We start from the raw sequence: 115,343 nt of genomic DNA on the forward strand, positions 1-115,343 counted from the left end.
ACTACTGTGTTCAATACGATGAGAGCGACCTACATTTCATCCAGCGTCTCTGTGAAGAAGAAGGCCTGAGCTACCACTTTCAGCACAGCAGCCGCGGTCATGTGCTCGTTTTTGGAGACGATCAGACGGTCTTCCCCAAGCTCTCATCTGTGCCTTATCAGCAAGACTCCGGCTTAGCGGCTCAACATGAAGTCGTTCGCCGTTTCGGTGTGCGCCTGGCGACGCGAACCAGTCGGGTTACACGCCGCGATTACAACTTCGAGAAGCCACGCCTGTTGATGGAGGCAGCCTACCAGGGTCCATCCTCCCCTGATCTGGAGGACTATGACTATCCGGGCCGCTTTACCGATCGTACCCGGGGCAAACACCTTGCCCAACGCGCATTGGAGCGCCATCAGGCTGATTCACAACTCGCAGAGGGACAAAGCGACGCGGATCTGGTCAGCGGGCACTTTCTACCGTTGACCAGCCACCCCCGCACGTCCTGGAATGCGCTCTGGCTTATCCAGGAAGTCTTCCATGAAGGAAGACAGCCTCAGGTGTTGGAAGAGTCCGTCACCAGTGACGTCTCTAAAGAGGATGGTTTCACCCAGGGCTACCGCAACCGCTTTACCGCTACCCCATGGGACGTCCCCTACCGCCCGGCTCTTGAGCATCCCAAGCCTGCTGTTTTGGGAAGTCAGACGGCAGTCGTGACCGGCCCCCAGGGCGAAGAAATCCATTGCGATGAATACGGTCGCGTAAAGGTCCAGTTTCACTGGGATCGTGCAGGCCAGGCCAATGAACAGACCAGTTGCTGGCTCCGTGTAGCCAGTAATTGGGCCGGTGACCGCTACGGTGGCATCGCCATTCCCCGTATCGGGATGGAAGTACTGGTGACGTTTCTCGAGGCTGACCCTGACCAACCTCTAATCACCGGCTGCCTGTATCACAAGGAGAACGTAGTCCCATACGACCTGCCCGCCAACAAGACGCGTACCGTCTTCAAGACCTTGAGCACTCCAGGCGGTGGCGGCTACAACGAGCTGCGCATCGAAGACAAGAAAGGTCAGGAACAGATTTATATCCATGCCCAGCGGGACTGGGACGAGAACATCGAGCACGACCAGAAAATCCGTGTCGGTCACGAGCGCCATGACCGTATCGAGGCAAACAGCTACACGGAGTTCAAGGCCGAAGAGCACCACACCACAGACCTGGACCGTAAAACCGAGATCAAGGCCAATGACCACCTTACAGTGGGCCAGAATCAGCACATCAAGCTGGGTAATGGGCAATACATCGAGACCGGTAATGAGATCCACCTGTATGCCGGAAGCAAAGTCGTTATCGAAGCAGGCCTTGAACTGACCGCCAAGGCAGGCGGCGCCTTCATCAAGCTCGACCCCAGCGGCGTTACGTTGGTGGGGGCAGCGGTAAACATCAACTCAGGCGGAAGCCCTGGTGTTGGCTCCGGCATTCAGATCCTGGGGCCGCTTGTTCCATGGGCAGCGGATAGTGATAAGGCGGGGAAACCACCCAAGCTAGCACTAGCCAATGTACAACTGCAAATGGCTATAAGGGCCCGGCAGTTAGGTGCAAGCCGTTGCCCAATATGCGAGGCATGTCGTGAAGGTGTGTGTGATATAGGACATTTAGCAAGATGAGCCCTGTCTACTCGTGGATCCAAACCCAAACAAATAAGCAGCGATCGCTTTATTTAATTATTGACTCATTAGCCGAACCTAACCCTATACCGGAGCTATTCGGCTCAGGAGCCATCAAGGAATACGCCAATCTTTACCAAGGGACCTCCTATGAAGAGCTTTCTGCCATCGCACCTTGGCTAATCAGAATTAAAGACATGGACAACGTAGCTATTCAACGTCTAATTCAACATCCAGAAAGGGACTGGGGTTGGTTAGCCTGTACAGAATTTCATGAATTTTCTGCTATAAAAAAACACTTACAGGACAGGATAGAAATACCTGAAGATGAGCAAATATCTCTTTACCGTTTTCAAGACCCCCGCGTAATAGCTAGAAGCCTCGCCTATTTGAAACGTGAACAAGCTCCTTATCTTCTAGGACCCTTTGAAAGTGTTTTATATTGGCACGCGGAAAAATGGAAAGAATATAACAATCCAACCCCTAGCCTCTCTCAGTTACCAGAGCCGCCTTTCCCTTGGCTCTACTCCGAACCAGACGAGATAAAGCAAGAAATTAAAATCCTAAACTTGGAACAGTGGCTATGGGAAAAGCAACCAGCCGAAACAACTGAGCTGGCCAAGCAGTTACATATACGCACGTGGCTGAAAGACTGTTTAGCTAAAGCTGAAATTTACCAATGGAAAGATGCATATCAGCTATTTTTTCTGCTTATGCATAACAGATTAAACCAACTCAATCATCCAGCATGGGCGCCCCTACCAGACGAGCCTCCCTTAGCACACTTTAATCGCTGCCAAAGTTTCTTTAGGCCTCAGGAAAAATGAAAAATTTTATTTTGCTTTTACTTCTATCAACCCTTACATCTTGTTCTTGGGTTGGCACTTTCATAAAGGAAAGCGCTATTAGCAGTGTCAGCTATTCTAGTGGCAAACACTTTGATCTAACAGGGAAAATTCCTGAGAACTACTCTTTTCAAACCACTGCTTACTACCAACAGAGCGAACCAGCTGTCTGCACTTTTTATAGTGTAGGGACGGGCGGCTATGTTCCTCGCACTCATATTGAGCAGCATCGAGCGGACTACAAAGACAAGCCACAGGACTTTAGCTATCGAATACCGCTGTCGTATCATGAGGCCGGATGCGAAATGAAGTTAGTGAATGTAGATCTAACCGTATTCGCCAAATATAGCCCTAAAGATGGGGATTTTGGTCGCGATGGTGGCCGAATAGGTATTTATACAAATTTACCTGAAACAGCTAAGCATTTTCCTGCCAGCGGAAGACTGAGTTTAAAGGGAAAGTGTATGTGGCTATTTCGGCTAATGGGTAAAAACGATGTATTCACTAAAGGCCTTGTATGTCATGGCGCTGACGAAAACTGGCAAGTACCTGACGACTATGACAAACGTGACGGCGTAGGCACTTCGGTAAGACGCGATGAGCTTGACGGAAAAATCATTAATGTTGAGTTCCAAAACTCTAAAGAAGAACGCCCTTACTTCCGGGGTACTTGGTTAAGAGCAGAGTCTGGTTGGAAGCCTTGCATTAGAACATCAAAATACGCTCAATGCCAAACCCCGCCTACATTTAGAAAGTTTCGCATGGATGGCCGGGAGTGCACGGTCTACCCAAACTGCACGGAATAAAAACATGGATGAATCATTTGCAAAATTAATTTCCAGCCCGGACCAAAATTGTCCATTAAAAAAGGCCTGGGTTAGTTTCAGATTAGTTGATGAGCTTGGTCAAAGCGAGCCTTATGCAAACTTATCTTACTCCTTAATAGATAGCCAAGGCAGCGAGCACACAGGAACTCTTGACGAGAAAGGATATGCCAAAGTTGAACCTATTTATTGCGGCCCATCCATCCTTAGATTCCATGAAAAATATAAAGGAAATATAGATGTTTGGTACGATGATTTAACCCACCGCCAAGGCTTTGCCCTTCCTATCACACAACTACAAGCTGCAGCTGAGCAGACCCAAAGACGAAACAGTAACCAATTAAGCTCAAATCCGAAACTAGCAGCCAAGGAGAATGCTGATTTTTATCGAGTAGAGGTACGTGATCTAGTGGAGCTTACTAGTCATCTCCCCCCCGCATCAAATATATTAGCACCACGCCCCTCAATCAGACTTGCATCCAATTCAAATCAGCATGACGGTAAATCTTTTGGCATTGGCCTTGCACCCAATAAACATCATTTATTAGAAATCAAAGCCTTAACAGCTTGGCGACCATTACTCTCTCTAACATCAGAATTTTCAGCGCTTGATGCCTATCAACTCTCATTACTTACTACTCTAGCTTACTCAGATTTTGGAGAGAAATATGCTGAAGGCCAAGATATACCTCCAACTTATCCCTTCCCTGGCAGCATTGGCTATATCTTAAACAGCAGACTGGCACACATCGAAACTGGCGCATTAAATGAAGAGCCTGCACGCTTTAAAGACGTTACTCCTTACCATCTTATTTTAGAAGAAGTTCCTTACTCCAAAAGGTTAGAAATCATTCCCTTCGACCCACTCTACTACACAAAAGAGAATGAACAAAAAAAACCTTGGCAGTTGCACAGTCTAAACGACACTAACACTAATACCCAAGCATATATTAGCCATGATGATCGAATGATTTTAATTGGTATCAGGGGTACGCAAGAGTGGCCAGACTTCGCGCGCGATATAGATGCTAAACAAGTCCCTTATGAAGAAGGCACAGGGCAGGCACACCGCGGATTTTATAAGGCTTTCCTTGCAGTTAAAGAATTTGTAAAGCCTTACCTATTTAACTTTTACTCTGGTCAAAAGATTGTCGTAAACGGCCATAGTTTAGGGGGGGCCATTGCACTTTTATTAGCTGAATGGCTACGTCGAGAGGAACGTAATTATGATGTATTACTGTACACCTACGGTGCACCTCGCGCTGGCGATAAAAAGTTCGTCGAAGGAGCATCCGAACTAATCCATCATCGGCTTGTTAACCATAACGATCCTATTCCAAGTTTACCTGCAACATGGATGGACACAGACCAGCGAATATTTATACCTGGAATAGCGGCACTTATTACAGGAGCAACTGGAATAGGCGGCGCAGCATTCTTGGCAGGTATTGTCAATTTAAAAGGTGATAATTATCAGCATCACGGGACACTTCATCACTTTCTACCGCTCCCTATTGGCAGAGGGGAAACTACCTCAGTACTTTGGCAACCGGAATGTTCAGGAATTGAAGAAGCGGCGTGTACTTATTATGCAGCCAACATTAAAAATGACATGCCTGACAGAGCGCTATTCGTTGCACAGCTAGCTTCCATGTCGCAACACTTTACAGTGGCTGGATATGTTCCGGCTTGTCATGCAACGCTGTTACGCTGGAAAGCTAGCGCTGCGCAGGGAGGTCAAAGCTTGACCAAACGCGAGCAAGAATGGTTAGAAAAGGAAATCTATAGTTATCAAAAAAACTTAGAGTTATGGGAAAAGCAAGCCTGGCAAAAATATGACGCCCTACACCGACACCAAGAAGTTTCCTTAAGTCTACGCAGGCAGCAATTCGAACAAGCTATTAGCTTCGCCGCTGCCGAAAGGAGACGCTTACCCCGTACCTTAGGCCGTATCAGGGAGCTAGCTCAAAAGCCTATTTCGCTTGAAAATGTATACGGATCTCAAATAAACAATCCTATGCTTTTAAGCCTAATAAGCCGATGGCAACAACACGATGAAAACCTACTGTCCAAAACACCTCAACTAGCCTCTATACCTAGAACATATAAACCCAGTTACGTCTAGTTGACCTACAAAAGGCTTAAGCTAACCGCTTCATAAGTGCGGTTAGCGGCCAATTTCTTAGAAGACATATCTCTAACATCAAAAACATCAAAAACATCAAAACACCAACTTAATGTAAAACTTAAAGATCAAAAATCAGGCAATTTAAATATTTCTAACCGACAAACGATAAAATAATTTGCATCTAAATACTTACATGAAATTAACTATAGGCGAAATTACAACCAACCATCTACATCAAAATTTACTTCTCTCATAGCTTAAATAAAAATTTGATAGATTCATAATCCTTATGCTCCTCTCGATCATTCGAGCAGCCTACCAATACGCCATGTGAGGCCTGCTACTAAAAATACGCTCCTAAAAGTCACATGAATGCCGCATCTAATTATAGATGAAATGGAGTCAGGACTTTACTAAATAGCATTAGCGAAAAGATATGGAAACCCAACTAATCTTTTCGGAGCCGTAGCAAATGCAAGCTCGACAAATTTTCTTGATCTCACCATATTACGAAAACATGAGAAATTATTTATTAGAAGATATCGAACTCTTAAAAATCACCAAACCGCAAGCGGATACGCCTGAAGAAGCCGAGTCAGTTGCAACTATGCTAATAGCTCGAAATGAGTTTATGGCCTGGATTCTTGATTATACAGCTGGACAGCCAATACAGCAGATCGAAGACTCTTTCGAAAAAGTAATTTCTGCCTACGAAAACTATCAACTAGCTCTCGGGCGTTATGAAAATGAACCCAGGATGTCGCCTCTAGGTCTTGACCAACTTGAAGATTATGAAGACTGCCTCCAACTGATCGGAATAGCTGTATTACTTAATCGCAAGGATCTCCTAGAGCGTATTACTAAAATTGTTGATCTAGGATATGCAGCTGAAGATACGCTTTATGAAGAGCTTGTAGGAAGTGTACTACCCAATCGTGCAGAAATTGATGAATGGTACCATGATAAGCCTTACACTACCTTGATACATGCAATGTATGCCGAAACTAAATATGAGGCCTCAAAACTTCTAAATCAGTATTGTAAAGAATGGTATCCGTCATTCAAACATACAACGTGGCATAATAGCCATCTTAGTATGACCTCAACCGAAGGTGCTTACTTCGGTTACTGGGCTTTCGAAGCCGGCGCTGTAGCCTATCTTTATGGCATAGATGACAGCCAAATCAGTCACATGGTGTATCCCAAAGACTTGGTCAATTATGCTCGCAACCAAAAAATAGCTCAATGACCCATAATTCAAGTCTTATGCAGGAGAAACTTTCTTCTGACCAGACTCTTAATCTTTAATACTAGGCAAACTCATTATAAGGTTTCCGCCTAACTATTAAAGTATCAAACAGAGGCAACGATCTGATAAATTATTTTAGGAAAAATCGCTATAGCTAAAGCAGGACCGTAAGAAGGCACATCTGGCGGTAAATACAGCCCCCTATCCGAGATATCCAAGAAGTATGTAGACACACAGTGTACCTTATGACTCTTGGTAAATAAAATTTTTGAACACACAAATGAAAAATTAAGTTGTTCAAATCAAAGATGCCCACCCATTTAGGTGGGCATCTTTATTAGCACTCCATATATACCACCTGCGTATGGGTGTATTCATACAACCCATGCTTTCCATCCGCCCCTCCAACCCCTGACTTGCGTACACCCGCGTGGAAGCCTTGCATGGCTTCGAAGTTTTCGCGATTGATGTAGGTTTCGCCAAAATCGATTTCGCGGCAGGCTTGCATGGCTTTGCTCAGGCTGCGGGTATAGACAGATGAGGTCAGGCCGTATTCGGAGTTGTTTGCCAAGGCGATTGCTTCATCCAGACTGTCAACGATCTGGATTGGTAGGACGGGACCAAAAATTTCCTCACGCATGATGGTCATGTCTTCGCGGCAGCCAGCCAGCACGGTGGGTTCGTAATGAAACCCTTGGGGGAGGTCTGCGACCTTGCCACCAGAGATGACTGTAGCGCCCTGACTGACTGCCGTACGCACACGTTCGGCAACTTTATCGAGCCCGGCCTGGTTGATTAGCGGGCCCATTTCTACCGAGGGGTCGGCAAGCGGATCTCCGTAGCGCGTTTCACTCATGGCGGCACTGACACGTGAGATGAATTCATCGGCTACGCCACGCTCGACGTATACGCGCTCGGCACAGTTACAGACCTGTCCGGTATTAATGATGCGTGAGCCGCGAATGGCGCGGACGGCAAGGTCGAGATCAGCGTCAGCCAGCACGATGGCCGGTGCCTTGCCGCCGAGTTCAAGGTTGAGCTTGGTGAGGTTGGGTGCAGCCGACGCCATGATGCGGGCACCCGTAGCCACACTGCCAGTAAAGCTGATCATGTCGACACCAGCATGGGCGCTGAGCGTTCCCCCGACCTCCCCTGCCCCACTGACGACGTTGAACACGCCAGGTGGTAAGTCCGTTTCGGCGACCAGTTTGGCAAATTCGAAGCAATTGATCGGCGTTTCTTCGCTGGGTTTGATGACAATGGTATTGCCCGTTACTAAAGCTGGAGCCATCTTGCGGGCAATGAGGAAGAACGGAAAATTCCAGGGCAGGATGCCGGCGACCACCCCCAGGGGCTTACGGAACAGAAAGATGTTTTCGTTAGGCCGGTCGCTGGTAATGATTTCGCCTTCGATGCGGCGCGCCCACTCTGCCATGTAGTCAATGTAATCAGCCGTGAAGTTGACTTCGACTTCAGCCAAGCCGCTGACCTTGCCCTGCTCCTCAGTGATGATGCGCGCCAGCCGAGGCGCATGCTCGCGGATCTTGGCGGAGATTTTGCGCAAGTACCCAGCGCGCTCTATAGCGGGCTTTTTTGCCCAGGCTTTCTGGGCGGCACGTGCAGCCTCGATGGCGCGGTTTACGTCATCGCTGTTGGAAGCAGGCACGTCGGTCAATCGCACACCAGTGGCCGGGTTGAAAACACCAAGGTGCTCGCTGCTGGGCTGAAATGCGCCATTGATGAAGTTCTGATACGGTTGGGTCATGGCCGGTTCCTCTTGTTTTAGTAGGTTCGCGAAGGCGCGCTGACGGCCGGGCCTTCCTTGTAGCGACGCAGATTATCCAGGGCTGCCTGACGCATCAGGCTGATATCAATGCCCACGGCAATGAACTGGCAGCCCCAGCTCTGGTAGCGGCGAGCGTCATCCTCTTGAGGGGCAAGAATACCGCTGACTTTGCCCGCGGCGCGGGTGGCATCGATGGCGTGCCGGATCTTGGCTTGCACGTCGGGATGACCTGGATTGCCGGGATAGCCCAACCCAGAGGACAGGTCCGCTGGACCGACGAAGACCGCGTCGACGCCCTCTACCGCAGCAATCGCTTCGACGTTCTCGACCCCTTTGGCCGACTCAACCTGTACGATCAGGCAGAGCTCCTCATGGGCAGTAGCCAGGTAATCCGGCACACCATCCCAACGGGTTGCACGGGCCAACCCACCGCCAACCCCACGAATACCATGGGGTGGATAGCGCATGGCCCGGACCAGCTCACGCGCCTGCTCGGCTGTTTCCACCATAGGCACCATCAGGGTCTGGACGCCGATATCGAGTAGCTGTTTGATCAGCACGCTATCCCCGGTTACAGCCCGCACTACGGGTTGGGTGGCATAGGGTGCGACCGCCTGGAGCTGGGCCAGAATCGTCGGCACGGTATTAGGTGCGTGCTCACCGTCAATGAGCATCCAGTCGTAGCCAAGGCTGGCAATGATTTCCGCCGCGTAGCCTGTAGCAAAGCCGGCCCAGATGCCGTAGGTGGTCTGGTCCTGCTTGAGCGCTGCCTTGAAGGCGTTGTGTGGCATCTGCATAAGAAGTCCTGTTGTGTTGAACGTTAAGGGATCAGTGAGAAGCCAGATGGCCTCCTTTTTCAGGAAGCTTGACGACGAAGAAGTAGCTCGCAGCGCCGAGCAGTGCGATCAGGGCTGCGATGGCCAGGGCGAGTGTGAACGAGCCGGTCTGCTGCACGACCATACCGGTCACGACTGGAGCAAAGGCACCGCCGAAATAGCCGCCAAAGTTCTGGATGCTGGCGAGGGAGGCCACCATGCGTGACGGTACTGCCACGCTGACGAGGGACCATGTGCCGGCTACCGCTACATTCAGGCAGAACAGTGCCGCACTGAATAATGCCATGACCGGGACGACGCCCTGGGCGTATGCACCGAGGACCGTGAAAAAGCCTGCACAGATCAGGCCGCCGCAGATCGGCCATTTACGGCTGCGGCTGACGCTGGCGCCGCCACGGATCACGCGGTCAACCAGGAGCCCTCCGCTGATCACGCCCGCCGCTCCGGCCAGGAACGGAATACTGGCGACCCAGCCTGCGCTGGCAAGGGACAGATGATGGGTCCGCTCCAGATACGCAGGCAGCCATGTCAGGTATAAGGACAACATGTAGATGATGCCGACGTAGCCAAAGACGATGCCCCAGGTCACACGCAGCTTGAAGAGTCCACGCCACTCAGCAAAGGTCATACGGCCCGTGCTGTCACCCTTGGCCATGCCTTCGTCAAGATAGTGTTGTTCCTGTACGGTAAGGCTGACCTCATCACGGTTGCGGTAGACGGCGTACCAGACAATCGCCACGCCTACACCCATTACTCCCATGGCTATGAACATTGCCCGCCAGCCCAGGCCCAGAAGCAGTGCGGCGAGAATCGGCTGGGCAATTGCCGGCCCGAGGGAGGACGCCATGTTGAAGATGCCAGACGGCAGCCCTCGCTCCTTAATGTTGAACCACTCGCTGACAACCTTGGCGCCGGCCGGAAATTGAGGGGCCTCGCCGACGCCCAGACCGATACGCGCCAGGATCATATGGTTCAGGCTACTGAGTAATCCCAGCATGCCTTGGGCAATCGACCAGAGGAGATCCCCAGGCCCAGGGTCAGACGGGCACCAAAACGGTCGAGAATGCCGCCGATCGGCAGCTGCGCTACGGCATACGCCCAGGAAAAGACGGAGAGCAAAAGCCCCATTTCGGTCGGCGTGAAAGACAGCTCCTGGCTGATGGTGTGGTTAGCGATGGCCAGGGTGCTGCGGTCCAGGTAATTGACGAACCCCGCCAGCACCAGCAGTGTCAGCGCTACCCATTGAATACGCTTGAGCCGGGCACTCTTGACCAGGATCACGGTTTCCCGCGAGGTAGACGCAGTCCCCGTTGTTGCACTCGCTGTTACACCCGTTGTTGCCTGCATATTGTTGTTATTCATCAAGGCTCTCCAGGAATCGAAATGGAGCGGTGTTCCGAATAAACCCGGAACCGGAAACGCTATTGCAAGTTCACGAACATTCCCCCGTCTACCAGTAGGGATGCACCAGTGACGTACCTGGCCATGTCCGATGCGAGGAATACGACCGGGCCGGCCAGGTCATCCGGCTCTCCCAGGCGTCCCAGGGGTGTCCGTTTAATCATGTAGTCGCGTTTTTCCTGATCGGCCAGGTCGTCCTTGTTGATATCGGTCTCGATAGTACCCGGCAGTACGGCATTGCAGCGTATGCCGTACGGGCCAAGGGCAATGGCACAGGACTGCATGAGTGACAGCAGCCCGGCCTTGGTGGGTGTGTAGTGCGTCTGCATCGCGCCGCCCACCAATGCGCTGATCGAGCTGACGGCAATGATCGAGCCTCCCCTTCCTTGCTCCTTCATTTGATTGGCCGCGGCCTGTACGGCGAAATAGGCACCATTAAGATTGGTGTCTACGGTCTTGTAATAGACCTCGCGTGGCATATCGAGAAAAGCGTGAAAGGGACAAATGCCCGCGTTGTTGACGAATACATCCACACTGCCAAACGCCTCCACTGCCGCCTTGACGAGCGTGCTGCCGGTGTCCGGATCGGCAGCATCAGCCCCTACGTCGACCGCACGGCTACCGGCCTGCTCGATTTCCTGAATCAACGAGGCCACCTGCGGTTTGCTGGAATCGCTACCGCTGTGCCCGATGACGACCTTGCCGCCCTGTCGGGCGCACTCCAGGGCAATAGCCCGGCCTATGCCACGGGAGGCGCCGGTGATGATGACGGTCTTGTCTGCGAGCAGCATGGTTGTCTCCTTGGGTTCGATAACATCAGGGCCGAGTCGTCTCTACTTCAAATAGTTGCCATACCCCACCATAGCAATCGAAGCCAGGATGACCACGATGCCTGTCAGCAGGATGCGTTTGTTACGTGCCGAGGTGCCGTGCCATTCACGGAAATACAGCCCCCACAGGTTCGACACGACAATGATGAAAGACATGTGCAGTACCCAGGAGCTGGCGTCGTTGTTGAGCCGACTCTCACCCATGCCATAGAAGAAAAATTGCAGAAACCAGATCGTACCGGCGCTGGCTGCCAAGAGGTAATTGCGCAGGAGCGGCGTACGCGAGTCGGTGTAGTTGTGGAACGAGCGGTTACGCCGATTGAGCAGCAAGCACCAGATGGCATTGGTGGTCAGCCCGCCCCACATGATCAGCATGAAGGTGACGTTGTTCTGGAACAGGCTGTTGGTGCCCTGCGTCACAGCCGCCTCGGCGAGAGGTCGACCGGCCGAGATTCCGTAGCTGAAACAGGCACTGAGAACGCCGGAAATGATAGCGACCGCCCACCCCTTGGCCAGGGAAAACTCCGCCACACTCGCCTGCTTGGTCGCCTCGGAGACTTCCCGCTCCTTGATCACACCGGCCCGCCCACAGATAGCAATGCCTACAAGCGAAATGGCAACGCCCGCCAGCACCCAATGCCCGCCAGCGCTGGCGGCCAGCTCAGTAAAGGAGCCTCGGGTTTCGTCGGTAAACAGGTCCTTGTAGATTGCAGGCATCAGCGCCCCAAGGGCGGAGGTCAGGCCCATAATGATGGACATGCCCAGCGAAAGGCCCAGGTAGCGCATGGTCAAGCCAAACGTCAGACCGCCAATCCCCCACAGCACACCGAAGGTATAGGTCCAGAGCAACGTGGACGTATCGGCCTCGCCGATGATGTGCGTGAAGTTGGGGACAGTCAGCACGGCCGCCACCAGTGGTACGAACAACCAGGAGAACAGGCCGCCAATGATCCAGTAGCTTTCCCAGGCCCAGCCCTGCACTTTCTTGTAAGGGATGTAAAAGCTGCCGGAAGCAAAGCCGCCGATAAAATGCAGGATGACACCCAGCAGGATGACCTCCATCACGCGTCTCCTGCCGTCAGTGTAAAGACTGGCAAGAGCGGTACGCTCACCGGCGACTCGTCCGGATTGGTCGCCATGATCTCAGCCATGTGATGCCACCAGCGCTTCATCACCGGCAAGCGGGGCAACTCATCCAAGGCGTGCTCACTGCGGTGCGTCAGTACGGCGTAGAGTGCATGCGTCTCAGGGTCCAGAAAGATTCGGTAATCCTCGACACCGGCGGCTAGCAGCGCGTCGACCAGCTCAGGCCAGATCTCATCGTGCCGGCGTTGATACTCTTCAGCCTGCCCGGGATGCAAGGTCATACGGAACGCTTTTGTTGGCATTATGGCGGTTCCTTGTCTGGCGGCGCGGTTCTCCGCGCCGCGCTCCTTTATCAGTGATCGTAGGGCCGATGCAGCTGGCACTCAGGGTTGAGCCGAACGCCAAAGCCGGGCTTGTCTAGCACGGAGGCCTTCATGTGGCCATTGACCGGGATCGGCTCGTCCAGAAGCTGTGGGTTGAACATCGGCACGACCTTGTCCGCCTTGGGCGCCATCATCAGGAATTCCGAGAAGGGGCTGTTGGTGCGGGTAATGACGAAGTGGTAGCTGTAGACGGAGGACCCATGGGGCACGACCAGCGCATTATGGGCATCAGCCAGCGCCGAGATCTTGATCAACTCGGTGATACCACCGCACCAGCCCACGTCCGGCTGGATAATGTCGCAACAGCCCATCTCCAAGAGCATACGGAAGCCCCAGCGGGTCGCCTCGTGTTCTCCCGTAGTGACCAGCATCCCGCTCGGCACTTGCTGACGGAGGGCGGCGTAGCCCCAGTAATCATCCGGCGGCAGCGCCTCTTCGATCCACTTGAGGCCAAACTCGCTTGCCGCATTGGCAAGACGGGTAGCGTAGTTGAGGTCAAGGCTCATCCAGCAGTCGAACATCAGCCAGAAATCGTCTCCCACCCGCTCACGCATGGTGGCCAGCGTTTCGATGTTCTTGCGCAGCCCTTCTTCACCCTCAGCGGGGCCGTGCTGAAGCGCCAGCTTGCCGCCGATAAAACCCATTTCCTTGGCCAGATCGGGCCGTGCGCCGGTGGCATAGAACTGAAGCTCGTCCCGCACGGGACCGCCCAGGAGCTGATGGACCGGCTCCTGGCGAATCTTGCCGAGCAGGTCCCACAAGGCCAAGTCCACGCCCGAAATGGTATTGAGGACAATGCCCTTGCGCCCGTAGTAGAGGGTCGCGTTGAACATCTGGTCCCAGATCTTTTCGATGTCCGTTACCTTGGCGCCTTCGATGAAGCGCGCCAAGTGCTTCTCGACGATAAAGGCGCCCAACTCACCACCCGTGGTAACAGCAAAGCCTACCGTCCCGTCGCTGGCCTCCACTTCCACCACCAGGGTGCCTAGTACGTTAATGCCAAAGCTGCGGCGGCTCTGCCGGTACTCGGGATACTTTGCCATGGGCGTGGAGATATGGTCGTCGATCCAATGACCATCGCCTTGGTCGTGATAATCCGCACCGCCGCCCCGTAGAGTGAAGGCACGAACGTGTTTAATGGTGGGCATGCTCATGGGCGTCTCCTGGCAGCGTATTAAGAGGCGTAGCGGCGCGCTTGATGGGCGTCGAAGGACTGAAGCGGTGAACAGCAAGAATCAGCAAACCGGCCAGAAGGCTGGCGCCGGCAAGGAAGTAGAGGCCGGCCGCGGTGGAGTCAAAGGCCGTCTCGGCCCAGCGCTTGAGGTTGGGTGCCATGAAGCCGCCCAGCGCGCCGATAGAGTTGATCAGGGCGATGCTGCCCGCCGCCGCGCTTCCGGCGAGGTAGGCTGAGGGAAATGTCCAGAAGATCGGCTGGACGGCAATGAACCCAGAGGCGGCAAAACATAGAGCGACCAGCGCCAGCAGCGGCGAGCCGAACGCTACCGAGGCGGCAATACCCAATCCGCCCATGGCGACGGTAAGCGCCGCGGTTGCACGGCGATTGCCGGTGCGATCTGAATAGGCCGGAATCAGGTAGGCAGCTGCAAGAGCGCACACCCAGGGAACGGAGGTCACCAGTCCAACCATAAAGCCGACCTTCTGCCCCAGTAGCCCCGCCACGTGCGTGGGCAGGTAAAACACCACGCCATAGACGCTGGTCTGGATCAGGAAATAGATCAAGCACAGATAGAGAACGCCGGGATGTGTCAGCACTTTGAGCAGGCTCTTGCCGTGGGCGAGCTTTTCGCGGTCCTCACGGTCAAGCGTCTCTTGCAGCGCCCGGCGCTCCTCGACGGTTAGCCATTTGGCATCACCCGGACGATTATCCAGGTACCAGTAGGCCCAGACGCCTACAACGGTTGCCAAGAGTCCTTCCACCATGAACAGCCATTGCCAACCATGCAACCCGCCCAGCCCGTCGAACTCAAGCAAGAGACCGGAGAGTGGGCTTCCGAAGATAAATGCCAGCGGTGCGCCGAAATAAAAGAACCCCATGGCCCTGGCGCGGGCACCTTGGGGAAACCAGTATGTGAGGTAAAGAATGACGCCCGGAAAGAATCCGGCCTCGGCCACGCCCAACAGGAACCGCAGCACGTAAAAGGTCGTCTCGTTGTGAGCGAACATCATAGCGGCGGAGATTAGGCCCCATGTCACCATGATTCGGCACATCCAAAGCCGGGCACCGACCTTGTGCATGATCAAGTTACTGGGCACCTCCAGAAAGGCATAACCGAGAAAGAAGATCCCGGCGCCAAAGGCAAATGCCGCATCCGAAAGGCCAGTGTCTGCCTGAAAGGCAGCCTTGGCGAACCCTACGTTGGCGCGGTCCAGAAACGCCAGGACATACATGAGCAGGAGAAACGGCAAAAGCCGCCAGGAGACCTTCTTGATGATGTGCGGAGACAATGTGTTCACGCCAGTTTCCTCTTGGAATTGTTATAGGGCGTGGAGCGACGTACGAGACGGCAAGCACTAGCGTGTGGGCAGTCTCTCTCGATGACGTTTAGCGCCAGAGGAAGAAAGGTCGAAACAGGCGTGAGGGCATCTGAATGTAGGGGCGGCATGAGGCAAGCGGAGCATGACGGTCACCTTGTTTTTGTTGTAGGCGCCTTGAATCTAAGCGCAGAAGCGATGCCTGACTAATCGAAATAAACTTACATCCGATACCCTTTATGCATCGGTCATGATTGCTGTGCCTGTCGTGACTTCCAGCGATAGGCCTGCCTGGAATTGAGATAAAACACTTTCTCCTGAGCTACCGATGTTTTCGTAGCCAAGAAGGCCTGCGTCAGGCCAATGGTTTTATCCAGCGAGACGAGGTGATCGCTGTTAGGCCAGTCACTGCCAAACAGGATGCGATCTTCGCCGAATAGCGACCACAAGCGGTCCAGGTGCTCCTGGTAATACGCAACGTCCAGCCCCACTGTTCCCTGTGTGCGCTGCGGCACCTCGGAGAGTTTCATGAAGGCCGTTGGTCGGGCAGCGAACGTCTCCAGGTCTCGCCAGTACGCGCGCTCTTCAGCAGGAGGGACCTGGGCATTAGGCAAGTGATCCGCCACGATACGAAGGTCTGGGACAGCATCACTTACCTCCAGCAGCGCAGCGATCAGGGATCGCGTCGGGTTGGCACTGTCCAGTGCTCTGCCGCTCTGAGCCAGAAGGCGCAACCCCTCGATAAAGCCAGGCTTTCGAAGGTCTTCTGTTAAATCACGATCCCATAGGTTGCCGTAGCGCATCCCCAGAAATAGGGGCTCGGCTGCCAGCCGGTCGAGGTCAGCCGCAAAGCGTTGATCGTTTGGCACCAGATTGCCGACAAAGCCCACCATGCCAGTATGGTGCCGTACGGCCTCAAGCAGCCAATCGTTATCCTTTCGCCAGGGGCTGGCCTCTACGGCAATCGCACCCACGACGCCCAATGGGGCTGCCTGGGCGAAATATTCGTCCGGCAATATGCGGCGATAGATAGTATCGCCTGGTTCAGGCCACGGAATACCCTCCGGGCGGTGCGGATCGAACAGATGAATGTGGGCATCAAGTCGTGGTCCCTGGTAAACCGCAAGGGTTTCGCGAGCCTGTGCGAATGCCTGTAGAGCAGGTGCCGCCATGGCTGCCAAGCCTCCAATCAGAAAGGGTCGTCTTCGCATAACGAAGCGTTAGTGTGCGTCGTAGCTACAACGGATAGATGACGTAGCCGGCAGGTGAGAGAAAGGAGGTGTGCATGGTGAATTCCTTTTTTATTGTTGGAGTCCACTCTTTAGCTGTGATGGCGCGTGATTACCAATAATAATTAGGTCAACACCGATACCCAGGCGGCATCGTTCGCTAAGGAAGAACAACAATGAACGTATCCGCATCCGCGCGCGCCCTGTTCAATCGGCTGCGTTACAAGCACCTGCTCATGCTGGTCACGTTGGGCAATAGCCAGAACCTGCATCGCGCCGCGCAGGCCCTGAACATGTCGCAACCGGCGACCACTCGCATGCTGCAGGAAATCGAAGATGCCTTTGGCTGCGAGCTGTTTGAGCGCCAGACGCGAGGTATGAAGCCTAATGCGCTGGGCGAAGAAGTCCTTCGCTTTGCCCGCACCGCCCTAACGCAGCTCGACCGCTGCGCCGAAGACCTCACCGATCGCCAGCAAGGCGGCTATGGGTATCTCTCCATCGGCACTATCATGGGCGCAGCGCCCGATCTGGTCGTTCAGTCCATCGCCGACATGAAGCGTCAGCATCCCCGGCTCAAGTTACGCATCATGGGCGACACCAGCGATCAGCTCATTGAATTACTGGACCAAGGCAGCATCGACCTGGCGGTCGCCCGGCAAAGCGCCGAAAGCGATCGGAGCCGTTACCAGTTCGAGCCGCTGGGCAACGAACATCTGGTCGTAGCCGTACGGGCCGATCATCCCTTGGCGGGGCGCGACCGGATCGACCTGAGCGAGCTGGTCAGCCAATGGCCCTGGATCTTACAGCCGTCCTCCAGTCCGGCCCGCATGGCACTGGAGCGCGCCTTCGAGCGGCTTTCACTGCCCTCACCGCGAGACGTGATTGAATGCAGTTCGGTCTTTGCCATGCTGCAGCTGGTGCAGATGACCGAGGCGATTCTGGTGCTGTCCGAAACGGTGGTCTCCGACTATCTGCGGACCGGGCTCGTCGTGCCGCTTCCACTCGAAATCGAGGAAGAGATGGCGCCCTATGGCGTGCTGCTGCGCAAGAACGAGCCCCTGAGCCAAGAGCTGGAAGCCTTTCTGCAACTCTTGCGCCGACGCGCCAATGATCTCGGACTCAGGCCATAAGCCTGACTGTTAAGCTATGGGCCTCTAACGGATAGATCACTTGATATGACCCCACGCATACCCTTCTGGCAAAACGCTGCGCAGCTCGACGGCGACGCTCCCCGCAAGTGGCTGTTTGAAGATGAAGGCTCCTTGACCCAGCGCCTGACGCAGCTCAGCGGTAACCGCTTTGCGGTGGACGTCATTACTGAAGGATGGCAGCTGCTAAGGGCAGATGAATGCAAGGCCCTGGACGCGCCGTCGGAGACGCTCGGCTGGGTACGCGAGGTTTTCCTGTTAGGTACGCAGACCCGCTGGGTGTTTGCCCGCAGCGTGGCAACGCGCGAGGCGCTCGAGGCCTCAGGGTTTGAGCTGGCTCAACTGGGCCAACGCCCACTAGGCGCTCTGCTGTTCAGCGATAACGCGTTTAACCGCGGCCCGCTGGAGGCCACGCGTTACCTTGCTGGCTGGCTTCCACAGGAAGAAGTGCAGGATCAGAAGCCGCTCTGGGCTCGGCGTTCGGTCTTTCGCCGTGACGGCCTTGGCGTATTGGTTGCCGAGGTGTTTCTGCCGGCGTTCTGGCAGTTCCTGAAAGATCAGAGGCTATAATCGGCCAGCCCGCCGTAAAACGGCTCGGGCTTTCGTTCATTCCGATACGGCGCCGCAATGAAAAAGAACCGCTCCCGTAAAAAGCCACAGCCAGCTGCCTCGCTCGCTACCGCCGCCCCGCAGAAAATCATCGGGACCACCCGGCCTAGCAGCCGCATCAAAGACTTCGTCCAACTGACGCGACTGGACAAGCCTATCGGCATCTACCTGTTGCTCTGGCCAACACTCTGGGCCTTGTGGATTGCGGGCGAAGGCCGCCCGAGCGTGAAGAACGTCATCATTTTCGTGCTGGGTGTCGCCCTGATGCGCTCGGCGGGGTGTGTAATCAACGACTTTGCCGATCGAAACTTCGACGGTCATGTCAGTCGTACCAAGGCGCGCCCGCTGGCGACCGGCAGGATAACAACCAAGGAAGCTCTGATTGCCTTTGCCGTGCTGGTTGGGCTCAGCTTCGTGCTGGTGCTGTTTACCAACGCCATCACCATCTGGATGTCCTTTGGCGCCCTGGGTATCGCTGCGCTGTATCCCTTCATGAAGCGCTACACCTATTACCCACAGGTGGTGCTGGGCGCAGCTTTCTCCTGGGGAATACCGATGGCCTTTACCGCCGAAACCGGCTCGCTTCCGCCTGAGGCCTGGCTATTATTCATCGCCAACGTGATCTGGACGGTGGGATACGACACCTATTACGCCATGGCGGATCGGGAAGACGATCTGAAGATCGGCGTGAAATCCACTGCCATCCTGTTTGGCGACGCAGACCGCATCATCATCGCGACGCTGCAGGGCCTTACCCTGCTCTGCCTGCTCCTTGCCGGTGCGCGCTTTCACATGGGCGCGTGGTTCTATCTGGGCCTTGTGGTGGCGCTAGGGTGTTTTGTCTGGGAATTTCTGAGTACACGGGACCGGGACCCCATGAAATGCTTCAAGGCTTTTTTGCATAATCACTGGGCAGGCTTGGCAATCTGGATAGGGATTGTGGTGGATTATTTGGTGCGCTGATCAGGCGGCTTCAGCTTTTTCCCATGCCTTCGGCGCTTCACGTTCTCTGCACACTTACAGAGAACGTGAAGCCAAGGCGCAGCGCCTGTTGGATACCGAAACAAGCGGTTCTGGTGACTTTACGGCGGCTTTCACGAATGACTCGCTTACCGCCTCCCTGGCACAGGCGATCACTCAGTCGGGCTTGATGAGACCCTGACCCAATCAATCTGCAGTGTTTCACCGCTTCCCATCCGCTGCAAATGATCAGCGACCACCCCTTCCATCCGCTCCAACTCTTCAACAGGAAACTCGATCTTTGCCAGCAGCACGTCGCCTTGCGCTTCCAAGTGGCAGGTTCCCGCCGGAAACTGAATAAAGCCCTTTCCCTCGTCGAACTCTACCTGAAATTTATGTCCCCAGTGCTTGCATAACCGTGTGATGTAGCGGCCTGGATTGGCCGTGGCGATACGGGACTCAGACGATGCCATAGTCGGTCTCCTTGATACGGTGGTGGGTTTGCGTGCACGCCGCTGTTGCCAGGCGACAGCCAGCCCGCTGAGGCTGATGATCGTCATGCCGACAAGGGCACCTTCGTCAGGTACATGACCAAAGAAAATGAATCCCATCAACCCTGCACAGATAATCTGTCCGTAGCTGAAGGGTGCGAGCAACGCGGGCGGCGCATAGCGGAATGCCTGGGTCAGCAGCAAGTGTCCGCCCATTCCACATGCGCCTAACCCTATCATCAAAATGGCATGCGCCCAGCTCGGCGGCTCCCAGAAGAAGGGCAACAGTGATGTCATGATCAAGCTGTTCACCAGTCCGGCGATGAAATTGCTGGTGGTGGGGCTGTCAGTCGAGGAAAGAATGCGGGTCAGGATCTGGTAGATACCAAACATCACTGCGGACCCCAGCGGTAGCAGAACAGCTGGCGTAAACAGCGAGCTACCTGGGCGAATGATGATCAGAACACCAACAAAGCCGGTCACCACAGCGATCCACTGCGGCCGGGTCACCCGCTCTTTCAGCAGGGGCACTGACAGGGCCGTTACGATCAGCGGAGCGAGGAAGTTGACCGCCGTGGCTTCTGCCAGCGGTAGATAACGCAGCCCGGCCGTAAAGAACAGGCTAGTCCCGATCAGGCACAACGCCCTGGCGATCTGCAGTCCGGGCCGCCGTGTGCGGATCACTCCCATCCCCATGCGAGGCCCGAAGACGCCCAGCATCAACACCGTATGCGAAACGTAACGGGCCCAGACCACCATCACGATCGGGTAGAAACCCGACAGGTATTTGGACATCGTGTCATGGCTGGCAAACAAGAGTATCGCGAGACAAATCAGCCCGATGCCCTTGAGCGGTTGCTCGGCAAGGCCGGAAGACGACTGAAGGCTCATTTATTGTCCTGATTGAGCACTACTGATTAGCAGGCTAAGCACTTGATCGCATAAAGGCCTGGCCCGCATGGGTAAGTCCAGTATTGAACAGATGAGCCGGGAAAGAAAAGCAGAAACAGCCCTGGGCAAGCATAACCAGGGCCTAAGGGAATCAGGCCAGCTGCACCTGACGGGCGCCACCACAGGCATTGCGCAGGCTGAACTCACGCAGCTCGTGCTCTTCAGCTTCCAGAACGCCGGGCAGTCGCTCACGCAGGAACGCCACGAACGTCTTGATCTTGGCATCCAGGTACTGACGGGACGGATACAAGGCGTACACGTTCAATTGTTGCAGTTGATACTGCGGCAGGACGCGAACCAGCGAACCGTCACGCAACCCTTCGATGGCGGAGTAAATCGGCAGGATTCCAATGCCCAGGCCCGCCTGGATCGCTTCAGTCATGGCATCGCCCACGTTGACCTGGAACGAGGTTGTGCCGATGGTGACCATTTCCTGCCCGTTGGGTCCGTCGAAAACCCACTTTTCCAGCGGCACGACCGGACTCACCAGTCTCATGCAGTCATGACTTGGCAGATCCGATGGGCTGCGAGGCAGGCCACGCGCTTCGACATAGGCAGGCGACGCACACAGGATGCTGTAGGTATGGCCGATATTCTGGGAAACAAAGCCGGAATCCGGCAGCTCCGTCGCGACCACAATCGCCACATCGTAGCCTTCATCGAGCAGGTCCGGCATCCGGTTAGCCATGGTGAGGTCAAAGTTGACCTCGGGAAACTGCTGACGATAGCCCGCAATCGCCTTGATCATGTAATGCTGACCGATCCCGGTCATGGAATGGATACGCAGCTTGCCGGCCGGCCGCGCATGAGCATCGCTGGCTTCGGCTTCGGCCTCTTCAACATAGGCCAGGATCTGCTCGCAACGCAGCAGGTAACGCTGCCCCGCCTCGGTCAGGGCGATCCGGCGGGTGGTTCGATGGAGCAGGCGGGTACGCAGATGCGCTTCCAGGCTCGCAACGGCCCGGGAAACATGTGCGGTGGTGGTGCTCAGCACTTGCGCCGCGCTGGTAAAGCTGCCGCTTTCGGCAACACAGGCGAAAACGCGCATATTGTGCAATGTGTCCATGATGCCCCTCATTAGTTAGCAAATAAATTTTGCCATGAACGCAAGAGGGCCATTATTACAAAATGTGAGATAAACATTCACAAACCAGCCGGCTTATCTCAAGACAAGGGGTTTCCTAGAATTCACGTAGGTTTGAGCGACTCTCCCCTCGAATATCTGGACGCCTTCTGTGTCATTCCCCTGTAAGAATTCGCTGCTTGGCATAAGCTTTTTTGTTCTGACTTCAACAATCTCCGGCTGTATCAGCACCCACGGTATCGCGCCGGAGGCTCAACGTATCGATGCCGACACCCTGGCTACGGACGATGCCATCCGTGCGGCCAAGCTGGACGCCCAATGGCCGGCCAGCCAGTGGTGGCGCGCCTACCGTGATCCCCAGCTGGACCGGTGGATCGCTGAAGCCCTGACCAGCAATCCGTCACTGGCAGCCGCAGCGGCACGGGTACGCTCGGCCAAGGCAATGGCCGGACTGGTGGAATCCGCCGAGGCGCCCCACGTAAACGGCAGCGTTGACCTGCGCCGTTACACATGGCCTACGGATAACTTCTATGGCCCAGGCGAGCTGGCCGACCGTACCACCTGGAACAATACCGCCTCCCTGGGACTCAGCTATAAGCTCGACTTCTGGGGACGCGAGCATGATGACAGCGAGCGTGCCCTGGATCGTGCCCACCAGGCAGCTGCCGAAGAACGTGTTGCGGTGCTCGAGCTGACAACCAACATCGTGCGAGCCTACATCCAGTTATCATTGCAATATGCGCAACGTGATGTAGCCCAAGCGACCCTGGATCAGCAGGAGCAGATCGCCAAACTGGCGAAGCGTCAGCTGGAAGGCGGTATCGGCACCCAGTTCGAGGTCAGCCAGGCCGAAGCATTGTTGCCGGAAACGCATCGACAGATCGAAGCCCTGGACGAAGCCATTGCGCTTTCGCGTAATCAGTTGGCCGCATTGGCCGGCAAAGGCCCTGGCGACGCCGCCTCGCTGACACGTCCGCAGCTGCAACTGGGCGCCATGCCAACCCTGCCCTCCCGCTTGCCACTGGAGCTGGTGGGTCATCGTCCCGACGTGGTTGCCAGCCGTTGGCAGGTTGCCATGAACGCCAAGGGTGTCGATGTAGCCCGCGCCGACTTCTACCCCAACATTGATCTGATGGCGAGCATTGGTCAGTCGATGACCATGGGCACCTTCAAGGAATTGTTCACGGCCAAAAAGACGGGTTACTCCTTTGGACCGGCTATCTCGCTGCCCATCTTCGATGGCGGTGAGCGCCGCTCGCAGCTTGGTATCGCATCGGCAGGCTACGACGCTGCGGTTGCACATTACAACCAGACCATTATCGAAGCGCTGAAGGACATCTCCGATAACCTGATTCGTCTCGACTCGGCCAACAAGCAGGCCGACATGGCCCGTGAGTCCGTGGAAGCGGCGCAGCGCACCTACGACATTGCCCGCAAGGCCTTCGAGCGCGGCCTGACCGATTACCTGCATGTACTGGACGCCCAGACCCGTCTGTTTGCCCAGCAGCGGGTGGAGCAACAGGTCCAGGCCATGCGTCTGAGCGCCCAGGCCGGCTTGATTACCGCTCTGGGTGGCGGTGCCATCGCGCCTGAAGACGGCCCGGACGAAAAGGACCTGAAACCGGCACGTGTCGATATTGCCAAAAAGCCCTAAGGCCCTCATGAAAGCAGAAACGACTTCCACCCCCACCACCAGCGCGTTTCGCCAGGCGCTTAACGCCTGGGCGAGAAGCGACGGTGTCATGTGGATCTACCTGTTCAAGGTACTGATCGCAGCCGGCCTGACCCTCTGGCTTGCCATGCGCCTCCAGTTGCCGCACCCATCCTCGGCGGTCATCACCGTTTTCATCGTGATGCAGCCGCAGAGCGGCCAGGTATTTGCCAAAAGCGTCTATCGGTTGCTGGGCACGGTAGCAGGCCTGATCGCCATGCTGGCGCTGGTTGCCCTGTTTGCCCAGGAGCGGGTGCCCTTCCTGATCTGCATGTCAGTCTGGATTGGCCTGTGCACGGCCGGCGCCATGCGCTATCGCGATATGCGCAGCTACGGCTGTGTGCTGGCAGGCTATACCGCAGCGCTGATCGGTATTCCCGCTGTCATGAGCCCTGAAGGTGCTTTTATGTCAGCGGTTATGCGGGTGCTGGCGATTTCGTTGGCCATTATCTGCAGCGGTATCGTCTCGGCAGCCCTTTTTCCGCAGACCACAGGCGCAGCCATGCGCAACGCCTTATACAACCGCTTTGGCACCTTTGCAGGCTACGTAGCCGATGTGCTGCGTGGCAAGCTGGAGCGGCATGTCGTGGAGAGCGGTGGAGTGCGCTATGCCGCCGAGGCCGTCGGGCTTGAAAACATGCGCAGCGCCACAGCCTTTGAAGATCCGCACATGCGCATGCGCAGCGGTCGTCTCTCGCGGCTGAACAGTGAGTTCATGACCATGACGACCCGTCTGCATGCCTTGAGTCGACTGCTTCTACGGTTGCGCCAGCGTCAGGCTGACGTTGTACTGTCGGCATTCGACATGGCGCAGGCTGCATTTCTGGAGCTCCTGGATAGCGTGCGTGGTCAGCCGCTGACACCACCGGACGCGGCAGCAGTCGCTGAACGTCTCTCGGCCTTGAGCGACCATACCCGCGTACGCATTCGGGAAGCCCGTGCTTCGCTACTTGCCAACGCGCCCTCCGAAGAAGATCGGCTGGACTTCGAGACGGCTGCCGAGCTGCTCTTCCGTTTGGTAGACGATCTGCACAACTACGTCCAGACCCACGCGTCCCTGGCCGCTCCGCACCATGTACGCGAGCAATGGAAGGCACGCTTCGTGGCCAAGGCCAATGCCATGGCAGCAACCGTGGCAGGTGTACGAACTGCCCTCATGGTGCTGCTGCTCAGCCTGTTCTGGATCATGACAGCCTGGCCCTATGGCGGCATGTTCGCCTCCAACGCGGCTGCCGTGGCCGCCCTCGCCTCGTCCAGTCCGATGCCCCACAAGACCGCCCAACAAATGGCCATCGGTGCATTTTTCGGCGTTACCGTGGGCTTTTTCATGAACTTCTTCGTCTTCACCCAACTGGATGGATACTGGATGCTCATGTTCGCCCTGGCACCCGTCTTCATGCTGGGCAGCTTTGTGGCCCTGCGTCCGGGTTACATGGGTTACGGGCTGGGTAGCATGGTGTTTTTCTGCTTTACCTCGATTCCCGACAACCCACCGGTGTATGACCCGTCAAACTTCATCAACAACGGTATCGCCGTACTGCTGTCCATGGCGACCACAGCCGCGATTTCCTCGATCCTGCTCCCCCCCAACAGCGCTTGGCTCTGGCGACGCCTGGAGCGTGACCTGCGCCGTCAGGTCGTTCGTGTAACGAGTGACCCGCTGCCAGGGCTTTCGAGCCGGTTCGAAAGCGCCACGCGCGACCTGCTCAATCAGGCCTACGGTTTGGCCAATGGCCGTCCGCAGGTGCAGAAGGCGCTGTTGGGCTGGACCTTTACGGTCCAGGAAGTCGGTCAGGCCATCATTGAGCTGCGTCAGGAGCAGGAGCGCCTACCGGCCGAGCCTCGATTTGCCGAAGCGTCCCCTTGGCGTCAGTCGATCCGCGCCATGGGACGTGCCCTGGCCCGCCTGTTCCTGAAGCCAAGCCAGACCAATCTGCAACGTGCGCTCACCGCGGTGGACCAGGCCATTGCCTGCGTTGAAGCGCAGCGTGAGCCCTATAGCCAGCATTTCGATGAGTCGCCGCTGCGTCGCATCCAGAGCTTCCTGCATTTCATTCGAACCTCCCTGCTCGACCCGCACGCGCCCCTGGCGCAGTACGCTGCGCCGAGCGAGCCCGTCACAGGAATCGCCCATGCCTCGTGAGATTGCTTTCCACGGTGTGTACCTGCCCACCGTTACCGTGCTGTTCATTGTTGGCCTGCTGGTGATGTGGGTCGTTGATCGCCTGTTCGCCAGCATTGGGCTGTATCGCTTTACCTGGCACCCCTCCCTGTTCCGCCTGAGCCTGTTCGCCTGCATCTATGGCGTCATGGCGCTGACCGTCTATCGTTGAGAGCCTTGTTCTATGACCTTGAAGAACCTTTTTAGCGTATTGGCGACCCTGATCGTCGTGGTAGCCGCACTGGTGATAGGCCGGCTGCTCTGGGTGCATTACATGAACGATCCGTGGACGCGGGACGGACGCGTGCGCGCCGATGTCATCAACATCGCACCGGATGTGTCGGGCCTTGTGGTCAACGTGCCGGTGCATGACAACCAGCTGGTCAAAAAAGGCGACCTGCTCCTGCAGATCGATCCGTCTCATTACGAGATTGCCGTGCATCAGGCCGAAGCCCTGGTCGCTTCGCGCAAGGCAACGCTGGACATGCGCCTGCAAAACGCCAAGCGCCGTGCCGATATCGACAGCTTGGTCGTTTCCAAGGAGAGCCGTGAAGATGCCAGCAGCATCGCTTCCTCAGCTGAGGCAGACTACAAGCAGGCCCAGGCTCAGCTTGAAGCGGCCCGCCTGAACCTGTCCCGCACCCGCGTGGTGGCGCCGGTGGATGGTTATGTCACCAACCTCCTGGTCTACCGTGGCGATTATGCTTCGGCCGGTGCACCCAAGCTTGCGATCATCGACAAGAACTCCTACTGGGTTTATGGCTACTTTGAAGAAACCAAACTGCCCCACGTGAAGATCGGCGCACCCGCCGAAATGCGAATGATGAGCGGCATGGTGCTCAAGGGCCATGTGGAGAGCATTGCCCGGGGTATCTATGATCGGGACAACCCGCAGAGCCGCGAGCTGATCGCCGATGTGAACCCGGTATTCAACTGGGTGCGCCTGGCGCAGCGAATTCCGGTGCGCATTGCCATCGATGAAGTGCCCGAGGGGATGGAGCTGTCGGCAGGCACCACCTGCACGGTCGTGTTGGATGACGGCACCGGTCATGATCACCACAACTGGCTGGGCTTTGCCGACTGATCTTGGTACGAGCCCTCTGCGTAATGCACTCCATAGAGTGATACTTCCGACTCGCACCGGCTGAACGCGCATACCCGAGTCAGTGTGCGTTACCGATCAGCCAATAAAAAGGGGCTGCGCCTAACGACGCAGCCCCTCTATTTGCTTTAGCCCGACTAATCAATAACCCAGAGCGAAATCCTCTTCCGCCACATCCATCAGGCTGCCAGCCCCTGCCAGCATCGCTTCGACATGCATGCGGGTACGTGGCAGCAGACGCTGATAATAGAAACGCGCGGTCTGCAGCTTGGCCTTGTAGAACGCAGCCTCATCGGTTCCGGCAGCAAGCTTCTCGCTGGCTACACGCGCCATATCGGCCCAGAAATAGGCTAGGCAGGCATAACCAGAGTACATCAGGTAGTCCACTGCGGCAGCGCCTACCTCCTCACGGTCCTTCATGGCGGCCATGCCGACCTTCAGTGTGATTTCGCCCCATTCCTTGTTCAGCTTGGCCAGTGGCTCGATGAACTCCTTGAGATCAGCATTGCCTTCCTGCGCTTGGCAGAACTTGTGAACGATCTTGGTAAAGCCCTTGAGCGACTCACCCTGAGTCATCAGTACCTTACGGCCTAACAGGTCAATGGCCTGAATACCGGTAGTACCTTCGTACATCATGGCAATACGGCTGTCGCGCAGGTTCTGCTCCATGCCCCATTCAGAAATGTAACCATGACCGCCATAGATCTGCATGCCATGGCTAGCCGCTTCGAAGCCCACTTCAGTCATGAAGGCCTTGGCAATCGGCGTGATGAAGGCCAGCAGCGCATCGGCTTTCTTTCGCTCTTCCTCATCCTGGCTGTAACGGGTCACATCTACCAGCTTGGCAGCAAAGTAGATCATGGCACGGTTGCCTTCAGCGAACGCCTTCATGGTCAGCAACATGCGGCGGACGTCCGGGTGGACAATGATCGGGTCAGCAGCCTTCTCGGGCGCTTTTGGCCCGGTCAGGGAGCGCATCTGCAGGCGTTCACGGGCATACCGGATACCGCCCTGGAAGGCGATCTCCGCATGGGCCAGACCTTGCAAGGCCGTCCCAACACGCGCCGTGTTCATAAAGGTGAACATGCAGTTCAGGCCCTTGTTGGGCGGGCCGATCAGGAAGCCTTTGGCACTATCGAAGTTCATGACACAAGTGGCGTTACCGTGGATACCCATCTTGTGCTCGATGGAGCCGCAGGTCACACCGTTGCGCTCGCCTATGCCACCTTCGGCATTGGGCAGGAACTTGGGTACGATGAACAGTGAGATACCCTTGGTACCCGCCGGTGCGTCAGGTAGGCGGGCCAACACGATATGCACGATGTTGTCGGTCAGGTCATGTTCACCGGCAGAGATAAAGATCTTGGTTCCGCTGATCGCGTAGCTACCGTCAGCCTGCGGCTCGGCACGGGTACGCAGCATACCCAGATCGGAGCCGCAATGAGGCTCGGTCAGACACATGGTGCCTGTCCATTCGCCGGAAACCAGTTTGGTCAGGTAGGTGTGCTTTTGCTCGTCGGTACCATGGCTTTCAATGGTGTTCATCGCACCATGGGAAAGGCCTGGATACATGCCCCAGGACCAGTTGGCCTGGCCGATCATTTCCGACAAGGCAATACCCAGTGACTCAGGCAGACCTTGGCCGCCATGAGCAGGATCATGCGGCAGACTCGGCCAGCCACCTTCTACGAATTGCTGATAGGCCTGCTTGAAGCCTGTCGGCGTCTTCACGCCCGACTCGCTCCATACGCAGCCTTCCTTGTCACCGACACGGTTCAGCGGCGACAGGACCTGCTCGCAGAACTTGGCGCCTTCCTCAAGAATAGCGGCAACCATATCCGGGGTAGCATCCTGGCAGCCGGGCAAGCTCTGGTAATGCGCGTCATAACCCAGCAGTTCGTCACGGACAAAGCGGATATCACGCAAGGGAGCCTTGTAGTCAGGCATGACTGTTACCTCTGGAATGCATTTTTATGGGAAGGCGCCGCAGGTATCTCCTGACCGGCGTTAAACAGTTGTTTGAAACTTATGTTTTCCTCTGAGGCCTGTCAAGCGTGTCTGACCACAGGCGACGCCTGGATACAAAAACGCCGCGAGTGGTTATCCACCCGCGGCGCTTGTATTACACCTTCTCCCCCTGGAGGGAACAGAGGTCAGGCGTAGGTATCGATAAGGCTTCCCAATGTTGCACTGGCTGCCTGGATAACTCGAGAGCCCGCCAGGGCCTCGCGCTTACCCGCTTGCAACTCGACCAGCTGTGCGGCCTTATCTGCCTGATTCTGAGAAGCTCCATCGACGCTGCGAACCTGATCGACACGTGTCTGCGCATCATTCGGCAGGCTGCTGGCCGCAATGGCTGCACCGGCCTGATCGACACGGGACTGGCCCGCCTGATAGGCCGCCACCCCGTAAGTGAAACTGTTTCCGGAAATATTCATAAGCCGCTCCCTTTAACTGCTTGAGGCGTTTGGCCATTGAAGCAGATTCCGGCATCGAACCCTATGATTAAAACGTCATGCTTGCCGCTTCGCTTAGCGTCAGTTCGAATAACCAGGGAACGGTATCAGCCAGGCAATGCCTTCTTGTTAATCTTGCGCGCCCGCCTCTGGTTGGCGCCGAGGAAAAGCCTGGACATCCACTGGTGACTGTGTGGGTCACCATAATGCAGCAAGACCGTTGCGCGCAGTGTATTAGGATCACAAGGCTCATTGGCATGTATGCTTCTATATCCCCAGAAGATATAAAGATTGCCAGGAACAAGTTTTATTTTGATGGGCTTGAGCAGATTGTACTTGATCAATAACGCTATGAACTTCTGGCTTAATGGATTTTGAATAAGTGCTTTCTCTATAATATTGATGGCCACACTGCTCCTAATACGGCGGGTATTGGGAAACATAATAAAATCGCCACACTGGTCAGTATCATTTGGAATGAAAACAGGCACAAGCGCCGTTAATGCCGTGGCGTCATAATGAAAATAGTTGGACTCTTTAAGACCGGTTTTACCTTGCAGGCAACGCACGGCCGGAAAGATCTCTTCCTCTTCCGGTACCCGCCTGCCCAGACCGGCTTCCTGAATATCCGCCAGCATTTTCCTGAACCTCACCGAGGTGCTCAGCGCCTCGAAAAGACTGCCGGTTACCGACTTTATGCCATGTAGCGCAAAATATTCGGAGTTATGTTTGTGAGTTTCCCGCAGAACATAGTCACGTGCACTTTCAAGTTGTTCCGCTGAAAGAAAGTGTTCAATAACGGCATAGCCTTGCCTCTCGATGTCGAGCACGAGCCGAGAAACGTCTTGAGCATCAATACGCTTGAAGACAGGCATACAAAATCCTTTTTCCATTCTTGATATTGTTATAAAACTGGAACTACCACCAACGTCTGAACACCATGAGCAACTATCGGTAAGTCGTATAGCAATAAATATTAAAGGCATACAGTCACGCGCCATGCCGCAATCAATCATTAAGAAGTGATTGACAGGCATAGCGAACAAACAGAAAGCACTCATAACCGCGACGAGAACATCTCTTTTAGATAAGGCGGGAAAGAGATCAATCGAGGCAAATGGACTATATGCGAAGCCGGAAAAAGCTGCGCAAAATTAAAGTAATCGCTGAAAAACTTTGTAATAAATAACGTCTATTCTGATATTAAAGTGCCTTATCACGAGCAGTCAGATACCAAAGGGGCATTAACGCGCCAATTGGCTTAAATCCAGATAATCCGCAACGGCCCCCGGCGTGGCTTCAGCCAAATAAGGAACAGTGCCCAGGCAAGGTGCAGGCAGGCGCTCATGAAGCGTGGCGAGGTTATCCTCCAGGCGTGATGTCTGCGGATCGACAATATTGGCAACCCAGCCGGCCAGGTTGAGCCCATCCTGCGCAATGGCTTCAGCAGTCAGCACCGCGTGGTTGATGCAGCCCAACCGTACACCCACCACCAGGATGACGGGAAAACCAACGGCCCTGGCTACATCTGACAGGTTCGCCTGCCCTTCCAGCGGCACGCGCCAGCCACCTGCACCTTCGACCAGCATGAAGTCGGCCTGTTTGGCCCGCATGGCCTGAATGGGCGCGACCAAGGCATCGACTGTCAAGGATGTTCCTACCTCACGGGCCGCCAGATGTGGAGCAATAGCAGGCGTAAAGGCCAGCGGATTGACCTCGGCGTAACTCAACGGCAACGAACACTCGCCCCAGAGCGACAACGCGTCGCTGTTACGCAGCCCCTCGGGCGTCATCTCGCAACCAGACGCCACAGGTTTGACCGCTGCCGTGGAAAGCCCCGCAAGGCGGGCTACATGCAGCAGGCCGGAAGCAATGGTGGTCTTGCCGATTTCGGTATCGGTGCCGGTAATGAAGTAAGCAGACATAAGATCAGGATTCTTTCTGGAAAATGCCGTAAACCACGCGATAGCAGGCCGGGAGACCTTGGGGCTGGCGGAAGCGCTCATACGCTTGCGCCAGGGCATTCAGGCGGGCGCGTCCGGTCAAGCCAGTAGCGCGGCCAGGGTTCACGTTATGGGCGCCGAGCGCCTTGAGTTCATGGGTCAGGCTGCGGACATCCGGAAAATGCAGAACGCGTGTTTCGACGTCCAGCACCTTCTGCTTGAGTCCACTGGCCGCACAGACCCGCTGATAGTCTTCAAACTGGCGGAAACGGTTAACGTGAACGAAACCATCCACTGCCTGCCAGCTGTCCCGCAACTCCTGCAGTGTACCGGTACACAGGCTGGTGAATGCAAACAGCCCACCGGGCCGCAGGATACGCTGGGCCTCGGATAATACCGCCGAAAGGTCGCCACACCATTGAATGGCAAGGCTGGTAAACAGCAGATCGCACGCCTGGTCCTTGAGCGGCAGCCGTTCGGCATCACCCGCCACAAAGTGCTCGGCCCCGCCGAGTGGACGTGCATGGCGCAGCATGCCTTCCGCCAGGTCAACGGCGATACCTTGCGCGTCGGGATAACGGGCCGCTAGCGCCCGGGTGAAGTAGCCTGTACCGCAGCCCAAGTCGACCCAGCGCTCTACAGCCTGCTCGGGCATACGCGCCAGAAGCGCTTCGCCGACATCACGTTGCAGGCTGGCAACGCCGTCATAGCTGGCCGCCGCCCGGGAGAACGAAGCCGCCACTTGCCTTTTATCCGGCAAGGAGGCGCCCTCCTGCGTGGTTACAGGTAAAGCATCAGCCATCACGGCCCTCATAAATGAAACGTTCAATCGCTGCGGCAATCTCGTCCGGACGCTCCAGCGGCAGGCCATGGCTGGCCGGCTCGAAGACATGAACTTCGATGTCGGGTATCTCATCCATCAAGGCTTGCGCAGCCGATACCGGTACCAGTGCATCGTTTGACGCAAACAGGTGAAGTTGCGGACCGCTATACGCCTGAAGCGCCTCGCGTGTGTCCAGTTGCGCCAGCAGCTCAAGCCCGGCCACTGCAACTTCACCGGACGTCTCCGGCAAGGCCACCTGCAGCAGGCGCGCAAGCGTCTTGCGGTCCCGAGCCCCCTGGCTGACCAGATGGGTAAAGCGTTTGAGCGTCAGCTCCGCATCGAGCGTGCAGGCCTCGTAAAAATCGGTGAAGACACTGCGTGACATTGCGCTTTGCCAACCATGACGGGCAACAAAGCAGGGATTGCTGGCCATAGTGATCAACCCCAGGGTACGGTCGCCCCGCCGCCGGGTAAGCTCACTGGCGATCATGCCACCCAATGACCAGCCACCCAACCAGACGTTATCCGGCAGCCGGGCGTCAATATCATCGAACCAGCCACTGGCATCGGCCATGTCCGGCAAGGGTTCGATCAGTACATCCAGATATGGTGCTATTTCGAGGAGCTCATCACGCAGCGGCTCCAAGGGGGCCGTGCCCAGACCCCACCCGGGCAGCAGCACTAAAGTGTCACGCATGTTCCGTTCCTTTCAATTCCGACCAAGCTTCGGCAAGTGCGGCGAGCAGACGATCGACGTGCTGCTCGCTGTGTGCGGCCGACAGAGTAACCCGCAACCGGGCACTATTGTTCGGAACCGTAGGGGGACGGATCGCCGTGACGAGAATTCCATGGCGTTTCAGGGCAGCCGAAAAAGCCAATGCCTGCTCGCTACTGCCGACCAGGATCGGTTGGATCGGGGTAAAGCTGTCCATCAGCGAAAGGCCGATAACCTGCGCACCAGAGCGGAATCGCTGGATCAGTGCATTCAAATGCTCGCGCCGCCAGGACTCTGCCTGGAGCAGCTCTAGTGCCTTCAAGGTGGCGCAGGCCACTGCTGGCGGCTGGCTGGTGGTATAAATGTAAGGACGTGCGAACTGGATCAAGGTTTCGATCAGCTCATCGCTGCCTGCTACAAAGGCGCCTGCAGTACCAAAAGCCTTGCCCAGCGTACCGACCAGTACCGGAACCTCATCCATGCCCAGTCCGAAATACTCAGCTACGCCGCCTCCCTGCCTGCCCAACGGGCCAAAGCCGTGGGCGTCATCGACCATCAGCCAGGCGCCCCGGTTACGTGTCACTTCAACCAGGGCCGGCAGGTCGGCCACATTACCGTCCATGCTGAATACACCGTCCGTTACGACCAGCGTATTACCTTCAGCCTTGTCGAGCCGGCTGGCCAAGCTTGCCGCATCGTTATGCAGATAGCGGGAGAAGCGCGCGCCGGACAGCAGTCCTGCATCCAGCAGAGAGGCATGGTTGAGCCGGTCCTCAAGGACCGTATCGCCTCGGCCAACCAGGGCTGTCACGGCCGCAAGGTTGGCCATGTAGCCCGTGGAGAACAGCAGTGCCCGAGGGCGCCCGGTAAACTCAGCCAGCGCCTCTTCCAAGGCATGATGGGGACCGCTATGGCCGATCACCAGATGCGAAGCGCCCCCGCCTACGCCCCAACGCTCGGCACCCTTTTGCAGTGCCGCGATGACGTCCGGATGATTGGCGAGGCCAAGGTAGTCGTTGTTGCAGAACGCCAGGAGCGGCTGGCCGTCGACCACTACTTCAGGTCCTTGCGGGCCTTCCAGCAATGGTCGCTGACGGTACAGGGCTTGCTCGCGGCGCTCGGCGAGGCGTCTGGCCAGGTCGAACGGCATGATCAGGCAGAAGCAGCGTCGTAGAACAGTGCAGAGTTCTTCTGCTCAATCAAAGCCTGCTCAATCGCGGCCTGATGCACTTCATCATCGTGCTCTTCGCGCTCTTCCGGCTTGATGCCCAGACGCTTGAACAGAAGCATATCCTTCTCGGCCTGGGGGTTAGTGGTCGTCAGCAGCTTCTCGCCGTAGAAGATGGAGTTCGCACCGGCAAAGAAGGCCAGGGATTGCATCTGCTCGTTCATCTGCTCACGACCAGCAGACAGGCGCACATGGGACTTGGGCATCATGATCCGGGCAACAGCAAGGGTACGGATGAAGTCGAACGGATCGACGTCCTTCTCCTGCTCCAGCGGCGTGCCCTTCACCTTGACCAGCATATTGATCGGGACGGACTCCGGATGCTCCGGCAGGTTGGCCAGTTGAATCAACAGACCGGCACGATCATCCACGGACTCACCCATGCCCAGGATACCGCCAGAGCAGATCTTCATGCCCGCGTCACGCACGTAGGACAACGTCTCCAGACGGTCTGCATAGGTACGCGTCGTGATGATGTTGCCGTAGTACTCCGGCGAGGTGTCCAGGTTGTGGTTGTAGTAGTCCAGACCGGCTTCGGCCAACGCCTGTGTCTGGTCACGGTCGAGCTTGCCCAGTGTCATGCATGTTTCCAGGCCCAGGGCCTTTACGCCTTTGACCATCTGCAGCACGTAGGGCATGTCCTTGGCGGACGGATGCTTCCACGCCGCGCCCATACAGAAGCGGGTCGAACCAATGGCCTTGGCCTCGGCAGCCGCCTTGAGCACCTTCTCCACTTCCATCAGCTTTTCTTTTTCAAGACCCGTGTTGTAGTGGCCGGACTGAGGGCAGTATTTGCAGTCCTCAGGGCAGGCACCGGTCTTGATGGAAAGCAACGTCGAGACCTGAACGCGGTTGGGGTCGAAATGCTGACGGTGAACCGTCTGTGCCTGGAACAGCAGGTCATTGAACGGCAGTTCAAACAGGGCACGGACATCGGCAAGGGTCCAGTCGTGACGCGTAGCGGTAGCGCTCATGGCTCAATCCTTCGGTATAAAAAGACGGCTGCTCAGGCAGCACATGAATAATTGCCGTCAACTTTATTCGATACGAAGGTTTACATCTGATCAAAAAACAATCAATAGCCTTATTTATTTAAGGTTTTTTGATGACTGACTCCTTCAATAAGAGAGAGACTACGGCAGAGCATGAAACTGTGAGCAGGATCGCTCGCTTGATTGAACCCATCGCTGGTAACGAACCCAACGGCATTTACAGGTTCCAAGCGACAACATGAGGACAAGGAAAGAAACATGCGTACAGAAGGGTTCTTCGACTGGCTTGGCCAAGCCCTTGGTCAGGTCATCCGCTTCATCATCGATCTGTTCAGCACCGTACTCAATGGCATTGGCGATGCCGTCCATGACTTCCTGCAAGGCATGGCTCGCGCCATCGGCATGGATGACTCCTACATCAGCTTCGTGGTACTGATCGTCGGACTGATTCTGCTCTATGCCGCGGTTCGTGCTTTTATGCGCAGCTCCATCATTGGCGGCATCATCTGGCTGGTATTGGGCCTGATGGTCATGAGCTGGCTGATTCGCTGAGCCTCTTGCACGCCAGGGAGCGGCGTGCCTGATCCCAACTGATCGATATCGGCAAGGATGCCTATGAATCGCCTGACTACCCTGCTTGCTTACCGTCCTGTCTGGCTTAAACCTCACACGAACTGCGGGTTCTGCGGCTCAGGTGTAGAGTCCAGCCTGCCGCTATGCCTTGGCTGCGAGACTGACCTGCCCTGGCTCATGGGGCATTGCCTTCATTGTGCGATTCCGCTGCCTGACGAGGGGCTAATCTGCGGGGCGTGCCTGAAAAGGCCTCCGTCTTTTGATCATGTCGTAGCGCTCTGGCGTTACGGATTCCCCATTGGTAGCGCCATCAATCGGTTCAAGCATCAAAAGCAGTGGCCGCTGGGGCGACTGATGGCGGATCTGCAGGCTCGCCATTTGATGCATGCCTTTGACGAGGGATTGCCTCGGCCTGACCTTCTGCTTCCTGTCCCGATGGCGCAGAAGCGCCAACGCGAGCGTGGCTACAATCAGGCTGCCATGCTGGCGCGCTGGCTAGGAAAGTCGCTCACGCTGACTGTAGCAGACGATGTCATTCAACGAGTGCTGGAAACCCCGGCGCAACAAGGCCTGGATGCCGCCCAGCGTCACAAGAACCTGCGCAACGCCTTTGCCCTCACCACTGCCAAGGTCGTACGCGGTCGCTCGATAGCGCTCATCGATGACGTCCTGACCACCGGTGCAACTGCCGAGGCCCTTGCCAGCCTGCTCAAGCGTGCAGGCGCCCTGCGTGTCGATGTGTACTGCTTGGCTCGCACGCCTAGGCCTGGCGACTAAACGCTCTTTTCACCTTGCCATGGGAACGGGCCGGCTCGTACACTGATCTATCGTTATATACTTTTTTATACTCCGACCTATGCTCAGTCACCTGACTCATCACATGACCCGCCGTCCCCAGCGGTTTGCGCTGCTGGAGCAGGTCGCCGCCCAGGGCTCCATTACAAAGGCTGCCAAGGCTGCAGGGCTGAGCTACAAGGCCGCCTGGGATGCCATCGATGAACTCAACAACCTTGCCGGCCAACCCCTCGTCGAGCGTAGTGTCGGTGGCAAAGGCGGAGGCGGCGCACGCCTGACCCAGGAAGGCGCACGGTTGCTGGCCTTGTATCACCGCCTTGAAGCGCTTCGCGAAAAGGTGATCGAAAGCGCTGAACACGTCGAGGACCTGGAGCGACTGGAGCGGTTGATGCTGCAAACCAGCGCGCGGAATCAGCTGCATGGGGAGGTTGTTGCTGTAGAACCCAAAGGGCATAGCGATCTGATCACGATCCGGCTGCCCGGTGGCCTTCAGGTGCTGGCACAAATCACCCGTGAAAGCACCGAGCGATTGGGCCTTGCACCGGGTCGCAGCGTTATCGTGCTGATCAAAGCATCGTGGCTAAGCCTCCATGAACACGCTCCTGTGGATGCGGCCAATGCACTTGAAGGCCGAGTCGACACCGTTACCCCCGCCCCCTCCGGACCTGCCGACATTCGCCTGAGCCTGCCCAATGGGCAAACGCTCTGCGTGCTGCTGCCAGCAGAAGCCGAGCTGTCTCCTGCTCCCGGTCAGACCGTATTCGCCTGCTTTGAACCCGACCAGGTCTTGCTGGGGGCGCCCCTGTGAAGAAGGAATCCTTGATGAACAAACGGCTTTTGACTGCTGCGGCGCTTGCCACGCTCTTTACCAGCGCCACCGTCCAAGCAGCTGACCACCTGCGCATCGCTGTGGCGGCCAATCTGCTGCCTGTTATGCAGACCATCGCCAACGATTACGAAAAGCAGACCGGCGCCAAGGTGGAACTGGCTGGCGGCTCCAGTGGTGCATTTTTCGAGCAGATTCAACGTGGCGCACCGTTCGATCTGTTCTACTCGGCAGACGCGATCCGCCCGGACAAACTGGCAGCTGCCGGTAAGGGCACCGAAAGCCGGACTTATGCGTGCGGCCAGCTGGCGCTCTGGCAAACCAGCGGCAAGCCCGATATTCACAATCTGCCGTTCAAGCGTGTAGTGCTGGCGAATCCCGATACGGCACCTTATGGCGCCGCAGCCCTGCAGGCGCTGGACCGCAGCGGTGTATTGGAAACCGTCAAGCCGCGCCTGGCGTATGGACAGGACATTGGACAAACCTACAACTTCGTCAAAACCGGCAATTCACCCGCTGGCTTTGTAGCTCTCAGTCAGGTCAAAGCGGGGAATGTGCCGCCCGCGCAATACACGATTGTCGATGCCACGCTGTACGATCCTCTGACGCAAAAGCGCGTTATCCTGGCGGAAGGCGAGCAACTCGACACCGCCAAGCGCTTCGTGGCGTTCTTCGATAACCAGAAAGAGACGTTGCACCAGGCAGGTTATTCTCTTCCAGGCGAGACGGGCTGTGCTGCTCAGTGAAGGAGACTGGCAGGCCCTGGCGCTGACGCTCAAGCTGGCCGTGCTATCCACGGCCCTGCTTCTGCTGATCGGTCTGCCGCTGGCAGCCTGGCGAGTGCGTAAGCAGACCCGCCTGCGCCAGATCCTGGATGCCGTGATCGCACTCCCCCTGGTGCTCCCACCCACCGTGCTGGGCTTTTACCTGCTGGTGGTGTTTGCGCCAGACTCGATGCTGGGCAGCGCCTGGGAAACAGTGTTCGGTCACCCGCTGCCCTTCAGCTTTGCGGGCCTGGTCATGGGGTCCATGATCTACTCGATCCCCTTCGTGGTGCAGCCTCTTACGGTTGCCTTCCGCGAGCTGAATCCACGCCTGTTCGAGGCCGCAGCAACGTTGGGATGCGGCCGTATCGAGCGCTTTTTTCGCGTTACCCTGCCCTTGCTCAAGCGCGGCCTGCTGGTGGCTGCAAGCCTTGCATTCGCCCATACCCTGGGCGAGTTTGGCGTGGTGCTCATGCTGGGCGGTAGTATTCCGGGGCAGACCCAAGTGGTTTCCATTGCCATCTTCCAGCACGTGGAAGCCCTTCACTATGCCGAGGCCCACCGGCTGGCCGGCTTTCTTCTGGTGCTGTCGTTCCTGATCCTGCTGTTCGTCTACGGCAATGGCGATACACGGTCTTATTCGGCCCTGCGCGTCACCAGCCGCCGCTAATCGCGGCTGGCGGCCGAATCGCTTCTGACACGAAACGTTCCCGAACCGACAGAGCAGCATTTGTTACCAAATGTAACCTGCAACACCGCCGTCACAATGCCTCACTACCTTCGCCACGACCGTCCAAACCAGCCACGAAACCTGTTTCGACGACGCGACGTGAGCCGGCAGCCTGATTATTTTAAAACAAGGTCTGCGGGGTTCGTTGTACTCGCTCTCGCCTGGGGTTTTGCGCCTGCCACATCCTGTGAGGAGCGCCTTGATGAGCCTGCAAAACGAACAACACCTGAATAGTGATCTGCTTGATGACGATACCCCTACTGACCTGGAACGCATCGTCAATCTGAAGCGCCGCAGCTTTATTGGTGCCGGTGCGCTATGTGGCGCGGCCTTCTTCCTGGGCGGCAACCTGCTGTCCAACAACGCACTGGCGGGTCCGGTATCCGAAGCGGCTCGCTGGGGTAGCGCTGGACGTCCTTCACGTCCGCTGTTGGGCTTCAAGAACGTGCCAGCTTCAACGGCTGACCAAGTCATTCTGCCGCCCGGCTATGAGTTCCGTACGCTGATCAGCTGGGGCGAGCCGCTGTTTTCCAACGTACCGGACTTCAAGCATGACGGTACGAACACCTCCGAAGACCAGGAGCTGCAGTTCGGGGATAACAACGATGGCATGTGCTTCTTCCCGTTCTACAACAAGTTCGGCCGGATTGACCCTGATCGCGCCCTGATCGCCATTAACAACGAATACACCAACTACGAGTATCTGTTCTCCGATGGCCGTCAACCGTCCTCCCCGGACGATGTACGCAAGGCGCTGGCTGCAGAAGGCGTCTCGGTGATCGAAGTTCGCCGTCGCGCGGGCCGTTGGGTCTTCAAGCGCGACTCCCGTTACAACCGTCGCGTGCATGGCAACGTGATGATGGATATCAAGGGGCCGGCTGCCGGCCATGACCTGCTGCGCACCTCCATCGAGCTGAGTGGCAAACGTGCCCGTGGCACCTTCCAGAACTGCTCCAGCGGGCAGACGCCATGGGGCACTTACCTGACGTGTGAAGAAAACTTCAATGGCTGCTTTGGCAGCACCGACAAGAGCATCAAGCTCAACGCCGCGCAGAAGCGTTACGGCTTGTCGGCCAATAGTGATAACAACTGGTACCCCTATAACGAGCGCTTCGATCTCGCCAAGCATCCGAATGAAGCCAACCACTTTGGCTGGATCGTGGAGATCGACCCGTTCAACCCGGACTCCACACCGGTCAAGCGCACCGCGCTGGGCCGCTTCAAGCATGAAAACGCTGCCGTAACCACGACCCAGGATGGCCGTGTTGTGGTGTACATGGGCGATGACGAGCGTGGCGAGTTCATCTACAAGTTTGTCAGCGACCGTCGTTACAACCCAAACACGCCGCTGGCGAACCGTGACATTCTCGACCACGGTACGCTGTACGTAGCTAAGTTCGACGATGGCGACGGTGATGTGAATCATCCCAAAGGCCGCGGCCAGTGGATCGAGCTGACCTATGGCAAGAACGGGTTGACCAAGGCCAACGGCTTTAACAGCCAGGCCGAAATCCTGATCCATGCTCGTCTGGCAGGCTCGCAAGTTGGCGCTACCCGTATGGATCGCCCGGAATGGATCGCGGTGAGCCCCATCAACGGACAGGTCTTCTGCACCCTGACCAACAACAGCAAGCGTGGCAGCGCCGACATGCCGGTCAACGGGCCGAACCCGCGCGCCAATAACATCTACGGCCAGATCCTGCGTTGGGAAGAGCCAAACCCGGCCGCACTGACCTTTGACTGGGACCTGTTCATCGTGGCGGGCAACCCGGTTGTGCATCCGGAAGATCCATACGATGGTTCGGAAAACATCAACGCCGACAATATGTTCAACAGCCCCGACGGCCTGGGCTTTGACGAAGCCGGTCGTTTGTGGATTCAGACCGATGGTGAAGACAGCAACGAAGGTGATTATGCCGGCATGGGTAACAACCAGATGCTGTGCGCCGACCCGAACACCGGTGAGATCCGCCGTTTCCTGGTAGGGCCGACTGGGTGTGAGGTCACAGGCCTGTCCTTTGCGCCGGACTATCGGACGATGTTCGTCGGCTTCCAACATCCCACCGGCGGCTTCCCGGACTATCTGCCTAACGGGCGTCCTCGCTCCACCGTCATTGCCATTACTCGTAAGGACGGCGGGATCATTGGGGAATAACATCTCCCCGCATAAAACCGGCAGCTAACCCTGCCGGTTTTTTTATGCCTGTTGATTGATGATCACTGGCACATGCATTGACATGATTTCGTCATACAAGCGCGCTAGCGTCGCGCCATCGCATACAAGGAGTCTGTTATGCATCCTGATACCCCTACCGATCTGGAACGTCTGGCCGGCCTGACCCGTCGCCGCTTCATTGGGGCTGGTGCGCTGTGCGGTGCTGCCCTCTTTCTTGGCGGCCAGCTCATTCCGCGGAGCGTACTGGCACAAAGCGTGTCGCAAGCCACCGGCAGTGCCCTGCTGGGCTTTGAGAGCATTCCGATTTCCACAGCCGATACCGTAATCGTCCCACCGGGTTATAGGGCGTCGGTACTTATCAGCTGGGGTGAACCACTGTTTTCAGATGTACCGGCTTTCAAGCATGACGGCACCGGCACAGCAGAAGCCCAGGAGCGCCAGTTTGGCGACAACAACGACGGCATGAGCTTTTTCCCGTTCCCGAACGATCCGAACCGGGCGCTCATGGCCATCAATAACGAATACACTAACTATCGCTACCTGCTGGCCCAGGGCAAGGTGCCTCAATCGGCCGAGGACGTGCACAAGGCCCTGGCCGCTGAGGGGGTCTCGGTTATCGAGGTGCGCCGTATTGACGGACAATGGCATTTTGCACGTGATTCCGAGTTCAACCGTCGTATCCACGGCAACGCGCCGATTCGATTCAGCGGCCCGGCGGCTGGACATGACCTGCTCAAGACCGAAGCCGATTCAAGCGGCACGCATGTACTGGGCACCTTCCAGAACTGTGCGAACGGCAAGACGCCCTGGGGCACTTACCTGACCTGCGAAGAGAATTTTACGGATTGCTTTGGCAGTACTGATGCAACAATCAAATTCGACGCTGCCCAGAAACGTTATGGTGTGACCGTCGAAAGCAAGGGCAACGATTGGCACAAATACAATCCGCGCTTTGACATGGCCAAGAACCCCAACGAGCTGAACCGGCACGGCTGGGTAGTCGAGATCGATCCGTTCGATCCCAAGTCAGAACCCGTCAAGCGCACCGCGCTAGGTCGTTTCAAACATGAGAACGCTGCGCTGGCCCTCACTGCGGACAACCATGTCGTGGTGTACATGGGCGACGACGAACGTGGCGAATTCATCTACAAGTTCATCAGCCGCGATCGCTATGATGCCGCCAATCCCAAGGCCAACCGCGAGCTGCTGGACCACGGCACGCTGTACGTGGCGAAATTTGATGACGGTGACGGCAATCCCGATCATCCCAAGGGACGTGGCCAGTGGATCGAGCTGACCCATGGCAAGAACGGCCTGACCACCGAGAACGGCTTCAACAATCAGGCCGAAGTGCTCATCCATGCCCGCCTGGCCGGAACCCAGGTTGGTGCGACGCGCATGGACCGCCCTGAGTGGATTGCCGTCAGTCCCAAGGATGGTCAAGTGTATTGCACGTTGACCAACAACAGTAAACGCGGCAGCGAAGGCCAGCCCGTAGGCGGGCCAAACCCTCGCGCCAACAACATCTATGGTCAGATCCTGCGCTGGAGCGAGCACGGCAATGATGCCGCGGCCATGGCCTTTGACTGGGACCTGTTTGTCATTGCCGGCAATCCTGAGGTGCACAAGGAGACTGCCAACGGCGGCTCGCACAACATCAACGCCCACAATATGTTCAACAGTCCCGACGGCCTCGGGTTTGATGATGCCGGTCGCCTGTGGATCCTGACCGACGGGGATTACAGCAACAAGGGTGATTTCGCTGGCATGGGTAACAACCAGATGCTGTGCGCCGACCCGAATACCGGCGAGATCCGCCGCTTCATGGTGGGACCGATCGGTTGCGAGGTCACCGGCATTACCTTCTCACCGGATCAGCGCAGCCTGTTCGTCAATATTCAGCACCCTGGCGAAGAAGGCGGCTCGACCTTTCCGGAACACCTGCCCGACGGTCGGCCACGTTCCTCCGTCATGGTCATCACTCGTGATGACGGTGGCGTGATCGGCGCCTGATGACAAGGCTCTAATACGCGGGTACGGCCCTTGAGGCAGTATCCGCGTAGCACGACGCTCGCTGTACCAGGGTCTTTTTTCTCTGCACCGTCAGGCGTTCCAGCGCGCGTGGCATCGCACCTTCGTCACGCCCAGGCATCCAACCTGCTAGCATTCCGATTCAGAACCGGCATATGGCCGCTTCCAGATGCGTTGTAGGAGGATATCCATGTCACACCCGTTCGATACACTCAGCCCTGACGTGGTGATCGACGCCGTGGAAAGCCTCGGCTATCTCAGCGATGCGCGTATCTTGGCGCTTAACAGTTATGAAAACCGGGTTTATCAGGTGGGCATCGAAGACGAACAGCCCTTGATTGCCAAGTTCTACCGCCCACAGCGTTGGACGGATGCCGCGATTCGCGAGGAGCACACCTTCTCTTTTGAGCTGGTGGAGCATGAAGTACCTGTCGTGGCGCCCCTGTCGCGTGACGGTGAAACCCTGTTCGAGCATGCCGGCTTTCGCTTTGCCCTGTTTCCCCGCCGCGGCGGCCGGGCGCCCGAGCCTGGTAACCTTGAGCAGCTGTACCGCCTGGGTCAGCTCCTGGGTCGCCTGCATGCCATTGGCGCCAGTCGCCCATTCGAGCACCGCGAGACGCTTGATGTACAGAGCTTTGGCCATGCCTCGCTGGATACGCTGCTGAGCGGCGGTTTCATTCCCAAGAGTTTGCTGCCTGCGTATGAATCGGTGGCACGTGACCTGATCAAGAAACTGGATACGCTCTTCAACTCGGTCAACTACACCACCATCCGCGTCCATGGAGACTGCCATCCGGGCAATCTGCTCTACCGTGACGAGACCTTCCACATGGTGGATCTCGACGACTGCCGCATGGCACCGGCGGTACAGGACCTGTGGATGATGCTGGCCGGTGATCGGCAAGAACGCCTGTCGCAGCTTTCCGAGTTGATGGACGGGTATCAGGAGTTCCATGACTTTGCACCCCGTGAACTGGCGTTGATCGAGGGGCTGCGCTCCCTGCGTCTGTTGCAATACAGCGCCTGGCTGGCCCGCCGCTGGGATGATCCGGCCTTCCCGAAGAGCTTTTCCTTTTTCGGGACCGAGCGCTATTGGGGCGACCAGGTTCTGATGTTGCGCGAGCAACTGTCAGCGCTTGATGAAGAACCGCTGCGGCTGTTTTGATCCCTAAAGACACCAGGGCCGCCACAAACCGGGCGGCCCTGGTGCTAAGGCTCAATGACCGTTACGGGTCAAGCCGATCAGTGTATCGGCGACATCCTTGGTCCGCCGTGAAGTGCTTGCTGTTGCGCTGCTGGAGCCTTCCAGCGCACCCAACAGCTCAGTCAGGGCATTTACATCCTGAGACTGTACTTCGATCTGCTGTGCAACCTGACGGATTTCCTCAGCCAGCTTGTCGATATCCGTGCCGATTTCGCCAGCGTTCTGCTGAGTCTTTTCCGCCAGCTTGCGTACCTCGTCTGCTACTACAGCAAACCCACGCCCCTGCTCACCCGCACGAGCAGCTTCGATGGCAGCGTTGAGTGCCAGCAGGTTGGTCTGCCCGGCGATCTGCTGAATCATCTGCACAATGGACTGGATCTTCAGGCTCGATTGCGCCAAATCATTAGCACTGCGCACCACACTTTCAGCCTGACTGGACAGACTCTTGACGGTGCCACCCGCCTGATCGATCACGCTGCCCTGCTGATTGATGGTTGAGCTAAGATCATCCATCGATACGTGCAATTCACCGGCATAGTGATTTAACTGCTGAGCAATCTGCTCCTGGCTTTGATCCGCCTGATGCAGCACTGCACCCAAATCTTCAAGACCACGGAAAACCGGTTTGATGTGGTCATCCAGGCCGTTGCTGTCGATGTAGCTGGCAAAGTTCTTGCGCTTGAATTCATCGATCTGCTTGACCACAACCTGGCTCAAGCCCGCCAGCTTCTTGATCTGCCGACGCAGGAAAAAGGCCTTGAACTCGCCATAATGCGCCGTGAAGTTATCGATGTATTCATCACGGAACGGCGCCCCTTCCGGTGTACGGAAGAAAAATACCGCCGTCAGCGTCTGGTTCAGGTTGAGGCCCAGGATCTCGCCAAAGGTAGAAAAGCCCACCACAGGAATATCATCAAACGCTTCGTTCATGCGGCTCAGGTCGTTGCCATTGTTCAAGCGACGCAGAATGCAGTCGTTGAGTAGCCCGCCTACCGGTTTGCCGGACTTGCCTTGCAGGAAACGTTGAAGGTCTTTACGGGTGGCCTCAAGAATAGGCGTACGCTTGACCATCACCAGCTCTTCACCCGGCGCCACGTCACAGAAAAGGTGGATACGCTCCTTGTCATAATCGATCTGGGCAATGGAGCGAACAAACAGCTCCTCACCCACACGAATAGCAAACGAGTAATTGGCCAGACGCTTTTCCAGGTCCTTGGGCTCGCAGTTCAGCGATTCGCACAGGGCGGCTACCATCGAGCGGACATTGCCCTTGGAGTCGATCACCTGACTGATGTAGCGCTCTTCCAGCGACGCGGTGAGCACGCTCAGGCTAACTGATGTCGGCTCGAAGTTCTGGCTTTTGAACACACCGAAGCGGGCATTACGGGCGCATTTCAGAAATACGATCTGTACGTGGTTTTCGTAGCTGCGCTTGCCGTCATGGATCAAGGTTTTAACGAAGTCGGTCTTGCCACCAGCAGAGCCGCCTACGAATAGGCAGGGAAAACGGCCCGACTCGTAAAGGGCTTCCATGAAGAACGATTCGGATGCCGACAGGCCGTCAAACGTGACGTAAGCCAAAGTATCGCGATGGTCGATAGTCGTGTTGACACGCAGCCGCTTAATCGACTCGATCAGCTTGGCGACTCGATCAGCTTGGCGATTCGCTGCTGCATGGACATACGTGGCCCTCGGGCGCGGATGTCCTGGCTTTCCAACGGCACATAAACGGTTTCGGCCGAAGCGATGATGCTGGCATCAAACAGCTGCAGCACAACCCGATCCCACTGGCTACCTGTGGCGCAGTAGAGCTGATCGTTCTGGCTGCACAGCTCGCCGGAGGTCGTGCACAGGGTAAGGGCGGCGCCAGGGAAACGTTCGGCTACCTGGCGAGCCACCTTGTCCAGATCAACATGGGGCGAAACGAAACCGGCGATATAGGTCGGTTCGAATCGCAGGGTTTTCAGGTGGCTCTGCAACTGCCCGGAAGAGCTCAGTACGCTCATTACGCCGCCGGACTGGGCACTGGCGGGCTTGAGCCGGGAAAACAAGTTCATCATGAAATTTACCTGATAAAAAAGAATGCCAGACGTACGCCCACCCGCAGCGTTGAAGAACAGCACTACCCAGGATGATGGGCCGCCGTCCTCAGCAGCACGAATATGTGGTGTATCAGGATGTCGACCCGCCACAGAAGAACTAAAGGCCCTTTGTCATTGGACAAATCGATCGAGCCCATGGGAAAAGCGGCCTTTTCTTTGCTTGCGAGCTATGATTAGGGGCCTTACGAATACTAGAGACACATCATGTCCACATCCCCGCGCCAGGGTTACGTACTAGGCCTTACCGCCTATGCGCTCTGGGGACTATTTCCGTTGTACTTCAAACTGCTTGCCAGCATTCCTCCCGTCGAGATCCTGATCCAGCGTATCTTCTGGTCGGCCCTGATCGGGGTCTTGCTGCTTTTGATCTGGAAACATCAGGGCTGGTGGCGCGATTTGCGTGCCAATCCCTCCCGGATTGCCCGGTTATGGCTGAGTGGCCTGCTGGTGGGCGGCAACTGGCTGACCTACATCTGGGCGGTCAACAGTAACCATGTAATCGAAGCCAGCCTTGGGTATTACATCAACCCGCTCATCAATGTGCTGTTGGGCATGGTGGTGCTGGGCGAGCGGTTAAGGCCCCTGCAGTGGCTGGCCGTGGGAATGGCTGCCCTAGGCGTTGCCCAGCAGATCTGGACGCTTGGCCAGCTGCCCTGGGTATCCCTGGTGCTGGCCTTCAGCTTTGCTTTTTACGGACTGGTGCGCAAGGGCACCCAGGTGGCTGCCCTACCAGGCATGGTGGTCGAAACCTGGCTACTGGTCCCGCTGGCTGCAATTGCACTACCCTTGTTGACCCAGCAGGTCAGCCTGGAACCGGCACTCTGGCAGTCGCCGATGGCCATCGTACTGATCCTGTCTGGCCCCGTTACGCTGGTTCCCCTGCTCTGCTTCAACGCAGCGGCGCGCAAACTGCCCTATTCGACATTGGGCTTCCTGCAGTACCTGGCCCCTACGCTGGTGCTGATACAGGCAGTCTTCCTGTTCCACGAGCCCTTCCCCATGGAGCGGATGGCCGCCTTCCTGTGTATCTGGGCAGGCCTTGCCGTGTTCAGCTTTGACGCCTGGCGCTCCCTGCGTCGTTACGCAGCGCCTGCTGCCCGCACCTGACCGTCGTGGTTGTCGCGGTAGACAACCAGTTCGACCATCAGATCGTCCGCCAGGGTCTCCAGACTCTGGCGGAGCGTATCCAGCTCAAGGGCGGGCGGCAGGGCCAGCAGCGCCGTAGTGTGGAACAACTGTTCGCTGCTCATCGGCGCCGCCCGCACATCGGTACTGAGCCGCTCGACATTAACGCCTAGCCGGGTGAGCTGACGGGTAATGTCCCGAACGATCCCGGGACGGTCATTGCCCAGCAGATCCAGCTGGATGAGCTGAGGCTTGGGTGCCTGCTCTATCTGGCTTTCCGCTACCAGCACACGCATGCCCCTCACATCCAGCCCTTTCAGCTGGGCAACCAGGGCTTCGCGTTGTTCCGGCGCGACACTGACGCTCAGGATTCCGGCGAACTGACCTGCCATACGTGACATGCGGCTTTCCAGCCAGTTGCCGCCCCGCTCGGCAACACAGTCGGCCAGCTGTTCGACCAGACCCGGCTGATCCGGGGCAATGATGGTAAGGACCAGGACATCCACGATAGCGCTCCTTTTGGTTGATCATCTCTCCAGCGTAGAACAGCCAGCCAACCTTGCCGACCCACTTTTCATGAACGGACCTGCCATCGTTTTGCCTGTGGCAGACACTTTTCCAGCGAGGCCTAGTCACATGGCCAGATAGCCACCGAATGTCGGCGCGTCGTGCAGCCAAGCGAGGCGAACAATGAGTAAAAGAAAAACCATCGGCGGCCTGCAGATAGCCGCCGTGCTTCATGAGTTTGTGAAGACTCAGGCGATTCCAGGCACAGGCATCGATATGGACCATTTCTGGCGTGGTCTGGAAAGGCTGCTGGATGAGTTCGCCCCGCGGAATCGAGCGCTTCTGGAAACCCGCAGCCAGCTCCAGGCCCGTATCGATCAATGGCATCTGGCGCATGCCGGACAGCCACACGATGCGCACGCCTACCACACCTTTCTTGAAGAGATCGGCTACCTGCTCCCCGAGCCGGACGAAGTCCGCGTCACGACAGCCAATGTCGACCCAGAAATTGCCCAGCTCGCCGGGCCGCAACTGGTCGTGCCGGTCACGAATGCCCGCTTTGCGCTCAACGCGGCCAACGCACGCTGGGGTTCGCTCTACGATGCGCTCTATGGCAGTGACGCAATCCCCGAAGACAGCACGGTTGAAATCTGCGATAGCTATAACCCGCTCCGGGGCGAAAAGGTTGTGGCCTATGCCCGGGGATTCCTCGACGAAGCCGTGCCGCTTGCTGAATACTCCCATGGCAATGTCAGAGGCTACAGTGTCCAGCGTGGCGAACTCATGGCCGAGATTGGCGACAGTCGCTACGTTTGCCTGGCCGAGCCGGACGCCTTTGTCGGCTATCGCGGGCAGGCTTCGCAGCCGGAGGCCATTCTGCTCAGGCACCATGGGCTGCATATCGAAGTCCAGATTGACCGCAACAACCCGATCGGCCAAGCCGATGCGGCAGGCGTGAGCGATATTCTGCTCGAAGCGGCTCTGACGACCATCATGGACTGCGAAGACTCCGTCGCAGCGGTAGACGCCGAAGACAAGGTACAGGTCTACCGCAACTGGCTGGGCTTGATGAAAGGTGACCTCTCCCAAGACATCACCAAGAACGACAAGGCCTTTACCCGGATCATGAACCCGGATCGACCCTACATCGCTGCTGATGGCAGCGAGTTAGCCCTGCCGGGCCGTTCACTGCTGTTTGTCCGCAATGTCGGCCTTTTGATGACGACAGACGCCATCCTGGACCGCGACGGCAACGAGGTTCCCGAAGGCATACTGGACGCCGTCTTTACCAGCCTGTGCGCCCTGCACAACCTGAACGGCAACACGTCGCGCCCCAACTCGCGCACGGGCTCGGTGTATATCGTCAAGCCCAAGCTGCACGGCCCGGAAGAGGTAGCCTTTACCGGCGCGCTGTTCGGGCAGGTCGAGGACCTCCTTGGCCTACCGCGCCATACGCTCAAGATCGGTATCATGGACGAGGAGCGGCGGACCAGCGTCAACCTCAAGGCCTGTATTGCTGCGGTGAAGGAACGGATCGTGTTTATCAACACCGGCTTTCTTGATCGCACCGGTGATGAGATCCATACCTCAATGGAGGCCGGCCCTCTCATCCGCAAGGCTCTCATGAAGCGTGCCACCTGGTTCAGAGCTTATGAGGACAACAACGTGGACGTCGGGCTGGCCTGCGGTCTGCGTGGCCGTGCGCAGATTGGCAAGGGCATGTGGGCCATGCCGGACATGATGGCCGCCATGCTCGAACAAAAAATCGCCCACCCCCAGAGCGGAGCCAGTACGGCCTGGGTACCCTCGCCTACGGCCGCTACGCTCCATGCCATCCACTACCATCAGGTCGATGTGGCTGCACGGCAGATTGAGCTGGCCAAGCGCACGCCGGCCTCACGAGAGGATCTATTGAGCATTCCGCTGGTTGATGTCACCGAACTCAACGCTGAAGAGATCCAGGAAGAGATGGACAGTAATGTCCAGAGCATCCTGAGCTATGTGGTGCGGTGGATTGATCAGGGGATCGGCTGCTCCAAGGTGCCGGACCTCGATGATGTGGGACTCATGGAAGACCGTGCCACACTGCGTATTTCGAGCCAATTGCTTGCGAATTGGTTACATCATGGTGTGATTAATAGGGAACAAACGATCGAAGCTTTCCGTCGCATGGCTCTAGTGGTGGATCAGCAAAATGCAGGCGATCCCCATTACCGCGCCATGGAGCCTGATTTCGATAGCAATATCGCTTTTCGGGCTGCCCTGGACCTCGTTCTGGAGGGAGCGAAGCAGCCCAGCGGCTATACCGAGCCGATCCTGCATCGTAGACGTCGTGAGGCCAAGGCGCGGAGGCAATGAACAGGTCTCGCTGATACGCCTTTGAAGTAGCGGCTGACGGGACCTATGGAACGCACCATCAACTATATAAAAGGCGTTACCCATGACCAATCTTCGTCCCCTGTACGCTTCAGCGCTTGCTATTGCCCTGGCCGGATGTGGCGAGCCGTCCAAGCTTGGCCCAGATGCCGCCTATGGCCCCAAGCCGCAACTTCCCGAGCCCAAGACCAGCCTTATCCCTCTGGTCAACGTAGCGCCCGCCACCGGCTGGCCGGAAGGCGGTAAACCCACTGCTGCCCAGGGCCTTCAAGTCAACGCCTTTGCCACCGGCCTTGATCATCCCCGCTGGATCTATGTATTGCCCAACGGTGACGTTCTGGTCGCCGAATCGAACAAGCCCACACAAGAGCCGGCGGGCTTCAATATCCGCAAGCAGGTCCAGGGCATGATGATGAGCAAGGCCGGAGCCGGCGTGCCCAGCGCTAACCGCATCACCCTGCTGCGCGATGCTGACCACGATGGCGTGGCCGAAACCCGAACGACCTTTCTGGAGGGCCTGCACTCGCCCTTTGGCATGACCCTGGTCGGCAATGACTTCTACGTGGCCAATGCCGATGCACTGGTGCGCTTCCCTTACAAGGAAGGCGATACGACTATCCAGGACAAGGGCACCAAGGTGGTCGACCTGCCTGCCGGCATCAACCACCACTGGACCAAGAACGTGATTGCAAGCCAGGATGGCAGCAAGCTGTACATCACGGTTGGCTCCAACAGCAACGTCGGTGAGAACGGTATGGACATCGAGGAAGGCCGTGCGGCCATCTGGGAGCTGGACCGCGCCACCAGCAAAATGCGGCTGTACGGCACAGGTCTGCGTAATCCCAATGGCATGGATTGGGAGCCGCAAACCGGCAAGCTCTGGACAACAGTAAACGAGCGTGACGAGATTGGCAGTGACCTCGTACCTGACTATGCCACCTCGGTTCAGGACGGCGGTTTCTATGGCTGGCCCTACAGCTATTACGGCCAGCATGTAGACGAGCGCGTCAAACCGCAGCGCCCGGACCTGGTCGCCAAAGCCATAGTGCCTGACTATGCCCTTGGCACCCACACCGCCTCACTGGGCCTAACCTTCTCCAAGGGCGATGCCTTGCCGGAGCAGTACCGTTATGGGATGTTCATCGGCCAGCACGGCTCCTGGAACCGCAAACCCAAGAGCGGCTACAAGGTGGTCTTCATCCCCTTCCAGGACGGTAAGCCCAACGGCGCACCCCAGGATGTACTGACCGGCTTTTTGAATCAGAAGGAAGAAGCCCAGGGCCGCCCGGTTGGGGTCATCAATGACAAGCAGGGTGATCTGCTGGTTGCGGATGATGTGGGTAACGTTATCTGGCGAGTAACCGCGGCCAAGTAAGTAGGCCACCGTGCCTGGGCTGCTCTAAGCAGCCCAGGCACTTGCCTTAATGCTTTTCTAAACGGGCAATGGCTATAAAAACCGCAGCGGTTGTCACCACGCCCCATAGGACAGGCCCTATTGTAGGAATAGGGCGCAACAGGAAAAAGCCTGCCACAGCAACCGCCAAGGCAATTAGAAGCCCTGGGCCGAAGCCTCTGGTGATCTTGAAGGCGTTACGGCATGCCTTGCAATACCGAGCACCACCGGGCTTGGCAGGCCCTAGGATTGCAGGTGAGAAGAAACTAATGGAGGCGGAGCAGTGCGGGCATTTCATGGGCAATTCCTTATGCTAGGCGTCGATTTCACGGGCCAGCATAACGTCTTCCAAACCTGTCCCTTGTGCTATGGTCGGCACGTCTGAACAGGCTTTACCGTCACGTAGCTGAAACATGAAACGGAGCGCACTCCAAAGGCGCCCACTATCCTCTGCGTTGTCACTCAAGCGCTAATCGCTTGCTCATCAATAGAGTCTGGCTACAGTTTCAGGAAGACAGGGATGAAGATCATACTTATGCGACATGGACAGCCAACATTGAAACCATGTCCAGGCAAAGTCTCGCCCTCTGATATGCACCGTTGGATCAGTGATTACAACCTGTCCGAGGTCATGGATGATCCTGCTCCGCCAACAACGCGTGAGCTGACAGCTCAGGCGAAATATATCATCAGCAGCACAATGCCCAGGGCACTGACTTCACTCGACAGGCTAGGGCTGAAACCCTTTCAAACCGATACGCTATTTAGCGAAGCGGAGCTTCCTTTCCTGCACTGGCCTGGCCCCAGGCTTTCTCCTCTTACGTGGGCATTTGTTTTTCGAATGCTTTGGCTCTGCGGTTATTCACATGGCGTCGAGTCGTTTTCAGAAGCACGCGAGCGGGCCCAGCGAGCTGCTCAGCGACTCATCTCGCTGGCCGAAGAAGGGACGGTACTGTTGCTGGGTCATGGCATCATGAACCGCCTTATTGCCAGGCAATTACTCGCTCACGGCTGGAAGAGCGAGACGCGCCATGGGAATAAATATTGGAGCGCCTCGTTCTATATACTGCCTGCCAGGACCTTGCAGGATTAGTGTTCACTGCTGCCCTTTTGCATAAAGCGTTACAGGCGAAAGCAGTCTTGCATGAACCCCAAGAGCGGCTTGTACTTATCAGGAAGCCCCTAATGCCTCCTCTAATTGCTGCAGGTTGAAGGGTTTAGGCAATGACATTGATTGTATGTTTGCGGATACAGTCCCTTCCCCTGACATGAAAATGACTCGCAGCCCAGGTTGCTGGCGTACAGCTTCATACGCAAGATCGATTCCAGACATACCCGGCAAGTTGACGTCCGCCAGCAGGATGTCAAACCTCAATCGTCCCAAGACCTCAAGTGCTTTTTCAGCAGTTTCACAACCTTTGGCGGTGTATCCCAGCATTTCGACCATCTCACAGGTCATGGAAAGCAGGTCGGTCTGGTCGTCCAGTATCAAAACCTGCTGTGTACCGACAGCTTTTTCGATAGGCGCAGGCACCAGAACGTTATCATCTATCCGTACCGGCTTATGGCTGGCCAGTAGCTGTCTAATCTTGCGTGCCAGATCATGCAGCCGATAGGGTTTGCTCAACAGCTCGACACCGGGATCAAGCCGCCCTCCGTGAACGATGGCGTTCTGGGTGTAGCCTGACGTAAACAGCACGGCAATGTCAGGCAACAACTGCTTGGCCTGACGTGCAAGCTCAGGGCTGCGCAGAGGACCTGGCATTACAACATCGGTAAACAGCAGATCGATATGCAGCCCGCTCTGCAAGATGCTGAGCGCACTTTGTGCATCATTGGCGCGTAGTACCTTGTAGCCAAGCCCGCTTAGCAGGTCGATGACCGTGGCTTGAACAGCCAGATCGTCCTCAACCACCAGAATCGTTTCATCGCCGCCGATAACCGTGCCGCCAACCGCTGCAGGCGAAGCAATCTCGATCTCATGAGTCCGGGGCAGGTATAGCTTGATTGTCGTGCCACTGCCCAGCTCGCTGTAAATGCGGATATGACCACCACTCTGCTTGGCAAAGCCATACGCCATACTCAAGCCCAGTCCGGTTCCCTGGCCCTCAGGTTTGGTCGTGAAGAAAGGCTCGAAGGCATGCTCCATCACATCAGGCGACATGCCTGATCCCGTATCGGATACCGCCAGCATGACGTACTGCCCTGGCGCAACGTCAGCCTGTGACTGGGCGTAATGGTCATCCAGCATGGCATTACTGAGTTCGAGAGTAAGCCTGCCATTGCCTTGCATGGCGTCACGGGCATTAATGGCTAGATTGAGAATGACATTTTCCAGCTGATTAGGGTCGACCATGGTCGTCCACAAACCGCCCGCAATGATTGTCTCGATCTGAACGCTCTCTCCCAGGGCGCGGCGAAGCAGGTCGTCCATGCTGCGCAGCAAGCGGCTCAGATTGGTCGGAACAGGCTTTAGTGGCTGTCGACGTGCGAAGGCCAATAGCTGCGAGGATAGTTTTGCGCCACGACTAACGGCCGCTACGGCTGCATCCAGCTTGGCCATGCCGCTGCTACTGTTTCCTAATGCAGGTCTTAATAGCTCAAGATTGCCTTCGATAATCTGAAGGACGTTATTGAAGTCATGGGCAACGCCGCCGGTCAGCTTGCCGATCGCCTCAAGCTTCTGGGATTGATGCAGCGCCAGCTGGCTCCGCTCCAGTTCCCGGGTACGCTCCTCTACCAGCATCTGCAGGTTTTCCCGGGAACGTTGCAATTCCTCCTGGGCGAGCTTTTGAGCCGTAACGTCATGTCCCTGGAAGAAGATGCCGCTTACCAGCCCGTTCTCAGCAATGACCGGCTGGAAAACAAAATCGATGTAACGTGTTTCTGCCGGTGCATCCGGCACACGCTGCACATAGACTGCCATGCTACGCCCCGTGTGGGGCCGCTTGGTGGAATACACCCGATCCAGCCACTCCAAGAGGGCTTGATCCTTGAGTCGAGGAAATGCCTCCGAAGCGGGTTTGCCGATGATATCGCGATGACCAACCAGTTGATAAAAAGCCCGGTTAGCCAGTTCAACCAGATGCTGCGGGCCTTGGGTGACTATTACAAACCCCGGCGCCTGTTCGAACAGCTGTTGTAAATGCTGCCGTTCCTGCCGGATGACGCGTCCAAATTCCTCATGGGCCAGTCGCTCAGCGACCAGTGCCGAAACATCGCGAATGGTTACTGATACGCCAATCAGCGTACCTGACTCATCGCGAACACCCGACAGCATCACTTCAAGAACGGCTTCGGCATCACATACCATGCAGTGATACTCGATCACATGCATCTTTTTGCCTGCCATCACCTGCTCAACTGACTCGTCCAATACGGGTGCCCAAAATGGCAGAGCTCGGATATTACGGCCTACCGTCTCGTCGGCACTCAGACCAAACAGCTCTTCAGCACCTGCGCTCCAATACAGTACATCCAGCCGCACATCGACACCGATGATGGCTTCCTGCGCCGCATTGATGAAATTAGCTAGGTAATAATCAGCAGCTCGCAGGCGACGATACTCATGACCGTCTACGGATCGCGTAGCACTTAAGCTGATATTGGCCTGATCCAGAGTAGTACGCAGCTTGATTCGACGCCGCGCTCGCCTGGCGGCCTGGGCGGCCTGAAGGGCAAGCGTCCCTGGAACCAACTCGGCAATGGACCAGTGTGATCCCAGCATGGGTGCCAGCCCCAGGTTTTTCCTAAACGCATCACCTTGTTCAGGTGCACGAACAAAAATCAGCTCGCACTGAGACCAGACAGCTCTCACTGCTTTGGCCACTGCAGCCGGTTTGATGAGCGACGGCATAAGAATGACAACAGCGGGCTCATCGCTTGCGATAAGCCCGTTTGAAACGTCTGTATCCAGGCAGTAACGAACGTCTAATGCCTGCGATTGGAGCGCCGCGCCAAGCATGGACAACTCATTACCAGCACGGGGTTCGTCTGGCGCAATGATGACAGCGGTCTGAAATATCACAACAGGTACTCAAAGCAAGGGAAGACCGAGCAGACTTCTGCCCGTCCATAATTTCAAAAGATCTGTCGTGGGTGACATGACATGGCTGGCGCGGGCATCACGGAGCATCTGAGACACTCGGCTGTTCTCCCGATAAGCCGCGCCGCCGCAGATGGTCATCGCTTCGTTAGCCAGCATAACAGCGGTATCACCTGCATCCGCCTTGCAGGCCAGGATGAAAGGCAGGACATTCGGGTCTCCCAGATCGCCTAATCGGGCCGCCTCGCGAACCAGTGATCGGGTCTTTTCCAAAGCAATCCACATGTTTCCATAACGGGTCTGCAAGGTTTCGATATCCCGCAGCGTTTCACCCGAATGCGCATAACTGCGCGTACGCAAGTGCTCACCGGCCGCATCCAACGCGGATTGAGCGATACCCAGATAGGTACCCGCCATGGCCATCAGAAAAAACGGGGCAACCACTTCGAAGACGTACCACACCTGATCACCTGGCTCACCCAGAAGATTTCTGGCAGGCACACGCACGTTGTTCAACCCTAACGCTCGAGAAGAATTGCCACGCATTCCAAAACCGTTCCAGGGCTCCTGCCACTCCAGGCCTTGCGCAGTGCTGTCCACAATCAAACAGCTGAAATCGCCTTCCTCGTTATCTTCCTCGCTTGCCACTGTAGAAACTACGTACGAATCAGCATGACCACCATTGGTGACAAACTGCTTAATGCCATTCACAACAAACTCATCGCCAACCGTGGCGATCTGAGTTGCAGGCAGATAAAAATGAGCGCCTGAGCCACTTTCAGACAGCGCTAAGGTTGTGAGGTGACGACCGGCAGCAATCGCCTCCAGATAATGCTCTTTCTGATATGAAGTGGCTTTGGCCGCAATGACAGCGGTCCCGACACAGTGCATACCAAAACAAAGCGCAGAAGAAGGACACGCCTTACCAATGGTTTCGGTAATCACGCTTAAGGCCAAGAGTCCCTGACCGTGGCCACCCTGGGCCACAGGAACCTGGAGGCCCATGAGGCCAGCTTCGGACAAGGCGTCTATCGAATGAGCAGGCCACAAGCAATTCTGGTCCACCTGACTCGCAAGCGGAGCAATAGCCTGATCAACAACCTCTTCAACGGTTGATTTCAGGGCGGTGAGCTTAGACGACAAATGATAATCCATCGCTTGTATCACCTTTAAAAGAGACAAGTAGCCATCATGCCTGAATTCAAGCCTCAGCGATCACTACTTCATACTGAGTAATAAGTGATGAGATAGTGCCCCAGTGGCCACCCTGACCCCTCTTATGCTTGAAAACAGACGCTTCGTTATCCATTTCGTCGAAACGACGAAAAAGCCCCTTCATAAAAGACGCTTTGCGCCTTATGACTAACAGCGCGCCTCCCTAAGCTGATGCCATCTCCACACAACAACAAGGAATGGTCATGAACATCACGCTTCTCGGAGCTGGCCATATCGGCTACACCATCAGTCAACTGCTGCAGGACTCCGGGGATTACCGGGTGATTGTGGCTGACCGTGATCCCAACGCTCTGGCGCGGCTGGCCGCGCTGGGCATCGAGACACGGGAAGTGAGTCCGGACGGCAATGACCTGGAGCAGGTACTTGAAGGCAGCGACGCGGTACTCAACGCCCTGCCCTACCACATGGCCATTCCGGTAGCCCGTGCCGCCAAGGCCACAGGCACCCATTATTTTGACCTGACCGAAGACGTCCATGCTACCAAGACGATCCGTGATCTGGCAGAGGACTCATCCACGGCCTTCATGCCGCAGTGTGGCCTGGCTCCTGGCTTTATCGGCATTGCAGCGCATACCCTGGCGTCGCGCTTCGACAGCGTGCGCGAGGTGAAGATGCGCGTAGGTGCATTGCCCGAGTTTCCCACCAACTCACTCAAGTACAACCTGACCTGGAGCGTGGACGGGCTGATCAACGAATACTGCCACCCCTGTGAGGCGGTTCGTCATGGCACGCTGAATCTTGTGCAGCCACTGGAAGGCTTGGAGCATTTCTCGCTGGACGGCGTGGAATACGAGGCCTTCAACACCTCGGGCGGCCTGGGCACCTTATGTGAAACCTGGAGTGGTCGCGTCGAAACCCTGGATTACAAAACCGTCCGCTATCCAGGGCATCGGGACCTGATGAAATTCCTGCTCGAAGAGCTGCGTCTGGCAGGTGATCAGGAAACGCTGAAACGCATCATGCGCGACTCGGTGCCCACGACGATGCAGGACGTGGTGCTGGTGTTCGTAACGGTAAATGGCATGCGCGACGGCAAACTGGTGCAGGAGGTATTCAGCCGCAAGATTTTCGCTGCCGAGCAACGCGGCAAGCTGACCAGTGCCATTCAGATCACCACAGCGGCCGGTATCTGTACCGCACTGGATCTGTTCCGCGAGAAGAAACTGCCGCAGTCAGGCTTTATCCGCCAGGAAGAAATCGACCTGAACGTCTTTTTAAGCAACCGCTTCGGCCGCGTTTACGGCGAACCGGCCTAAGCCTCTGCCGCCATGGGCCGTCGGCTACCGGGACGGCTCACTGCGGCGGTCGATCTTGCGGGTCAGAATGATGGAGGTCTGGGTCTGCTTGACCCCATCAATAGCACCGATCCGATCGAGCAGCTCATCGAGCTGCTCATGCCGTTCACAGCAGATAAAGGCCAGGTAATCGAACGCGCCGCTCACGGCCGACACCTCCTCTACTTCCGGCATCGAGGCCAGTGCCTTGATCACCTGCGCCGCGCTCCGGGGCAATACGCTGATGCTGCAATAGGCCCTGACCGCACCCGCCTCCACCGAGGCTCCCAAGCGCACGCCATAACCTGCGATTACACCCTCGCGCTCTAGCCGGGCCAGCCGTGAAACCACTGTCGTCCTCGCCAGATTGAGCTTGCGGGCCAGCGTGGCCGTAGACTCGCGGGCGTTGGCCTGAAGCAGACGGATCAGTTGCCAATCGGTAGCATCGACTTTCGGATACATGAAGAACACGCGCCAGGGTTCGGAAAAGCGGAGCCTAGGAGGCTCTGCAGCCAGCGTCAATGCCCGGCTCCGCTTAACCCGGGTCTTATACTCTGCGCCTCTTCGCGACCCGGCCACCGAATGGTTGTCAGCGGCTCGCCCAGCAATAGACGATCACCCAGATGCCCAGGCCGGTGCCAGGTAGAACCACATCATTACGCGAGCCGCCGCTACCAGCGCCGCGCTGCCGCCAGAGCACTAGCAAGACAACCAGCTCACTCCCCACAGGGACCGCCAATGATTAAAACGGCTTCGGGTGCAAACGGCTTAGTCATCCTCTTAGCTCTTGGCGACAATGACCGGGATGCCCATGACCTCAGGCACGTCCTAGTCGACCTACCGCGCAGGGGCACGAGCAAGGCTGGTGCCAGAAAGGTGAAAAATACCGTAAAGGAGGGGATGCAGACATGCGCCAGGAGTAGGCAATACCGCACCAGATACATGCAGCTATGCATTTAAAAAATGGCAGCCTTCCTTGGCTACCCAACGTCCGGACTGAGCGCAGGTAAGAGGTGGAGCTCTCTACCTGCGCTCGTTAAGCGCGCCGGATCACGCGGTACGGCTTACGCCGAGAGAAATCGTCTTGGGAGGTTTGTTGCAGTAGTAGATACCCAGCAGAACCAGACCCCCGCCCACAATCATCAAAGGGGTGAGCTGCTCGCCCAGAATCACCACGCCCATCAGGACAGCAGACACCGGATTCAGGGCGATGAAGACACCCGACTGGGTAGCCCCGATCCGCTTGATGCCGTCGTAGTACCAGATATACGCCAATGCCGAGCCAATCACGCCCAGATAAGCCAGGCTGAAGCACTGAGCCTTGGTCAGGCTGGCAACAACGCCCCAGTTCAGATCACCCGTGCCGATCGACACACATAGCAGCAGTACCGTCCCGCACAACACCGAGAAGGTCACGGTATGCAGCGGGCCGATCTTGCGAACCAGAGGCCGCGAAAACACGCTGTAGATCACCCAGCTGACCACACAGCCAAAGATCACAAGATTACCCAACCAGCTACCGCCTGCGGCTTCAAGCACCGAGGCGTCTTTGCTGACGATGACCGTTGCGGCGCCCAGGATGCAGGCCGCAATGCCACCGGTCTTGACCAGCCCCAACCGCTCGCGATCAACAAAGAAGGTCGTCAACGCAATCATGGCTGGATTCAGTGCCACAATCAGTGAGGCCTGTGAGGCGCTGATCAGGTGCAACCCGTAAAAAAAGCACAGGTTGTATGTGAAGATGCCAAAGAACCCGAGCCAGAAAAGATGAATCACCTGTTTCACGCTGAGCCTGACAAACAGGCGTCGGGTGACTGCCAGCACAAGCACCAGGGTGAGGCTGGCCAGCAGAAAGCGCAGGCCGGCAGATGCCAGCGGCGGCACCCCGGCCGACAGGTAACGCCCGGCCACGAAGGTTCCACCCCAGATCACCGAGACCGCCGTCAGTTTCATGTACACCAGGAGCTTGTCATCTGGCTGCGCCAGGGCTGTTGCGTCCGACATTCAAATCACCTTTGCCTACATCAACATCAGTCGCTCAAGCTCGGCTTGAGACTGTACGTGGGCCTTACAGAAGTTCAGGGTCAGGTCGAGCAGCTCCCGTTGCGCACGACTGCCGCCCAGGCTCGTCCATTGATGCCGACTGGCGGCAAGAAGGTAGTAACACTCTTCGTAGTGGCCTCGGGCAAACAGGGCAATAGCTCGAATGATGTCCAGTCCGGCGAGATGCGCATCAGGCTCGATACCAAAGCCGTCACTCTCGGCCATCATTTTCTCGATAAGCAGAGGCTGGTTGGCGCCGGCAAAGGCAAAGGCCGCGTGCATATTGTGAAAATGAGAGGTCGAGGTGGCGATGCTGCCAGACCAGAGAATGGCCAGCTCCTTCCAGACCTCATCGAACTCATGGCTGTTGACATCCTCAAGCTTGAAGCGCCAGAGAAAGCCCACCGCATCCAGATCCTGCTTGGAAAAGCGGTCGTTCTTGAGTGCATAGAACTCCAGGAACGCCATCTTTGCCGCCGCGTGATTGCCCAGCTGCTTGTAGGTAATCGCAAGATGCCAGTACACGTGCATACGCATGCCCGGGTTGCGAATCCACTCTTCCTTGGAGTCTTCCAGGAAGTCACGCAGCTCCACCCACATACCCTTTTCGTGCAAGGCATGAGCAACGGCGTGGATGCCGTAAATATTCGCGGAGCAGTACCGCACGGACTCCAACCCCGTCGCCAGCGACTCATCGAATAGCCCGCATTCGCACAGCACGAATGACTTGATCGACAGGTAGAACGAGTACAGCGGATGCGATTCCTCCATGTACTCATCACACAAGGCAAACAGCGGCTTCAACTCGGCGGTTCGGCCGGTGCAGAAGTCCAGCATGTGAATAAAGAAGAGCGCCTGCACATCCGTGGGATACGCGTGAAGGTGCGCCTGAAAGAGCGAGCGTGCCCCAACGTAGTCGAATTCGACCCATTTGCGGAAGGCGCGCACCACATTGACCAGCTCGGCAGGCATATCCTCCGAGATCGCATTGAGGTAACGGGCAAACTTGTAGATGTCCTTGAGTTCGCAGCCGGTAATGGCATCAAAGCCTTTGAGCAGCGAACGAAAGATGGCCTGGGTAGGCTCTTGGGCAATGACCGCCTCGGGCACGCCTTTGAGCGACAGGAACGGCACGTTGATTTCGGGCCATATGGACGAACAGCCGTCGGTTAGCAGACAGCCATTGAAACACCTGACATTAGCACTCATACCCGCCCCTCTATATCCCTATGCCGAGTAAGAAAAAGCTCTGGATAGCGTTAACCGGATAGCACCTGCTGTTGTCGCTCTTATCGTGCGTGGTGTCGGCTGCCGGTGCGTTACAGGGCAAGCCGTCGTTCTATCCAAAGCGCCTATAACCCCATCAGGCAGTGCGCAGGACATGTTGTCATTGTGGGTAAGTCCTGAACGATGCGTATAATTCCACTAATCCTTACTCATAGAAAAATGAGTATTTACTCATGAGGCCAGCGAGGCGCCATGACCTTTACCCAGCTTGAAATCTTTGTGCTTGTGGCAGAGCTGAAAGGGTTCACCTCGGCAGCTTCGCGGCTGTCCATCACACAGTCGGCGGTGTCCCATGCGATCAAGGCGCTGGAGGCCGAGCTGGGTGTCGAGCTGATCAACCGGCACCAGTCGGCCCTGGAGCTGACTGCGGTAGGTGAGCGCCTCGTACTACGTGCCCGTGGCATTCTCGGGCTGGCCGAAACGATGCGGCAGGAGGCTGGCGATGCGCGCGGCATGAAGCGAGGCACGCTGCGCATCGGCTCCTTCGGCCCGACCTCTTCGGTCAAACTGCTGCCTGTCATTCTGGATGCCTATCGCCAGGCCTATCCGGGCATCGAGGTGCATATCGACGAAGGTCGGGACCGGGAAGTGGTCCAGTGGCTGCAGGATCGTCGTATCGACATCGGCTTTGTCGTCCTGCCCGATGAGCGCTTCGACACCTTCCCCATCGCCGAAGATCAGATGGTCGCCCTGGTGCCTACTCACCACGCGCTGGCCAGCAAAGCTGACGTCACGCTCAAGGAGCTTTGTCCCGATCCGTTCATCATGACCGAGGCCGGATCGGCACACCTGGTAGCGCACATGTTCAATGCCGCCAAGCTGGTGCCCAATACCCGCTACCACAGCACCCAGCTGCTCAGCACCTTGTCCATGGTCGAACGGGGCGATGGTGTGACTATCCTGGCGGAACTGGCGCTGCCGGCGGAACGCGGCCACGAGGGCTACGTGAAAAAGCCCCTGCGACCACGGGTCAAGCGCAGTGTCGGATTGGCCCTGCTCGATGAGCGTCAGGCGTCGCCCGCCACTCAGGCCTTTATCAAGATTGCCCAGAAACTCAAGCGCCAGGGCCTGCTTCGGTTTAATGCAGACGCCTGAACTGCCCTACAAGCATGCTCAACTGTCTGTAGGTGCCTGATACAGCCGCGCTGCGAATCACCATCACATTTTCGCGGCCCGCCCTGAACCAAATGACATTTGGCGCCTCTGTTTGAGCCACTTACTTAACCGGCCCGGCCCAAAGGCGCTGGGATGCACAGTGACGCTCCGTGCACTGTGTCAAAATAGCTCATACCTCAGGATTGGAAGACCGTCATGGATACACTTTCGGATTTGCGAGCTGGCAAGCTGGCCGGCGCGACACGACTGGACCTGTCGTGCGGACTCACGGAATTTCCCCGCGAGATCTTCGAACTGGCCGACTCCCTGGAGATTCTCAACCTCTCCGGCAACCAGCTCAGCCACTTGCCGGATGATCTGGGACGGTTCAAGAAACTGCGTATCCTGTTCTGCTCCGACAACCCGTTCACGCATCTGCCCGAAGTGCTGAGTGAATGCCCTCAGCTGAGCATGGTGGGCTTCAAGGCCAATCAGATCCGCCATGTGCCGGCAGCAGCGCTGTCACCTTCGCTACGCTGGCTGATCCTGACGAACAACCAGATCGAAACCCTGCCCGACTCGCTGGGTCAGTGCAGCGGCATGCAAAAGCTTATGCTGGCAGGCAATCGCCTGCAGGCGCTTCCAGAAACCATGATCGACTGTCATAAGCTGGAACTGCTCCGCATCTCCTCCAACCGCTTTGCCGCCCTGCCGGACTGGCTGTTGTCGCTGCCGCGGCTGACCTGGCTTGCCTACGCCGACAATCCCCTGAGCGAGGCACGCGAAGCGGCCAACGTCTCTCCCAGCGCACCCATCAACCGAATCGACTGGAAGGACCTTGCACTCCAGCACAAGCTGGGAGAAGGCGCCTCGGGCCTCATCTACCAGGCGGATTGGAAACAGCCTTCCGGCCCGTCAAAGACCGTAGCGGTCAAGCTGTTCAAGGGCAGCATGACCAGCGACGGTACACCTCAGAGCGAAATGGCCGCCTCGATTGCCGTAGGGGCACACCCGAACGTGATTGATGTGGAAGGGCAGGTCGTGCATCACCCCGAGGGCACGGATGGGCTGGTCATGCAGCTGATCGATCCACAATTTCAAAACCTGGCCGGCCCGCCCAGCTTTGCCACCTGCACCCGCGATGTATACCCGGCGGACACGCGTTTTTCGCTGCCCGTCGCGCTGCGCATGGCACTCGGGATCGCCTCGGCCACCGAGCACCTGCATGAGCGCGGTATCGTGCATGGTGACCTGTACGCCCACAATATCCTGTGGACTGAACAGGGCGATGTGCTGCTGGGTGACTTTGGCGGCGCGTCCTTTCTGCCTACCGATAATCCGACGCAACAGAAGGCCTTGGAGCGCCTTGAAACCCGGGCGTTTGGCTGCCTGCTGGAAGAGCTGCTGGAGCGCTGTGAGCCTGCCGCGGGCGAAGAAGCGACCCATGCGGCGCTGTCAGACCTGCTCGCGCGCTGCCTGAGCACACAAGTAGTGTCCCGTCCAAGCCTGAGCGAGGTTCACGCGCAGCTGGCAGCACTCCAACAGCACCTGAATTAAGCAGAGAAAAGCCCTTCGCCGGTCAGGCAGGAAGGGCTTTGTACACCGGTTGGCCTTTACAGCCGGAACTGCTGCGCCAATCCATTAAGCGATACCGCCAGTTGCGACAAGTCATTCGAAGCAGCTGCCGTTTGATGGGCGCCAGAGCCTGTCTGCATGGATAGATCGCGAATGCTGACCAGGCTGCGGTCCACTTCCCGCGCCACCTGTGCCTGCTCTTCAGAAGCCGTGGCGATCAGGAGGTTGCGCTCGTTGATCTCGGCAATGGAGCTGTTGATCGTGGTCAGCGCCTCGCCTGCCGCGCGGGCAATGTCCAGGGTTCCGTGAGCGCGGCTGCTGCTCTGGGCCATGGACTGCACGGCTTTGTCCGTACCCGCCTGAATCGAGCCGATCATGCTCTCGATTTCACGGGTAGACTCCTGCGTCCGATGGGCCAAACCACGCACCTCATCGGCCACCACCGCAAACCCACGCCCGGCATCCCCCGCACGCGCCGCCTCGATGGCAGCATTGAGTGCCAGCAGGTTGGTCTGCTCTGCTACTCCGCGGATCACGTCCAGCACCTTGCTGATATCCTGTGTCATAACGGCCAGACCCTGAACCTCTCCAGCCGTCGCTTCCACGCTGTCGTACAGCTCGTTGATGGCCTCAAGCGTTTGGGACACCTTCAGCTGCCCGGTTGTGGCCGCCTGGCTGGAACTCAACGCCGCCTCGGACGCTGACGCCGCGTTGCGAGCGACCTCATCTACCGCGGCGCTCATCTGGTTGACCGCCGTAGCCGCCTGCTCGATTTCATCATTCTGGCGCATCACGCCACGGGTCGTTTCCTCAGTGACCGCGGACATCTCCTCGGAAGTCGACGCCAGCTGAGCGGACGAATCACTGATATGACCCAGTGTTTCACGCAGATTCGACTGCATCACGGCCAATGCCTTGAGCAGACGGGCCGGTTCATCGTTACCATGGCTCTCAATCGCAACACTGAAATCCCGGTTGGCAATGCGCTGGGCAACCTGCAGGGACTGATGAATCGGTGCGACCAGACTGAGAGTGAGTCGCCAGGCGAGCAGTACGGTAGCCAGCAACGCGGCCACTACGATGATAGCTGTCATCGTTCGGGTGCTGCTGTACACGTCATCGGCATGCCGCCCCGCATTGCCGGCCTTTACATCAGCTTCCTGCTTGAGCGTGGTGATGGCGTTCTTGACCGCCTCAGCGGCGGCAAACATCTCACCGCTGGAAAGCGCCACGGCCTCCGTCAGCTTGCCGTTGGTCAACAGATCCAGATAGCGCTGATGGATACTGAGGTAATCGCTCAGGCCTTTGGAGAGCGCATTGAACGTGTCATGGCCTGCCTTGGTCACGATCACCTTGCCGAGTTGGTCGACGTAACCCAGCAGCTCCGTACGGGCGATCTGGATATCCTTCAGGGCATCAGCCTTCTTGGATGCAGGATCGCTTTCCACACGCAGCCGGGAGTTATCCAGACGAATGCGCATCAGGGTCGTATCGATCTGGCCGAGCACCTTGAGCGTTGGCAGGACATTGAGTTCGACCATTTTTTCCGCTTCATTCATCGAAGCGGATTGTTTGAGTGAATAGACGCCTTGAAAGAGGATAAGCAAGGCAAAGAGCGCAAAACAGATCGCGGAGCGCGGCGCGATATTCAATGAACGAAAGCCCATAAAGCACCTGAAATAGATTGTTACTATTGGGCTTATCGCTGCATTGACGGGCAACTTTAATTGCCTGGCTAGCCATTAGTCGGACAATCAACTACCACTTGAAACCAAACAATCTGCGAGGCGTGTCCCAGAGCACTTGCCGCCTTGCACCCGGACTTGGGATCAGATTCTCGATCAGCTTGAGGAGCAGTCCGTAGTCGATTCGCTCCGGTGAATTTAGAAAAGGCCAGTCCGACCCCCACAGGCAGGCCTCGGGGCCGAAGGTTTCGAGAAGCGCCTGAACGTAGGAGTGGGTATCAACGTAGGGATAGGCCTCGGCGGAAAACTGCGAAAGCCCTGATAGCTTGACGTACACACGTCCAGTTCCTGCCAGCGACAGCAGGCTCTGGAATCCGGGTTGCGCGATGCCTGCCGCCACATCAGGTCTGCCACAATGATCAATGATGAGCCGGGTGCGGGTGCGCTCGATCAATGGCATCAGTTCGCTTAGCTGCGCCTTTTCGACGTGCAGCTGGGCCAGCATCTCCAGCTCAGCCAACTGATTGAATAACTCTTCCGCTTTCAGGCAGGCCGACACACCATTCGTGACCACATCGAGCAGGACGCCTGCTACACCGGCCTCCTTGAGCCGCTTGAGCTCTCGGGTACTCGTGCGAGGCCCAACCACGGCAATGCCCTTCCAGCGACCAAACCCCAGGGCAAGCCCATCGAGCAGGCAGCGGTTGTTCTCGCCATAAATGGCCGGTGGGGTGACTACAACAGCGTGACGTACGCCATAGGCATTGAACACATGCTGGAGTTGCGTCGAGGTCCCTACTTCCTGAGCGACGGGGGTATACACAGCATTATCGGCAATGGGAAAACGGGCGGGCTCTAGCAGGTGGGTATGACAGTCGATCTTATACTCGCCGTAAATGCTCACTGCGGCTCCTTTTCGGTGGCGTGGCGTGCGGTCTGATAAGTCAGGGGTGGAGGCAGGATAGTCTACCGGGAAGCATTACCCGTCAGGCCGGCCGTACTCGTATAGCTAAGACTGACGAACCCTCAAGCGGTTCAGGACGGGAAGACGGTCATCGGATGATGACTTCTACTCGGCGATTGCGCAGTTCTGCCGTATTGGGCGGCGTTTGGATCAGCAGGTTCTCCTCGCCATGGGAGGCGACTGTCAGGTCCAGCAAGTCGAGATGCCGGGCCTGCAACTGGCGGGCAATCAGCTGGGCACGCTGCAAGCCCACCTTTTCATTGACCGAGGCACTGCCCAAGGTATCGGTATGCCCGATAATGGAGACGGCCGCGGGCGTGCGTTTACGCAGCGTATCGACAATACGCTGCAGCGTGTCCTGTGACTCATCAGTGAGCCGGTTGCTGGCACCCTCAAAATACAACGTGTAATACACCGGAAGCGTCGGCTGGGCTGCCAGCGCGGGGGTAAAGTCCATTAGGATCTGCTTGGGCGGCAAGGTAAAGGTCCGCCCCGGCGCCTCCTTGTCGAGGCTGACAGCCTGCTGGGTTCTGTCGATCTGGGTCGTGCCTGTGGGCGTCGTGACCGTGACATCTCGCGTCTGGCCATAAGGGCTATCCACCAGCACCACATAGGACTTGGAACTACACCCTGCCAGCCACACGGCCAACAACCACACAGCTTGGCGAAACGCTTTACTCATGGTCAACCTTGGCCATGAACTGGGCGCTGCGCGAGGCAATGGTTCCGTGAGGCGTGAGAATCTCGACCGCCTCGGGCTTGAGCCTGGCAATGCTCCCCGCCACGTAATTCAATGTGCCTTGCTTGAGTCTTGCAGCCAGCTTCAAGGCCCCCTTGGCTGGAGCAAACGCAAAGGCCTCGAGCGTGAATGTCGATTGCGGCCCGAACGACATAACAGACCCGTCCTCGAGTGTAATCCCGAAGGAGCCGTCGTCTCCGGCCTCGAAGGTACTGCCTACATTCACCGGCGTGCCCACCTTGATCGCGACAGGCTTTCCCTTGAGTGTGGTGGTCACGCTGCCCTGTACGGTCATGACATAACCTACCGGCCTGGGCGCGCCGTGGGCAGGCCATGCCGCCAAAAGGCCCGAAAGGCAGAGAACGAGCCACGCATTCTTGTTCATGAGCGTTGACCTTGAAGTCCGTATCGCACCACGCCTGGCCCTGGCGTCCTTTCTCTGCTCCGTTTCCCTGAGCGTTCCGTGCAATCGCTGTATACATACCGATAACCGTTACGTTAGTTCAAAACGTGCGGGCCATCGGACTAAAAATGCGATGCAGTCCAAACTGCCAGATACTGACCCTCCTCCAGTGCCCGACAGGTATTACAGGTTGTGCAGCAGCTGCCAGAGCGAGGCGCCAATGCCCGTAATACTTTCCCCTGCAATCAGGCCTGCTGCCGCTGCAATGGCAAACCGCTCGGTCAGTCCGCGCCAGCGCAGTCCGGCAGCCCAGGTCAGGATTGCGCCCAGGGCCATCATCAGGGAAATCGAAGCCGGCAGAATAAACGCCAACCCCAACGCCGCGGCACTGGGAAGGTAACGCGCCAGCCGATCCTTTGCACAGGCATCCAATACGCCCAGGGCCACGCCTGCAGCGGCAGCTATCAGCATGGCCCACTGAATACTGGCAGAAAGTGAGTCCAGGCCTGAGGTCAGCGTCTGCGCCACGGCCTTCCAGGTCGCCACGGCCGGAGCAGGCCATTCCTGCGTGAGCAACATGGTTTGCGGATCTGGAATAAGCGTCTGGTAGACCAGCACCCCGACCACACTGCCTATCGCAATCCCCAGGCATTGAGCAATCACCTGCTTGGTAGGAGTCGCCCCGATGGCATGGCCTACCTTGAAGTCATTCATCAGGTCCGTGCATTGTCCGGCTGCGCCACCGGCCGTGTTGGCACTCATCAGGTTGATGGGCACCTGCCCCGGCGCCACGATGCCAAAGCTCAGCTGCGACAGCTGCCCGATGGCACCGATTGGAGGAATGCCGGTTGCTCCCACGACACGTGCCGCCACAGCTGCCAGGCACAGCGCCAGTGGAATGGTCAGCAAGGCCATGAACCAATCAATGCCAAATAGGGCCGCCTGTAGCACGATGATCAATCCGATAGCTAACGCCAGACCTGCCAGCGGGCCGGGTTTTGGCCGCTGCCAGACAGTGGAGGTCTCTGCCGAGCGGGATTTCCCCAACGTCCTTACCTGCAGTACACGCAAGGCCAGAGACGACAAGGTCGAAGTCACCATGATCGTTACCCCAGGCCACACCAGCCATTCCACCAGCGTTGCGAACTGCGGCCCCTCGCTGCCAGGCGCAAGCTCTACCAACCCGTGCGCCAGCAGCCACGGCGCTATGCCACCCCAGGCCAGGGCCGCGCCCAGAAGGAGAGTCAACCCGACGCGCAGCCCGATGATGCCGCCAAACCCGACCAGTAGCAGCGACGGATCGAAGGTAAAGGTCAGTCGCTCCAGATGCGCCGTGGGCGACCAGCGAGGAAAGGTCCAGTAAAACGTATCGACAGCCTTGACAAGTCCGGAGAACACGGCCGTTCCAAACAGCACCCACAGGCGCCGCATGGCTTCCTGGCCGTGGGTATAGATATGGGTCATGGTTTCCAGCGTGGCCATGCCTTCAGGAAACTTGAGATTGCCATCGGTAATCAGTGATGGCCTTAAATACCAGGCGATCCATATGCCCAGAAAGCTGACCGAAAAGACCCAGGCCATCATCGGAACGGCATCCAGCTGCTCACCGGTCAGCAGTGTGTAGGCTGGAATCGGCGCTACCAGTCCACCTGAAATAATGGACGCCGCCGCCGAGGCGACGGTCTGGTTGATATTACTCTCATGCAATGTCCAGGCAGGCCAGTGCCGGTTACGGACCAGCAGCCCCTGCCAGAAGCCAAAGCCCACCAGCAGTGCGATGATCGACATGTTGAATGACCAGCCGATCTTGAGCCCGGCATAGACATTGGAGGGAGTTAGCACGATGCCTAACACCAGACCGGTCAAGACAGCGCGCAGGCTCAGCTCGCGCTCTGCCTTCATGGGCGTTCCCCGGCAGATGCTGCTCGCTGAACGATGCACAGAAAGGGGCTATCAACAGGAGGAAAATTCGAAGCAATCACACCAGATCCTTACTGTATTGGGTGGGTGTGCAGCACTTTGTCCCTCGGAATCGCCAAAGCGCTCAAAACAACGACCATGAAAAACCGGTCAAGGTCCCTGCCCGCTCCCAAATTGGCCGTCATGAGCGCCTTGTATATGGATTGCTCACTTAAATTGTCCTGTTCAAGGCAAAATCCATGCTTTTCGCTGGTCTTTACCGCAGCTCGCCTGATCTTTAGAATATGTGAGAACGGTTCTCATTTTTCCATTTGCGGAAATGTTCATGACAACAGGCGAAATAAAGGCAGCTCCTGGGTTGAACGTGCTGTACCGTGACCACAGCGACTGGCTGACAGGCTGGCTGCGCAGGCAGACAGGGTGTAGCCAGCGGGCTGAAGACCTGCGGCAGGACACCTTCGTACGGCTGCTGACCAAGCCTGAACTGCCTGCCATGCGTGAGCCGCGGGCCTTTCTGACCCAGATTGCCAAAGGCCTCCTGATTGATCATTACCGCCGCGCCAGCCTTGAGCGCAGCTATCTTGAGGCTCTATCCACACTGGCAGACGAGCATTACCCCTCCGCTGAAGCCCTGGCTTCGATTATCGAGGCCTTGGCGGAGCTTGATCGCCTGCTCGGCAAACTTTCCAGCAAGGCTCGAGCGGCCTTTCTATATAATCGCCTCGACGGCTTGACCCACTCTGAAATTGCCGAGCGCCTGGGCGTATCGGTTCCACGGGTTCGCCAATATATTGCTCAAGGGCTACGGCAATGCTATGTGGCCCTCTACGGGGAACCTGTGTGAATGTAAGACCTGTGAGCCGTCAGGTTCTGGATCAGGCGATAGACTGGCAAGTACGCCTGGAAATGGGAGAAACCAGCCAGGAGCAGCTAAACGCCCTGCAGACCTGGCTTGCCGAGCATGCTGAACACCGCCGTGCCTGGGAGCAGCTGAACGGTATCAACCAGCGCCTGCGCATTGCAGAACAACCCGCTGCGCGAAATGCTCTGTTGCAGCCCTCTGCCAATGGGCGTCGGCGCCTGGGTCGCAGCACGTTAGTCATTGCCCTTGCGGGCCTTCTGAGCCTTATTGCGGTAAACCGTCATGTACCGGTGCGTTACGCCCTGGCTGATAACGTAACCGCCACGGGGGAACAGCGCACGCTGATGCTGCCTGATCACACCCGCATCGTGCTGGCGGGTCGTAGTGCCTTGAATGTTCGCTTCGATGAGCAGGAGCGTCGGGTAATTCTCCTGGCAGGAGAAGCCTTTATCGAAACCGGGCACGACACCGCCAGTCGCCCGTTCATCGTGGAAACCCAGGCCGGACGAATGCGGGCGCTGGGTACGCGCTTTCTCGTGGAAGAGGAATCACGCGGCTCGCGTTTGACGGTCCTGCAATCGGCTGTGGCGGCACAGCCGCGCTTTGGCCTTGGCGAGGCGGTCATTCCCCAGGGCGAGCAGGTCCTCATGATGGCGGACCGGCTGGATGAGCTCAAAAATGCACCAGCCAATGCCGACGCCTGGACTCACGGCATGCTGGTGGTCGATAACCAACCCCTGAGCGATGTCGTGGCGGCATTGAGTCACGAGCGCACCGGACTCATCACCCTTGATCCGGTCATTGCCACGTTACGGGTAACGGGCACCTTTCCTCTGCACGATGCTGACCAAGCTCTGCGTGCCCTCGCCCTCAATACACCGATACGAATCGAGCAACACACGCGCTGGTGGCTGGCCGTTAAACCCCGTTAACCAACGGGGTTTCAGCACGACACGTTCGTTTTCTGCGTTTTTCTATCTTCGTTATTCAAAAATATTCCAAGACGGCTCTATCACTTTGCCATTCTCATTCGGCAATGAAACGAATTCGCATTCGCCTCTTGGAGAGAGCCATGTCGTCGCTGTTCCGTCCTTCCTTGCTTGCCGCTGCACTTGTTTTAGGCCATGTCACGTTAGTCCACGCCCAGACGACCACCGCTGAGCGCACCTACCAACTCCCCGCTGCGCCTCTGGCCAGCACGCTAAACCGTATCGCCAGCGAAGCGGGTCTGACCCTGAGCCTTGACCCTTCGGTGGCTTCCGGGCGTACGTCGAATCCGGTCAATGGCCGCTACGCAGCGACCGAGGCCCTGCGCGAGGCCCTGCAGGGAACCGGGCTTGAGCTGACCGAACGCGAACCCGGCGTCTACACCGTACGCGTATTGCCAGCAACGGGCGACACCTTGAGCATGGCATCAACCACCATTACCGCCGGTGAGCTGGAAAATGCCTGGGGCCCCGCAGAGGGTTATGTGGCAACCCGTTCTGCTTCCGGCACCAAAACCGATACGCCAATCCTGGAAACGGCTCGCTCCATGTCGGTTGCCACCCGCGAGCAGATGCGCGACCGCGCCGTGCATAACATTGATGATGCCGTTCGTTATATGCCTGGCATCGTAGCCAGCAGCTACGGCAGTGATACCCGGGCCGACTGGCTGCGGGTACGGGGCTTTGAGCCGACCCGATTCCTGGACGGGCTGCGCCTGCCGGACGGCGTCTATGTCGACCCCAAGCCTGAAACCTGGAACCTTGAACGCCTGACCCTCCTGCGCGGCCCCGCATCCTCCATCTATGGGCAGACGCCGCCCGGTGGCCTAATAGACATGGTCAGCTTGCGTCCCCAGGCTGAAACCAGTCATGAAGTGCGTGCCGAAGTTGGCAGTGACAACCATCGCCAGATCAATTTCGACACCACCGGTGCGTTCGATGAAAACGCCAACGTGCTTTATCGCGTAAGCGGCGTGGTGCGTGACAGCGACACGCAGATCGATCATATCGAAAACAAGCGCTACAACATCGCTCCCAGCCTGACCTGGAATATCGATGACGACACGCACCTGACGTTCCTTTCGCAGTACACGCGCGACGATACGGGTGCGACTAGTCAGTTCCTACCTCTTCAAGGCACCAAGATTGATGGCCCGTGGGGCAAGGTTTCTCATCACAAGAATCTGGGCGATCCGGATTGGGAGTACTACGATCGCACCTATTACTCGTTAGGCTACGCGTTCGATCATCGTATCAATGATGTGTGGCAGTTCCGTCAAAACGCACGGTATACCAAGAGCGACTTAGAGTTTCAGACAATTACAGCTGGCGGCTCCGCTACTGCAGTCAGCCCTGACGGCACCGTACAACGCAGCACAACCTCAACTGATGAAGACATCAGCCAATTCGCCATCGACAATAATTTCCAGGCAGACTTCAATACTGGCGACTTGCAGCACACCTTATTGCTAGGTCTGGATTATCAGCGTTCGAATACAAACTACACGTCGATTTTTGGCTCAGCGCCTGCGAGCAACATCCATAATCCAGTTTATGGCTTACCTATAGAACGCCCGGCGCGGTCAAACGCCTGGTATGACTACAATCAGAAAATCCACCAGACAGGCCTTTATGCTCAGGATCAGATTGCTCTTGATCACTGGCGCCTCACCTTGGGCGGACGTAAAGACTGGGTTACTACTGACACCGAGTTTTACAATGCCTTAGCAAACGGTGCCCACCCTAAAGATCGTGATTCAGCTTTTACTGGGAACATATCCCTCAGTTATGTCTTCGACTCTGGCTTGGCTCCTTACATCTCTTACTCAGAGTCCTTCCAACCAAGCAGCGGTGCCGACGTCAGTGCTACGCAATCATTCAAGCCTACCGAGGGCAAACAATATGAAGTTGGTGTGAAATACCAACCAGCAGGTACCAACACACTGCTAACTGCTGCGGTATATGACCTTACGCAAAAGAACGTTCAGGTTACTAACTACAACGAAGACGGTAATCCCATTACAAGTCAGACAGGCGAAGTCAAAGTCCGAGGCGTAGAGCTTGAGGCAACCTCAGACCTTACCCAAAACCTCAAGATGATCGCCTCTTATTCCTACACTGATACGGAGGTGCAAGACGGCCTATATAAAGGCAAGCGCCTGCAGCTCATCCCTGAACACCAAGCCTCGCTCTGGGCTGACTATACATGGCATACAGGCGTACTAGACGGCTTCGGCATAGGCGCTGGCGTCCGCTACGTAGGTGATACCTACGGTAATCAAGGCAACACTTGGGAGGGCCATGCCGGCTCCTACACCCTGTATGACGCTGCCGCACATTACGATCTAGGCCGCCTCAACAGCCGTCTGAAGGGCGCTTCTGTAGGCGTGAATGCTACCAACCTGTTCAACAAGGACTATATTTCTACCTGTGATGGCTTTTACTGCTACTACGGTGACCAGCGTAGCTTGATCGCCAACGTTACCTACAAGTGGTAATCGCGTAATGTTGTGACAAAGCCGGTGCCAGGCCGGCTTTTGTCCATCAGAAAGGGACCTGATGATTCGACACTAGTAGCATTGAGCATGCATAAGGCTTGCATAACAACCCATGCATCGCGGACGATCACAGTTCAGCTTTTGTTAAGCTTTGATGAAGAGAGTGCGTGATGTCGATGATCCTCTATCACACCCCCGCATCCCCGTTCGGCCGCAAGGTCGTCGTGATGTTGCACGAGACCGACCTGATCGAGCAGGTTGAGCTGGAGATCGTCCAGCAGACGCCCCTCAATCCCAATCGTGATGTCATCGATGCCAACCCGTCAGGCAAGATTCCGGCGCTGCGCCTGGAAGATGGCACTACCCTGCATGACAGCCGCGTCATTCTGGATTACCTGGATACGCTGCATCAGCACACCCCCATGATTCCTCGGCAGGGTCCCGAGCGCTGGCGGCGAATGACACTGGCCTCCCTGGCCGATGCCATGACCGAATCGGCCGTACAGATCCGCTACGAGACGTTCATGCGGCCACCGGGCATGCAGTGGAAGCTCTGGCTGGATAACCAGCATGAGAAGATTGCCCGTTCGCTGGATTATTTTGAGCAGACGGCATTGCCCGAGCTTGAAGGCCACTTCGATATGGCCTGCATTGGCCTGGCCTGCCTGCTGGGCTATCTGGACCTGCGTGTATCCAACTGGCACTGGCGCGGTGAGTATCCCAAGCTGGCGGCCTGGTACACCGAGGCGGATCAGCGTCCCTCGATGCAGGCAACCCGCCCCGAGGCACGCTAATCGTTTCCAGGCGCCAGCCCTGGCTGGCGCCTCCCAGCCTTAGCAGCGAGGCGACCCGGACACGTATTTTTCCCTGGGATCAACCGCGGCATCCAGCTTGCGCAAGGCCTTGGCTCCAATCAGCAGCGGATAGCGGAAGTGACTGCGGTCCGTCAGATTGACCTCGATGGTACGGGACACATCGCCTACACAGACTTCCATCTCGATGACAGGGCGTTGTGCACTGGACGGCGTATCATCCTCACCGTCTTCATCGCCCTCATCCGAGCGGCTTTTGATCTTGCTGATTCGCGCCAGACGGTGCTCAAATACCGTATCGTCCGCCTTCTCCGTCGCCAGACGGAAGCTGACCCACTGGTCTCCGTCACGCTCGAACGTCTTGATGTCCTTGGCCGACAGCGAGGCGGTCCAGGCACCGGTATCCATCTTGGCCGGCAAGGATACACCCAGCTCAGGTAGACGGAATGTCTCGTAGCGGCCGTAGAGCGTCGGCTCGGCCGTCGCTAGCACAGGCAGGCTCAAAAGGCCCAGCAGGGATAAAAAACGTTTCACTCAATCACTCCGGCAGGATCACGGATAGAAGTCTCCCGCGCCAGGGCCGCTATGTCCACAACGTACTGAGATTATCGAATCCCCAAGCCTCGGGCGACTCACGTCCAATGATGCGGTCGTAGCCTTTCAGGCGTGGCAAATCGATCACTTCATGCCCGATCGGCTTCTTGTGCCTTGCGTCATAAAAGACCTTTACGGTCGGTGTCAGCAATGACTTGGGGTTCTGCTCCACCACCACCGCAAGGCGCTCGCTTTCCAGCTTTACCAGCGAGCCGACCGGGTAAATGCCGACCGCTTTGACAAATGCCTGAAAGACATGCGGATCGAAGTGCCCTTTCCATTCAGCCATCCGTTTGACGGACTCGGCCGGGTCCCAGCCTCTTTTGTAAGGGCGATCCGACGTTACCGCGTCATACACATCACATACCGTGGCGATGCGGGACATCAGGCTGATCTGCTCACCGGACAGCTTATCCGGATAACCACTGCCATCGTATTTCTCATGATGATGCAGGCAGACATCGATGGCTGTCTCATCAGCTTGCCACGCTGTGAGAATGCGCTCCCCGGCCTTCGGATGACCCTGCATGATGATGAACTCTTCATCCGTCAGCTTGCCCGGCTTGTTGAGCACCTCCAGCGGCATCGTCATCTTGCCGACATCATGGAGCAAACCGGCCAGACCCGCCTGCCGTGCGGCCGTCTCACCCAGGCCAAGCGTTCGAGTAACGGCAATCATCAGCGCCGACACGGCCACCGAATGCAGATAGGTATATTCATCCGAGGTCTTGAGTCGCGCCAGGCTGATCAAAGCATTGGGATGGCGCAGCACCGAATTGGAGATTTCCTCGACCAGACTGGCAGCATCGCTCACCTCAACGACCTGTCCCATTCGCGCATCTTCCAGCATGCCTTTAACGGCTGTCTTGGCGCTATCGCAGAGCACCTTGGCCCGCTTTATTTCTTCAGCCATCTCGACCTGAACGGCAACCCCGGCCCCATGCGCCTCCAGGGAGCACCCAACATGAGCCGGATCTACATCAGCCCCTTTGCTAACATCGATCCACAACCCGTCGATGTCGCTGTCCAGAATACGCTGCAACTCATTCGGCGAGCGAATGACGAAGTGCCCCTTCCAGAAGGGATGATCCACCCATGGTGCGCAAAATTCGCTCACATACATGCCCAGACGGGCCTGCGAAACGGGAATACGCTTAAGCATAATGAACAATTACAGCCGTTATCAGTGTCCTAGATAATCCATAGACGCCATTGCTGCCTAAGCGGCCCGGTAGAGGCTCAGAATGTTTATGGCGCTAACGAAAAGAATAGTACTCAGGGAGACTTCATGCGTCATCTGATCGTCGGACTGACTAGCGGCATTTTGCTCTTGATCAATACCCTCATTTTGATTGGCCCCTTGATGCTGGTTGCGCTGCTCAAGCTGCTCTGCCCTTACAAGCCGTGGCGCGACGCCTGCTCGCGCGGGGTCATGACCATCGCCGAGACCTGGGCAGAAATCGACAAGGTCATCTTCGCGCTCTGCACCCCTACAGTCTGGGACATACGCGGTGCCGAGAACCTGCGTAAGGACCGCTCTTACCTGATCATCTCCAACCACCAATCCTGGGTCGATATTCCAGCTCTCGTGCAAACCTTCAATCGTCGGTCGCCCTACTTCAAATTCTTCCTGAAGAAGGAGCTGATCTGGGTCCCCTTCCTTGGACTGGCATTCTGGGCACTCGACTACCCGTTCATGAAGCGCTATTCGAAGGCCACGCTGGAAAAGCGCCCGGAACTCAAAGGGATCGACCTGGAAATCACGCGTAGGGCCTGCGAGAAATTTCGCGATCAGCCCGTTACGGTCGTGAATTACCTGGAGGGCACGCGGTTCACGCCAGCCAAACATGCCCAGCAGCAATCACCCTACCATCATCTACTCAAACCCAAGGCAGGTGGAATTGCCTTTGTACTGGCTTCACTGGGTAAGCAGCTCGATGCCATTCTGGATGTCACGATTCTCTATCCCGAAGGAAAACCGCCCGGCTTCTGGGCTTTGCTCAGTGGCCAGGTCAAGCGCGTCATTGTAGATATCCGCACTCTTCCTCTGGAGCCTTCACTGTGTGAGGGGGACTACCAGAATGATCCCGTTTTTCGTGAGCAGGTCCAGCAATGGGTCGGCGCATTATGGGCCGAGAAAGATCGGCGGATCGAAGCGCTGCAAAAAGAAATGCGCCAGGAATAATCCTGGCGCATCGGGAGAAACCGTACACAGGCACGGATCGAAATCCGCGCCCGGGCAGGTTTACTGCTTGGCGGCCTTGACCGTTACCGCCTTGATGTCGGCCTTCGACAGCGGGTTGCTGGTCGAATTGGACAATTCCTGGCGATACGGGTTGGTCAGGCTGGACGTCAGGCGGATATCGTTGGATGCCGCACCCACCGAGATCTTGAACGTATCAGCATCCACAACCCAGTTGTTGGTGGCTTCATTGAAGTAGGCCAACGAACGGTCGTTGAGCTGCAACGTGACACGCTTGGTCTCACCCGCATTCAGGAACACCTTGCCAAAGCCCTTGAGCTCCTTGACCGGACGCGCCACCTGCGGCTTGTTCTGACCAATATAGAGCTGAGCGACTTCAGCACCCGCACGCTGCCCTGTGTTGGTCACATCGAAGGACACCTTGATAGGCGCGTTACCCACTACCACCTTGGGCGTTACCTTGATGTTGGAATACTTGAAGCTGGTGTAGGACAAGCCATAACCGAACGGATACAGCGGCTTGATACCGCTCATCTCGTAGCCACGGTAGCCTACGTACAGACCTTCGCTGTAGGCCATACGGGTAATCTTGCCGGTGTTGTCGAACTCGGGGAAACCTGCATAGACGGGGTTATCCTGCAGTTTCTTCTCAATGCTGAACGGCATTTTCGCGGACGGGTTGACTACCCCGTACAGGATTTCCGCCAGTGCCTGGCCACCGTACTGGCCAGGATAGAAGGCATGCAGTGCGCCATCGACCTGGTCTATCCAGTCGGTCATGTTCAGACCGGTGCCGCCATGCATAATAACCACAGTTTTCGGGTTGACCTTGGCAACGTTCTGGATCAACTGGCTCTGGTACTCAGGCAGATCAAAGCCATGGTCGAAACCTTCGCCTTCATACTCATTGCTGTTACCCACAGCCATGACAACCGCATCGTACTTGGAGAGGTCCTGCGGAGCAGCCAGCGAGGCCCAGCTCATCTGAACGCCAACCATGCCACCCATGGTAGAGATGTAGCCTTTACGACGGGAGTATTCAAGCTTGATGTCGTAGGACTTACCTGCTTCCAGCGTGACCTTGCCATACACAGGAATGGTCGGCGGAATGCTGTTGTTGGGCAGCGGATTGCCATCGCCATTGTCGATGATCTTCTGACCATTCACATACAGACGCACAGCGCCATCCGCACGAACCTTGAAGATCTGCTCGCCAGAGATGGTTGGCGTTACCGATCCGCTCCAGCGAACGGACGTATTCTGATCGTCGCCGGTAACGGGATAGTTCGCGCCGTTGGTGGTATTGGAAACATAGTCCACTGTTGTGGTCTTGTTGCCATTGGCCCAGTCCAGGTTCACATGCTGATCGATACGGGTGTCAGAAGGAGTACCGGACCAGTTGGCATTATTGAAGAACTCAGCCTTCAAACCTTTTTCGGTATTGCCGGAGGCATCGGTGGTCGTCCATTCGGCCGCATTTGGGTCCAGGGACAGCGAGTCGATGAAGTCGACCTTGGCGTTACCAGCCACTTGCTTCAGGCCACTCAACTCACTGACGAAATTGCGTGCATCGACATTGGCACTACCGAAACCGGTAGGCGGCGCGTACTTGGCCAAGTTGCCAATGACCGCAATGGACTTGACCTTGTCTCTGGACAGCGGCAACAAGTGATCCTTGTTCTTCAGCAGAACGATACCTTCACGAGCACCTTCCAGGGCTGCCTGCTGGCTGCTGGCACTGTCCATGTCCTTGGACGCGGCAGGAATGGCCTGGTCGAAGCGGTACGCATATATCTGACGCAGGATCCGGCGAACCTTGTCATTGATGGTCTCGGTCGAGAGCTTTCCTGCCTGGATATAGGGCGTCAGGATGGTGCTATTCATCTGATAGCCCATCATGTCCAGATCGGTACCGGCATCAGCTGCCAGATAGCCATGAACGACAGCGTTGTAGTCGCTCTGCATGAGACCTTTCCAGCCCCATTCCTTCTTGAGCACGCCGGTGATCAGATGCTGGTGCTCACAGCTGTAAACGCCATTGATCAACTGGAACGCGCACATCATCATCGCAACGTTGCCGTTCTTGGCAGCCGACTCGAAGGCGGGCAGGTACATTTCGCGCAGGGTACGCTCGCCGATCCGCTCGTCCAGTGTAAAGCGGTTGGTTTCCTGATCGTTCGCTACAAAGTGCTTGGCATTGGCCCAGACGCCCTGGGACTGGATACCGTTGATGACCGCAGGCGCCATCACAGCGCCCAGATAGGGATCTTCGCCAGAAAGGTATTCGAATGCACGGCCGCTATAGGGCGAGCGGTACAGGTTGGCACCCGGACCTGTTACGAACTGATAGCCACCGGCACGTGTGTCGTAGCCCAGTGCTTCACCAAAGGACTTGGCTCGGTCGACGTTCCAGGTAGCCGCAAGGTTGGGACCCGCCGGGTAAACGATACCCTGGTTGTTGTCCTGACTGGTGTAGCGGATACCCACACCACCGTCTGCACCATGAATCTGGGGCAGACCAAATTTATCCAGCCCCTTGACATCCCAGGGGCCCGTTCCGCCAATCAGTGAAAGCTTCTCGGAAAGAGACATCTGTCCCAGCGTGCTCTCGACCTTCTTTTCAACCTGGGCAGGGTTTGCCTGGGTTACCGCATATGCTTGACCAACTGCCAGAGCCAAAGCCGTAAGCACAGCTCCCTGTAGCTTCATATTTCCCATTATTAATTAAGTCCTGCTTTTAAGTTAATAAAAACGAGTCACTTCGATATTGCCGAATATCAAGTTTTACTGACTTAACAGCGTCCCGCGTCCTGCGACAAATAACCTCAATAAAATCAATTAAAGTTATTTGTACAAGTTGAGATTTTTTTGTTATGGGAGCAAACGAGAACAAAAGGTAGCAAAATGATGGCAACAGAAAATCGCGTAAACGCGCGAAAAACCCGAAAAGATTAAGGCAAAAAAGACGAAAAATTGTCAAATGAAACGGTTTAGCAAGTAGCAAACCATTTCTCTAATTTAACTTGAACTTTTATCCCTAAATGATGTCCAGCCAAACTCTCGGCTTTAATCTATCGATTAGAACTTAGTCAAGAATCGAAAATTTAGAGTTGATTTTTTCTTTCAGAAGAAATTAGCTAAATATATCTACCTAACTCAGGCAGATATTTATCCGAAGAGTGAGAGCGTAATGAAAAAGTTTATTTCCAGCCTATGCCTGGTAGCAGGTTTTGCCGTAACAGGATGCGCCCTGGCGGCTGAAGACTCAGCCACTGCCACTCAAGCATCCGGCACGTCCAATGGCTTGATGCAACAGGAGCACAACAGCAAGGCCGCCCAGAAAGCCAAACAGGAGCAGGACACTAAAGGTGGTCGTCCTGACGGCGTGTCCAACCCGAATGCCCTGAGCACCAAATAAGCACTGCTCAGCGCTCAAGCGCCTGCCGTTAAATGAGGCAGGCGCTTTCAGGCAGCTCCAGCTTCGAGACTTGCGAATACAACGACATTGGCTGACTAAGCGCTCAGGTTCTATTCAGAGCGGCTTGGATGCTCGCTAATATCCCCTTCCGTTGACATGCCCTTCTGAGACAAAACCGACGAAGCGCCTCTTGCCCTTTTGTCAGCTTTTGTTCAGCTAAAAACAGGTAATAGAAGTAACTTTGCAGCTAAAAAGCGATTTGGCTCACAGCCAATTTCGGTGGGTTACAGCAGCAAACACGTATTATTAAGCGTCTATCTGTACACTAAGTGTTCATTTAACGGTGCGATTATCATCCGTTAGGCTTTGTTTTCTCGTTTAGCCAACGCCCACTGCTTTCTACGCTACCGCCTATAACCATGAACCTACTCCAACCCGCCTCGTCGACCACGGCTGAACGCAGCCCTTCCCAGAGCGCTTCGCTGCCCTCGGTGCCTATGAGCGAGCCACCGCTCACGTCTGTGGATTCCCACAAGCCGGGTGACGATGATGTATGCGAATGGCTGGTCAGCCAGGGAAAGCTCAAGCCTGGCGATCTGGAGCGGGCCCGCCGTCTTCACGAAACCTCCTCTGGAGAAAGCTTCAGCCATCTGCTGTTGCGCCTGGGCATGGTATCCGAGCGAGACATGGCGCATGCGTGGGCCTCACTACTGGACGTTCCGCTGGTTCTGGAAAGCGATGCGCCAGAAATCCTGGAAGACCCACTTGACGTTTCCACACGCTTTCTAAAGCAGCATCAGATTGTGCCGTTGGGGCAGGACAGCACAGGCCAGATTCACCTATTGGTGGCCAATCCCGCCGAGCGTTATGCCATCGAGGCGCTTGAGTACGCCTGTGGCCGCGCGGCTCGGCTGTCCATAGGACTTCGCAGCGACATCGAAAACCTGATCGAGCGTTATTACGGTCAAGGCCGCTCGGCCATGGGTACCATCGTGGAAAACCTCGACGCCCAGGCCAATTCGGAAGACGACATCGAGCACTTGAAGGACCTGGCCTCAGAGGCGCCCGTGATTCGCCTGGTAAACCTGATTATCCAGCGCGCTGTAGAAAACCGCGCTTCGGATATCCACATTGAGCCCTTCGAGAATCGGCTCAAGGTACGTTATCGCATCGATGGCGTACTGCATGAGTCCGAAGCACCGCCTTCCAGCTCAACGGCCGCGGTGATCTCGCGCGTCAAGATCATGGCCAAGCTCGACATTGCCGAGCGCCGTCTCCCCCAGGATGGCCGCATTATGCTGCGTATCCAGGGCAAGGAGCTGGACCTGCGGGTATCCACTGTTCCGACCAGCTTTGGCGAGTCGGTGGTAATGCGTCTGCTCGATCGCGAATCGGTGAGTTTCGATTTTGACACCTTGGGCTTTGCCGGCAAGTCGCTGGACAACTTTCTCAACGTGCTGGAGCGACCCCACGGTATTCTGCTGGTCACCGGCCCCACAGGCTCGGGTAAGACCACCACGCTGTATACCGCGCTGTCGCGCCTGAACACCGCCGAGCGCAAGATCATTACCGTAGAAGACCCGGTCGAATACCAGATCGAGGGCATCAATCAGATCCAGGTAAAGCCATCTATTGGATTGGATTTCGCCGGCGCCCTGCGTTCCATCGTGCGCCAGGACCCGGATGTCATCATGATCGGCGAAATGCGCGATCTGGAAACCTGCCGTATCGCCATTCAGTCTTCCCTGACCGGTCACCTGGTGCTTTCGACACTGCATACCAACAGTGCGGCGGGCAGCATCACGCGTCTTTTGGACATGGGAGTGGAAGACTATCTGCTAGCTTCTACAATCAATGGCATTCTGGCTCAGCGCCTGGTACGCCGCCTGGATCCAGCGTTGTCAGAAGCCTATGAGCCGCTTCCGGAAGTTATTAGGGAATATGAACTCGAAAAATACACGGATGAACGCCCGATCCGCCTGTACAGGCCACGTCGCGACTTGCCGCCCAATGAGGGCTACCGTGGTCGTAGTGCCATCAGCGAACTGCTGGTCATGAGCGATACGCTCCGCAGCCTGCTCATGCAGCGCGCCGATGCCGCGACACTGGAACAGGCCGCTCGCGCAGAAGGCATGTATACCCTGTACGAAGACGGGCTGCGCCAGGCGCTGGCAGGTACGACTACCTTGGAAGAGGTCCTGCGTGTGACGAGCGGAGACTGAGCATGGCCCAGTTTCGCTATCGCGCACTGGATGCGGCCGGTGAGTCCGTTACCGGCCATCTGGAAGCCGCCGGCCAGGATGAAGCTGTCAGCCAGTTGCAGGATCGTGGACTTCTGGTCCTGCAGGTCACGCCCGCGCAAGGCAATGCCTCGCAGGGTTGGCGTGTCTGGTTCAATCGAGACCCGTTAAGCGGGGCCGGACTTGCCCAGTTTACCCAGCAGCTGGCCACACTCCTGGGTGCAGGGCAGCCGCTCGATCGCGCCTTGAATATTTTGCTCAGCCAGCCAACGGAAGATAAATCCCGCCGACTGATCGAGCGTATCCGTGAGCGCGTCAAGGGCGGCAAGCCGCTTTCCGCCGCGCTCTCCGAAGAAGGCGGACAATTTTCGCAGCTCTACATCAGCATGGTCCGTGCAGGCGAAGCCGGTGGCTCGCTGGAGGAAACCCTGGCGCAGCTCGCTCAATACCTCGAGCGCTCGCAGGCCTTGCGTGGCGAAGTGATCAACGCCCTGATCTACCCCGCCTTCCTGGTTGTTGGTGTGCTCGGTTCACTGGCCTTGCTGATGGCGTATGTCGTACCACAATTTGTGCCGATCTTCGCTGATTTAGGCGTTCCTGTACCGTTCATGACACAGTCCGTACTCTGGATGGGCCAGTTTCTTTCGCAATATGGCCTATTGCTGCTGGCGGTTCTGGTTGCGCTCATCTGGTTCACCGGCGCCCGCCTTCGTGATCCGGAACGCCGTATCCGCTGGGATCGCCGGATGCTGAGCATTCGGATGATGGGACCCCTTGTACAGCGGCTGGAGACCGCGCGGCTGGCCAGAACACTCGGCACCCTGCTGACTAATGGCGTTCCACTGCTGACCGCGCTGTCGATTGGCCGCCAGGTCTGCTCAAACCATGCCTTGCAGGGCGCCGTTTCGCAGGCAGCCGACCAGGTTAAGGACGGCGGCTCACTGGCCGCTGCGCTCAGCACCAGCAAGCTGCTGCCACAGCTATCACTGCAAATGATTCAGGTCGGCGAAGAATCCGGCCAGCTCGATACCATGCTGATCAAAGTCGCCGACGTCTTTGATGCCGAAGCCAAACGTGGTATCGATCGACTTCTTGCGGCATTGGTACCCAGCCTGACCATCGTCATGGCCGTACTTGTGGCCTTCATCATGTTGGCCATCATGCTCCCGCTGATGAGCCTCACCAGTAACATCTAACCGTAACGAGCCTTGTTTATGACTAGAAAAATGCGCTCCCTCCCCCACCGCAGCGGCGGTTTTACCCTGCTTGAAATGCTGGCTGTTATCGTACTGCTTGGTATCGTGGCTACCATTGTGGTCCGCCAGGTCGGTGGTAACGTCGATAAAGGCAAGTACGGCGCTGGCAAGGCTCAGCTGGCCAGCCTGAGCATGAAGATCGAAAACTATGCCCTGGATGTCGGCGCACCGCCCAAGAATCTGCAACAACTCACTACCAAGCCAGCCAACGCTCGTAACTGGAATGGTCCTTATGCCAAGCCCTCGGACCTGCAGGACCCGTTCGGCCATGAATTCGGCTATCGCTCGCCCGGTCAGCACGGTTCGTTTGACCTGATCTTTTATGGTCAGGACGGACAGCCAGGCGGCGAAGGCTACAACGCCGACGTTGGCAACTGGGAATAAAGAGTGTCATGCCGCGCCAGCTCTCCTGTACCCGTGCCCTACGCACCGTCTCGAACGGTATGCGCTTACAGGGCCGGACATCGCAGCGTGGCTTTACACTTCTTGAGCTGATCGTTGTCATCATCCTGGTCGCCATTGGTCTGACCCTGGTCTCCTTTGGCGTTACCCGAGGACTCGACAGCGTTCGATCCCGCGAGGCCGGTCGTGATCTGACCTTGGCACTGCGTGCCGTACGCACCCAGGCCATTACAACCGGCCAGACCACCACACTAAATTTCGATCTTGCCAACCAGCGATACCAACAACCCGGCCGGCGTCCTCAGTCGCTGCCCAAGGGCATGCGCATGCGGGTAACCACAGCGGCTGACCTGAGTACAGGTCGCAGGACCGCCATCGCCTTCTTTCCAGATGGCAGCTCAACCGGTGGAAATGTCAGGCTGGAAAAGGATGGACGTGCCTGGCGCGTCGATATCGCCTGGCTGACCGGCACCGTCAAATGGCAAGAGGTAAACCCGTGACGGGACAGCGCAGGCCCCGTTCAGAGGGTGGCTTTACCTTGCTGGAATTGCTGGCAGCCGTGGCATTGCTCGCCGTCACCTTTTTCGTATTGATGGGAGGCATTGGCCAAGCCACCCATGCCTTGCTGAAGGACAGCCGAGCGACCCAGATGGCCTTGACAGCCCGCTCGCTACTGGACGACACGGTCCATCGCCCTCTGAGGCCAGGCTCCAGCCAGGGTTCATTGCCTGACGGTACACGTTGGAAGCTGGATATCAGTAAAGCGGGCGCCGCAACGACTAGTCAGCTGTATCGCCTGGACTTGTCATTGACGGCGGGTCGGCATCAGGAGCGCTTCAGCACATTAAGGTTGCAGGGTGTATCCGAGGTCTCGCAATGAAAGCCTCAATGCGCGGCTTCACCTTGCTGGAAGTCCTGCTGGCTATCAGCCTGCTGGGTATCCTGCTGGTCCTGATCGGTTCTGCCCTCATCAGCGCCAATCGGACATTGGCTCGCAGCGAGCAGTACAGCGCCCGACTGGATGAGCTGCGCTCTACACAGAATTTTTTACGTCGCGAACTGCAGCAAGCCCTTCCGCTGTCGATCCAGCGCACCCCCACCGGGCAGGGAATGGTGTTTATCGGCGAGCCACAGGAGATGCGCTTTATCGCAACGCTGCCTTCACATCTCGGCGGCGGTATTCATATCCAGACGCTCCGCTTGGCCGGTGACAGCCGAGATCAATGGCTACAGGTCGACTTCGCCAAGATTGTTGGAAACAACCGCACTGAATCCTGGGGAGATCCCCAGCGTTTGTTGCGGCAGGTCAGAAACCTGCGCTTTTCCTATAGCGGCCTTGACCAGAACGGACGACCTACGGACTGGCTGCCGCGATGGCCCTGGCCGCAACACCTGCCCCAGCGGGTCAGGGTTGACCTGACGGCCGATGGCCCCATTGCCTGGCCGCCTCTACAGATCGCCGTACGCCTCGACCTGGGCAACTCAAACAGCATGGGGTCTCTGCAGTGAAGCGGCAGCACGGGGTAGCGCTGCTCATTACGCTATGGGCATTGGCACTGCTCAGTCTGGTCATGGCCGGCGTCGTAACCGCAGTACGCCTGGAAAACAAACAGAGCGTCCATCAGCTTCAGGATGCCAGGGCGCATCTTGCGGCGGAAGCAGGTCTGGCCCTGGCTGTCCAGCATCTGACAGGCCTTCAACGAGAGCAGCGCTGGGTTGCGGATGGCCGCCCCTATCAACTCGAATTCGACCGCATGCGCCTGACCATTCAAGTGCGCAGCGAGCTGGGAAAGCTGGATCTTAACAGCACCTCATCCGCCTTGTTCATCAAAGTGGCGACTGCGTTGGGCGTTCCGGCTGGACAAGCGAAGCAAGTCGCGGCAGCCTTGCAAGCCCGTCAGAACGGGACGGATCCGACGCCCATGCGAACCCTGGAGGAATTGATTCAACTCCCCGGCATGGACAATGCGATGTTTACTCGCCTGGAGCCCTACATCACCGTCTGGAGCGGGTACGATCAGCCGGTTGTGAGCTTTGCAGCGCCACCCATACGCCAAGCCATGGGCCAGAAGAACATCATTTCCCTGGAGGGAGAAGATCCAGGACAGGTATTGAGTGTGTATAGCCAGGCTGAACTGGACAATGGTTTCCGCTCTGCCTTGAACGTGACCCTTTTACTCAACCCAACGGATAGCAACATGCAACCTTACCGCGTGCTGCGCTGGCAAGAATGAAAACAATTCGACTGGAATGGCCCAATAGCCTGCGCCCTGCCGTGAATGCCTTTCAGGCGCAATGGCACGCCTCCGTGTTTCCCCGCTTCTTCAACTGGTGGTTTACCGAGCTTCGGGCCTGCCTGCCCCCTCGCCTACGCAGCCTGTTCGAGCGAAGCGAACATGAACAGATCATCCGCTGGGACAATGAAGAAGCCTGGCTTCACTCGGCGGAGGGCGAGCATCCATTAACCAGCGCCGATTCGCTGGGTACAGAACGCTGCGTTCTGCTGTTATCGCCTCGGCAGGCGCTGGTCAGAACTATCAATCTACCTGCTGGCGCAGCCCAGGACGTCATGGCGGCTGTCGCCTTCGAGATGGATCGCCATACCCCTTTTAAGGCCAGTCAGGTCTATTATGCGGTCCGCCGCTGGCCAAGCCAGCCCAAGCAGCCGCTCCGCGTGACGGTTGCCACCGTACTGAAGGATCGCCTCGACCCATTACTGGAGCGCCTGCAGGCGCAGGGCATTCGTCCCGACGAGATCGATGTGCAACAGCCTGAAGGGGGGCGCCTGGGTATTAACCTGTTGCCAGCCGAACGCCGTCAGCGTCGCAAGAATCCGAGGCGTCAGCTGAACATTGGTCTTGCAGTCCTGGCTATCGCTTTGACATTCGCAGCCATGCAGGTCTGGTTGTATAACCGCGCCGTTGCGCTCGAAGCCATGCGTCATGAGGTCAGCCAGCTTCGTGCCGGCGCCCAGGAGATCGAAAGCCTGCGCCAGCAGATACAGAATGGCCTGGGCGCCACTCGCTACCTGACGGAGCGTAAGGCGGGTACTCCACCGCTGAGCGTGATGCTTAGCGAGCTGACTCAGTGCCTGCCCAAAGACACCTGGCTGACGGAGCTGTCCGTTGAAGGAGACGGACAGGTCAATCTGGCCGGCCAAAGCCAGAAGGCTGGCGCCTTGATTGGCGAGATGAAGAATTGTCACTCGCTTACCGGTGCGCAGTTCCAAGGCGTCATCCAGCCAGACGAAAACACCAAGAAAGAGCGCTTCTACCTGCTCGCCCACCTGCGTCGGGAGGAAGCCAGCAATGCGCCGGTCACTGACACCCCGTGAAAGTCGCATCGCCGCGCTGGCCGTTCTGGCGTTCGCGTTGTATGTGCTGTACTGGATTTGTCTGGAATGGTGGTTCGTCGCGCCCCAGCAGGCCATGAACGACGAAATGGAGCAGCTCCGTCAGACCCAGCGCCGGTATGCCGCGCTGCAGGCCCAGCGTGAACCCTTGCAGCGCCAGCTCGAAACCGCACAGGAGCGAAACGCTGGAAGTGACAGCCTGCTGCCCGGTGACGACCCTAGTGCCGTAGCAGCCAACCTGATGCAACATACGGCTGAACTGATCGAGTCGCACAAGCTGGACGGCGCCGGCTGTGAATTGCTCAACCGCACGCCCATCGCCGGCAACCCTGGCGATGAGCCCTATGCCCAGGTCAAGGTCAGCTTCAACCTCAGCTGCGCCATCGAGCCGCTGGAAGCCATCCTGTACGACATTGAAAACGATCGCCCTTTCCTTTTCGTAGAGGAGCTTCGCGTCGAGCGTCATGAGGATGCTCCGCCCAAGGGTGGTGCCGGCAGGCTTGAAGTCCAGATGCTTGTCACTGGCTACATGCAGCGTAAAGCCGGTATGGACGATAACGAAAACACGGATTCGGATGACCCGACATGAACGCCGCTGATCAGCGTCGCCTCACCCCCTGGCTCGTCCTGATTACGGGACTATCGGCCGCGCTTCTAGTCATGTTCGCGCTGGGCATTGGCCGTAATGTACAATGGCTGCCTCCCCTTGAAGCACAGCACTCGCCTGCAACCGTCAGGTCGCCGGAGCTGCCGAACGCACCGCCCCTGGATGCCTATGCCAACACCTGGCAGCAGCCCTTGTTCAGTCCGGACCGCCAGTCTGATCAGAAAATGGCCGCGCCGGGTCAACCGACTTACCTTACTGGCTATGTGCTGACCGGCATTATCCTGACCGACTCGCTGCAGCTGGCCCTGCTCAAGGACAACTCAGGCAAGGCACTCAGCGTTACCCGGGGCAAGGCACTACCCAACGGCTGGAAGCTGGAGTCCGTGGCTGCCAACAAGGCGGTATTTGTCTCCGGTGATCGTCAGCAAAGCTTGCCGCTCGTGATCGAAAAGGCACCTCTTGACGGTGTGTCGGCCCCAGCCGCCGATGCGCCCAGCTCTACCACGGAAACGTCCCCAGAAGAGGATGACGACTCCGATAGCGAAGATTGATACGGAACCCGGATTCAGTGGCCGACGCGGCCGCCCCCTATTATGGAGCACTACAATCGTGACCTTGCGTTACCCCTTGGCCTGCATGGCCACCGCCACCTTGCTGGCAGGTTGTATCTCACCGGCCACCGATACGCAGCAGGACGATGCCCTGCTGCGTGAAGGTCTGGCCGGAACAGGCAGCCAACGCCCCTTGGTAAGAGAGCCCTCGCCCAATGTTCCCAGCTCGGCCGAAACGGGCGATAACCCCCGTGCACCGGCCCGCAGTCAGATCATTCGTGGTGATAACCGCTTCATCAACAGTCGAGTGACACCTGCCGCCAAGCCGTCAGCGGCGCCGGACGGCGGTGTGGTATTCAACTTCAACAACCAGCCGATTCGAGCAGTGATCAACAGTATCCTGGGCGATCTGCTTCAGGTGAACTACACCATCGCGCAAGACGTAAAGGGTGAGGTCACTTTCTCCACGTCCAAGCCCGTTGCAAAGACCGAAGCCCTGTCGATCCTGGAGACGTTGCTATCCTGGACCAATAACGCCCTGGTGCGTGAAGGCGATCGCTACATGGTTGTACCAGCCAACCAGGCCGTGGCAGGCCGCATGGTGCCGGCGCTACAGATGCCGGAGCCAGGCAGTGGCCTGTCTGCCCGCCTGTTCCAGCTGGACTACATCTCCGCCACGGAAATGCAGAAGCTGCTCAAGCCCTTTGCCCGTGAAAATGCTTTCCTGCTGGTGGACCCCTCGCGCAATGTCATCGCGCTGGCCGGTACGCCCGACGAGCTTGCCAATTACCAGCGAACCATCAGTACCTTTGATGTGAACTGGTTGAAGGGCATGTCTATCGGCGTCTTCGGCCTGCAGCGCGCCAGTGTGGCAGAGCTGATGCCGGAGCTGGATCGCCTGTTCGGCCCGCAGAGCGGCACTCCGCTGGCCGGTATGCTCCGCTTCCTGCCGATCGAACGCACCAATGCGGTGGTGGCCATTTCTTCACAGCCTGAATATCTGAACGAAGTTCGTCAGTGGATCGAGACCATCGATAAGGGCGGCGGCAACGAGCCGCAGATGTATGTGTACGACGTACGCAACATGAAAGCGACCGACCTCTCGCGGTATCTGCGTCAGATCTATAGCAACGAGGCCGTTAATGAAGAGCCGGAAGCCAAGGTCGCGCCGGGTTTGCGTACCACCACCCTGTCGACCAGCAATGGCTTTGGCAACGGTATCGGCGGCAATAGTACGGGCGGCAACACCATTGGTAGCAGCCAGGGCCTGAGCAACGGCATTGGTGGCGGCCTGAACAGCAACAGCGGTATCGGAGGCAACAACGGCACGGGCGGCGGTTTGGGTAGCACCCGTGGAAACGGCACGGGTACTGGCTCGGACAACGACAGTGAAGACAGCAGCTCAAGCAGTACCAACAATCAGAACGGCAATAACGATACAGGCGTCCGGATCACTGCGCAGAAGAGCAGCAACCAGCTCCTGATTCGTGCGCGGCCCTCGCAATGGAACGAGATCCAATCAGCCATTCGCCGCCTGGACAATCCTCCGATGCAGGTCCAGATTGAAACCCGCATCCTTGAGGTCAGCCTGACCGGCAGCCTGAGCCTGGGTGTGCAATGGTACCTGGGGCGGCTGGCCGGTAATTCACCGGTCACCGACTCGAACGGCAACGTGACCAACAGTGTAGTGAACGCATCCGGCAGCCAAGGAGCGCTGGGACGAGGCGGCGCAGGACTCGGCAGTACCGATGCCCTCTTCTACTCGTTTGTCAGCAACAACCTGCAGGTTGCACTGCATGCGCTCGAGACCAACGGCAATACGCGTGTGCTTTCTGCACCCTCGCTGGTGGTCATGAACAACCAGGAAGCCCAGATCCAGGTGGGTGACAATATCCCGATCAGCCAGACCTCGGTCAACACAACGAGCGATCTGACCTTCAACAGCGTTCAGTACATCCAGACGGGTGTCATTCTTGATGTTGTGCCCCGTATCAATCCGGGCGGCCTTGTCTATATGGATATCCAGCAGCAGGTCAGCAGTGATACCGGAACCCGTACGGACAGCAACGGCAACCCGTCGATTTCGACACGCGCCGTCACGACGCAGGTCGCTGTACAAAGTGGCCAGACTGTCCTGTTGGGTGGCTTGATCCAGCAGAACGACGCGGAAAGCGACAACAGCGTGCCATACCTGGGGCGTATTCCAGGCCTGCATTGGCTCTTTGGCAACACCACGCGCAGCAAGAACCGTACGGAGCTGATCGTTCTGATCACGCCACGTGTGATCACCAGCAACAGTCAGGCGAGCCAGATTACGGATGAGTACCGTCAGCAACTACAGTTGATCAGTCCCATCAAGCCTGTCAGCCAGATCGACACCTCCCGTTGACAACCCTGGTGGGTCGTCTGCATCGTCAGGCGGCCCACCAGGTGTTCAGGCATTTCCCTTCGCGACATGGGCAGAACGCTTGAGGCGTCCTGCGTTCCAACCCTTTGGCCACAAAGGAAGTAAGATCACTCATGTCCGCTTCGCTACTCGATGCCCGTACCGCTCGCTATTTGCCCTGGCTGGTTGCCATTGCATTCTTCATGCAATCGCTCGACGCCACGATCCTCAATACTGCACTTCCCAGCATGGCACATGATCTCAATGAAGATCCGTTGCGCATGCAGGGCGTCGTGATCGCCTACATGCTGACGGTCGCGCTGCTGATTCCGGCCTCAGGCTGGATCGCCGATCGCTTCGGAACACGGCGGGTCTTTTTCAGCGCCATCGCTTTGTTCACTTTTGGCTCGCTGTTATGTGCGCTGTCTCCCTCGCTCCCCTTGTTGATCGCAGCCCGCGTCATTCAAGGTCTGGGGGGCTCGCTGATGCTGCCAGTCGGGCGGCTCGTCATCCTGCGGGCTTACCCTCGTACCGAGTTGGTGCGAATACTCAGCTTCGTCACCGTGCCGGGTCTGATTGGCCCGCTGACAGGCCCTACCCTAGGCGGCTGGCTAGTGGAAGCAACCTCCTGGCACTGGATCTTTCTGATCAACCTGCCGGTAGGCTTGTTGGGCTGTTATGTCACCTCAAAACTGATGCCTGACCTGCGCAGCCCCATTCCCATGCGCTTCGACGGGTTTGGATTTCTGCTGTTTGGCGCGGCAATGGTCCTGATATCGGTTGCCCTGGAGGGTTTGGGCGAGCTTCATATGCCCCATGCCCGGGTGGTTCTGCTGCTGGTGGGCGGCCTCGCCTGCATGATCGCCTACTGGCTGCGAGCCTTACGTATCGAGCGTCCGCTCTTCTCGCCGCAACTGTTCCGCACCCGCAGTTTTGCCGTTGGCATATTTGGTAATCTGTTTGCCCGCCTGGGCAGTGGCGCGCTGCCCTTTCTGACGCCTCTGCTGCTTCAAGTGGGCATGAATTTTCCACCGGCCAAGGCAGGTATGACCATGATTCCGCTTGCGCTGTCGGCAATGCTGGTCAAGCCCATCGCCAAGCCGATCATCGACCGCCTGGGCTATCGCCGATTACTGATCGGCAACACCATTTTACTGGGCTGCATGATCGCCAGCCTGAGCCTGATCACCACGGAGACGCCTTATCCACTGCTGCTGATTCACCTAGGCCTTCTGGGCGCGGTCAATTCGATGCAGTTCACCGCCATGAACACCGTGACGCTGATCGATCTACGCGATGAGCAGGCCAGTAGCGGCAACAGTCTTCTGTCCGTGGTCATGCAGCTGTCGATGAGCTTTGGCGTCGCCTGCGCCGCTGCCTTGCTGGGTGGGTTCAAGGATGATTACGTCGATACCGATGTGCTGTCCGCCTTCCATGCCACCTACCTCAGCGTTGGGCTGCTCTCTATTCTGGCTGCCGCAATTTTCGGGCAGCTTCCGGGCAATCCTGACCGCAAGGCGCCTTCGCATCGCGTCGAGGAGCCGGAAAAGAGCCCGCAGAGCGCAGAGGCCTGATGATTCAGCAGCATAAAAAAACCCGAGAGCATTCTCGGGTTTTTTGCTTCGGCGCTCAGCGGTCAGACTACCTGAACGTGCTCAGCCTGCATGCCTTTCTGGCCCTGCACAACTTCGAAGCTGACGCGCTGGCCTTCTGCCAGGGTCTTAAAACCATTGCCTTCGATGGCACGGAAGTGAACGAAAACGTCGGGACCGCTTTCAGGAGTAATGAAGCCATAGCCTTTGGTTTCGTTGAACCACTTGACGGTGCCGTTCTGACGATTCGACATGAAGATGTTGCTCCTTGGTAAATCGGGTTTTGTTATTAAAGCTTTTAATGCCCTGAACGATGCGCCATCAGACCATTCGCCAGGGACTGCGTTGCAAGGAGAAACACCAATCGAGCAGGACGGGGCCACGTGGAAACCTACCGCCTCAGGTCACGATCAACAGCGACCCAAGCAAACACAGTGGTTTGAACTCTACGATAAATTTATTACGAAAGCGATTACACGAAAGCCGCCTGTCGCAAACGGGATAACCGGTACTTCAGACGCGATCAACGGCGTAATCAATGCCGTCATCAGGTTTACTTCTCTTGGCATGACATGTCTATAGAAACACTAAATAAGCGTGTTTTTGGACATATGCCATGCTTGATGAGCACCACTTCGGGAATCCATTTCGTGCGTAATATTCTGGTCGTAGAAGATAGCCAACTGGTCCTCAAGCTTTTGTCGCACCTCTTTCGACAGGAGCCCTTGTTCGAACCGGTATTCTGCGCATCGCTGGCCGAGGCTGAACTTCTTCTGGAGACCAGCCCCGGTCAGTTCTTTGCTGCCATAGCCGACCTGAACCTGCCCGACTCGCCCAACGGCGAGGTCGTGGATGTCATCCTTGCCCACAAGGTGCCCTGCATTGTCCTGACCGGTCGCTACGATGAGCGTCATCGCGATGAGCTCATCAACAAGGGCGTCGTCGACTACATCATCAAGGAGAGTCAGTACTCCTATGACTATGTGCTGCGACTCCTGCATCGGCTGGTCCAGAATCAGAACGTCAAGATACTGGTTGCAGAGGACTCCTCCGTCTCGCGGCACTACATGTGTCGGGTGCTCTCATCACAGCTATTTCAGCCGCTGCAGAGTACGGATGGGAACGAGACGCTCAAGGTTCTTCAGGCGCAAAACGATATCGACCTGCTGATCCTGGACCATGACATGCCCGGCCTGTTGGGCTTCGAGCTAGTCAAGCGCCTTCGTCAGCAGCTCAAACGGCACGACTTGCTGATCCTGGGGGTTTCGGCTGATCCACAGGGCATACTTAGCGCACGCTTCATCAAGCACGGCGCCGACGACTTCCTACGCAAACCCTTCTGCCCGGAAGAACTCAACTGCCGTGTCATGGCCATGCTCGAGCGACGCGACTTGCTAAGGGCATTACAACAGGCAGCCCGTTATGACTCACTAACCAACCTCCTGAACCGGCGAGCCTTTCAGGAAAAAGCCGAGCTGCACATCAGCCTGGCGCAAGCCCAGTCGCAACCCATTAGTATTGCCCTGCTCGATATTGATTTCTTCAAGAACATCAACGATCAGATGGGACATGCCGGTGGCGACACCGCCTTGATAGCGTTTGCCCATGCCCTGCGAACACATTTTCCGCAAGACATCATTGGCCGCCTGGGCGGAGAGGAATTCGCACTGGTGAGCCAGTCAAGCGAACAGGAGCTGGCCAGACGCCTGGATATCTTCCGCAAACTCTGCACCCGGCTCAATTACCTGCCTAACGCACCCCTGCTGTCCTTTAGTGCCGGGGTTGCCAACCTGCAGACCCAGGCGCTGGAGCCGGCACTTCACGTGGCCGACCAGCGTCTTTATCAGGCAAAGCGCAGCGGGCGTGGCATGACGCTATGTCACTGACCTGCTGAGTTGGCGGCCACACTAGGTCGTAGCGGGCAAAAATGTCGGCATAGGTACCATCTGCCTTCATCCGCTCGATCGTATCGTCAAACTGCGCAATGATTTTTTCCTGCTCAGGATGATCTTCCGATACCAACATATGCAGGCCCTTTTCCGCCAGCGGCTTGTCCAGAAACTGAAGCCGGGACGATTGAGCACTGGCCACGCGCTCGATTACACGCCTGGCCACATGCTCCTCTTCGATTGCCAGATCGACACGTCCCGCCAACAGCATTCTCAAAGCCTGCTCGAAATCGGCAACCGCGATCTTGTCCAGGGTTCGATCCTGATCGAACTCTTTCGAATAGGCATATCCCCGTACGACGGCCAACCGGTACGGCCTTAAATCTTCCAGCGTGGAAAAGGTAATCGCGCGCGTTTTCAATGCGATAAAGCGTAGGCGGTTTACCAGGAAGGGCTTGGAAAACTGCCCCAGGCGCTCTCGCTCGGGCGCGTACCAGATGTCGACAATTACATCATGGGAGTCATTTTGTATGCCATACAGCACCCGCTCCCAGGGCTCCTCACGAAACGTTGTCTCGTATCCGGAGCGGCCAAGGGCTGTCCTGACGATATCGACAGCCAAGCCCTGACCAGCCGGCGAAGTCATAACATACGGCTCCCAGTGGTTTCCAACCAGTCGAAGTGAAGGGCTGGCCCAGGCCAGGAGCGAGCACGACCAGGTCAAAGCCAGGCAACAAAAGGTGAGGACACGCATAGAGCCTCCCTACCGGCATGACAATGCAATGAACAGGATCTTCTTAAGTATGTAGTCTCTAAGACGGCTTTACGCCAGCGGCAGATGAAAACAGAAATCGCTGCCCTCACCCAAAGTACTGCTAGCCTGGATCGTACCACCATGCGCCTCGACAATGGTTTTCACGATTGCCAGCCCCAGGCCAACCCCCTGGTGTTCACGCTTTTTAACCTGCCAGTAGCGATCAAAAATAAATGGCAGATCGCTTTCAGCAATACCGGGCCCGTTGTCACTGACCGTAAAGCGTACCCCCTGCGCCTCACGAACGACCGATACCCAGATCGTCGAGCCGGGCTGACTGAACTTCACGGAATTGCTCACCAGATTGGAAAAGACGCGCAGCAGGCGTTCGTAATCTCCTTTTATGGTTGGCAGCTCCTGCTCACAGGACGTCAGCAAGCGTATGCCACTCCGCTCGGCCAACGGCTGCAGCATCGCAACGGCGTCTTCCAGGAGCTTGTGCGGATCGAGCAAGGCGAGCCGAAGCTCCAGCTGGCTTTGCTCCATCTGAGAGATTTCAAGCAGCTCATCGATCAGCTTGCCCATATGACCACTGGCTTTTTGTGCATGGCTGACCACTTCGCGCTGCCGCTTATTCAAGGCGACCCCGTCGAACAGGCTGAACGCCATGGTCAACACCGATAAAGGCGTTCGCAGATCGTGCGCCACGACCGCCAGCAGCTCTTCACGCGCCCGAACGGCAATACGGGCGCACCGGGCATGCTGACGCACCTCCTGAACCGCCAGACGCAGTTTGATTTCACGTGTAGCTGAGTAGGCCAGCTCGCTCAAAAGCTCCAAATCGCGGGGACACCAGAGTCGGGAACACTGATCGGCAACAGCAAAATAGCCCAGCAGCTCTCCATCACTGTCCTTGAGCGGCACGGCTAAAAAGGCACCTGTTTCAGCGGGAAGCATCGTCAAAGATGCAGCAACAGGATGCTGTGCAGCAGCATCGATAATCAGCGGCACCCTTTCAGCCAGGATACATTCACCCAGCGCATAGGCCGATCGTTCCCAGTGACTGGCCAGAAAATCCGGCAGGCCATACTGACTTTTTAAAAAGGCACGTCGGTCATCCACCAGTGATATAAATGCGATGGGCACGCCTAACAGGCGAGCCGCCATGGCGGTCAGCCGGTCAAATCCCTCTTCCGGTGGCGTATCCAAAAGCTGCGTCCTGTGCAGCGCCGCCAACCGTGTTGCATCTCCAATCAATTCTGCCGGCTTGCAGGCCGATACGCACGGCGCATCATGGCTCATCCCAAGGCTCCACACCAAAAGGCCCTAACGCTCGCGGCTGCAAAACTTTTTCTGTGCAAGCCCTTCTAATGAGGCGGTTCCAGAGCCATTACGGCCTGTTTTTCACAGCCGAGAGTCCTGTCTCCGCGTGGAGACACAATCCATGAACAAGGCAGAAGCGATTACACTACGTCGAGGCAGTGCCTTTTGCCCATACCCTAGCCTCACTTTAAATAATTTGTCTCCTGTCTCATGTACAACGTGGCAGGCAACCCAGCAGTGCAAGCCAATGATCAGCGGAGCGCTGTTTGCAAACGACCTGTCATCCAGACAGGCTCAGTGTCCCCTCCTCTTGTCTGCGGCCATACTGGTCAGCCGCACTAAGGACGTCTTTGATGAAACCACACGTGATCGAACTACTCATCAGCGACTGTGATGGCGTACTTGTCGACAGTGAAATCCTGTCGGAGCGCATAGTCATGGACGAGTTGAGCCGTCATGCCCCCAGGACGGAGCTCGAAAAACTGCTTGAGGGTACGTTCGGACTGACAACGCGCGATATTATCCAGCGGGTTGAAGAGCGCTTTGGCATTACCCTCCCTGAAGGCATTCACAAGGATATTCGTACTCGCGCCGAGCAGCTGATTGCAACGCAAGTCGAGCCCATACCCGGTGTCAAAGAGGCTCTCGAGCGCATTGACCTGCCATTGGCCGTTGCCTCAAACAGTCAACGCCACAGTGTAGTATCCTCCGTGGCGCGTGCAGGACTGACCGAGCGCGTTGCCGGTCATATCTTCAGCGCGGACATGGTGGAGCATCCCAAGCCGGCACCCGATGTCTATCTGCTGGCTGCCCGTACCATGGGTGTATCACCGGAAAACTGCCTGGTGATCGAGGACAGCGCCACGGGCGTTCGCGCAGCGCTGGCTGCCGGCATGCGTGTGATCGGTTTTACAGGTGCAAGCCACATTCCTCCCGAGCACGGTGAAACACTTAGACGCCTGGGCGTGACAGCGCTGATCAGCCATATGGATCAACTGCCGCAGCAGGTTGCCGCCCTGCGGGAAACGGCCACCAGCGGACACGCCTGACGGCTATCTCTTGCGACCAACCGCGATAGCCCCCATCGAGCGGCCTGTTACACTGCACGTTTTATTTTGCATGCTGCAGGCCCTCCGTGACCGCTACCTCCTTTACCACCCTTTCACTTTCCGATGCACTGCTCGGCAACCTGGAGTCGCTGGGTTATCAGCAGATGACCCCCATCCAGGCCCTGAGCTTGCCGGTTATCCTGAAAGGGGAAGACCTTATCGCCCAGGCCAAGACCGGCTCGGGTAAGACGGCCGCCTTTGGCCTGGGTCTGCTGAATGGCCTTAATACCCGATATTTCGGCTGTCAGGCACTGGTACTCTGCCCTACACGTGAGCTGGCAGATCAGGTCGCGCAGGAAATACGCAGGCTGGCGCGATCAGCCGACAACATCAAGGTGCTGACATTATGTGGCGGGGTCCCTTTCGGACCACAAATCGCTTCGCTCGAACACGGCGCTCATGTGATCGTTGGAACACCGGGCCGTATTCAGGAGCATCTGCGCAAAGGGACGCTTTCTCTTGAAGGCCTGAATGTCGCTGTACTCGATGAAGCGGACCGGATGCTGGATATGGGCTTTCATGACGCTATCGCCGACATCCTTGGCCAGACCCCGACACGACGCCAAACCCTGCTGTTTTCTGCGACCTACCCCTCAGGCATCGAACAGCTAGCGAGTAACTTTCTACGCAATCCCAAGACCATCAAGGTCGAAGCGTTACATGATGATACCCGTATCGAGCAACGTTTCTATGAAATAGACCCGCGCCAGCGACTTCAGGCGGTTCTTCAGCTACTTCAGCATTTTCGGCCTCAGTCTTGCGTTGCGTTCTGTCATACGCGCCAGCAATGCCAAGAGATTGTCGACTACCTGAAGGCGAACAAGATCTCCGCGCTGGCCTTGCACGGGGATATGGAGCAGCGCGACCGCGATCAGGTTCTTGTACAGTTTGCCAATCGCAGTTGCACGGTTCTGGTAGCAACTGACGTGGCTGCCCGGGGAATCGATATCGCCGGCCTTGAAGCTGTCATCAATGTGGAGCTGTCCCGTGATGCCGATATCCACATTCATCGAATCGGCCGAAGCGGCCGGGCTGGCGAAACCGGCATGGCCTTCTCCCTGGTAGCACCTGCAGAGGCCGGTCGCGCGCAAGCCATTGAGGACAAACAAAAGGCCCCGCTGAATTGGCAGTCCATCGATACGCTGACGCTGGAGAACCCTGCTCCTTTGGTACCTCCCACGGTCACGCTCTGCATTGCTGGCGGCCGTAAGGAAAAAGTCAGACCTGGCGACGTCCTGGGCGCTTTGACAGGTGAAGCAGGTATTCCCGGAGACAAGGTCGGAAAGATCACCGTTCATGACTATCAGGCCTATGTTGCCATCGAGCGTGACACAGCACGTCAGGCCCTGAAGCGGTTAAGCGAGGGCAAAATAAAGGGACGCTCTTTCAAAGTGCGCATGCTGTAACTCAACAGCAGCCGGCGGGTCACTGTCGGCTGCCTTACTCAACGGAAAGCATCATTTCCAGGCAAATCGAAAAACTCATAAAAAACAACCTTTCAATTGCGAAAAAATATTTCGCCTTTTTACCCTTCCGGCTGAACTTGCTAGGCCAAAGTGATCAAAGAGTCAGGCTAACGCTTAGGTGGCTAACCTAATAATTCTAGCGGTGTCGCATATCTGATTGATTGACGTTGTACCGCCTCGTGAAACGCAAGCAATGAGTTCTATTCATCACTTCGTAACGTTCGCTTTTGTTACCTTGAAATAACCTCTTCTAGATAGCTGTGACCACGCCGTCAAACAGGCTGCTTTCCGGTACGCCTGCGGGGTCGCCACTTCGCTCTAGGCCGCAGCTTACTTCAAGGAAAGTAAAGGCCATCCGGCTTTTGCCGAAGTATGAATATCGACTATGACTGGTAAGGACGAGACAGTCTGATGAGAAGATTTACCGTACTCGATAGCTTTCGTGGCCTTTGTGCTTTGGCTGTTGTTCTTTTTCATACGTACGTTGTAAACAGCTTTGCGGAAATGAGCCTGTTTACCAACGCTTACCTTTTTGTCGAATTCTTTTTTGTGCTTAGCGGCTTTGTCCTCTACCACACCTATGGTCATAGACTTTCCAGTCTCACCGACTACAAGAACTTTTTCATCAATAGAACCCTGCGCCTCTATCCCCTGCATCTCACCATGCTTGGCGTCTATGTAGCGCTGGAATGCGGAAAGTACCTGGCTGAGCGTAAAGGCCTGCACTTCAATGACGGTGCCTTTTCCGGCGCAACGGCGCCTCACGAGTTTCTCCCTAATCTCCTGCTGATTCAGGCCTGGCTCAATAACACCATTACAGGCTCATTCAATTACCCCTCCTGGAGCATTAGTATTGAGTACTACATGTACCTCCTCTTTGGGGCTATTCTGATTCTGGCTCGCAGAGGCCATCTCAAGATCTTTGCGCTAATTTCCCTACTCTCGTTCATTGTCCTGTGCTTGCCGGAGTCGCCTCTTAAAACGGGCATTTTCAGGGGCTGCTCCTGCTTTTTTGCCGGCGCCTGCACATATGTCATCTTTACCAGGATCAAGGATTTTCAACTCAGCGCATTAAGCTTTACGGTGCTTGAAGTACTCAGCGTTGGCATTACCTATGCCGTTATCGTCTCTCACCTTGAGTACAAGGGTATTATTGCAAGTGTATTGTTCTGCTGCCTGATTCTGGTCTTCTCGTTCGAAAAAGGCTCTGTCTCACGCATCCTGCAAGGTGAATACTTTGTAAAGTTGGGTAACCTGTCTTTTTCAATCTACATGACTCACGCAGCCATTCTTTATATATTCAAAAGTGCTGCTATCGTATTGTCCAAAGTAACAGGCAAAGAACTTACAACGATGCTGCCGTCGCATGACACTCCGGCAGATCTGATCAAATACATCACAACTGGTGGCGCTGTAACGGATGATCTGGTTGTCTTGGCACAGCTCATTACTGTAGTACTGGTTTCCCGGTATACCTACCAGTACATAGAACTCAAGGGCGTAGCGATAGGTAAACGCTTGACCCGCAAGAAAGAAGTTACCGCGGAAGCCCTGCCTAACGGCTCAATCTGATCTCTTTCCATCCTTATAAAAGCCGGCTTTATTACAGCCGGTTTTTTATTGCCTTTAAGCCAGCATATATCTTTAACCCGATAAACAGAATTTGAGAGCATCTTATAATTTACCAAGCCGCTGCTTCGGCCTTTAACAAACCAAAACCAGTAGTAATTTCATGTGTCCGCCTCTAACTACTGTAAAAGCGCAGACAATAAAAAACCCTGTAATGCTTGCCGCATTACAGGGTTTCTTTAGCGCTTAATTAAACGACTGGGATAGTTCCAAAACCTTCATCAAGCCCTTTGCCGAAAGGAAATGCTTTACGAGGTTCGTTGGTATTCAACAGGCCCGGCATTTGTGCCTGAATAACGGCTCGATGTTGTTCAATAACAATGTCCAATGCACGGCTAGGCACAAGTTCGATGTCATCAAACGTAATCACCTGGCCCGGCGCAACAGCACGTTTAAGGACGGAATGCTTCAGCAAGCCGATCGGTAGATGATCAGGGTTTTCCGCAATCTTGACGGCCTCACCGCGCACCTGGAAGCCACCAATACCACGTTCGATGATGTCACCTGCCTTCATCGGGTTCTTAACGACAGCAGCGACACTCAATGTGGGAGTCGTCGAGTTATTCAGCAGAACGCCACCACCCGCGACCACACGGCGAATCGTCTTGCCGACCTCCAACGAGCAGAGATGGTAAGGACGAACGAGCACATAGTAAGGACCAGCGCCCAACTTGAAGTATTCAATCGCAGGTGCCTGATCTTCATCATGGCGGCACACCACAAACACGCCGCCAGCCGGATAACCGCTCGGTACGACATAGTCGACGATAGGCTGACCTAGCTGCTCAGCCATCTGAGCCAGCACGTTGGCCGTCTCGTTCAGGTTGGTGGACTTGAGGCCTTCCAGTCCCTGACGCGTAATAGTAGCGCCAAAGCCGTTGCCTACGACTACCTGTTCAATCTGCACCTTGGTGCCATCGGTAAACGAGGTTGTCTGATCGATACTGATACCCTGCCGCTTGGCCCAGTACGCCATGTCTTCCGGCTTAGGATCCAGGTTCAGATAGCCTTTCATGTTGCCGTATACGAGAGGTTTGAAACCCATCTGTATGGCATCTTCATGCAAGGCAGCCAACGAACCCGGCTGATCTCCTTCAGCCTCTGTCAGGAAGCCTTTTCCGGCCAGATAGGAGCCTGTGGTGACCTGCAGTTCAGCATTGATGGTCACCACCTGCAAACCTGCCTGAAAGGCGCGCTCGATGACCTCTGTACCGTGGTAGACATCACCACTGCATTCAACGATAAGGTCGGAATTGTCCAACACCTCATCCAGCGAATTGGTCAGGCACTCAGGAAGTGGAAAATCCGAAATGGTGTTCAGGCTACGGCGAGTAAAGACCTTGGAAATAACCAGGTCTTTATAATGCTTTGCAATCAACCTTACAAAGCAGCGGGAAATCATGCCTGTTCCGACAACGCCGACACGTTTTACTTGGAGGTTGGACATACGAACGAATCCTTTCAGAAGTGGTAGGTATGCAGCGAACAGAAGAGAAAGCGCTGCATATGTCGTAACTAGGAGTTTGAATTAGTTGGCAGCAAGGCCTTGGCGATTGCCTACAGACATAACGCGTTCACAATCGTGCTGTAGGACACAAAGCTAGTTTAAAAAGTTCCTAGTTACTTGTTTTATTTCAAAAAATTACTGTCAAAAAGAAAGCGCCAATTTATCTAATGGAATTAATCCTTATAATTCCAGTGGATTAATTAATGCTCTAGATCAAACTACTGCCCGCACAAGCTCGCAAAGCACTTTAAATTAAGTCTAACGCGCTATAACCAGCCTAAATCAAATTCTTAATTTAAATAGCGAATAAATTTAAAATTGTGACGATTGCAAGACAGTGACCGATAAGGAATTCGCAGGTTAGCTGGTCCCTCAGCTAACCTGTCAGATTTAAGCTGTTTTTACAGCGGTCCAGTACGAGCGCTTGAATAGGTCACGCTCACCCAGAACGACCAGACAGACCAGCAGGCACAGCAGCAAGGCCACTATGTAGGCCACCAACTCTACAAACCCGTCAGGCTGAGGGCTTACATACAGCGTGGCAAACGTAACGGCCAGGGCAGCAGCCGTCCAGCGGGCAAGCACTGCAACGCTTAATCCCTTGGGTGATGCTTGATAAAGGAAATAGGCCATGCATAGTGCTTGCACGAAAAAGCCAATCGACAGTGAATACGCAAGGCCATTGGCACCGTAGATCTTGTACAACACAGCATCCAGCAGCACCGTCAGAGCGGAACTGACCAAGGTTATGATGAGGAATGCACGCCCCCTTTGCTGAGCCAGCAAGGCACGTCCCCAGATCAGAGCGAGTCCCATCCAAGGCAGGCCAATAGCGTAAGCCACCACCAGGGAAGCCGTAGCCTGTGTCTGGGCCGCGCCAAATGCACCGCGCTCAAGCAAGACCTTGACTACAGGCTCAGGGAAAGCGATCAGTACCACCGAGGCAGGCACCAGGAACAGCAACGTTGCCAGTGAAGCCTTGCGGGATACAGCATTGAAACGATCGTGCTCGGAATCTGCCCAGCTTTTCGCCATGTCTGGAAACATAACAGCCAAAACCGACAGCGCATAAAGTGTAAGCGGGATGGTAACGATGCGATAAGAGAACGACAGCATACTGATCGTCCCTTCAGCCAAGAAGGAAGCGAAGAAGCGCTCAGCTAGCATGCATCCTTGCTGTGCACCTGCGGCCACCAGCACGGGCGCAAACGTCAGCACAAATTCGAAGCCTCGACTTTCCAGCTTTCCTTTTACTGCTCGGCCAGTCAAATAACCAATTCGCTGATGCTGGATAAAAATCAGTATCACCTGCGGAATCAGCATGCCTGCAAACAGGTAGATTCCGCTGGGATAGAACGCATAAATGCCAATGATGGCACCTAGGTTCATCGATACCGTACGCGCCATCGGCAGGATGAAGATCCGGTCAAGACTCAGCAGTGCTCCCTGACAATACAGGATGGCCTGTACGAAAATCAGGAAGGCGCCTACGGAAAATACCAGCAGTCCCGCATTGACCTGATCAGCCGTCCAGCCAGGCGCCAGTGCCTTAAGTACCCAAGGGCTGCCCAGGGCTGCACACAGTGAAACCAGAAGACCAAACAGCATGACTCGCCAGTAGAGCCACCGACTGGACAGGATGAACTGATCCTCACTTTCTGATCGTATGCGTTGCAGGTATGGAATCATGGCATCGCGTAACGCGAGGCCGAAAAAATTCTCGAAGAACAGCGGCAGGATCATCGCAACGAAGATGAGATCCGTTTCCCAGCTAAGCCCGAACTCCTTGGCGATCAACAGATCACGCAGAAAGCCGAGAAGAAAACTCGCAACGGTGATGAGAAGGATAATTACGGTCTTCTTCATGTTTCTTTCCTAGAAAAATTACATCCATACCAAGCCCGATCGCTTGCAAGAAACACAAGGCATTTAGTCAAGACACAGCAGGCTTCGGACTCGATACCACAGCACGGGCTTACCGGCTCCCGTATAAGTCTCCCGGAGCAGATATCAAACGTCCGTGATTTTGCTGCTGCACTGACAACGTAATCCTAAAAATATTTCGTAACATTCCTAAAATTTAGGCTTTTCCTGCTCATACCTAGCTGGCGCACACAAAATCTGTGCGCCAGTCCCCAATTAACGAGCAGTCGTTGGCGATCACTCAGCCTTGCAGGCCCTCATAAGCCGCCAACCACTATAAAGAGCCAATCCCACCGCGCCAGCCAAAGCCGCTGTCTTGGCAGGCTGCTGGCTGGCCTGGGCATACAGACTGTGGCGAAACATGGGACCGGGATTACGTCCCCTTGTAGAGCCACTAGTGACAGGTTCGTACAACGCATCTGACGGGAAAGCATCGGCTGTTTTACTCTGCTGAGCTGCGAACAGCGTCTTTATAGCTATCCAGTCAAATAACCGTGGCGTCAGTTGAGCCGCCCGAGTTATGAGCTTGCTGTTCCCGATGTATACATCCCGCTTGGGCCGTTCAGCGGCGCGCAGGATTGCCCGGGCGACGGTTTCCGGGACATAGGTCGGGGCTGGCAAGTGAGGCGTATGGGCCAGGTAATTCTTGGCCCTGTCGTTAATGGGCGTGTTTGTTGAGGAGGGCCTGATCAAGGTCACGGCTACAGGCACATTGTCGTGGCGAAGTTCTATGCGCAAAGCATCCGTGAAGGCTTTGACGGCATGTTTGCTGGCGGTGTAGATACCTTGCAGGGGAGCAACGGCTTCCGATAAGGCACTCCCCAGATTGATCAGGGTTCCACCTTCCCGCTGCCTAAAGTGCTCGACAGCCACTAGTGATCCATTGACCACGCCCCAGAAGTTCGTTTCAAACACTTTTTTGAGGTCGGCCTCACTTACCTCCCACAGTCGTCCCCATACCAGCGTGCCTGCATTGTTGACCCAGGTATCAAACCCATCAAACCGCTCGACTGCTCTTTTTGCCACTTGCTCCAGATCCGCTCGATTGCCTACATCGGCTGCAACATGAATAGCCTGTGCGCCCCACTGCTGACTGAGCTCATGCTGAAGGGACTGCAGAGCAGCTTCATCACGTGAGACCAGTATCAGCTTCGCGCCCTTTTGAGCAGCCATTCGGGCAGTTGCCAGGCCAATACCGCTGGTGGCGCCGGTAATAACGATCGTTTGCTGATGTAACGGCTTGGGTACAGGCTTCATCAAAGGCTCCAATAGTCATCTATTCCTATCGGAGCCTTTCAAACCCTTCAGGATTCCTTCAACCGGATATATGGATGATCAGACGCGGCTATCTGAACGACACCTTGCCAGCAGGGATAGGACGTCCTGGTCAGAAACCGGACAAAAATCCTGATAGTAGGTCTCGATGTGCTTGACGACATCGGGCGTCGCCAAGCAGACCACGTCATCGGCCAGTGTTCTCAGCCCCTCGGCGACGCCTGCAGGCCCAACGGGGGCCGCCCATACCAGACGTGCAGGCGCAGCCTCGGCCAATGCGAACAGCGCAACCCTGGCAGTGCTACCCGTCGCCACGCCGTCATCCACCACAATGACTGTACGACCGGTAATCACAATTGGATCGGTATGGCCGCGGTACAGCCGCCTGCGCCGCTCGATACTGTCTATCTGTCGGTCCCGCTCCGCCTCGAACCATCCGGCTGGCGGGTTGAGATACTCCAACATTGCCTGGTTTGCTACCCACCGCCTTGCAGCCCCATCAGTAACAGCCCCCAACGCCATATCCTTGTTACCTGGCGCGCCGATCTTGCTCACCATCAGCACATCCAGAGGCGCCTCCAATTCTCTGGCGACCTGATACCCCACCGGGACACCTCCGCGAGGTACTGCCAGTATGATGGGGTTATGGTGGATATACGGACGCAGCCGCGCAGCCAGCACCTGCCCTGCCTGGCTGCGATTCTTGTAAAGTACTGCCGGGCTCCATGCTGGTTTCATTGCCTGCCCTATGCCGTTCGGTCAGCCACCGACTGGTTATTTACGGATCTCTACCTACCTATTTATAGACCCAAAACTGAAAAATGACTCACCGGTCATAAATAAAACTCAGTAAGTCATCCAGAGATTTAAAAGGCGATTATCAACGTCTCACACTCTGGTTTCTGTCACGTACCGGCACCTTTATGACGAAACAGCAGCTCTACCAGCACATTGTGAGTACATTGCAAAGTGACCTTCAGGCCGCCATAGCCGCCGCGCAAGCTGCACATGAAACGGCGACACATGAAGAGAACGTAGCGGAAAACAAATACGACACTCGCGGACTCGAAGCGGCATATCTAGCGGCTGGCTATTCAAAGCGCATACAAGAGATTCAGCAGTCCTTGCAGGCTTACCGTAATCTCGTCATACGTACCCACGAGGCGGAACATGGTGTTCAGCTGTCTTCCCTGGTCGTTGTCTGCGATACCGTAGGCAAGCAACAAACCTTTTTCCTAGGCCCGGCAGGAGCGGGTCTTAAAATCAGGACAGATACCGGAGACATCATGGTGATCACACCCAATGCACCGCTCGGGCGGGCGCTACTGGGAAAAACCGAAGGGGAAGAGATCAGTCTTTCAATCGGCAGCACAAAGCAAATATTTGAAGTTGTATCGGTCGAATAAACAGGCCTTTCCGGGTTTTTCTTTGCTCAGGTGCTGGTCAAAGCCAGTCTGGAAAGATATACTGTATATATAAACAGTAATGACGAAGGCGATGAGGTGATGAATGGCCGTCGAAGTCTTGTACCGCAGCAGCCGAGATCCGGAGCGCTTATTCATGGATAAAGCTGAAGCTGATCGCTATGACAAAATGCTGGAGCTTGCTGAGTCTCTGGCAGAAGTATTACAGAAAGCCGTACCCGATTTGACTGACAAACAGGCAGAAGATGTCGGTATCTACATGGCTCGTCATCGCGATCTATTCGCCAAGGCGTTCAAGAGTCAGCCCGATGTGCTAGCCGAGCTGAACGGAAAAGAATCTACCTGATTACAATGTTGCCGAGGCTGCCTTTTCCTGATCTCGCCAGAGCAGGAAAACACGCAGATCAAACTCGATCTGGTGATAACCCGGCAACATATGCTCGCATAACTGATAAAAGGCCCTGTTGTGCTCGTGCTCCTTCAGATGCGCAAGCTCATGGACCACAATCATTTTCAGAAACTCGGGCGCTGCCTCTTTGAACAAAGAGGCAATCCTTATTTCCTTTTTCGCTTTGAGCTTGCCGCCATGTACGCGTGAAATGGCCGTATGTAACCCTAGCGCTTTCTGCATCACATCAAGCTTTGCATCGTAAAGCACCTTGTCTATACCAGGCGCATTCTTGAGGTGCGTCTGCTTGATCTCCAGGGCGTAGGTATAAAGTGCCTTGTCGCTTTGTATGGGGTGAGACCCAGGATAGCGACTGGACAGGTATGTCTGTAGGCGGCCTTGTTCACAGAGCAGACGAACCTGCTCCTGCAGTGAAGCCGGGTAGCCTTGCAGGTATTTAAGAGAAGCCATGATTGGTCGTGTCACTCGCTACCGTGGCGGGACCACTGACGCCTGAATAGTGAACCAGCCCACTATTGTAAAACACAGTCGACCTCCGCTCCTAAAAATGCGAGTCAGGCACAGCAAAGTGCCATCGAAACCGTGTAAAAGCGTGGGCAATCCTGTGGTTTATATCTGGCTGTTTCGCTGCAAATGCCGTGACGCTTGTCGTCTCTTGCATTCCGCGATCAGCATCGACCATACCTTCAGCGTTGCAATGGAATGCATATGTCTCATACCGACTTGGCTATAAGCGGAGAAGAGCTGACCCCGCGTGCTCCAAAGGATTTGGCTGCTGATCTCCTGCAGCAGATCGGCCTGGACGTTCAACCCGCTGAACCCGCCTCTTCTTCCCCTGCGGAAGCAACACACGCATCGAGTTCTGCCTCGCCTGCATTATCCGAGGTGCTACCGCGCTCACCCTTCAGCCTTTTGCACATGCTTCACCTCGTACTGGTTGTGACTGGGTGTGCAGCGATCGTGCTCTTCTACGTGGCGGTGGTCACCGTTATTGCCGCTCTCCTGTTCATAGCACTGCCTGCACTCGATGTACAAAGCCTGACCTCAATTGAATTACCTGAATGGGGGCCTCTCGCAGTAAAGTCTTTCCTGGCCTGCCTGGGCGGATTCATCCTGTTCTTTACCGCAAAGCCTGTATTCACGGCTCGTCGTCGCGAGAAGCCAGCCGTCATTCTCGCACCAGGGCAGGAGCCAGCACTCTGGGAATTCGTGGTTCCTTTGTGCACAGCCATGCAAGTGCGTACCCCTACAGAAATTCACCTGAGCAATGAAGTGGATGCCAAGGTCCACCTAGCTTCCGGCTGGAAAGGTCTGGTTAAAGGCGATGCCACCTTGACGCTGGGGCTACCGTTAGCGGCAGGCTTTTCCAGGCAACAGCTTGCCGGCGTCCTGGCGCATGAGTTTGGCCACTGCGCCCGGCGCTTCAATATGCGGTGCTACTACTTTATCAATTTCTGCAATGCCTGGCTGGACCAGCGGGCCCACTTCAAGGACGCACTGGGTGAGCGCCTCAAGCACCTTAGCGAAGCTGAGACCTCGCGAGTGACCAACCTGGGTATTCTGGTCGCTCGCATCGGCATGCGTCTGCCACGCCAGCTTCTGCACTATTGCTTTTTGCTTAGTTACCGCCTCTCCAAGCCTGCCTGTAAACGGTTGGAGTTAGAGGCAGACCGTTATGCGGCACAGATTGCAGGCAGCGATACGTTTCGCGCCGCCACCCTGCATCATCATGCGTTGCGCTGGGCATTCAGGCAGGCAGATCGCCAGAACGTGAGTACCTGGAGCGAAGGCGCGCTGCTGGCAGACATGCCACAGGCTGCTGCCCTGGGCGCCACCCGACTCGATATCGAGACGCAACGCCGCCTGGAGGCCAAGCTGCGCGACAGGCAACGCTATTGGCGTGTTCATCCTGCCGATGTCGAACGTATCGAGGCAGCAGAAGCCTTGGGTAGCACAGCGCTGATAACAGATGCGTCTCCTGCTACCGGGCTATTCGAATACTTCTCTCAGTACTGCCGACAAGTCACGACTGCGTACTATCAAAAACTTGGACTCGATGTGAGCCTGACTCAGTTTCGTGAAGCCAACGCGGCTACCTTCGATATGGACCAGAACAACGAAACTGCCTTTCTAAACAGGTGGACACTGGGTCAATGGGCTGACCTGCCCTGGCTTCCTCTGCATGCGCCTGCTGGTAAAGAAAAGGCCACCATGGACTGGGCAGCCGTCATCTCGGTCTTGAAAAACCGCACAGAGGAAACAGGCCTCAACTGGCAGCATGCACAGAAAGAAGTGCAGCGGCGCTTTACGTTGGCTTATTGTGATGAGCTGAACGCTCATCAGGTCACAAACCATATCCATGGCGTAAACACGTTTGATCCAGAGCGCTATCTGAACGAGTACAGGAATATCGATACCTGGCAAAGCCCGGCTCGTACCGTCATGAGTGACGTGGCAGCGCTGCTCCGCCAGCGTATCGACCTGTCGCTCAAAAGCTATCATCCGGGGCATGCACAAGCCCGCGACCTGGCCCAGTTGCTGTTTTCCCTCACCGAGCTCTATCCCGATTATGAGCGACTGCGCGAGTCGCAGTTATTGGTCAAGGAATACAACAGTCTTCATCGTCTACAAGGCAGCATGCAGACCCACCAGCTTAGCCATTATGCGCTTCTGGACTTCCGGACCCGGACACAACGCCTGGTAAAACAAGCCGAAGCCATCAAGCAATGTATCTTGCCCGGCGGGAGTATTGGCGGTTACCTCAAGCAGCAACATCCCTACCTTGAAGCCGAAGCAGGTCCCTTCCTCGATTTCTACCAGAAAAGTGATGCCTTGCTTGAAGCGTTTACCTATTGCTATCGATACACCTTCAACCTGCTTGCCAAGTGGTGTCTTGAGGCTGAGGCCGCCAAGGGACTCTAAATTGCATCCAATAAAAAGCCCGCATCGAGGCGGGCTTTTTATTAAAGTGTGATCAGTTGACCTTGGGGTCCAACTCACCCTTTGCATAACGCTCGAACATTCTGTCCAGCGAGATCGGCTTGATCTTGGAGGCTTGGCCTGCAGTACCGAACGCTTCGTAGCGAGCGATACAAACATCACGCATAGCCGATACCGTCTTGGCCAGATATTTACGCGGATCGAACTCGCTGCGATTCTTCGCCATGAATTCGCGAATCGCACCGGTAGAGGCCAGACGCAGGTCGGTATCGATATTCACCTTACGAACACCGTACTTAATGCCCTCAACGATCTCTTCGACCGGTACACCATAGGTTTCCTTGATGTCACCGCCATACTCGTTGATGATGGCCAGCCACTCCTGAGGGACGGAGCTGGAGCCGTGCATGACCAGATGAGTATCTGGAATGCGTGCATGGATCTCCTTGATACGCTGGATGGAGAGCGTATCCCCAGTTGGCGGCTTGGTGAACTTGTACGCACCGTGGCTGGTTCCGATGGCAATTGCCAGGGCATCAACCTTGGTAGCCTGCACGAACTGGGCAGCCTCTTCCGGATCAGTCAGAAGCTGGCTGTGGTCCAGTGTACCTTCAGCGCCTACACCGTCTTCCTCACCTGCCATGCCGGTTTCCAGGGAGCCCAGGCAGCCCAGCTCACCTTCTACCGAAACACCACAGGCGTGGGCAAAGGCAACGGTCTGCTGAGTAACGCGCACGTTGTATTCGTAGTCAGAAGGTGTCTTGCCGTCTTCTCTTAGAGAGCCGTCCATCATGACCGAGCTGAAACCCAGCTGAATGGAGCGCTGGCAAACGTCCGGGCTGGTGCCGTGGTCCTGGTGCATGACCACGGGAATGTGTGGAAACTCTTCAACGGCAGCCAGAATCAGGTGACGCAGAAATGGCGCACCTGCGTACTTACGAGCACCTGCAGAAGCCTGCACAATGACCGGAGAATCGGTCTTGTCGGCTGCTTCCATGATGGCCCGCATCTGCTCGAGGTTGTTAACGTTGAAAGCTGGTACGCCGTAGCCAAACTCGGCTGCGTGGTCCAGCAGCTGACGCATGCTGATGAGTGCCATGGTGATCCTATCTCCCGGTATGGACCTATTATGTTTTCAGCCTGCACCACTGGCAGACTGTTTTTCAAGCAAGAGCAGCGCACTGCTCTTGCTGTATCGTTTAACTCGTCAATTTCGAGTGATCACTCGGTCCGCAGACTACGTCCCGCTTAACGGCAACCATCCGCACTTGTTGTCTGATCGGATGCACCGGTTGTCGTGGCTACCCGCTCATCGTTCTGGCCGGTGGGTGTTGCAACGGAGACCGGTGGCGGCGAGAAAGCACGACAGGCCTTGTCGGATGTTGCGCCGGCACAGCCAGCCAGCATGAGGCAACTAAGTACAGAAAAAGCAGCGAGACGTATCATGGCGGTTATCCTTTAGCGCGTTGTTCCAGGACTTCGACCGCCGGAAGAACCTTTCCTTCCACGAACTCAAGGAATGCACCACCGCCAGTGGAGATATAGGAGATCTTTTCGACTATACCGTACTTGTCGATAGCCGCCAGGGTATCGCCACCGCCAGCAATCGAAAATGCCTCGCTGTCAGCAATGGCTTGAGCCAGTACTTTGGTGCCATTACCGAACTGATCGAACTCAAAAACGCCGACCGGGCCATTCCACAGAATAGTCTTGGCCGATGTGAGCAGCTGGGCAAATTGCTTGGCCGTTTCTGGGCCGATGTCCAGAATCATGTCGTCATCCGCAACATCGCTGATGGATTTAACCGTTGCTTCGGCAGACTCGGCAAATTCCTTGGCGACAACCACGTCGACCGGCAGAGGCACGCTGACCTTGGCAGCAATGGCCTTGGCCGTATCGACCAGCTCGGCTTCGTACAGAGATTTGCCTACCTTGTGACCAGCAGCAGCCAGGAAGGTATTGGCAATACCGCCGCCTACAATCAACTGATCGCAAACACTGGACAAGGAATTCAAAACGTCCAGCTTGGTAGAGACTTTAGAGCCCGCCACGATGGCAGCCATTGGACGCGCGGGCGCCTTGAGGGCTTTGCCCAGCGCATCCAGTTCGGCGGCCAGCAGCGGACCGGCTGCGGCCACTTTCGCAAACTTGGCAACACCGTGGGTAGAGCCCTCAGCACGGTGAGCGGTACCAAAGGCATCCATGACGAACACATCGCATAGCGCGGCATACTGCTGAGCCAGCTCATCAGCGTTCTTTTTCTCGCCCTTGTTGAAGCGCACATTTTCCAGCAGAACGATATTACCCGGCTGTACATCAACACCGCCCAGGTAATCCGTCACCAGCGGAACCTCACGATTCAAAGCCTTGGACAGGTACTCCGCCACAGGCTTCAGGCTGTTCTCGGCGCTCGCCTCACCTTCGGTCGGTCGCCCCAGGTGCGAGCAGACAATAACAGCAGCGCCCTTCTCCAATGCCAGCTTCAGCGTCGGAAGCGCGGCGACCAGACGAGCATCGCTCTTGATCTGTCCATCCTTTACCGGAACGTTCAGGTCCTCGCGAATCAGGACACGTTTACCGTTCAGATCGAGGTCGCTCATTTTCAACACGGACATGTATGCAATCCCTTCGTTGTGCTTGTTCAGATCGGCTTGGCGACGCGCAAGAAATGACTTGCCACGTCGATCATGCGGTTGGCAAAGCCCCATTCATTGTCGAACCAGGCCAGCAGATTGACGAGCCTTGGCCCCGATACACGGGTTTGACTGCCATCAACGATGGCGGAATGGGGATCATGATTGAAGTCGCAGGACGCGTGCGGCAACTCGGTGTAGTTCACCAGATGCTGCAAAGGGCCACCCATCGCAGCCTCGCGGAGCAGACCATTAACTTCCGAGACAGTGGTATCACGCGAAACATGACAAGTGATATCCAGCGCCGACACATTTACGGTCGGTACACGAATGGCCTTGGCCTGAACGCGCCCCGCCAGCTCCGGCAACAGGCGCTCGATTCCACGATCCAGCCCTGTAGAGACCGGAATGATCGATTGAAAGGCCGAGCGGGTACGGCGCAGATCATCGGCGTGATAGGCGTCGATCACGGGTTGGTCATTCATGGCTGAATGAATCGTGGTTATCGAGACGTATTCAAGACCCACGACTTCGTTCAAAAGTTTCAACAGCGGCACGCTGCAATTGGTGGTACAGGAGGCATTCGAGACAAGCCTCTCAGTACCGCGCAAGCTGCCCTGATTGACGCCATACACAATGGTGGCGTCTACGTCGCTTTCGCTGGCCATCGGCTGGGAAAACAAGACGCGGGGCGCACCGGCTGCAAGAAAACGCTCACCGTCTGCACGGGTGCTGAAGGCGCCAGAACATTCGAGAACCAGATCGACGCCCAGACGCCTCCAGTCAATGTCGTCAGGATTGGCGCAGCGCTGCACATGCATGCTGCAGCCATTGATGCGCAAGCGATCCCCTTCTATGGCAACTTCGCCGGGGAAGCGTCCGTGAGTCGAGTCGAAGCGTGTCAGGTACTCCAGACTTGGCAGGTCAGCCAAGTCATTCAACGCCACGAGTTCGAAATCAACCGAGGCGCTGCGCTCATGTAGCGCACGGACCAGGCACCGACCGACACGGCCGTAGCCATTGAGCGCAACACGATAAAGAGAATCAGCCATGAAAGTGGGTTTCGGTGTCCGGAATTGAATAAGCAATGGCTAGTGATGTTACAAGTGTAGCCTGAGCAATGACACACTACACAAGCCCTAAGTGTAGGCTTTCAGACAATCTAGGCGAGCGAATCCAGAAAAGATTAGCGTAGCCCGAAGCGAGTTTGCTGAAGATGCCGCTTCATTTGCAAAATAAAACACGCTTTTTCGTAGTCGATAGACGGATTGGCTACAAAATACTGGAACACCACGGTGTCGTTGATTCTAAAACACACTCTGAGA

General features: G+C 56.5%; 101 protein-coding genes and 2 pseudogenes (1 of these 103 only partly in view). 53 read left to right on the plus strand and 50 right to left on the minus strand.

Annotation, left to right across the window (positions count from 1 at the left end; translation table 11 throughout):
- From AC4LF3_RS18055 to AC4LF3_RS18075, 5 genes are all read left to right on the plus strand, one after another.
- Positions 1–1,646, plus strand: the 3' portion of a protein-coding gene (locus tag AC4LF3_RS18055; RefSeq protein WP_491836097.1) for a type VI secretion system Vgr family protein. It extends 430 nt beyond the left edge of the window; the window shows 1,646 of its 2,076 coding nt (coding positions 431–2,076); its start codon lies beyond the left edge, outside the window; its stop codon occupies positions 1,644–1,646.
- Positions 1,643–2,473: a DUF4123 domain-containing protein gene (locus AC4LF3_RS18060; RefSeq protein ID WP_491836098.1), complete on the plus strand. Its 831-nt coding sequence runs from the start codon at positions 1,643–1,645 to the stop codon at positions 2,471–2,473. Before AC4LF3_RS18055 ends, AC4LF3_RS18060 begins: the two co-directional genes overlap by 4 nt.
- Positions 2,470–3,297 carry a hypothetical protein gene (locus tag AC4LF3_RS18065; protein ID WP_404628197.1) on the plus strand — a complete coding sequence of 276 codons (828 nt, stop codon included), beginning with the start codon at positions 2,470–2,472 and terminating at the stop codon, positions 3,295–3,297. Before AC4LF3_RS18060 ends, AC4LF3_RS18065 begins: the two co-directional genes overlap by 4 nt.
- Before the next feature lie 4 nt (positions 3,298–3,301).
- Positions 3,302–5,440 carry a lipase family protein gene (locus tag AC4LF3_RS18070; RefSeq protein ID WP_491836099.1) on the plus strand — a complete coding sequence of 713 codons (2,139 nt, stop codon included), beginning with the start codon at positions 3,302–3,304 and terminating at the stop codon, positions 5,438–5,440.
- Positions 5,441–5,915: 475 nt separating this feature from the next.
- Positions 5,916–6,692: a PoNe immunity protein domain-containing protein gene (locus AC4LF3_RS18075; RefSeq protein WP_491836100.1), complete on the plus strand. Its 777-nt coding sequence runs from the start codon at positions 5,916–5,918 to the stop codon at positions 6,690–6,692.
- Between the two features lie 337 nt (positions 6,693–7,029).
- On the opposite strand, the gene aldA is transcribed toward AC4LF3_RS18075, so the two are convergent.
- The 9 genes and pseudogenes from aldA to AC4LF3_RS18120 form a co-directional block, all read right to left on the minus strand.
- The gene (gene aldA / locus AC4LF3_RS18080) at positions 7,030–8,457 is read right to left on the minus strand and encodes an aldehyde dehydrogenase (RefSeq protein WP_491836101.1); all 1,428 of its coding nucleotides are present in this window, start codon (positions 8,455–8,457) and stop codon (positions 7,030–7,032) included.
- 17 nt (positions 8,458–8,474) lie between these two features.
- Entirely contained in the window at positions 8,475–9,275 is an 801-nt protein-coding gene (locus AC4LF3_RS18085) for an HpcH/HpaI aldolase family protein (RefSeq protein ID WP_074826895.1), read from the minus strand.
- A gap of 31 nt (positions 9,276–9,306) precedes the next feature.
- A pseudogene (locus AC4LF3_RS18090) lies at positions 9,307–10,676 on the minus strand (MFS transporter).
- Between the two features lie 59 nt (positions 10,677–10,735).
- Positions 10,736–11,506: an L-rhamnose 1-dehydrogenase Lra1 gene (gene lra1, locus AC4LF3_RS18095; RefSeq protein WP_197871477.1), complete on the minus strand. Its 771-nt coding sequence runs from the start codon at positions 11,504–11,506 to the stop codon at positions 10,736–10,738.
- A gap of 42 nt (positions 11,507–11,548) precedes the next feature.
- Positions 11,549–12,607: an L-rhamnose/proton symporter RhaT gene (gene rhaT, locus AC4LF3_RS18100; protein WP_491836102.1), complete on the minus strand. Its 1,059-nt coding sequence runs from the start codon at positions 12,605–12,607 to the stop codon at positions 11,549–11,551.
- Complete coding sequence (gene rhaM / locus AC4LF3_RS18105; protein WP_491836103.1) at positions 12,607–12,933, minus strand: L-rhamnose mutarotase; 327 nt, start codon at positions 12,931–12,933, stop codon at positions 12,607–12,609. The genes rhaT and rhaM overlap by 1 nt, the downstream gene beginning before the upstream one ends.
- 50 nt (positions 12,934–12,983) lie before the next feature.
- Complete coding sequence (gene rhmD / locus AC4LF3_RS18110) at positions 12,984–14,168, minus strand: L-rhamnonate dehydratase (protein WP_491836104.1); 1,185 nt, start codon at positions 14,166–14,168, stop codon at positions 12,984–12,986.
- A complete protein-coding gene (locus tag AC4LF3_RS18115; protein ID WP_491836105.1) occupies positions 14,149–15,489 on the minus strand; it encodes an MFS transporter in 1,341 nt (446 codons plus the stop codon). The genes rhmD and AC4LF3_RS18115 overlap by 20 nt, the downstream gene beginning before the upstream one ends.
- A 266-nt stretch (positions 15,490–15,755) precedes the next feature.
- Positions 15,756–16,679, minus strand: coding sequence for an amidohydrolase family protein (locus tag AC4LF3_RS18120; protein WP_491836106.1), 924 nt, complete (start codon positions 16,677–16,679; stop codon positions 15,756–15,758).
- Between the two features lie 233 nt (positions 16,680–16,912).
- Between AC4LF3_RS18120 and AC4LF3_RS18125 the strand changes: the two genes are divergently transcribed.
- The 3 genes from AC4LF3_RS18125 to ubiA are packed head-to-tail and all read left to right on the plus strand — an operon-like array spanning position 16,913 to position 19,456.
- On the plus strand, positions 16,913–17,866 hold the full coding sequence (locus AC4LF3_RS18125; protein WP_491836107.1) for a LysR family transcriptional regulator: 954 nt from the start codon (positions 16,913–16,915) through the stop codon (positions 17,864–17,866).
- Positions 17,867–17,911: 45 nt separating this feature from the next.
- A complete protein-coding gene (locus tag AC4LF3_RS18130) occupies positions 17,912–18,454 on the plus strand; it encodes a chorismate--pyruvate lyase family protein (RefSeq protein WP_491836108.1) in 543 nt (180 codons plus the stop codon).
- A gap of 57 nt (positions 18,455–18,511) precedes the next feature.
- Complete coding sequence (gene ubiA / locus AC4LF3_RS18135; protein WP_491836109.1) at positions 18,512–19,456, plus strand: 4-hydroxybenzoate octaprenyltransferase; 945 nt, start codon at positions 18,512–18,514, stop codon at positions 19,454–19,456.
- Positions 19,457–19,626: 170 nt separating this feature from the next.
- Here ubiA and AC4LF3_RS18140 read toward each other — a convergent pair whose 3' ends face one another.
- From AC4LF3_RS18140 to AC4LF3_RS18150, 3 genes and pseudogenes are all read right to left on the minus strand, one after another.
- Complete coding sequence (locus AC4LF3_RS18140; RefSeq protein ID WP_289928714.1) at positions 19,627–19,926, minus strand: DUF2218 domain-containing protein; 300 nt, start codon at positions 19,924–19,926, stop codon at positions 19,627–19,629.
- Between the two features lie 36 nt (positions 19,927–19,962).
- Positions 19,963–20,835, minus strand: a pseudogene (locus AC4LF3_RS18145) (DMT family transporter); the annotation flags it as partial.
- A 151-nt stretch (positions 20,836–20,986) separates the two neighbouring features.
- Positions 20,987–21,961 carry a LysR family transcriptional regulator gene (locus tag AC4LF3_RS18150; RefSeq protein ID WP_019366670.1) on the minus strand — a complete coding sequence of 325 codons (975 nt, stop codon included), beginning with the start codon at positions 21,959–21,961 and terminating at the stop codon, positions 20,987–20,989.
- A 169-nt stretch (positions 21,962–22,130) separates the two neighbouring features.
- Here AC4LF3_RS18150 and AC4LF3_RS18155 point away from each other — a divergent pair, with 169 nt between their 5' ends.
- The 4 genes from AC4LF3_RS18155 to AC4LF3_RS18170 are packed head-to-tail and all read left to right on the plus strand — an operon-like array spanning position 22,131 to position 26,935.
- The gene (locus AC4LF3_RS18155; protein WP_122041451.1) at positions 22,131–23,633 is read left to right on the plus strand and encodes an efflux transporter outer membrane subunit; all 1,503 of its coding nucleotides are present in this window, start codon (positions 22,131–22,133) and stop codon (positions 23,631–23,633) included.
- A gap of 7 nt (positions 23,634–23,640) precedes the next feature.
- A complete protein-coding gene (locus AC4LF3_RS18160) occupies positions 23,641–25,833 on the plus strand; it encodes an FUSC family protein (protein WP_491836110.1) in 2,193 nt (730 codons plus the stop codon).
- The gene (locus tag AC4LF3_RS18165) at positions 25,823–26,023 is read left to right on the plus strand and encodes a DUF1656 domain-containing protein (protein WP_010796023.1); all 201 of its coding nucleotides are present in this window, start codon (positions 25,823–25,825) and stop codon (positions 26,021–26,023) included. Before AC4LF3_RS18160 ends, AC4LF3_RS18165 begins: the two co-directional genes overlap by 11 nt.
- 12 nt (positions 26,024–26,035) lie before the next feature.
- Positions 26,036–26,935 (plus strand): efflux RND transporter periplasmic adaptor subunit, encoded by a 900-nt coding sequence (locus AC4LF3_RS18170; protein ID WP_010796024.1) that lies wholly within the window; start codon positions 26,036–26,038, stop codon positions 26,933–26,935.
- Between the two features lie 159 nt (positions 26,936–27,094).
- Here AC4LF3_RS18170 and AC4LF3_RS18175 read toward each other — a convergent pair whose 3' ends face one another.
- The 8 genes from AC4LF3_RS18175 to bioB all read right to left on the minus strand — a co-directional run bounded on the left by AC4LF3_RS18175 (position 27,095) and on the right by bioB (position 35,092).
- Positions 27,095–28,900 carry a phenylacyl-CoA dehydrogenase gene (locus AC4LF3_RS18175; RefSeq protein WP_010796025.1) on the minus strand — a complete coding sequence of 602 codons (1,806 nt, stop codon included), beginning with the start codon at positions 28,898–28,900 and terminating at the stop codon, positions 27,095–27,097.
- Positions 28,901–29,106: 206 nt separating this feature from the next.
- Complete coding sequence (locus AC4LF3_RS18180) at positions 29,107–29,391, minus strand: hypothetical protein (protein ID WP_010796026.1); 285 nt, start codon at positions 29,389–29,391, stop codon at positions 29,107–29,109.
- 125 nt (positions 29,392–29,516) lie between these two features.
- Positions 29,517–30,284: a hypothetical protein gene (locus AC4LF3_RS18185; protein WP_491836111.1), complete on the minus strand. Its 768-nt coding sequence runs from the start codon at positions 30,282–30,284 to the stop codon at positions 29,517–29,519.
- A gap of 369 nt (positions 30,285–30,653) precedes the next feature.
- Positions 30,654–31,334: a dethiobiotin synthase gene (gene bioD, locus AC4LF3_RS18190; protein ID WP_491836112.1), complete on the minus strand. Its 681-nt coding sequence runs from the start codon at positions 31,332–31,334 to the stop codon at positions 30,654–30,656.
- A gap of 4 nt (positions 31,335–31,338) precedes the next feature.
- Entirely contained in the window at positions 31,339–32,154 is an 816-nt protein-coding gene (bioC, locus tag AC4LF3_RS18195; protein ID WP_491836113.1) for a malonyl-ACP O-methyltransferase BioC, read from the minus strand.
- Positions 32,147–32,872 carry an alpha/beta fold hydrolase gene (locus tag AC4LF3_RS18200; protein WP_010796030.1) on the minus strand — a complete coding sequence of 242 codons (726 nt, stop codon included), beginning with the start codon at positions 32,870–32,872 and terminating at the stop codon, positions 32,147–32,149. Before AC4LF3_RS18200 ends, bioC begins: the two co-directional genes overlap by 8 nt.
- Positions 32,865–34,040: an 8-amino-7-oxononanoate synthase gene (gene bioF, locus AC4LF3_RS18205; protein ID WP_313551383.1), complete on the minus strand. Its 1,176-nt coding sequence runs from the start codon at positions 34,038–34,040 to the stop codon at positions 32,865–32,867. The genes AC4LF3_RS18200 and bioF overlap by 8 nt, the downstream gene beginning before the upstream one ends.
- Before the next feature lie 2 nt (positions 34,041–34,042).
- On the minus strand, positions 34,043–35,092 hold the full coding sequence (gene bioB / locus AC4LF3_RS18210; protein ID WP_122041444.1) for a biotin synthase BioB: 1,050 nt from the start codon (positions 35,090–35,092) through the stop codon (positions 34,043–34,045).
- A 276-nt stretch (positions 35,093–35,368) separates the two neighbouring features.
- Between bioB and AC4LF3_RS18215 the strand changes: the two genes are divergently transcribed.
- From AC4LF3_RS18215 to AC4LF3_RS18250, 8 genes are all read left to right on the plus strand, one after another.
- Positions 35,369–35,662 (plus strand): hypothetical protein, encoded by a 294-nt coding sequence (locus tag AC4LF3_RS18215; RefSeq protein WP_491836114.1) that lies wholly within the window; start codon positions 35,369–35,371, stop codon positions 35,660–35,662.
- A gap of 63 nt (positions 35,663–35,725) precedes the next feature.
- On the plus strand, positions 35,726–36,460 hold the full coding sequence (locus AC4LF3_RS18220; protein ID WP_491836115.1) for a ComFC family protein: 735 nt from the start codon (positions 35,726–35,728) through the stop codon (positions 36,458–36,460).
- Positions 36,461–36,563: 103 nt separating this feature from the next.
- A complete protein-coding gene (locus AC4LF3_RS18225) occupies positions 36,564–37,286 on the plus strand; it encodes a TOBE domain-containing protein (protein ID WP_083397930.1) in 723 nt (240 codons plus the stop codon).
- A 14-nt stretch (positions 37,287–37,300) separates the two neighbouring features.
- Entirely contained in the window at positions 37,301–38,050 is a 750-nt protein-coding gene (modA, locus tag AC4LF3_RS18230) for a molybdate ABC transporter substrate-binding protein (RefSeq protein WP_434154195.1), read from the plus strand.
- Positions 38,037–38,738 (plus strand): molybdate ABC transporter permease subunit, encoded by a 702-nt coding sequence (modB, locus tag AC4LF3_RS18235; protein WP_122041440.1) that lies wholly within the window; start codon positions 38,037–38,039, stop codon positions 38,736–38,738. Before modA ends, modB begins: the two co-directional genes overlap by 14 nt.
- Positions 38,739–39,000: 262 nt before the next feature.
- Positions 39,001–40,953 carry a PhoX family protein gene (locus AC4LF3_RS18240; protein WP_074826963.1) on the plus strand — a complete coding sequence of 651 codons (1,953 nt, stop codon included), beginning with the start codon at positions 39,001–39,003 and terminating at the stop codon, positions 40,951–40,953.
- A 138-nt stretch (positions 40,954–41,091) separates the two neighbouring features.
- Positions 41,092–42,987 carry a PhoX family protein gene (locus AC4LF3_RS18245; RefSeq protein WP_434135114.1) on the plus strand — a complete coding sequence of 632 codons (1,896 nt, stop codon included), beginning with the start codon at positions 41,092–41,094 and terminating at the stop codon, positions 42,985–42,987.
- 208 nt (positions 42,988–43,195) lie between these two features.
- The gene (locus AC4LF3_RS18250) at positions 43,196–44,170 is read left to right on the plus strand and encodes a serine/threonine protein kinase (RefSeq protein ID WP_010796040.1); all 975 of its coding nucleotides are present in this window, start codon (positions 43,196–43,198) and stop codon (positions 44,168–44,170) included.
- A gap of 51 nt (positions 44,171–44,221) precedes the next feature.
- Here AC4LF3_RS18250 and AC4LF3_RS18255 read toward each other — a convergent pair whose 3' ends face one another.
- Both AC4LF3_RS18255 and AC4LF3_RS18260 read right to left on the minus strand, forming a co-directional pair.
- Complete coding sequence (locus tag AC4LF3_RS18255; RefSeq protein ID WP_491836116.1) at positions 44,222–45,790, minus strand: methyl-accepting chemotaxis protein; 1,569 nt, start codon at positions 45,788–45,790, stop codon at positions 44,222–44,224.
- Positions 45,791–45,843: 53 nt separating this feature from the next.
- Positions 45,844–46,269 carry an FIST N-terminal domain-containing protein gene (locus AC4LF3_RS18260; protein WP_491836117.1) on the minus strand — a complete coding sequence of 142 codons (426 nt, stop codon included), beginning with the start codon at positions 46,267–46,269 and terminating at the stop codon, positions 45,844–45,846.
- Between the two features lie 246 nt (positions 46,270–46,515).
- On the opposite strand from AC4LF3_RS18260, the gene rarD reads away from it, so the two are divergent.
- Positions 46,516–47,418, plus strand: a complete 903-nt coding sequence (rarD, locus tag AC4LF3_RS18265; RefSeq protein WP_125888540.1) for an EamA family transporter RarD — start codon at positions 46,516–46,518, stop codon at positions 47,416–47,418.
- Here rarD and AC4LF3_RS18270 read toward each other — a convergent pair.
- On the minus strand, positions 47,391–47,942 hold the full coding sequence (locus AC4LF3_RS18270; protein WP_019365503.1) for a glycine cleavage system transcriptional repressor: 552 nt from the start codon (positions 47,940–47,942) through the stop codon (positions 47,391–47,393). The two genes, rarD and AC4LF3_RS18270, sit on opposite strands and share 28 nt — an antisense overlap.
- Before the next feature lie 184 nt (positions 47,943–48,126).
- Here AC4LF3_RS18270 and AC4LF3_RS18275 point away from each other — a divergent pair, with 184 nt between their 5' ends.
- Both AC4LF3_RS18275 and AC4LF3_RS18280 read left to right on the plus strand, forming a co-directional pair.
- Complete coding sequence (locus AC4LF3_RS18275) at positions 48,127–50,301, plus strand: malate synthase G (protein WP_491836118.1); 2,175 nt, start codon at positions 48,127–48,129, stop codon at positions 50,299–50,301.
- Between the two features lie 82 nt (positions 50,302–50,383).
- Positions 50,384–51,694, plus strand: coding sequence for a PQQ-dependent sugar dehydrogenase (locus tag AC4LF3_RS18280; protein ID WP_010796045.1), 1,311 nt, complete (start codon positions 50,384–50,386; stop codon positions 51,692–51,694).
- Between the two features lie 46 nt (positions 51,695–51,740).
- Here AC4LF3_RS18280 and AC4LF3_RS18285 read toward each other — a convergent pair whose 3' ends face one another.
- Positions 51,741–52,010, minus strand: a complete 270-nt coding sequence (locus tag AC4LF3_RS18285) for a hypothetical protein (RefSeq protein ID WP_010796046.1) — start codon at positions 52,008–52,010, stop codon at positions 51,741–51,743.
- A gap of 222 nt (positions 52,011–52,232) precedes the next feature.
- On the opposite strand from AC4LF3_RS18285, the gene AC4LF3_RS18290 reads away from it, so the two are divergent.
- On the plus strand, positions 52,233–52,805 hold the full coding sequence (locus AC4LF3_RS18290) for a histidine phosphatase family protein (protein WP_491836119.1): 573 nt from the start codon (positions 52,233–52,235) through the stop codon (positions 52,803–52,805).
- A 78-nt stretch (positions 52,806–52,883) separates the two neighbouring features.
- Here the strand turns inward: AC4LF3_RS18290 and AC4LF3_RS18295 are convergent, their stop codons facing one another.
- Both AC4LF3_RS18295 and AC4LF3_RS18300 read right to left on the minus strand, forming a co-directional pair.
- A complete protein-coding gene (locus AC4LF3_RS18295; protein ID WP_491836120.1) occupies positions 52,884–55,739 on the minus strand; it encodes a response regulator in 2,856 nt (951 codons plus the stop codon).
- A 9-nt stretch (positions 55,740–55,748) separates the two neighbouring features.
- A complete protein-coding gene (locus AC4LF3_RS18300; RefSeq protein ID WP_491836121.1) occupies positions 55,749–56,912 on the minus strand; it encodes an acyl-CoA dehydrogenase family protein in 1,164 nt (387 codons plus the stop codon).
- 263 nt (positions 56,913–57,175) lie between these two features.
- On the opposite strand from AC4LF3_RS18300, the gene AC4LF3_RS18305 reads away from it, so the two are divergent.
- The gene (locus tag AC4LF3_RS18305) at positions 57,176–58,249 is read left to right on the plus strand and encodes a saccharopine dehydrogenase family protein (RefSeq protein WP_150348537.1); all 1,074 of its coding nucleotides are present in this window, start codon (positions 57,176–57,178) and stop codon (positions 58,247–58,249) included.
- 24 nt (positions 58,250–58,273) lie between these two features.
- On the opposite strand, the gene AC4LF3_RS18310 is transcribed toward AC4LF3_RS18305, so the two are convergent.
- From AC4LF3_RS18310 to AC4LF3_RS18325, 4 genes are all read right to left on the minus strand, one after another.
- On the minus strand, positions 58,274–58,729 hold the full coding sequence (locus AC4LF3_RS18310; RefSeq protein WP_026003906.1) for an Lrp/AsnC family transcriptional regulator: 456 nt from the start codon (positions 58,727–58,729) through the stop codon (positions 58,274–58,276).
- 127 nt (positions 58,730–58,856) lie between these two features.
- On the minus strand, positions 58,857–58,994 hold the full coding sequence (locus tag AC4LF3_RS18315; protein ID WP_491836122.1) for a hypothetical protein: 138 nt from the start codon (positions 58,992–58,994) through the stop codon (positions 58,857–58,859).
- 323 nt (positions 58,995–59,317) lie between these two features.
- Positions 59,318–60,271 carry a DMT family transporter gene (locus AC4LF3_RS18320; RefSeq protein ID WP_491836123.1) on the minus strand — a complete coding sequence of 318 codons (954 nt, stop codon included), beginning with the start codon at positions 60,269–60,271 and terminating at the stop codon, positions 59,318–59,320.
- A 15-nt stretch (positions 60,272–60,286) separates the two neighbouring features.
- Positions 60,287–61,519, minus strand: a complete 1,233-nt coding sequence (locus tag AC4LF3_RS18325) for a tetratricopeptide repeat protein (protein WP_150348534.1) — start codon at positions 61,517–61,519, stop codon at positions 60,287–60,289.
- Between the two features lie 270 nt (positions 61,520–61,789).
- Here AC4LF3_RS18325 and AC4LF3_RS18330 point away from each other — a divergent pair, with 270 nt between their 5' ends.
- Positions 61,790–62,692, plus strand: coding sequence for a LysR family transcriptional regulator (locus tag AC4LF3_RS18330; RefSeq protein WP_074826996.1), 903 nt, complete (start codon positions 61,790–61,792; stop codon positions 62,690–62,692).
- 216 nt (positions 62,693–62,908) lie between these two features.
- Positions 62,909–64,249 carry a leucine-rich repeat-containing protein kinase family protein gene (locus tag AC4LF3_RS18335; RefSeq protein ID WP_491836124.1) on the plus strand — a complete coding sequence of 447 codons (1,341 nt, stop codon included), beginning with the start codon at positions 62,909–62,911 and terminating at the stop codon, positions 64,247–64,249.
- A 56-nt stretch (positions 64,250–64,305) separates the two neighbouring features.
- On the opposite strand, the gene AC4LF3_RS18340 is transcribed toward AC4LF3_RS18335, so the two are convergent.
- The 5 genes from AC4LF3_RS18340 to AC4LF3_RS18360 form a co-directional block, all read right to left on the minus strand.
- On the minus strand, positions 64,306–65,934 hold the full coding sequence (locus AC4LF3_RS18340; RefSeq protein WP_491836125.1) for a methyl-accepting chemotaxis protein: 1,629 nt from the start codon (positions 65,932–65,934) through the stop codon (positions 64,306–64,308).
- 91 nt (positions 65,935–66,025) lie between these two features.
- Positions 66,026–66,856, minus strand: a complete 831-nt coding sequence (locus AC4LF3_RS18345) for an amidohydrolase family protein (RefSeq protein ID WP_150348531.1) — start codon at positions 66,854–66,856, stop codon at positions 66,026–66,028.
- 148 nt (positions 66,857–67,004) lie between these two features.
- A complete protein-coding gene (locus tag AC4LF3_RS18350; RefSeq protein ID WP_491836126.1) occupies positions 67,005–67,598 on the minus strand; it encodes an OmpA family protein in 594 nt (197 codons plus the stop codon).
- On the minus strand, positions 67,591–68,040 hold the full coding sequence (locus AC4LF3_RS18355; protein WP_010796060.1) for a FecR family protein: 450 nt from the start codon (positions 68,038–68,040) through the stop codon (positions 67,591–67,593). The genes AC4LF3_RS18350 and AC4LF3_RS18355 overlap by 8 nt, the downstream gene beginning before the upstream one ends.
- 201 nt (positions 68,041–68,241) lie before the next feature.
- On the minus strand, positions 68,242–69,960 hold the full coding sequence (locus AC4LF3_RS18360) for an OPT/YSL family transporter (RefSeq protein WP_491836127.1): 1,719 nt from the start codon (positions 69,958–69,960) through the stop codon (positions 68,242–68,244).
- Between the two features lie 343 nt (positions 69,961–70,303).
- Here AC4LF3_RS18360 and AC4LF3_RS18365 point away from each other — a divergent pair, with 343 nt between their 5' ends.
- From AC4LF3_RS18365 to AC4LF3_RS18380, 4 genes are all read left to right on the plus strand, one after another.
- Entirely contained in the window at positions 70,304–70,822 is a 519-nt protein-coding gene (locus AC4LF3_RS18365) for a sigma-70 family RNA polymerase sigma factor (protein WP_286789249.1), read from the plus strand.
- Complete coding sequence (locus AC4LF3_RS18370) at positions 70,819–71,772, plus strand: FecR family protein (protein WP_434140201.1); 954 nt, start codon at positions 70,819–70,821, stop codon at positions 71,770–71,772. Before AC4LF3_RS18365 ends, AC4LF3_RS18370 begins: the two co-directional genes overlap by 4 nt.
- A 128-nt stretch (positions 71,773–71,900) precedes the next feature.
- The gene (locus AC4LF3_RS18375; RefSeq protein WP_491836331.1) at positions 71,901–74,324 is read left to right on the plus strand and encodes a TonB-dependent siderophore receptor; all 2,424 of its coding nucleotides are present in this window, start codon (positions 71,901–71,903) and stop codon (positions 74,322–74,324) included.
- A gap of 170 nt (positions 74,325–74,494) precedes the next feature.
- Entirely contained in the window at positions 74,495–75,118 is a 624-nt protein-coding gene (locus AC4LF3_RS18380; RefSeq protein ID WP_019365482.1) for a glutathione S-transferase, read from the plus strand.
- Between the two features lie 39 nt (positions 75,119–75,157).
- On the opposite strand, the gene rloA2 is transcribed toward AC4LF3_RS18380, so the two are convergent.
- Positions 75,158–75,670 (minus strand): retropepsin-like aspartic peptidase RloA2, encoded by a 513-nt coding sequence (gene rloA2, locus AC4LF3_RS18385; RefSeq protein WP_010796066.1) that lies wholly within the window; start codon positions 75,668–75,670, stop codon positions 75,158–75,160.
- A gap of 49 nt (positions 75,671–75,719) precedes the next feature.
- Positions 75,720–76,892, minus strand: coding sequence for an HD-GYP domain-containing protein (locus AC4LF3_RS18390; protein ID WP_010796067.1), 1,173 nt, complete (start codon positions 76,890–76,892; stop codon positions 75,720–75,722).
- Between the two features lie 126 nt (positions 76,893–77,018).
- On the opposite strand from AC4LF3_RS18390, the gene yihG reads away from it, so the two are divergent.
- Positions 77,019–77,915: a 1-acylglycerol-3-phosphate O-acyltransferase, YihG family gene (gene yihG / locus AC4LF3_RS18395; RefSeq protein ID WP_286789252.1), complete on the plus strand. Its 897-nt coding sequence runs from the start codon at positions 77,019–77,021 to the stop codon at positions 77,913–77,915.
- Positions 77,916–77,975: 60 nt separating this feature from the next.
- Here the strand turns inward: yihG and AC4LF3_RS18400 are convergent, their stop codons facing one another.
- On the minus strand, positions 77,976–80,651 hold the full coding sequence (locus AC4LF3_RS18400) for a beta-glucosidase (RefSeq protein WP_491836128.1): 2,676 nt from the start codon (positions 80,649–80,651) through the stop codon (positions 77,976–77,978).
- A gap of 472 nt (positions 80,652–81,123) precedes the next feature.
- Between AC4LF3_RS18400 and AC4LF3_RS18405 the strand changes: the two genes are divergently transcribed.
- The 13 genes from AC4LF3_RS18405 to mdtD all read left to right on the plus strand — a co-directional run bounded on the left by AC4LF3_RS18405 (position 81,124) and on the right by mdtD (position 93,719).
- Positions 81,124–81,351 carry a hypothetical protein gene (locus AC4LF3_RS18405; protein WP_019367344.1) on the plus strand — a complete coding sequence of 76 codons (228 nt, stop codon included), beginning with the start codon at positions 81,124–81,126 and terminating at the stop codon, positions 81,349–81,351.
- A 497-nt stretch (positions 81,352–81,848) separates the two neighbouring features.
- Positions 81,849–83,573 (plus strand): type II secretion system ATPase GspE, encoded by a 1,725-nt coding sequence (gene gspE / locus AC4LF3_RS18410; protein WP_491836332.1) that lies wholly within the window; start codon positions 81,849–81,851, stop codon positions 83,571–83,573.
- Positions 83,574–83,575: 2 nt separating this feature from the next.
- Entirely contained in the window at positions 83,576–84,787 is a 1,212-nt protein-coding gene (gspF, locus tag AC4LF3_RS18415) for a type II secretion system inner membrane protein GspF (RefSeq protein WP_286788987.1), read from the plus strand.
- 18 nt (positions 84,788–84,805) lie between these two features.
- Entirely contained in the window at positions 84,806–85,231 is a 426-nt protein-coding gene (gene gspG / locus AC4LF3_RS18420) for a type II secretion system major pseudopilin GspG (protein ID WP_010796073.1), read from the plus strand.
- Positions 85,232–85,239: 8 nt separating this feature from the next.
- Entirely contained in the window at positions 85,240–85,749 is a 510-nt protein-coding gene (locus AC4LF3_RS18425) for a GspH/FimT family pseudopilin (RefSeq protein ID WP_491836129.1), read from the plus strand.
- Entirely contained in the window at positions 85,746–86,129 is a 384-nt protein-coding gene (locus tag AC4LF3_RS18430) for a prepilin-type N-terminal cleavage/methylation domain-containing protein (RefSeq protein WP_491836130.1), read from the plus strand. The genes AC4LF3_RS18425 and AC4LF3_RS18430 overlap by 4 nt, the downstream gene beginning before the upstream one ends.
- Positions 86,126–86,758 carry a type II secretion system protein GspJ gene (locus tag AC4LF3_RS18435; RefSeq protein WP_491836131.1) on the plus strand — a complete coding sequence of 211 codons (633 nt, stop codon included), beginning with the start codon at positions 86,126–86,128 and terminating at the stop codon, positions 86,756–86,758. The genes AC4LF3_RS18430 and AC4LF3_RS18435 overlap by 4 nt, the downstream gene beginning before the upstream one ends.
- On the plus strand, positions 86,755–87,483 hold the full coding sequence (locus AC4LF3_RS18440; protein ID WP_010796077.1) for a type II secretion system protein GspK: 729 nt from the start codon (positions 86,755–86,757) through the stop codon (positions 87,481–87,483). The genes AC4LF3_RS18435 and AC4LF3_RS18440 overlap by 4 nt, the downstream gene beginning before the upstream one ends.
- Positions 87,480–88,583 (plus strand): PilN domain-containing protein, encoded by a 1,104-nt coding sequence (locus AC4LF3_RS18445; RefSeq protein WP_491836132.1) that lies wholly within the window; start codon positions 87,480–87,482, stop codon positions 88,581–88,583. Before AC4LF3_RS18440 ends, AC4LF3_RS18445 begins: the two co-directional genes overlap by 4 nt.
- On the plus strand, positions 88,558–89,190 hold the full coding sequence (gspM, locus tag AC4LF3_RS18450; protein ID WP_010796079.1) for a type II secretion system protein GspM: 633 nt from the start codon (positions 88,558–88,560) through the stop codon (positions 89,188–89,190). Before AC4LF3_RS18445 ends, gspM begins: the two co-directional genes overlap by 26 nt.
- Positions 89,187–89,759 (plus strand): type II secretion system protein, XpsN-like, encoded by a 573-nt coding sequence (locus AC4LF3_RS18455; protein ID WP_122041406.1) that lies wholly within the window; start codon positions 89,187–89,189, stop codon positions 89,757–89,759. Before gspM ends, AC4LF3_RS18455 begins: the two co-directional genes overlap by 4 nt.
- A gap of 85 nt (positions 89,760–89,844) precedes the next feature.
- Positions 89,845–92,148: a type II secretion system secretin GspD gene (gene gspD / locus AC4LF3_RS18460; protein WP_491836334.1), complete on the plus strand. Its 2,304-nt coding sequence runs from the start codon at positions 89,845–89,847 to the stop codon at positions 92,146–92,148.
- A 131-nt stretch (positions 92,149–92,279) separates the two neighbouring features.
- Positions 92,280–93,719, plus strand: a complete 1,440-nt coding sequence (mdtD, locus tag AC4LF3_RS18465) for a multidrug transporter subunit MdtD (RefSeq protein WP_491836133.1) — start codon at positions 92,280–92,282, stop codon at positions 93,717–93,719.
- A 62-nt stretch (positions 93,720–93,781) separates the two neighbouring features.
- Here the strand turns inward: mdtD and AC4LF3_RS18470 are convergent, their stop codons facing one another.
- Positions 93,782–93,991, minus strand: coding sequence for a cold-shock protein (locus AC4LF3_RS18470; RefSeq protein WP_010796083.1), 210 nt, complete (start codon positions 93,989–93,991; stop codon positions 93,782–93,784).
- Between AC4LF3_RS18470 and AC4LF3_RS18475 the strand changes: the two genes are divergently transcribed.
- The gene (locus AC4LF3_RS18475) at positions 93,990–94,319 is read left to right on the plus strand and encodes a hypothetical protein (RefSeq protein WP_491836134.1); all 330 of its coding nucleotides are present in this window, start codon (positions 93,990–93,992) and stop codon (positions 94,317–94,319) included. The two genes, AC4LF3_RS18470 and AC4LF3_RS18475, sit on opposite strands and share 2 nt — an antisense overlap.
- Before the next feature lie 68 nt (positions 94,320–94,387).
- Positions 94,388–95,623 carry a diguanylate cyclase domain-containing protein gene (locus tag AC4LF3_RS18480; RefSeq protein ID WP_404627868.1) on the plus strand — a complete coding sequence of 412 codons (1,236 nt, stop codon included), beginning with the start codon at positions 94,388–94,390 and terminating at the stop codon, positions 95,621–95,623.
- Here AC4LF3_RS18480 and AC4LF3_RS18485 read toward each other — a convergent pair.
- Positions 95,508–96,380 carry a substrate-binding periplasmic protein gene (locus AC4LF3_RS18485; RefSeq protein ID WP_491836135.1) on the minus strand — a complete coding sequence of 291 codons (873 nt, stop codon included), beginning with the start codon at positions 96,378–96,380 and terminating at the stop codon, positions 95,508–95,510. The two genes, AC4LF3_RS18480 and AC4LF3_RS18485, sit on opposite strands and share 116 nt — an antisense overlap.
- A 69-nt stretch (positions 96,381–96,449) precedes the next feature.
- Positions 96,450–97,682, minus strand: coding sequence for a sensor histidine kinase (locus tag AC4LF3_RS18490; RefSeq protein WP_491836136.1), 1,233 nt, complete (start codon positions 97,680–97,682; stop codon positions 96,450–96,452).
- A gap of 374 nt (positions 97,683–98,056) precedes the next feature.
- On the opposite strand from AC4LF3_RS18490, the gene AC4LF3_RS18495 reads away from it, so the two are divergent.
- From AC4LF3_RS18495 to AC4LF3_RS18505, 3 genes are all read left to right on the plus strand, one after another.
- Positions 98,057–98,752, plus strand: a complete 696-nt coding sequence (locus AC4LF3_RS18495; protein ID WP_010796088.1) for an HAD family hydrolase — start codon at positions 98,057–98,059, stop codon at positions 98,750–98,752.
- A gap of 86 nt (positions 98,753–98,838) precedes the next feature.
- Positions 98,839–100,218, plus strand: coding sequence for an ATP-dependent RNA helicase DbpA (gene dbpA, locus AC4LF3_RS18500; protein WP_491836137.1), 1,380 nt, complete (start codon positions 98,839–98,841; stop codon positions 100,216–100,218).
- 471 nt (positions 100,219–100,689) lie between these two features.
- On the plus strand, positions 100,690–101,850 hold the full coding sequence (locus tag AC4LF3_RS18505; RefSeq protein ID WP_312271210.1) for an acyltransferase family protein: 1,161 nt from the start codon (positions 100,690–100,692) through the stop codon (positions 101,848–101,850).
- 247 nt (positions 101,851–102,097) lie between these two features.
- Here AC4LF3_RS18505 and AC4LF3_RS18510 read toward each other — a convergent pair whose 3' ends face one another.
- From AC4LF3_RS18510 to AC4LF3_RS18525, 4 genes are all read right to left on the minus strand, one after another.
- Positions 102,098–103,309, minus strand: coding sequence for an NAD(P)-dependent oxidoreductase (locus AC4LF3_RS18510; protein WP_230382176.1), 1,212 nt, complete (start codon positions 103,307–103,309; stop codon positions 102,098–102,100).
- Positions 103,310–103,804: 495 nt separating this feature from the next.
- Positions 103,805–105,280 (minus strand): lipid II flippase MurJ, encoded by a 1,476-nt coding sequence (locus AC4LF3_RS18515; protein WP_019367325.1) that lies wholly within the window; start codon positions 105,278–105,280, stop codon positions 103,805–103,807.
- A 294-nt stretch (positions 105,281–105,574) separates the two neighbouring features.
- Positions 105,575–106,594: an SDR family oxidoreductase gene (locus tag AC4LF3_RS18520; RefSeq protein WP_491836138.1), complete on the minus strand. Its 1,020-nt coding sequence runs from the start codon at positions 106,592–106,594 to the stop codon at positions 105,575–105,577.
- A gap of 78 nt (positions 106,595–106,672) precedes the next feature.
- Positions 106,673–107,350 carry a phosphoribosyltransferase gene (locus AC4LF3_RS18525; RefSeq protein WP_404627850.1) on the minus strand — a complete coding sequence of 226 codons (678 nt, stop codon included), beginning with the start codon at positions 107,348–107,350 and terminating at the stop codon, positions 106,673–106,675.
- 185 nt (positions 107,351–107,535) lie between these two features.
- Here AC4LF3_RS18525 and AC4LF3_RS18530 point away from each other — a divergent pair, with 185 nt between their 5' ends.
- Positions 107,536–108,018 (plus strand): GreA/GreB family elongation factor, encoded by a 483-nt coding sequence (locus AC4LF3_RS18530; RefSeq protein WP_219651698.1) that lies wholly within the window; start codon positions 107,536–107,538, stop codon positions 108,016–108,018.
- 103 nt (positions 108,019–108,121) lie between these two features.
- Positions 108,122–108,382 carry a YebG family protein gene (locus tag AC4LF3_RS18535; protein ID WP_491836139.1) on the plus strand — a complete coding sequence of 87 codons (261 nt, stop codon included), beginning with the start codon at positions 108,122–108,124 and terminating at the stop codon, positions 108,380–108,382.
- Here the strand turns inward: AC4LF3_RS18535 and AC4LF3_RS18540 are convergent, their stop codons facing one another.
- Positions 108,383–108,895 carry a YgjP-like metallopeptidase domain-containing protein gene (locus AC4LF3_RS18540; RefSeq protein ID WP_491836140.1) on the minus strand — a complete coding sequence of 171 codons (513 nt, stop codon included), beginning with the start codon at positions 108,893–108,895 and terminating at the stop codon, positions 108,383–108,385.
- A gap of 258 nt (positions 108,896–109,153) precedes the next feature.
- Between AC4LF3_RS18540 and AC4LF3_RS18545 the strand changes: the two genes are divergently transcribed.
- The gene (locus tag AC4LF3_RS18545; RefSeq protein ID WP_491836141.1) at positions 109,154–111,367 is read left to right on the plus strand and encodes a M48 family metallopeptidase; all 2,214 of its coding nucleotides are present in this window, start codon (positions 109,154–109,156) and stop codon (positions 111,365–111,367) included.
- Positions 111,368–111,419: 52 nt separating this feature from the next.
- Here AC4LF3_RS18545 and fba read toward each other — a convergent pair whose 3' ends face one another.
- The 4 genes from fba to epd all read right to left on the minus strand — a co-directional run bounded on the left by fba (position 111,420) and on the right by epd (position 115,070).
- Entirely contained in the window at positions 111,420–112,484 is a 1,065-nt protein-coding gene (gene fba / locus AC4LF3_RS18550) for a class II fructose-bisphosphate aldolase (protein ID WP_010796099.1), read from the minus strand.
- A 149-nt stretch (positions 112,485–112,633) separates the two neighbouring features.
- Positions 112,634–112,831, minus strand: coding sequence for a hypothetical protein (locus AC4LF3_RS18555; protein ID WP_010796100.1), 198 nt, complete (start codon positions 112,829–112,831; stop codon positions 112,634–112,636).
- 5 nt (positions 112,832–112,836) lie between these two features.
- Positions 112,837–114,000: a phosphoglycerate kinase gene (locus AC4LF3_RS18560; RefSeq protein ID WP_434154176.1), complete on the minus strand. Its 1,164-nt coding sequence runs from the start codon at positions 113,998–114,000 to the stop codon at positions 112,837–112,839.
- A 26-nt stretch (positions 114,001–114,026) separates the two neighbouring features.
- Entirely contained in the window at positions 114,027–115,070 is a 1,044-nt protein-coding gene (gene epd / locus AC4LF3_RS18565; protein WP_122041391.1) for an erythrose-4-phosphate dehydrogenase, read from the minus strand.
- Positions 115,071–115,343 lie beyond the last annotated feature (273 nt).

It is taken from the genome of Pseudomonas sp. C2.3V, from assembly GCF_058536325.1.

Excerpts from the sequence above, each read along its gene's own strand:
- AC4LF3_RS18435 (WP_491836131.1), top strand. The coding sequence starts at position 86,126 with ATGAAAGCCTCAATGCGCGGCTTCACCTTGCTGGAAGTCCTGCTGGCT.
- AC4LF3_RS18555 (WP_010796100.1), bottom strand. The coding sequence starts at position 112,831 with ATGATACGTCTCGCTGCTTTTTCTGTACTTAGTTGCCTCATGCTGGCT.
- AC4LF3_RS18150 (WP_019366670.1), bottom strand. The coding sequence starts at position 21,961 with ATGGACACATTGCACAATATGCGCGTTTTCGCCTGTGTTGCCGAAAGC.
- AC4LF3_RS18490 (WP_491836136.1), bottom strand. The coding sequence starts at position 97,682 with ATGAGCCATGATGCGCCGTGCGTATCGGCCTGCAAGCCGGCAGAATTG.
- AC4LF3_RS18405 (WP_019367344.1), top strand. The coding sequence starts at position 81,124 with ATGAAAAAGTTTATTTCCAGCCTATGCCTGGTAGCAGGTTTTGCCGTA.
- AC4LF3_RS18175 (WP_010796025.1), bottom strand. The coding sequence starts at position 28,900 with ATGCCTGACTACAAGGCTCCCTTGCGTGATATCCGCTTTGTCCGTGAC.
- AC4LF3_RS18335 (WP_491836124.1), top strand. The coding sequence starts at position 62,909 with ATGGATACACTTTCGGATTTGCGAGCTGGCAAGCTGGCCGGCGCGACA.
- rhaT (WP_491836102.1), bottom strand. The coding sequence starts at position 12,607 with ATGGAGGTCATCCTGCTGGGTGTCATCCTGCATTTTATCGGCGGCTTT.
- rhaM (WP_491836103.1), bottom strand. The coding sequence starts at position 12,933 with ATGCCAACAAAAGCGTTCCGTATGACCTTGCATCCCGGGCAGGCTGAA.
- gspD (WP_491836334.1), top strand. The coding sequence starts at position 89,845 with ATGGCCACCGCCACCTTGCTGGCAGGTTGTATCTCACCGGCCACCGAT.
- AC4LF3_RS18475 (WP_491836134.1), top strand. The coding sequence starts at position 93,990 with ATGAAGATGTTGCTCCTTGGTAAATCGGGTTTTGTTATTAAAGCTTTT.
- AC4LF3_RS18540 (WP_491836140.1), bottom strand. The coding sequence starts at position 108,895 with ATGGCTTCTCTTAAATACCTGCAAGGCTACCCGGCTTCACTGCAGGAG.
- AC4LF3_RS18545 (WP_491836141.1), top strand. The coding sequence starts at position 109,154 with ATGTCTCATACCGACTTGGCTATAAGCGGAGAAGAGCTGACCCCGCGT.
- AC4LF3_RS18310 (WP_026003906.1), bottom strand. The coding sequence starts at position 58,729 with ATGTATCCGAAAGTCGATGCTACCGATTGGCAACTGATCCGTCTGCTT.
- AC4LF3_RS18455 (WP_122041406.1), top strand. The coding sequence starts at position 89,187 with ATGAACGCCGCTGATCAGCGTCGCCTCACCCCCTGGCTCGTCCTGATT.
- AC4LF3_RS18260 (WP_491836117.1), bottom strand. The coding sequence starts at position 46,269 with ATGATGAACTTGTTTTCCCGGCTCAAGCCCGCCAGTGCCCAGTCCGGC.
- AC4LF3_RS18290 (WP_491836119.1), top strand. The coding sequence starts at position 52,233 with ATGAAGATCATACTTATGCGACATGGACAGCCAACATTGAAACCATGT.
- AC4LF3_RS18225 (WP_083397930.1), top strand. The coding sequence starts at position 36,564 with ATGACCCGCCGTCCCCAGCGGTTTGCGCTGCTGGAGCAGGTCGCCGCC.
- AC4LF3_RS18120 (WP_491836106.1), bottom strand. The coding sequence starts at position 16,679 with ATGGCGGCACCTGCTCTACAGGCATTCGCACAGGCTCGCGAAACCCTT.
- AC4LF3_RS18180 (WP_010796026.1), bottom strand. The coding sequence starts at position 29,391 with ATGAATATTTCCGGAAACAGTTTCACTTACGGGGTGGCGGCCTATCAG.
- AC4LF3_RS18525 (WP_404627850.1), bottom strand. The coding sequence starts at position 107,350 with ATGAAACCAGCATGGAGCCCGGCAGTACTTTACAAGAATCGCAGCCAG.
- AC4LF3_RS18425 (WP_491836129.1), top strand. The coding sequence starts at position 85,240 with ATGCCGCGCCAGCTCTCCTGTACCCGTGCCCTACGCACCGTCTCGAAC.
- AC4LF3_RS18300 (WP_491836121.1), bottom strand. The coding sequence starts at position 56,912 with ATGGATTATCATTTGTCGTCTAAGCTCACCGCCCTGAAATCAACCGTT.
- AC4LF3_RS18285 (WP_010796046.1), bottom strand. The coding sequence starts at position 52,010 with ATGAAATGCCCGCACTGCTCCGCCTCCATTAGTTTCTTCTCACCTGCA.
- yihG (WP_286789252.1), top strand. The coding sequence starts at position 77,019 with ATGCGTCATCTGATCGTCGGACTGACTAGCGGCATTTTGCTCTTGATC.
- AC4LF3_RS18320 (WP_491836123.1), bottom strand. The coding sequence starts at position 60,271 with ATGTCGGACGCAACAGCCCTGGCGCAGCCAGATGACAAGCTCCTGGTG.
- AC4LF3_RS18535 (WP_491836139.1), top strand. The coding sequence starts at position 108,122 with ATGGCCGTCGAAGTCTTGTACCGCAGCAGCCGAGATCCGGAGCGCTTA.
- AC4LF3_RS18515 (WP_019367325.1), bottom strand. The coding sequence starts at position 105,280 with ATGAAGAAGACCGTAATTATCCTTCTCATCACCGTTGCGAGTTTTCTT.
- rhmD (WP_491836104.1), bottom strand. The coding sequence starts at position 14,168 with ATGAGCATGCCCACCATTAAACACGTTCGTGCCTTCACTCTACGGGGC.
- AC4LF3_RS18560 (WP_434154176.1), bottom strand. The coding sequence starts at position 114,000 with ATGTCCGTGTTGAAAATGAGCGACCTCGATCTGAACGGTAAACGTGTC.
- AC4LF3_RS18085 (WP_074826895.1), bottom strand. The coding sequence starts at position 9,275 with ATGCAGATGCCACACAACGCCTTCAAGGCAGCGCTCAAGCAGGACCAG.
- AC4LF3_RS18325 (WP_150348534.1), bottom strand. The coding sequence starts at position 61,519 with ATGAGTGCTAATGTCAGGTGTTTCAATGGCTGTCTGCTAACCGACGGC.
- mdtD (WP_491836133.1), top strand. The coding sequence starts at position 92,280 with ATGTCCGCTTCGCTACTCGATGCCCGTACCGCTCGCTATTTGCCCTGG.
- AC4LF3_RS18470 (WP_010796083.1), bottom strand. The coding sequence starts at position 93,991 with ATGTCGAATCGTCAGAACGGCACCGTCAAGTGGTTCAACGAAACCAAA.
- lra1 (WP_197871477.1), bottom strand. The coding sequence starts at position 11,506 with ATGCTGCTCGCAGACAAGACCGTCATCATCACCGGCGCCTCCCGTGGC.
- AC4LF3_RS18275 (WP_491836118.1), top strand. The coding sequence starts at position 48,127 with ATGAGTAAAAGAAAAACCATCGGCGGCCTGCAGATAGCCGCCGTGCTT.
- rarD (WP_125888540.1), top strand. The coding sequence starts at position 46,516 with ATGTCCACATCCCCGCGCCAGGGTTACGTACTAGGCCTTACCGCCTAT.
- AC4LF3_RS18215 (WP_491836114.1), top strand. The coding sequence starts at position 35,369 with ATGCGTACAGAAGGGTTCTTCGACTGGCTTGGCCAAGCCCTTGGTCAG.
- AC4LF3_RS18305 (WP_150348537.1), top strand. The coding sequence starts at position 57,176 with ATGAACATCACGCTTCTCGGAGCTGGCCATATCGGCTACACCATCAGT.
- gspE (WP_491836332.1), top strand. The coding sequence starts at position 81,849 with ATGAGCGAGCCACCGCTCACGTCTGTGGATTCCCACAAGCCGGGTGAC.
- AC4LF3_RS18125 (WP_491836107.1), top strand. The coding sequence starts at position 16,913 with ATGAACGTATCCGCATCCGCGCGCGCCCTGTTCAATCGGCTGCGTTAC.
- AC4LF3_RS18170 (WP_010796024.1), top strand. The coding sequence starts at position 26,036 with ATGACCTTGAAGAACCTTTTTAGCGTATTGGCGACCCTGATCGTCGTG.
- AC4LF3_RS18330 (WP_074826996.1), top strand. The coding sequence starts at position 61,790 with ATGACCTTTACCCAGCTTGAAATCTTTGTGCTTGTGGCAGAGCTGAAA.
- bioF (WP_313551383.1), bottom strand. The coding sequence starts at position 34,040 with ATGCCGTTCGACCTGGCCAGACGCCTCGCCGAGCGCCGCGAGCAAGCC.
- AC4LF3_RS18505 (WP_312271210.1), top strand. The coding sequence starts at position 100,690 with ATGAGAAGATTTACCGTACTCGATAGCTTTCGTGGCCTTTGTGCTTTG.
- AC4LF3_RS18140 (WP_289928714.1), bottom strand. The coding sequence starts at position 19,926 with ATGGCATCGTCTGAGTCCCGTATCGCCACGGCCAATCCAGGCCGCTAC.
- AC4LF3_RS18390 (WP_010796067.1), bottom strand. The coding sequence starts at position 76,892 with ATGCTTAAGCGTATTCCCGTTTCGCAGGCCCGTCTGGGCATGTATGTG.
- AC4LF3_RS18445 (WP_491836132.1), top strand. The coding sequence starts at position 87,480 with ATGAAAACAATTCGACTGGAATGGCCCAATAGCCTGCGCCCTGCCGTG.
- gspF (WP_286788987.1), top strand. The coding sequence starts at position 83,576 with ATGGCCCAGTTTCGCTATCGCGCACTGGATGCGGCCGGTGAGTCCGTT.
- AC4LF3_RS18065 (WP_404628197.1), top strand. The coding sequence starts at position 2,470 with ATGAAAAATTTTATTTTGCTTTTACTTCTATCAACCCTTACATCTTGT.
- aldA (WP_491836101.1), bottom strand. The coding sequence starts at position 8,457 with ATGACCCAACCGTATCAGAACTTCATCAATGGCGCATTTCAGCCCAGC.
- AC4LF3_RS18130 (WP_491836108.1), top strand. The coding sequence starts at position 17,912 with ATGACCCCACGCATACCCTTCTGGCAAAACGCTGCGCAGCTCGACGGC.
- AC4LF3_RS18200 (WP_010796030.1), bottom strand. The coding sequence starts at position 32,872 with ATGCGTGACACTTTAGTGCTGCTGCCCGGGTGGGGTCTGGGCACGGCC.
- AC4LF3_RS18520 (WP_491836138.1), bottom strand. The coding sequence starts at position 106,594 with ATGAAGCCTGTACCCAAGCCGTTACATCAGCAAACGATCGTTATTACC.
- AC4LF3_RS18530 (WP_219651698.1), top strand. The coding sequence starts at position 107,536 with ATGACGAAACAGCAGCTCTACCAGCACATTGTGAGTACATTGCAAAGT.
- AC4LF3_RS18165 (WP_010796023.1), top strand. The coding sequence starts at position 25,823 with ATGCCTCGTGAGATTGCTTTCCACGGTGTGTACCTGCCCACCGTTACC.
- AC4LF3_RS18075 (WP_491836100.1), top strand. The coding sequence starts at position 5,916 with ATGCAAGCTCGACAAATTTTCTTGATCTCACCATATTACGAAAACATG.
- AC4LF3_RS18380 (WP_019365482.1), top strand. The coding sequence starts at position 74,495 with ATGTCGATGATCCTCTATCACACCCCCGCATCCCCGTTCGGCCGCAAG.
- fba (WP_010796099.1), bottom strand. The coding sequence starts at position 112,484 with ATGGCACTCATCAGCATGCGTCAGCTGCTGGACCACGCAGCCGAGTTT.
- AC4LF3_RS18340 (WP_491836125.1), bottom strand. The coding sequence starts at position 65,934 with ATGGGCTTTCGTTCATTGAATATCGCGCCGCGCTCCGCGATCTGTTTT.
- AC4LF3_RS18510 (WP_230382176.1), bottom strand. The coding sequence starts at position 103,309 with ATGATTTCCCGCTGCTTTGTAAGGTTGATTGCAAAGCATTATAAAGAC.
- AC4LF3_RS18400 (WP_491836128.1), bottom strand. The coding sequence starts at position 80,651 with ATGGGAAATATGAAGCTACAGGGAGCTGTGCTTACGGCTTTGGCTCTG.
- AC4LF3_RS18280 (WP_010796045.1), top strand. The coding sequence starts at position 50,384 with ATGACCAATCTTCGTCCCCTGTACGCTTCAGCGCTTGCTATTGCCCTG.
- AC4LF3_RS18185 (WP_491836111.1), bottom strand. The coding sequence starts at position 30,284 with ATGCCTGTCTTCAAGCGTATTGATGCTCAAGACGTTTCTCGGCTCGTG.
- AC4LF3_RS18355 (WP_010796060.1), bottom strand. The coding sequence starts at position 68,040 with ATGAACAAGAATGCGTGGCTCGTTCTCTGCCTTTCGGGCCTTTTGGCG.
- ubiA (WP_491836109.1), top strand. The coding sequence starts at position 18,512 with ATGAAAAAGAACCGCTCCCGTAAAAAGCCACAGCCAGCTGCCTCGCTC.
- AC4LF3_RS18245 (WP_434135114.1), top strand. The coding sequence starts at position 41,092 with ATGCATCCTGATACCCCTACCGATCTGGAACGTCTGGCCGGCCTGACC.
- AC4LF3_RS18485 (WP_491836135.1), bottom strand. The coding sequence starts at position 96,380 with ATGCGTGTCCTCACCTTTTGTTGCCTGGCTTTGACCTGGTCGTGCTCG.
- gspM (WP_010796079.1), top strand. The coding sequence starts at position 88,558 with ATGCGCCGGTCACTGACACCCCGTGAAAGTCGCATCGCCGCGCTGGCC.
- gspG (WP_010796073.1), top strand. The coding sequence starts at position 84,806 with ATGACTAGAAAAATGCGCTCCCTCCCCCACCGCAGCGGCGGTTTTACC.
- AC4LF3_RS18360 (WP_491836127.1), bottom strand. The coding sequence starts at position 69,960 with ATGAAGGCAGAGCGCGAGCTGAGCCTGCGCGCTGTCTTGACCGGTCTG.
- bioD (WP_491836112.1), bottom strand. The coding sequence starts at position 31,334 with ATGTCTGCTTACTTCATTACCGGCACCGATACCGAAATCGGCAAGACC.
- AC4LF3_RS18240 (WP_074826963.1), top strand. The coding sequence starts at position 39,001 with ATGAGCCTGCAAAACGAACAACACCTGAATAGTGATCTGCTTGATGAC.
- AC4LF3_RS18250 (WP_010796040.1), top strand. The coding sequence starts at position 43,196 with ATGTCACACCCGTTCGATACACTCAGCCCTGACGTGGTGATCGACGCC.
- AC4LF3_RS18495 (WP_010796088.1), top strand. The coding sequence starts at position 98,057 with ATGAAACCACACGTGATCGAACTACTCATCAGCGACTGTGATGGCGTA.
- AC4LF3_RS18350 (WP_491836126.1), bottom strand. The coding sequence starts at position 67,598 with ATGAGTAAAGCGTTTCGCCAAGCTGTGTGGTTGTTGGCCGTGTGGCTG.
- AC4LF3_RS18070 (WP_491836099.1), top strand. The coding sequence starts at position 3,302 with ATGGATGAATCATTTGCAAAATTAATTTCCAGCCCGGACCAAAATTGT.
- AC4LF3_RS18365 (WP_286789249.1), top strand. The coding sequence starts at position 70,304 with ATGACAACAGGCGAAATAAAGGCAGCTCCTGGGTTGAACGTGCTGTAC.
- AC4LF3_RS18160 (WP_491836110.1), top strand. The coding sequence starts at position 23,641 with ATGAAAGCAGAAACGACTTCCACCCCCACCACCAGCGCGTTTCGCCAG.
- modA (WP_434154195.1), top strand. The coding sequence starts at position 37,301 with ATGAACAAACGGCTTTTGACTGCTGCGGCGCTTGCCACGCTCTTTACC.
- AC4LF3_RS18060 (WP_491836098.1), top strand. The coding sequence starts at position 1,643 with ATGAGCCCTGTCTACTCGTGGATCCAAACCCAAACAAATAAGCAGCGA.
- bioC (WP_491836113.1), bottom strand. The coding sequence starts at position 32,154 with ATGGCTGATGCTTTACCTGTAACCACGCAGGAGGGCGCCTCCTTGCCG.
- bioB (WP_122041444.1), bottom strand. The coding sequence starts at position 35,092 with ATGAGCGCTACCGCTACGCGTCACGACTGGACCCTTGCCGATGTCCGT.
- AC4LF3_RS18220 (WP_491836115.1), top strand. The coding sequence starts at position 35,726 with ATGAATCGCCTGACTACCCTGCTTGCTTACCGTCCTGTCTGGCTTAAA.
- epd (WP_122041391.1), bottom strand. The coding sequence starts at position 115,070 with ATGGCTGATTCTCTTTATCGTGTTGCGCTCAATGGCTACGGCCGTGTC.